This window comes from Spirabiliibacterium pneumoniae, from assembly GCF_014884995.1.
Taxonomy (GTDB): Bacteria; Pseudomonadota; Gammaproteobacteria; order Enterobacterales; family Pasteurellaceae; genus Spirabiliibacterium; species Spirabiliibacterium pneumoniae.
In genome coordinates, this window is sequence record NZ_JABMII010000010.1 from 1 (window position 1) to 85,010 (window position 85,010).

Sequence of the window (85,010 nt, forward strand, 5' to 3'; positions counted from 1 at the left end):
GCCAATTCAAAGTGTTGTTCGACACCGATATGAATGCCCAATCGTTCTTCTGGCATCCAAAAGGCTGTAACAACCAGTATGAATTGAACGGCGACTTCTTGTTTGACTTCGATTCCGCACGTTTAACACCAAAAGGTAAAAAAGTGGTTGAAACCGTGGTGGAAGGCTTGAAATCTCAAGGCATCACTGCGGTGACTGTGGACGGTTACACCGACCGCTTAGGTTCAGACAGCTATAACTTGAAACTGTCACAACGCCGTGCCGATGCGGTGAAAGCCTATATGGCGAACCTTGGCTTCCCAGCGCAAAACATTTCGACCCACGGTTTTGGTAAAGCTGACCAAGTGGTATCCTGTGATGGTGAAAGTGGTCAAGCGTTGAAAGACTGCTTACGCCCTAACCGCCGTGTGGTGATTTCCGCCAAGCAGTAAGTGAGCATTCACATAACGCAAAACCGCACTTTTAAAGTGCGGTTTTTTTATGCGTTATTTTCTCTCGTTTCTCTGCCTCTGTCCCTAAGCCGCCGTAAGGGATCTGCGGTAGATGTGACAAAGAAAAACCAAAGTGCGGTTGGTCAAAAACATGATCTATGCCTAAAAATTGAAATAAACCCCACAAAACACCCAAACTATGCAACAATTTCATAACAAAAACGTGCTATACTCAAAGCAACGAATACTTTTACTTTAACGAGGTGGACAATGTCAGATTTTCTACAAAACTACCGAACCCAAGCGCAACAACGTCAACAACAAGGCATCGTGCCAGAGCCACTCAATGCGGAACAAACCGCACAACTGGTGGAATTACTCAAACAACCGATTCAAGGTGAAGAGGCCTTTTTGCTCGATTTATTTGAAAATCGCGTGCCAGCGGGTGTGGATGAAGCAGCCTATGTCAAAGCCTCATTTCTTTCTGCTTTAGTCGCAGGGGATGCCACTTCTCCTCTGATTAGCCCTGAAAAAGCCATAGAAATTTTAGGTACGATGCAAGGTGGCTATAATATTGAGCCGATGATTAACGCCTTGGATAATGAAAAACTCGCCCCACTGGCGGCGAAAGCACTTTCTAAAACGCTGCTGATGTTCGACAGCTTCCACGATGTGGAAGAAAAGGCCAACGCAGGTAACGCCCACGCTAAAACTATTTTACAATCTTGGGCAGATGCCCAGTGGTTTTTAGACCGCCCGAAACTAGATGATAAAATCACAGTTACCGTGTTTAAAGTCACAGGTGAAACAAATACGGATGATCTCTCACCTGCGCAAGATGCGTGGTCGCGCCCAGATATCCCGCTGCACGCCTTAGCGATGCTGAAAAACAGCCGTGATGGCATTGAGCCAGATGTGGACGGCGAAATCGGCCCAATGAAACAAATCGCTGCACTCAAAGAAAAGGGATTCCCGCTTGCCTATGTGGGTGATGTGGTCGGTACGGGTTCTTCGCGCAAATCCGCCACCAATTCTGTGCTGTGGCTGATGGGAGAAGACATTCCGCACGTGCCAAACAAGCGCGCAGGAGGGGTGGTGCTCGGAGGTAAAATTGCGCCCATTTTCTTCAACACGCTTGAAGATGCAGGTGCCTTGCCAGTGGAAGTGGATGTGTCGAATTTAGAGATGGGCGATGTGATCGATATCTATCCTTATGAGGGCAAGATCTGTAAACGCGACAGTGATGAAGTGCTGGCGGAGTTTGAACTGAAAACCCAAGTACTGCTTGATGAAGTGCGGGCTGGCGGGCGTATTCCGTTAATCATTGGGCGTGGCTTGACGCACAAAGCGCGTATGGCACTCGGCTTAGGCGAAAGCGATGTGTTTGCAAAACCGCGCTGTACTGAGCAAAGCAATAAAGGCTTCACCTTGGCACAAAAATTGGTGGGTAAGGCCTGTGGCGTGGAGGGCATTCGCCCTGGGCAATACTGTGAGCCGCGCATGACCTCGGTTGGCTCGCAAGACACCACAGGGCCAATGACCCGTGATGAACTGAAAGATCTTGCCTGCCTTGGTTTCTCGGCCGATTTGGTGATGCAATCGTTTTGTCATACAGCTGCGTATCCTAAACCTGTGGATGTGAATACGCATCACACATTGCCTGATTTTATTATGAATCGCGGCGGTGTGTCTTTGCGGCCAGGAGACGGCATTATTCACTCATGGCTCAACCGTATGTTGCTGCCAGATACCGTTGGCACCGGTGGGGATTCGCACACCCGCTTCCCGATCGGGATTTCATTCCCAGCAGGTTCAGGCTTGGTGGCGTTTGCTGCTGCCACAGGGGTGATGCCGTTGGATATGCCAGAATCCGTATTGGTGCGCTTTTCAGGCACTATGCAACCAGGTATCACCTTGCGTGATTTAGTGCATGCCATTCCGTATTACGCCATTCAACAAGGGCTGTTGACGGTGGAGAAAAAGGGCAAGAAAAATATTTTCTCTGGCCGCATTTTAGAAATTGAAGGCCTTGAGCATTTGAAAATTGAGCAGGCGTTTGAACTTTCAGATGCTTCAGCTGAGCGCAGTGCGGCGGCCTGTACTATCAAGCTTGATAAAGCGCCGATTATTGAATATCTCAATTCCAATATGACCTTGTTGAAATGGATGATTGCCGAAGGCTATGGTGATGCACGCACCCTTGAGCGCCGCGTGAAAGCGATGCAAGCGTGGCTAGACGATCCACAATTGATGCAAGCCGATCCTGATGCAGAGTATGCTGCGGTGATTGAGATCAATATGGATGAGATCAAAGAGCCAATTTTGTGTGCCCCGAACGACCCAGATGATGCCCGCAAACTCTCTGAGGTGGCAGGGGATAAAATTGATGAAGTGTTTATCGGCTCGTGCATGACCAATATTGGGCATTTCCGCGCAGCGGGTAAATTGCTTAACAAATTTAAAGATGTGATTCCAACACGGCTTTGGGTGGCGCCGCCAACCAAAATGGACGCTACACTATTAAGTGATGAAGGCTATTACAGCATCTTTGGCAAGAGCGGCGCGCGCATGGAAATGCCAGGCTGCTCGTTGTGTATGGGGAACCAAGCGCGTGTGGCACCAAAATCCACTGTGGTGTCCACCTCAACCCGTAACTTCCCGAACCGCTTAGGGCAAGGGGCGAATGTGTACCTCGCTTCAGCCGAGCTGGCGGCGGTGGCGGCGTTGCTCGGTCGCCTGCCAAGCCCGCAGGAGTATCTTGATTATGTGGCGTCATTGCAAGACGACAAAGAAGATACTTACCGTTATATGAATTTTGACCAAATCAGTCAGTTTGTGAAAAAAGCCGACGAGGTGATTTTCCAAACGCCAGTATAGATTTGAGTGGTCATTCGTTATAATCTATCCCCCCATTTTGGGGGATTTTTTTAAGGAGCTTTATGCCTGCACGTTATGTGATCATTTTTATTGTGGTGTTGCTGTTCGCTCAGCTTTTGATTTGGGCGGTGAGCCGTGGGGTGGCGTGGTATTTTCGCCCTTGGCTGCGTCCTAGAGCTGAAAAGGTGCTTAAAGCACTGTTTTGGTTGTTGCCAAATGGCATTTTGCTGCTCACCGCCACCCGCACCGTGCCGTTGTTTAGAACCAGTGCAACGCTATTATTTTTGCTGGTATATATGGCCATCATCACCGCACTTTGTGCCGTTTTATATAAACTGTTTAGCGTAAAATATCAAAGTGCGGTCAGCGCCAGCATTCGTGTGCTATCACCGTTGGCACTGGCTGGGGTGATCGGTCTTGGGCTATATAATGCCTACACGCCTGTGGTGCGCCACTATGCGTTTCACTCTGACAAATTGCAAGGCAGTTTGCGCGTTGCGTTAATTGCGGATTTACATTTGGGCAAGATTTTTGGTAATGCGCAGCTTGATCAATTGGCAGACATTTTAGCGGCGGAGAAGAGCGATGTGGTGTTGATTCCAGGGGATTTGATGGACGACAACACCGACGTGTTTGAGGCGGAGAATATGCAACCGCACTTGGCCAAAATTCGTGCACCACTGGGCGTTTATGCCACCCTTGGCAACCATGATTTCAAAGGTCAGCGTGCCATTACGCGCGCGGTAGAAGGGGCTGGCATCACGGTGCTGACGGACACCAGCACGTTAGTGGATGAGCGTTTTTATCTCATCGGGCGCAATGATCGCCTCTCCAAAGTGCGGCCAGCGACGCAAACTTTGCTTGCGCAATTGCCAAACGATAACAAACTACGTATTTTGCTTGACCATCGCCCTGATGAAATTGAGGAAAATGCCACCTTGGCGTTGGATATGCAAGTCTCTGGCCACACCCACAAGGGGCAAGTGTTCCCAGCTAACCTTATCACCAAAGTGCTTTACACCCTTGATCATGGCTATCTTGACTTAAACAGCCGCCACTTTTTTGTCACCTCAGGCTATGGCTTGTGGGGCATTCCGTTTCGCATTGGCTCGCAGTCAGAGGTGATGATCATCGATATTAATCCATAAAAAATGCACCCGAAGGTTGTTGCCGACCGCGAAATTTGAGAAACATAACCGCTAAAAGTGAGAAAATTTAACCGTCTTATTTTTTCTCATTTAAAGCGGTTTTTTATGCCGTTTAAATCCTCTTTTAACGATGTTTTAAATCCATTTTAGACCTCCATACCTCTCCAGTAGAACTACTCGCCAGTCAGTTGTTTTAACTCCACTTTAGACTTCACTTCACCCTCCAACAGAGTAATGCTGTGTCCAACAAAACAACGAAGCGACGAGATGAGGTGAATGATGTTTCCAGTTAAATTACGAACCGAGCGGGAGATGATGTTAGAGGTTGCGCTAGTTGCAGATAGAGAGGGGCGCAGCTTTAAACCAGGTCATTTTCTTTATCATGTTAACGGGCTATTATACCGTAGCGAATACCTTGATGTACTATTTATCCACACCCATTGCCACCACCGTATTATTGCACTACAAAACGCTGAAGATACCAATGCGCCTTGGTATTACTGCCTTTTTTCTGAGTTATATGCCGCAGGCGTTAAGCCATTATCGCCCAATCAGCAAGATTATTAATGATTAAAGCCCCGTACGGGGCTTTTCTTTTAGAACCGATACACTAGGTTGTCTTCATATTTCCCACTATAACTGGTCGACGTTTGCACGGTAATGCGTTGTGCATGCTCAAACGCTTGCCAGTTATTGCTTTTGCTTTCCACTAACCACTCAATAAAGCGGATAAACTCACTTTTGGTTGATGAGAAAAACAGATAGGGCGGTCGAGTGAGATGGATAAGCCGCAGAAAGTCAATCAAATCGAAGTAGTTCGCCTGCTTATAGGCCGCCTGATGGGTGCAGAGATACGGTGGGTCAAGCACAAACAAGGCCTTTTTATCGTCTTGAAATTGAGGCAACAGTTGATGGAAGGACTCGTGTCTCACCTCAATACCATTGAGATAATCATCGGCATTGGGATAATCACTCAAGCGCACACAGTTATAAAAACCATGGCGATAAAGTGACTGCACGTCGGGCACTTGTTGGCCACTGAATAACAGCCATGCACAAAGAATATGCGGGTCTTTGTAACCATCAAACGCCTCAATGGTCTCAATCACTCGGTGGCGCATCTCGTGAGATAATCGTTTTTGGCGAGGCACATCATGCAAAAGTGCGGTCAGCTGTTGGCGCAATCGGTTAATGTCGGGGATATGTTGCAACCGCTCGGCATAACCATCGAAGTCGTTATAAATCACGCGGGCTTTTGGCTTGATACGTTTAGCCACGTGGCTCAATAGCCCCGAGCCACCAAAGGCATCAATAATCGTCCAGCCTTCACCCTCATCAGGAATGTGCTGATTTAAAAGCTGTTTAAAAGGGGTTAAAAATTGCCGCTTTTGCCCAATAAAAGGCAGTGGGGCTTGGGTGTAGTGTTTGATTTTATCCATAATAGTGCTCCTATTATGGCGTTCTGGCACTCGGGGTGCTCTGACACTCTCAGTTGAATTGATTAATCGCTTTGCAGCGATGGCATTTAATTTCGAGTTTGTCGACGTTGCGGGCTTTAGCCAATAATTTGCCACAATGTGGGCACCGAAGTGCTTTGGTTTGGTCTGTTGATTTCTTCTGCATTTAATCACCTTGATGTTAATTTTGATTGCATTTTTATACTGTATAAATATACAATTTAAACACCCAGTGATTTCGCAGTGGGTGGCTCATCTTTCCGCCCGACCAAGGCTTTGCATGGAAAGATGAGCCTTAAAATGACGTTTAACGCGGTTTAAAAATCGCGGCTAAATGATTTGGGCTAAATCGCCACCCCTCGTTGCCGTCGTTGATGGCATTGGTGCACCATTCGGAGCAAAAGAATTTGTTGCTGTTTTCTCGCATACCGAATACTACGCCAATCGCGCCCCACCAGTCGTAGTGTTTGCCCTTGGTGAGTTGAAAATAGAATTCAATTTGTGACTCACTGACACCTGTCAGCGGCACTAAATCCCATTTTTCATTGGTGACATCAATCACTTTTTTGCGTACACCACCATCACGAATGCTAGAGGAGTAACAGACAAAAGACTCCTCATAGTCGTAGTGATGACCTGTCAACCATTGAGTATGCTTGACTGCGATTTCGCAGTGGGAATATTTCCCCTTGGTCAGCTTGCGCGTGAGCCAATCGGAGAAACGCATCATCAAGGCTTTTGGATTTTTGCCTGTTTTGTGCCCTTTGTAGAGTGCAAGAAAGACGTTATTCGCCATAGTTTTTACTCCAGCCAGTTGAGTAGTCATAGTCACTTGGATTGTCGGCGGCAAGCATCGCCAAACGATGTTTTTCTGCATTGGCAAAATCCGCTTGCTCTTCGGCAATCAAGGTCAAAATCAATTCATTCAGCAGTGGCTTCGTCATCTCGACAAAGCTGTTGTCCATGGTTTTCCATTGCAATGCGGGTGGTAGCTCGGGTAGTTGCTGCATGGTCAGATATTGAATGCGGCTTGGCTCATCACTGTGAAACCATTTTTTTATGGATTTGACGTACACACCACTATGGGTGCGGTCATAACGCTCTTGCTTGATTTGCTCCCAAACCGCACTTTGCATGGCTGCTTTTTGTTGTGCTTGTTTTTCAGCATTGAGCACCCAGCCGTTATCTTGCCATTCATGGCAATCGCTCGGGCGCACAATAGTCGTAGTGTTTTCAGGATAATCTCCAACAGCGGTAATCTGAATGGCTTCCCCCGTTTCCGTGCTGTAGATCGTTTCGCCACGGTGGTCAGCGACATATTCCCACGCTGTATCATCTTCTGTGCGGCGGATAGCAAAGTGCAGTTTGCTTTCAGGCGGTGCATCGAGATATGCGCCCGCTGATAGCCCCGTGCCCACGCTAACAAACTCCTGTTCACTGTGGCTATAAAGCCCTAATTCATCCACACAGTAAACCGTGACGTGACCACTTTCTAGTGCAAAGCCCTGTTCATCAAATTGAATCATCATTAGCTCCTCATCCTGCTAGGCAAATATATTGAAAGGCGACATTGCGCGGGCGGGTTTCGTTGGCTGTTTTTACTACAAGGCTTGCATCAAAGTTGATTGCACCTCCTAAAGACATTGATGAGTCATTAATTACCGCGCCACCCCACTTTTCTGATCCCAATTTGTCAATCTTCTTAAACACTCCGCTTGCACCATATATTACTGGTGAGTATCCTTTGTCACCTGGACGAACTGATAACGTCCCTGCTATATTTTGCATCGCAAAATTTTGGAAAGACAAAATATTACGTCCTCGATCTGCTCCACGACCATTATCCCAACCGCGGATAAATTCTCCGCGTAAGTCAGGCAATTTATTGTTTGGATATTTCTTAGCTAATTCTGGGTAAGTTTTTGGATTAAAACTTTGGCCATTCATAGCTAAAAATCCTGTTGGCACATCGCCTTTAGGGTATGGAATAGGGATGCCTACCATAAATTCAGCAGAAATAAAGCGTGTCCAATTTGAAAATCTTGAGTTACTAAAATTCGTTCTTAGCCAAAACTCTGTGTCTTTTCCCTCTATGTGAGGGAAATAAACATCCGCATTTGTACCAGCTCCACTTAAGAACATACCTACGCCATAATTGTATGCATTAGGTGGCACCTTTCCGCCATTGACAGAGTACACTGTGCTATAAGAGTATGAATTCCCAGTGTCAACTGATTGGGATGAGTCTCCTCTAAATGCTGTGCTTAGTTTTGAACCATTTTCTGTTTCAAATTCTTTAGCCTTTAATGTTGTTCTTAAATCTGTTTTTGATTTATGTGGTCTATCACCTTGGAAATAAATCGTATTAGAACTATCTTCCCACCAAAAGCCGTCCACATTACCTGAAGATGAAGGATTGGAGGTATCATCGCCTTCATAGTTGAAGATGTACATATTATTATTGGTTGAAATAGGCGTATTCAATACAGTGGCCGTATTAGTGGCAAGCAATGCGCGTGTACTACCTGAATAGAGCGCAACACCTTTACCACCATCACCGCGTAAATCTAGCCAGCCATTTGCGCCATCGGCAGGATAAATATCACGCACTTTTAAATTTGCTTTAATGTCTACATCACCCGTGATGCTACCACCCGTATTGGGTACATTATCAAGGCTGTCCACACGCTCCCATTTACCGATATTCTTACCATCTTTTATGACGCGCGAGAAAATCCTGTTGGTGTAATATTCAAATACAAGTTGTTTAGCAAAATTAGTATTATCACCTTGAATAGACATCACCAACATATCAAACGCTGAAGGCGTCGGCTCGTTCTTCATTGTGTGCGCGTTGGCTGTTTTACGATAAAATCCTGGTTCGCGAATATCATTAAGATCAGCACCATTGGATAAGATTTTTTGGTCAAATTTCCATGTTTCTGCCTCAAGTTTGCTAACTCGAACGCCAACAGCATTGGCGGTACTGATTCCTTGCGTGCCACGGTCATAAGCTGTCTTCGCTGCCGCACTGGTCGCTACGGTATCACTAGAGGGTGAGTTAATAGCATTAGATTTTTTACTATTGGGAATGTAGTTACCCAGATTACGTGTAAGGCTGTCAATAAACCCTTTGAGGGTGAATCCTTGCTTGGCGGTGAGCGCCTTGCTGTTGTCGTTGGTAGTGAGATCGTCGACGAGTTGAACTCTACCTACCTGTTTAGTCGTCGCAGGTTTTTCAAGCTCTTTTTTAAGATACGTTGTACGGTTAGCGAGCTGTTTTGCCTGTTTGTTGCTGATACCATCAGCACCGCCTACAACAGGGTCGTTTTCCTCAATTTGGTAGATGCCTTCTTCCCATTTGGACTGTTCTTTTAAATTTGCCATAGTAAACCCTCGTTAATTACACCGAACCGTGGTTATAAGCCCCGTTATAGGTCGCTTTATTGTTGTAGAGAAGCGGTGCAGACTTATAATCCAACACCGCTAAAACACAGCGTGCAGGCGCAAAGTTAAGTAACACTTTGCGTATCTCAAGTGCTTGCTCATTGGTGATAGGCCGCGTGAGCTTTATGGCATAACATGCCCAACGTTCACCTTGTGGAATACGCACGACATTTTGATTGGAATCATAATTACGTGCTCTTAAGCCTTCATCAATTTCAATCTCACCAAAACCTAAACGGCGGAGTACTTCACGAATAGCCCACGGTGTGCCTTTGTAGCGATGAAGCTGCACAGCATTGCGGATAAGTGCGGTTTTCGAGCTTTGACTATCTGCCACAAACATGCCGTCATAGCCTGTCACACTCCATTTTTCAGCCAGCAAGTCGATAAAATCATCGTCCAGTAGCTCCACCAATGTGGTCATGATTTGTTGCTTTTCTTGCATGGATAAACGCGTACCCAGCTCCGCTAGTGCGGTGAAGGATACGTCTTTCTCAATCACGGCGGGGTAGGTTAATTTAGCCATCTTGACGCTCTCCTGCGACAGTAATGGTGACTTTCGTACAGTTTGCCCACTCGGTCGGTTGGATCACCATTTTGCTCGGTTGACGGATAACAACATCGTAAACACCTTCCACCCTTAAAACCTGCATCAGTGCGCTAGGCACAACATCAAGCCCAAGCCGCTTGGTGCGTTTTGCCAAGTAATCAAGCAGCGCATCGCGGGCTTTGGTTTTTACAATATCTTCACGGTAGCCGTCCAGTAACGTCAGCTCTGCCACAATTTGATAGGCCCGCACAATCGGCTCTTTAACCGTCACCACATCACACAAAGGCCGACGGTGCTCTGGGCTAAGGTAAGCAGTGATGTCGTTTTTCAGCCGTAAATCGGGCACACCGGTAACGGTGAGTGGATAGATATTGACCTTGCCACCGCCACCGTTGATGACTTGCACGTCTACAATAGCTTGCGATACCGCACGGGTGTGGTACTGGTATGCAGCAATTGAACCACAAGTCGAAAATGCCTCTGGTGCTGCTAAAATACGCTCACGGTAGGCTTCATCATCCTCACTGGCAATGCCACCCGAGGTGACGTCAATATTGGCGACAGTCACCGTTTTATCGGTATTTAAACGGCTTTTTAACTGCTTCACACGGCCAATTTCCCAGTTATTGCCAATGTTTCCTGTCAAATTGGCTTGTGCCTCAATTTCCACGTAATTAATCAGTGGAGTGATCACATCATCCGTCAAGGTGGAGAAATACAACTCAGGCGTGACTGCCACCTGCGTACCTTTGGGGATAAGTATGCTGTCGTGCGCTTCACTCACAGAAAACCGCAACACGCAGCGCGCGGCTTTATCCCGCAGGCGATAACACCCAAAAGGCTCGCCACACAAATCCAGTGCTAAATCAGTGGCAAATTGCGGAAAGGTTTGCAAAAAGGCCTCATTGATACCTTTGCGAATAAGCAGTTCACGGTAAGCATAAGTTTGAATAATCAACCGCTCTATGTGTGCAGGCTGCAAGGTTTTGCCTGTGCGTTGCTCATAGTCCGCAATACTGTCGGCGAGGATTTTTTTCACATTGTCGTGAACAATTTTAACGTCTTGTTTTTTCATACGTTGACCGCCGTTTGATAAATTTCACGATAGACATCGTCTTGCAAATACCACATCACCGTCAGCGTAAAGTGCGGTGCAAGGCCTGCAACACTCACGCGCTCAATCACAATGCGTTTCTCCCACGCATTCAGTGCCGTGGTGATTTCTCGCACCATATTAGGAATCGCAATATCCTCTGGTTGGTCAAGGTAACGCACATGATCACTGCCAAATTCAGGGCGCAAAATATCGCTGCCTTTAATGGTGGTTAAAATGGTGGCAACGCATTGGTGAATATCATCCACCCCTTGCACCACGCTGACGTTGTCCGTCTGTGGGGCAAGTTGCCAATGGGTGGTGAGTGTATTAACTGGTGTCTTCATACCCTTGAGTGTACAAGGGTGGAGGGGAAATTGATTTTAAAGTGGTTTAAAGATTATTTATCAGGCGTTGGCCCACGTGCGTGAGTGTGTTTATCAAGTACTACGCCATTGGAGCTCACACGTGGTGCATCAACAGACGTGTTGGATGTGATAGCATCAGTCACGCTCAAACTGCCGTTAATGGTCGTATTACCATTAATTGTGGTGGTTGCAGAGACCACTGCCGTGGCGGCAGTTACGGTCACCTGGCCTGGTGTGTTGACGACCACCTCGCCTGTGTTGCGGTTATGGGAGATTACGGTGCCATTACTGAATTTTTTCATCCACATGGCATTGCTCGAGGTGGGTGTGGGGTCTTGCTCGTTGTAAATCGTACCGAGCACACAACCGCCTTCACCGTGAGCATCGAGTAGCAATGCTGCCAGCTCACCTACATCAGGCAAGCAATAAAATTGATTGCCGCCCGCATTCAATGTTAAAAAAGGCAACCAATCGGTTTGCAAATCATCGAGGGCGGGAATGGTGCACCGCACTTTGTGTTTGGCAACGTCGAGTGCTGAAACAATCCCCACTTGAAAAGTTGCACCAAAATTATGGGTTTGCATGAGAAGCCTCCATGGCAAGGGTGGTTAAATCATCAGGCATAAATTCTAGCATTCGTACCTCAAGCTCGGTGGTGTAGCCGGCACTTTTGGAGAAAGTGTGGCGTGATGACTTGATTAAATATTTCCCCGAAAACACGCCAAGATTACGTAGCAAGATGGTGCTACCTGCCACCAATTTCGGATTGCCTAGCACGGTGATGTCACCTGCTTGTTGGTCTTCATTTTGTTCAGCTAGTGCAGCGTCAGCTTTGGCATCCAGTTGCTCTTGGGTTTCACCTCGGCTGACAATGCGCAAGGTATCGCCACTGGCCTCACGCGATTGAGCCATATTACCACGGCGTTTTTTCGCCTTTTTGCGCTGCTTTAACACCTTTTTGCCATTGACATCATAGCCTTTGATTTCAACAGCCTTGGCTGTATCTTTAATGCGATCACGCAGGCGCAATGCCATCACATCGTGCTCATTTAACTCCACCACAGGCGGGGTTTGCCCCAATTGTGTTTTGGCGGTAAAGACCAACTGATTGCCGACAATTTTAAAGCTGTGGTGATATTCTTTTGCTAATCGTGTCAAAAACTCCACATCCCGCTCTTGATATTGGGTGATGCGCTTTATCGGGATAGCTTTAATTTCCCCGACAACCTTTAATTTCAACCGTGCAGCGACACTGGCGACCACTTGCGCCAGTGTCGTATTCTCATACGCTTTGGGCTTTAATGTGCGGTAGTTTTTACTGATGCCACTGCTCAAAGCACGCAACGTAATCGTAGCGGGCAACGCCTCATATTCCACCTCGTCAATCTCAAATGCGCCGATATCGGTCAACGCCTCGCCTTTGTAGCCAATGGCAGCGCGCAGCTTATCACCTTGGGTTGGAAACCACTGGCGGATCCACTTACCTTGGCGATCTTCAAAGGTCACCGTTAGCTCATCACTTTGCCCTTCTAAATAGTCGGTGTAAGACAGCTCAATCAAATCAGGCTCAATGTCAGTGGTAATATTGGTTTTTTCATAAAAGAGTGAAAAATCGGGCACCGGCACATTAGTCATCTTGCCCCCTTAGCCATGGTGGCATTGCTTGGTTTTGTGTTGGTTTGGCCGCCAACACAGGAATGTACACCTCAACACCAGTGGGCAGCACCTCGCAAAAGCTTAGCTGTGGGTTGGCGTCCATAATGCGGACATATTCAGTGCCGTCGCCATAGTAGTAATAAGCCAGCGAATCCCAGCGTTCCCCTTGTTTGACGATATGCTTAAGCACGGTCTGTGTCATCGCGCACCTCCTCATCGTTACGCAACGCAATCCACGCGGTCATACTCGACACGCTGGGTGCGAGGTTATTGATTTGCTCGGCAGCGTCACTCACGCCTTGTGAAAGACTTGGAAACCAGCTGTCCATGCTGTTATGCTGATTGGCGTGAATGTCTTGATAAACGCCGTTCAAATCACGATAAATTGCCTGTGTCTGACTGCTAAAATCTGCCAATACACTGAGCGCATCGTGCAATGGCGTGAGCGCAGGGGAAAGTGCGGTGATATTAGCAAAATGACCGACTGTGCGCTCAAGCCCCGATAACGCCTGCGGCAAATAGCCAAGCGCTTGACGTGGGTTGGATGTAAACTGGCGCATAATCGACACCGCATTTTGCACCTCATCAAAGGCGCGCTTGCCGCGATTATAGAGCGACACACCTTGGCTGACAGCCTGCTTGGCCGCGCTGAGGCTGTTGTGTAAACCCGATGGCAGCAACGAGCCCAAAATGCTGTTGCTACCCACTTGCAATGCCGCACCCAGCAAGCCTGTGTCCACCTCGCCAATATATTCTTTCAAACTTAGGCTAATTTCACGGCACAGCACATTGCCTGTCGCGTCGGTGAACAAAGTGGTGGAGACTAAATCGGTGATCACAAAATGCCCTTTAACGCTGCCTTCCCCCCACACCAAGGCGAGGGCTTGCTGTTGTGCTTTGGCATTCACGAGGGCTTGCCATCGGCTTGCCACGTTGCCGACTTGATAGTGCAGCCGTGCGGCAAAGCTCAGCTCTGTTAAGCCTTCACCAGTGGCTTGCAAGTGTGGTTTGCCGCGTAATACAGCATGCTCTGCAAAGCTCGCACTTTGCGTTTCCGTAAATTCTGTAACATCGATTGGCTCAAGGGCCACATCGCCGAGTAAACAATACATTAGTAGGCTCTCCGTGCACGTTGATCGAATACGCGATTTAACAGGCGTTCAAACTCCGTTAAACTAATGTTTAAGCCTTGTTTAATCTCACTTAGCAGCCCTTCACGCTGTGCGCTTGGTGGTACATTAATGGTAGGGCTAAAATGCACCACCACGCCTGTTTCATGCGGCACTGCTTGAGCTGGGTTGCGCTGGGCAAACGTCTCGCGCAAGGATTGGAGCTTACGCTGGCGTTTAGGTTTTTGCCGTTGTGCAGTAGATGACAACGCGGTTGCTTTTTTCGGCGGTTGACGTTGCGCAGGTGATGACAACGCGCTTGGCTTTTTCGTTGCATGGCTTGGTTGGATCATGCGCAGGGCCGATTGGCCAAATTGCATCGCCCCGCCAACCAAGCGGTCAAGGTTGCCAACGCCTAAGCGTGCAGTGGTGGCTTTATCCAGCACATATTCTCCCTTGTGCACCACGCCTGCAGGCTCGTGTTGGCCACCGTCGCCTGTATAACCCCCACGGGCAAAGCCGCGCACGGGCACACTTTGAGCAAGTGCAGTGGCACTAGCAATACTTCTTTGGGCATTTTCAATGGAAACTTGTGATTCTACAGCAAAGCCCAGTTTGCCCTTAACCCAGTCTACCGCGCCGCCAATGGCGTTTTTCACGGCGGTGAAGGCACTCATCACGCCGTCGGCGAATTTGCTCATCAGTGATGCGCCAAATTCACTGAAGCTTGACGGCAAGTCAAACCCAAACCAGCGCAACACACTGGCAAAGGCTTTATAAAACAGCCCCAACGGTGACCAATCTAAAATGGTTTTGGTGATATTACCGATGCCACTGTTGAAAAAGGTTTTAATATTTTCCCAAAGGGTAGAGAAAAAGCCTTTAATAGGTTCCCAGTATTTGTATATGAGAAACGCGGCAACGGCAATTCCTGTTATGATAAGTCCAATGGGGTTCATTAACATTGCGCGGCCAACAAACAGCAGAGCTTTGCCTGCCATAAGGAGGCCTTTCACTAGAGCCCCACCAAGTATTTTACCCAATGCCAGCGTGGATTGTGATAATCCCCAGATAAGTTTTGTTCCCACTTTAAGCAGTTTTAAACCACCACCAAGTGCAACTTTTACACCAAGAAATGATGTAATCAACGCAGATCCAGCTGTGCTAGCAGCTATTGTTACACCCACCAACGATGCCAGACTGGCACCGATAGTCACAATGCCTTCAATGATCCATGGATTATTTTGCAAAAAATTGGCTGTCCAATAAATAACAGGCTTGATAGCGTTGACCAACTTATTCAATGGTGGTAAAAAGGCTTTACCAACCGTAATGCCAATTTCAGTAAAGCTATTTTTGAGTAGTTGTAAGTTGTTGGCTGTAGTGTTACTACGGTTTTCAAACTCGCGTTGCATTGAGCCCATATATTTAAAATTTCCAGAAGCGTCCTTTTCTGCGAGTAAATCTAACTGGCGGTTATATTCAGCTTGGTTTTGTGCGAGCAACATCACATCATCAGCATATTGACGACCAAACATTTTGGATAGCAGTGGGTATTGTTGATCTTTTGGTAGCGTTTTCACTTTTTTAATGAAGTCTGTGATCGCCCCCTGCGCATCTTTATTCATTGCTTGTGCGAATTTTTTCGGAGTAAGTCCAAGCATAGCGAGCTCTTTAGCGTGTTTCCCCGCTTTGAGATCGGCAAACGAGGCGGTCATTCCCTTAATCGCCTGCGCTGCAAGTTCAGGTGCTTTACCCATTGACAAAAAGGTTGAACCTAGTGCAGCGGCTTGGTTTTCGCTTAGACCCAGCATTCTCGTGTCAGATCCAGCTCGTGCAATGACATTGACAATATCTGCCGCTTTAGCATTGGCATTATCAGAGAGGTGGTTGATGGCATCACCAAATTGTGCCATTTCAGTGATAGGTTTTCCCAAAACATTTGCCATGGTAGCCATAGCCTCACCAGCATCACCTGCCGCCATATCAAACGCCACCCCCATTTTGGCAGCATCTTCAGCGTAGCCAATTAAATTCTCCCGTGCTAAACCAGCCTGACCACCCGCAGCCACAATGGCGGCAATTTCTTCCCCCGCCATTGGGATTTTGCGCGTTAAGTTGAGAATGTCTTGCTCCATCTCCTTAAACTGTGTGGGGGTGTCAAAATTGACTACCTTTTTGACATCTGCCATAGCACTTTCAAACTCAATAGCAGGCGCAGAAAGCCCTTTTAAAGCTCCCACAGCTGCACCAACACCCGTAGTGATTGAGCCCACGCCCAATGCGGTGAGCTTGGCAAAGTGCCCCATTTTTTGGGTAGTTGTTTGGGTTTCATCGCGCAAAATTTTTAATGATCTTCCAACACGTTTCACGCCTGCAATTGCACCACCTACACTTGCACCAATGAGCAATGCAATTGAAAGATTACTTGACATAATGGCATTTTCCTTGCATAAATAGGGTTAAATTAATATAGGAGACCACTATGAAATTAAGTACCGCACTTTTGGTTTTGATATTTGGCTTCATTTTGTTGCCTCTTGTGGGTTTTATTTTGTGGTTTTTCGGGTCGCTTTATTATGATCTCTACACAGCAGCATCAATAGAGACACTTGTGTTGGGAATAATGCTTGGTGGCATGATTGGCTTTTATCTCTGCCGAAAATAACGCCAACAATGACAAATAAGCCGCTAGTGAGCGGCTTTTTCGTATCCTGCTTTTATCTGCCGCTTGGCTTGTGATAGCCAATTTTCCAGATCATCTAAATTCATCTGTTCCAACTCACTCAACCCCCAACCAAACCACCAAGCTAAATCAGCTAATACGTCGTCTAAGGCGTTGAAGTTGACTTTCCCTTTTGCATATCCATAAAAGCTTTTTGTAGTTTGAAATAGTCCGTCATATCCATTTGATTAAAGTCTTCTGGAACAAGACCTGTTAAACGTGCTAGCAACGCAATTTCAATGTCGGCATCATTGCCGCCTTGACGATTAGCCTCTCGCATGTCGACTACCTTGGCTCGGCGAATTTTTAATTCAGTAACTGTGTTACCCTCGCCATCTTTGAATGGCACATCTAGAGCAATGGTTTGAAAAATGGAAATATCAACGGCTTTGGCCATAAAAAACTCCTTAGTAGTTATGTTTAATATCTACTAAGGAGTGTATCGAAGTGCGGTTTAAATTGATTTTAAACTAGTTTAAAGAATTTATTGCCCGATATTGGTGCGGTATTTTTGCAGTACATCTTGACCGTTTACACGGAAGGCATTGCTATACACGTCCACAAATAACACCTCTTTGCCCGCCAACGTCTGCTTAATGGAGTAGATTTGGAAGGTATCTTGCAACTCTAACGCCTCTTTTGGCTTAAAGCTGCCACTGGTGGTTTTGTTAAACTGTACGTTCATAATGGTGACCAACGGTTCTTCGGCGGCCAAGCCCATAGAATTAAACACCTGCACGTCAGAACGTACCATCAGCTGGATGTTTTTCATCGGGTTGTAGTTTTGGGCGCGCACCTCTGGATAGTAACTATCCCAAGTTACCTCACCCTCAAGTGCATTGAGCCCTGCAGGTAGCTTGATTGTGCCTACAAGCCCAAGGGTTTTATGCTCAATTTGTTCAAACTCAATATCAGGCAATTTAATCTCTTTAGCCTTGCCCAAAAGTGAGTTGCCGTTGATATAGACGTTGGCATTGACGATCTGATTAATTGCAACACTCATATTTTACTCCTTATTGTGACACCAAGTTGACCAGGTATTTGCGGGTCATCACACTGGTGTTGGTGATGCGCTCAGCTGGCAATTTCGGGGTGTAATCGTAGGTGATCGGTAATTGCCCTTTGCTAAACGCATCTGGCAGGTCGTAGTCGTAATCAAGGCTTACGCTGTAGCCGACCAGGCTTTTTTGCGTGCGGAAGTAGGTGTCCACCGTTTCCAACAGGCTGTCAATCAACGCATTATCAATTGGGCGGTCGATATACTGTAGCTCAACGCGACGAATGGACTCATCAAGTAAGTCACCTGTGCGAAGTGCGGTTTCAAAGTTGATGATGTGCGTCACAGTTGGGTAGCAGCTTGAGCGGTTGCCCCACAAACGAAAGCCTGTACCAAAACTGTTGAAAATGGTGGTAATACCCACCGCATTGAGGCGGTTGGTTTCGCTTTGCAAGTCGTCGATGCGTGCAGTGAGCGGCACTTCCATGCCAATCACACCCAACAATTCACGATTGGAGGTGCTATACCAGTAACCGTGCTCCACATCGACTTTCATGCGCAGGCCCGCTGCATGGGCAGCAAGGCTTTCAAGGTTTTTGCTCATACCAAGCGCATAAGGGTAAAAATGACGTACCCGCTCAGAGCTCGCTTTGGCGTTAATGGACCCCAACGGCCCACGTCCTTCAATGGCTTTGGACAATGTTGTACCTTTTGGTAATTGCACATACGCCACCGCCCCCAGTTGCTCCGCCAACACTTGCAAGGCAGCCGCGCAGCTGGCGGTTTTGTCATACTCAGGACAAATCAACACCTTGGCATCTGCACCAAACAAGTTAAAGCCATCACGCATTAACTCAAAGCCTTTGCGTGCGCCGGTACTTGATTCAACGCCCCCTTTGATGTCGTCTTCCGTGACTTTGCTAGGGTCGGCGTAGGTGAACGTGGCGGTGAGGTTGGATTTGCTTGCTTTAAAGCGAATCTCACCAGTTTGCATATCGATACTATAGTCCTCGTTTTCAGTCAGCGGCGAGCTATCGGCCTTAACAGTCAATGTCAACAGTCCAGGCTTGCTGGTATTGGCGATGAGCGTGGTTGGATCAACCGTCAATGACTCATCCTGTACCTCGGTTTTATGCTTGCTTGGATCAAGCACATTGACCACATACACAAGTCCCGCTTTGTAACGCGCTAAAATATCAAATGCATCTGGCAGGGTGTAGCCTTGACCGAGGAGTGTGCCAAACTGGGCAAAGTCTTTTTTGGTTTGGCAAAGGGTTAATTGATTGACCGCCCCAATCGGTGCGGTGCCAATGATGCCAATAATCGCACCATCAACGGTTTCAACCGCAACAGAACCACCTGTTACGCGTTTTGTTTCACTACCATGATGAAAAGCCATCTATTGTCTCCTTATGGGTTGTGTTTTGCTTTTAAATCGGGGTTAAGTGGGTCATGCGGACGTCGCGCATGCACATGAATAAGACCAGGCTTGTCCTCGCAAATACGGTTCTCTACCTGCCAGGTTTCGGTACGCAACAACAGTTGGTATTGCCAAATGCCACTAGCTTCACCTGCAAACTCTTCACTCAAGAGGCTAATGGCCTCGCAGTTGGTGGGACGAAAGCCCACCACCGCCAATCGCACTTGGTCAAGCATGGCCAAAGCACCGCTGTCATCATGCTGACTGCGAGCGAGAATGGTCAACGCCACTGCCACCACGCGCCTTTGTTGGATAATGTCGCTACTGCCCACGGTTTCAAACTTTGAGCCAGCATATTGCACCAACACCGCGCCAAGCTCATCCTTGAGAAAATAATCGTCCACATTATCGGGGAAAAGCTCTACCGTAAATGATGGCAATTGCGCTTCCAGACGATCATGAATACTCTCCAAAATCGGTTGCGTGGCACTCATTTAATACCCCGTCAAATCTGTCTTGTCTGAAGCGCGGGCAACAAAGCGAGGCACACTTGGTTGCGTGTCATCACCTTGTACGCCGCGCTCGGGCAGGCCAAGATGCAATTTACCCGCTTGAATGCGCTCTAAATCTTTCAGTGCCTGCGCGTGGGTTTCTTTGACATTGTCAGGAAAACCCTTACCGTCAGGTCGACGAGAATAGAGCCAATAGCGAGCAAGATGTAAGCAGATATTGCGTACAAGGGTCGGCACAGAGGTCAAAGGGAGCACATAACGTGCGCGCAAATAGCCATCCACTGTTTCAACAGCGTATTGACAAGCCTTGTCCAATACCGCTTCATTAGCAGTAGCAGCCCTTGAAGAATCGTTTGATAATTCAATCAGCGTGCGCTCGCTTAAGACTTCCGTTAAATCCTGTGCCGAGATGTAACGCATTATTCATCACCTTTTGCGTCTGAGTTCTTGTTGCCTTTGTTGCCTTTACCTTTATTTTTCTTGGCTGTCGTTTCCGCGCTCTCTGCCACATCATCCGCCTGCTCAGTGTCAGCTTGTGCATTTGCCGCACGTTTGGCTTCCTCTTCAAGACGTTTAGCCTCTTCTTGTTTAAGTGCGTCCAATCGGGATTTTTCCTGTGGCGATAACGTAACGTATAGCGAAAGATCACTGGCTTCTTGGGCGGTTAATTCAATTTCAGCTCCTTGCTCATAACGTTTACCGTTATGCATAATGGCAATAGCCGCTGTCACGACATGGGTGAGTGTGTTTTTGTCCATATTTTTCTCCAGTTGACCGCATTTAAAGCGTGTTTAAATGCGGATTAAAGGGTGATTAACCTTTCTTTAAACAGTCTTTAATGAGGAAGCCTGCCACTTTGCCCAGCACGTGCGGGTTATAGATGTCAGTGCAACGCACCACTTCTAATTTACCGCCATTTTCGACGTAGGTGTCGACAAACAAGCCGTCCTTGCGGCGTACGGTGTAGCCGTAACTTGGCTGATAGACAGTGCCTTTTTTATCGCTAGAGGTTGGTACATACGCCAGTACAACGGTGTCAGTCCAAATGTCTTTTAATAAACTGGAATCTTCATAGACGGCCTCACCAATTTTGACGGTTTCAACATCAATCAGACCGGCAAAAATTTCAGGGGTGATGATACCTTTTTGCACATATTTCACTTTCTCAATAACGCTTGGGTGCTCTTTGAGAATTTCCCACACATCACCAGCAATCACGCACACATTCGGTTTATGACCAATAGAGCGTTTGATGGCGTGTTTAGCATCATCAATGACTTTAAACGGGTTTGAATTCGCATGGTCGAATTGGCTTTCACCACTTAACACCACTTTATTGGTGCTTTCATAGTTCGCCTCGTTTTGTGCCAAGGTGGCAATTTCTTTCTCACGTCCAAGAGCAATCACATCTTGCACGGTGCTCAAAGCATATTGGCGCAGCGGGAAACTAGCTTCATTGTCTTCACGATAGTCGATGGCATACTCCAAATCGTGCTCTTCAAGTGCCACGTCAATGGAGCCGATATCCTCAGGCTCTAACCGGTTGGACTTGCCGCGCACTTGGCGCACAGTAGTAGGCACACGAAAGGCCAAGCGACCAAAGGTTGGGATTTTCCCCGCCTCTTTGTCGATTTCAACAATCGGCATCAGGCTATCGCCGACGAGGTCGTTATTGTGATAACCGTAGGCCAATTTGGTCAATACAGGGTCTTGCACACGCAATTTTTTTAAATCTAAAGCTGACATAGTGTCTCCTTGGGGTTATGAATTGAAAATGGCATTGAACGCTTCTGTGTAGTCCACGCTATGCTCTGACATATAAGCCATGATTTTTTTATCGACTTCAATCGAATTAGGATCTGTGCCTTCGGCATATTCAACGCTATCATCTGGCGCATTGGCTGCGGTTTTTGCTGTGGCCACCTCGTTAAACTCAACCACTTTAGGCAATTGGCTTAAAAAGGCTTTTAATTGATCGTTAAAGCCGGCTTCAGAAAAGTCAGCGCTGGCATGATCTGCATTTAATAAGGCGAGAGCCTCCGTTTTTTGTTTCGGTGTCAGTTTGCCTGCCGCAACCAAACTCTCCGCAAATTCAGCATTTTCAGCCTCGCGTTGTGCTTTCATGGCATTGGCTTGTTCGGCTTTAAGGCGCGCATTTTCCGCCTCCAGCTCGGCAAGGCGTTGTTTTTCAGTTTCAGACATGTCTACTTCTCCTTGTGGTTTTTCATCAGGTAAATGGGAATTGGTCGGCTCTGGCGCATTGGCGGGTTCTGAAAAAGCAGGTACCGCTGAGGCAGCATTGATTTCATGGATAGATTCGCGTGTCGCTTCTTCCGTCAAACTTTGTACTTGCCATGCAGGGATGACATTATCTGCCGCCTCGAGGCCAAACTTGCTGATAAAAAAATCTCGTAATCGCTGCCAAAGCGAGGCTTGTGTCCAGTCACTAAATTCAACGAAATCATTTTCACTGTCATTGAACACAGGGTCTTGCATCCCTTTTACCGCCGGTGGTGCGGCACCGAGAAACCCTACATGGCGCAAATAAAAGCCCTCAGGTTTTGGGTTAGCACTGGAATGAGGAAGATAAAATGAGGCAGACACTTTCTTATAACGACCATTGCGAACCATTTCCGCAAACTGGCTGTCCACTTGCTGGGTCTCGGCTTTCAGAACATCGCCGTCAACGGTTAAACCTTTAATCCAGCCATAGGCCGGGTTGTCATGCTTTGGATGGCCAATGACAATCGGCGCTTCGTGAAACTCGGGTTTGTAATTGGCGGCAATGGTGCGCAGGTCATCAACGGAGATGGTGACCAAATTGCCGTTAGCGTCTTGGCGTGTGCCAGCGCGAAAAATTTCAATGGCGTGCATAGATACCTCGCTGTTGCTCTATTGGGGTAAGCATAGCGAAGTGGTGGGGGAAAAGATTTTAAAGTACTTTAAAGAATTTCATTAACAAGAAAATAAACGAGCTCAATCTATAAAACATAACCCCGTTAAAATGCCGTTAAAATGGCGCACTGTGCGTTAAAATAATTTCAGGCGAGCCATTATCCTAATAAAAAACAAAATGCGCCTGTGCGCATTTTAGGGGCTATTTTAAAACCTGCTGAATTTGGCTCTCTAACACACGATGTGCCTTGCGTAACAATAGGGGTTCATCTTGTTTGCTGATACCTAACCATGGACGGGCAGGAATCGTGACTTTTTTAGCATAGACACTGGATTTGCCCAGTCGTAAGCGTTTGGCTTTTTTCGGCACAATCGTGCCACCAAATTGATGCAAGCGGGCATATTTTAATGCACTACCAAACTCAACCCCCTGATCACTGTAGTTATAGGCCAACGTGTTACGCAGCTGGTGGCTGTCTTTTAAAATATGATCATTGCCTTTAACTTGACGAGTGAGCGGTGATAATGGTTGCCACTTTTCGCCATCAGGCGATTTTTCCTGCTTGAAGCGGTTATTGTGGATTTTTTTCAGTTGCTCACCGAGTACACCATAGAGTTTGCGCGGTCGCTTTAACTGCACAACAATGTGCTTGAGCTTTTCGCTAACATGATGATCGTCGAGTTCAATTTTAATCATTGTCTTCTCCTAATTGCTTAATTTTTGTAGAATATTTTCTATGCAACAATACCCAATTCAACGTGATTAAAAAGGAAACGCCATGTTCTTACAAGGAACTGATGTGATGTTTTGCATCTATGATTTATTTTATTCCCGAAAATGGCTTGTTTTAAATGAGCGGGAAAAACAGCTCCCCCTTGATCCTAATGCTGAAAAAGAAGCAGTGATGTTTTTGTACACGTTAGATCAGCAAACTGAAGAAACGTGGAAATCGCTTACGCCAAATCAACGAGCAACTATTAATGGTTTATTGATCGATTTTATGGCAAGAGCCTCCACCTCTAGCAAGACTTGGACAGTGTCTGACGATATTTCACCATCTGAACAAGCTATTGAAATTATTAAACACGAGATTTTTCTAAGTCATAACTCGCTTGTAATTTCAAACTGATTTGCTCACGTATTACGTTAATTTTTGCCAACGGTAACGCATTTTCTACTTTAAAGGTCTTTTCGGAGGCTTTTGTTAATTTAGTCATGTGTTATCTCCTATTGATTAAAAAATCGTTCAGTTGTATAGTTTATAAAGCCACAGGGGTTTCCTACTGGAAAGGTTACGCTAGGCAACTACCGTATTATCCTGTTCGAATCAGGCGAACTGTGGCGACTAATCCAAGTTTCCCCATAAAATTTCAAATCCTTTTAAGCTTTCCCATTGGCGTTTGTCTCCAATAAAGCTCCCTGTTCGTACAAGATTGACCTTCGTCAGCACTTTCTTTTTAGTGAGCTCATCTTTTAATCGCACTTCATAATCCATTTTGACCGCCACTTTGCCTTTATCTGCTTGATAGATAAACAGCAGTGTCGGTTGTTTTTGCTTATGGTCGAGTAAAATCGCCTGCGGGTGCTTTAATTTCTCTGGCAGCTGTTGCCAAAATTCCACGGGCAGGTTGAGCCCTTTTTGCTGTTTGTGTTCGCGCAAGGCGTGCAGCACATCGTCATCACGCACGGCGATGACCGCACTTTGGGGTGCTTTGTCGAGAGCCTCTAGCTTGCTGATGACGGATTTAGGGATAACGCCAACGTATTTCATATTGCCTCGTGCAATTTTTTCCAACGCCACGGTATCCACCATCGCTTTCATGGATTGATTGAGCAAGTTCAGCGCGCGAGGATTTTTCAGCACGTCATCAATCAACAAGCTCGCCAGTTTTGGCTCGGCGTTGAGCAACTTGTTGAACAAGAGCTTGTCCACATCGTGTACGCGCGAGGCGGTCAGGTTGTTGAAATCGTGCGGCCTAAAGCCCGCATCATAGCCTTTGGGCACATGCACCACCTGCGGGTTGCCTGTGCGTACACCCACGTGCTTGGCTTCATACTCAATAGTGACCGGTGGTGATACTTGCTTACCCATCGTCTGTAGGTCGTCGGCATCATGGGCGATCACTGTGCAGTGGCAGCCGTAGGCTTTGACTGGGTAATAATATCGCCAAAACGGGTCATTGGCGGGGCGAATAGTGCCATCAAGATCGATATGGGATTGGCGTGGGTGCGCGTTGGCGTTGTGCTGATACTCCCAATAGGGCATCACATCAGCCAAATCAAGGTGCTGTTTCAATCGCCCACGATTGTAGGCAGCATAAACGTTGGTGTCGTAAATAATACGCGTGCGCCAGTTGCGCCCGCCGTTATATTGCCAACCTGTTTTGGCCACAATGTCATCAAAGCGTTGACGAAATTCTTCCAACGTGCCGCCATTTAAAATGGCCTCATCGACAGCATTGCGTAAGCCGAGCAGCACCTCATTGCGATTAGCACCTGCCACCATAAAGTAATAATCGTGCTCGTCGCCGAGCACATCAAGGTAGCTATTGGTGGGCAAGTTGAGCTTTTTCTCAAAGTAATGCACCTGCTCTTGAAAGCGAAAAGGGCTTTTGACCGTCATTTTTTACGCTCCTGCTCCACACTGTAGCGTCCAGCTAACTCGGACGCGGTACTGGCCCATGCCAGCACGTCGGCGTATTCACTAAACGTAAGCTCTGGGATAAGGCTATCAAGCTGGTCACGAAAATCGTCTAAACTTTCCGCTTGTGAGAGCTTATCGCGCACGGCTTGCAGCCAATTTTCTACCGCGGGTTCAGCCTCAACTTCAAGTTGTTCTATCATACCGTCGGCGAGCAGGCGGTCGGGCATCCGTTCACTAAATTGCGTATCATTTGGACTGCGATCATCTGATACGTCAATATCACCTTCTTCAAAGTTGTAAGTGCGGTTGATGTATTGTGGTGTAAATTTTACGCCGATACGGGCGAGGATTTCATCACGCTCGGCTTGCAATTTATCAATGCTTTCTTGCTCAAAAAGCTCAAAGCGTGGGAGTGTATCAACATGGAAATTGAATTCACAAATCCATGCCAGCAGCTGACTTAAGCAATTCTCAACCAGTGCGGCATCATCATTACGAATATCTTCGGTGACTTCCAAGCCTGCGATAGCACTGGCACGGTTGGCCTCCGCCTCCGTGGTTTGATTTTGTCCGAGTAAGGCAATGGCAATTTCTGATTTACAGTACCGTAAAAAATCATCAAATACTTGACTAGAACCGCCTTTACTACCACTTTCAAGTAACTCAATCGAACTATCATTAGGAATAGCGGCAACGGCTGTGCCGAGCATTTTCTCCATGCTGTCGAGTAAATCATCAATTTCATGGAGTTGCGTTTCACGCGGATGCTTACCGACTAGCCACGGCGAGCCATATTTTTCCACAAACTCTAGCCAAAATTTCAGCCCGCCTTTTTTGAACGTAGCTGCCCAAAAGCATGCCCCCAAATCCGCACGGCCATAAGGGTTGGTGTAGGTGGCCTCTTGGGTGGCAAGCAAGAATTTCTTTTCAGGTAGCGTGCGCCCTTCAATAAAATTATCTTTGGTACGCAATCGCAACTGATTGTTTTCATCAAACACAAACCATTCTTGTGGTTTGCCAACCACATCAACTGGTAATAGTTGACCACCGCTAAGCTGCCAGCTAATTTCCAATACTTGGTAGCCGAATAAAGGCGCATCGAGAATTTGAGAAATAATCGGGATCAGCGGTAGACGCTCCATAATCGCCCACAGTTGCTCATCGACTTGTGCGTTGCCTGTTGGTGTGATGCGCCATTCCAGCCCTTTGACTGCCGCTTTACGTCGGCGGACACAGCCCGCAACGTGACTATCAGAGAGGAGCTCACGATAAACCGAAATATCTTTGCCCATTTTTTTCAATACGGGGTCTGGATTGGGCAAATAATGGAGAAACGACCAATAGTCAGTGGCCTGTGCGCGGGTGGCGATAATATTGACCAAATCTTGCTTCTTCATGCTTAATATCCTTTTGTCATGCTAAGGCTGGCTCTGGTTTTGCGGCTATGGGCTTTAACCGGTTGCAATACGGCATCATCAGCGGCCAACAAAGCCAAAAAGCATGCCCAAGTGCGGTCGGCGTGACCTTGACTATCACTCTCTGCCACAAAACGGGGCTGGCCCGTTGAGCCAGTGATTTTTTTGAGCTTGTGTAAATCGGCGCGTAGGGCATTGTCACCTTGTGGGATGCGGAGTTTTTTATCTTCAAACGCATTTTTACCAATGGTTGCCATGGTTAATTTACTCGCCACATTAAATAGCACGCCGCGCACACGCGTTGCACCATGTTGGTGTTGCGCATCTTCCACCATCTTTTCACCCATACCGGTTTGGTCAAGGTTGCAGGCAATGACACGATAGGTTTGGAATACGCGGTTTAATTCGTCGAGTTGGTGGCGCAGCTTGGTTCGCTTGAGGGTAATAATCTCCCGCGTCCAATACACATCACCGACCAATTCCAGCACCCAAATCACCGTCAAGTCACCTCTAAGGGCAATATCCATACCGACAAAACATGGCCCACCCTGATAAAGCTCTCTCTTGCCCGCTTGTGCGTGCTCTACACTGTCGATTAAGTCATAAGAGAGCCAGCTTGTTTCCTCATCAAGCCATTTGAGTTCAAATTCTTGCGCCCAGGCGTCGTCATCATTGAGGCCTTGACGTAGTGCATCAATATCCCGTGGCAGGCCATCAGCCACCGCTTGATAAATATCGACACGGTGGCGAGACCACTGTGTGTTGTCCTCGTCGGTCATCAGTTCATAAAACTTGTTGCCCTTGCCGTTGGGCGTGGACACCACGCGCAATTTCCAACCTGCGGAGATGACTGGGAATAGGGCTTTCCAGATTTCTCGACTGTCGGCGTGAAAGGCAAACTCATCCAAAAAGACATTGGCTGAAAAACCCCGTGCAGTGTCGGGGTTGGCAGGCAGTGCCGTGATTTTAGAGCCATTTGGAAAGACCACCTCAAGTGCGTTGACGGTTGGGCTAAAAGGTACTTCGGCGTAGTTGGCTACAATACCAATGGCCTCAAGATGGCGTTTCACGCCCTCGTTGATGGCTTCTTTAGCTTGGCGCTCTCCTCGGGATAAAATCACCCAGCGTGTGCGTTCGCCTTTTAATTCCGCCTCAAGGCAATCGTTGACAATCTCCAACGTTGTTGTGAATGTTTTGCCTGTTTGACGCGCGAACATGGCCACCTTGAATCGGCTTTTATCATTGAGCCAACGTTTCTGATAGGCAAATAGTACTGTTTTATTCAAGCCCATAAACTGCCTTCACCATTTTTGCCACGTGATCTAAGTTTGTGCCTGCTTGTTTTCCTGCCTCTTCTACCGCTTTGGCGGCTTGTTCAATCACATCTTGGCGAATTTCTTTTTCACGCTTATAGTTAACACTTTGTGCCGCCTCAATGCGCTGCGCTACTAGGGCAAGCTGACCAAGCACTTTTGGTGAGACAGCTTTGTCTCCCTCGCTTAATGTCATTGAGGTTTCAAATGCGAGAGTTTTAACAAATTCCATCAACAGTCGGCCGATGTCATTTTGTGGCATCTCGCCGAGCTGTTTTGTCCAAATGTCAGCCACTTCACGGCTTTCACGGATTTTGGCACCGAGCTTTTCCATACGAGAGGCATAACGATTCAGCCCTGTACGAGACAACAACGCCTCATCAGGTAGGCCACAATCGCGAATTAAATCATTTATTTCTTCTAGGATTTGAGCCTGTGAAAATTGCTTGTCTCGCAACATCATTGCCAATTGTGTTTTAATTGACGGTGGCAATAAATCCACTTTGCTTGCACGTCCACGCGTTGGCTTTTTGTCCATTTAAACCGTCCTTAAATGCCGTTTTAATACACTTTATAGCTGCTCATTAGTCACGTGGGCGGGGCTTTTTAATCCCGTAGACTTCAGTTCGTCCTTGCGCTACATCCCAACCGCGAGCAGTGAGGTGGGCAACAAAAAGCCCTGCAATATCATCAAGGCGCACACAGCCTTGCTCTTGCAACCACAACAAATGGGAACGTACTTGCTCACGGCTAATACGATGACCATAGTTATCTAAACAATCTTGTAAAATAGACTCGTTGGCATCGTTGCCCGCATCAGCCAGTGAGCGTAATAAAACAAGGCGTTGGTCTTGTGCAAAAATGCTAAACTTATCCATTCTTTAATTCCTTCTCTAACAACAATTGAACCTGATGAGACAAGCCACGCACTTCGGTAGCAATAGCTTCGGATTTGCCTGTCATTTGCATAATCAATACTCGCAACTCAGCTAAATCAGTGGCATTGGGCAAATTTTTGAGTTCCATTTCGACCTTATCAACACGGTGTGCGTTGTCGTTAATGGTCGTTTTTAGTGGGTGGATTTCCTCACGTTTGAGATACTTTGAATCCATCGTGAGCCGCACGACAAAGCCTACAAAACCGGCAAAACTCAAAATAATGCCCCAATGTTTGAGCACAACATCAATAATATCCATTTAGCCTCCTTGCTGTTCACTCAACTTATTGCTCGCTATTTGTGGTACGGCAAACTTTTTCATACGTTAAATTGTGGTTTAGTACCTGGCGTTTCGTTCCTTCACTGTCTTGACGACTAGGATAAATTAGCCCAAAGGCACTGCAACCGCTGACACTAGTCACGGAAGTAGCCGTGGGTGTGCAACTGCTCGTCAACACCATCAGCATCAAGACGAGCGCTGGCCTCGTTAATTTTTTTGCGTTGTTGTGCATTATCTAACTCCTTGGCAAGGGCTGCGGCTTTCGTCCGTTCTTTAATGATTTCCTGCTCTTTTTCTGCAAGTAGGCGTTTTTGTATATGGTTTTTAACTTTCAAATAGGCAATTACGCTAACTACCAATACAACAAGACCACCAATGAGTTCTAAATTCATCCCTGATCTCCTTGTTTGCTTGCGCGTTCTTTCAACATAGTTACCACCCCCTTGGAGGCAGGGGAGCCAAACACGCACACAGCGGCGTAGTACCAAAACCAGTCAGACACATAGCTTTTATCCGCCCACACGCCATAGAGAAATGCGCCTGTCAGCACAACCCAGCTAAACACTTGGATAAAGCCTGTGGTGCTGGTGCGACCATCGGTGTTGGTAATGAGTTGCGTTAATTTCATTACTCCTCCTCAACATACGGCTAAAAAGCCCACCAATAAAAACCAACCCCAGTAGCCATTATTAGCACCGAGCAGGTATGCCGCACAGGCAACACAGGTGCACGCAAATAAATATCTCATGATGGATTTCCTTGATAGAGATGATCGAAATTAACTCCTGCACCATTGTCCATCCACTCCAGTACATCAAAGCAAGGGCACTGTTTCGTCCATTCATTCGGTGTGATTTTGCCGTCACCATTCAGGTCTTGGGAGAGATCACGATGGCCGTATAATTTGGCATTCGGGCACTCTTCTGCTAAAGATTGCAATAATGAGGTTAATGTCTGCCATTGCTGCGCAGTAAACTCACCATGAGCATTACCGTTGTCATCAATGCCACCCACGAGGCAGATACCAATTGAGCCTTTATTGTGACCTTTGACATGTGCGCCAATCTCACCAATGGCTCGCCCTGTTTCAAGATAACCATCGGTGTCAATAACGTAGTGATAACCGATATGTTTTAAGTGAGGGTTGACGGATAAATTGACTGCTTGTCGCTTGAATCCGCGTTTGGCGTGCCAGCCGTCGATGATTTCAGCTGCGGTATGGTTGTCATAGCCCATGCGGTGGCCATTTCGAGTGGCAGAACAGTGGATCACAATTTTGTTAATTTGAGACATAAAAAAACTCCTTTTTCTATTAAAGGAGTTTAAAAAATTGCTTTAAAGATTAATATTAAAGAGCTTTAAAGACTTTTATGCTTTTTTCTTGCCAAAGAGATCAGGCTGGAGGCGGTCAATTTCTTCCTTACGCATTTTTTTAACGATTTGATAGACCCATTGTTCGGATACACCATATTTTCTCGCCAATGCTTGGTGGTTATTACCTGTAAAATCACGCCAAATTTGGATATCACGTTCACTTAATTTAAACAGTATGCCTCGTGGCATGTAGATCACTGATCCACCCCAAGCCTGAGAAATCCGACGAGCCACATCAATGCCGACTTGGCGAGCATTGGCCAGCGGCATTTGTTTAGCCAATTCTTCCTCAACGTGCTTGGCCAAATCAGTCAAGATTTCAGGAGCTTTTTCTTCAAAAATATCAAATTCATCTCGCTCAACCATAATACCTCCTATTTACTATGACGTTTTTGCCACTGTTTCAACCGCTCTAAAACCATTGTTGCCCACTGATCATCTAGAGAGGCCACATTTAATACGATAGGTTTACCTTGTGCTTCGAGGCTAGGGTTAACCATGCCGCGAACAAATTGATTTAATGCCGCTTCACTACCATCTCGCACAATGTTGTCTCGGTGCATTTGAATCCAAAGTGCACGGATCTTATGTGCAATATTACTTTTTACTCGACCGCGTTGTGTACTAGGGGAATGTTTACGGCTTGACCGCACTTTAAAGCCTTTCTGCTTGAGTTCATGCAGCACTTTTTCAAGTTCAGATACGGTCAATGCTTTAGCACTTTTTTTACCTGAAATGCGCTCAAGCAAAGTGCGGTAGCTCATTTCATCAATCATCAGCTGCTGCTTGGCGATGTGAATAAGCTGAATTAATTTATTTCGACTGTGCATGTTTTCTCCCCGTTGTACGATAAGGTGGCTTAACTAAGCGTTTTATCTTCGCTAATCGCGCCAAATTACGTGCAACTTGTTCATCGCTTAACTCTGGTGCAGGCAATGCCTCGACGGCTTTTCGTTTTGGCATGCGATCAATCAGCATTTTAGGGACTGGGAAACGATCACACTCGGCATAAAGGCACTGAAAGCCTTTTTCAATGCGCCATTTGTCGTCTTCCTCATTCCACCCGCCATAGAGTTTGACGTTTTCCAACGCTATCACCCACACTTTTGCCGTTTTCTTAATCAGCTCTTCGGGCGGTTGATTGGGCAAGCGCAGTAATATCAGTCCGCCGAGCCCTTGGGCAATGGTGGCGTTGAGCCAGTTTTTATTACTCATTGGCAAACTCCGCTAAATGTTGCAAGGCTTGCCCCGTTTTGCTGGACAAGCGCGGTGCATTTTGCACGGGAGTGGCCAACACTTCACTTTTGCCTTGCCATTTACTCATCACCTCCAGCAAATAGCCGTGGGATTTCAGCGGCAGACTCAAGCTGTGACGATTTCCTAACACCACATTGAGGCTATCAACCCAGCACGCCAGTGGGGCGTCAAACACTTGTCCATTGCGTTCAATGCGCTGTGCTTGCACCATTGGCAGCAATTCACCGAGCAATTTTGCCAAGCGGTCAGCCGTCAAGGCCGACTTTTGTGGCCGAAATAGCCCCAAATAGCGCACAGCTGCCTTTCCAAAGTGCGGGTCGATAGACAATGCTGTCATCACCGCTTCACTGGCAGCATCATGTTGCAACAGCACATCTAACGACATCACCGCCCCGCACGCAGGGCACTTACATTTCATTGTCTGTTACTCCTAAACTTGGTTAAAACCCATTACTCCGCACTCTGTTGCCAAAGTGCGGTAAATGGGCTTTATTTCTCATCATCTGGCAACTGCCACATCACTTCTTGCAACGTTTGTTCTGGGCATTTGCGATTTGCTCGTATTAGCTTTTTCAAAATCGGTTTGACACGTTTAATATAGTGTTCTGCTTCTTGTAAGTTCGTAACAATATTTTCCAATGTATCCAAAGGAGAAACACAGCAATCAAATTTTTTTATATCGTAGCCATGCTTAAGGAGATATTCTTTATACTGTTCATATTCTTGTTGAACTTTACCAGTGATATATCTATCCCATATTTTTAAACTATCGTCCAAGCAGTCATCTGCACTGTCCATTGAAACCCAGATTGAACCGCGCTCAACTTGCGTTAATACTTTTTGCATATTGATTCCTCATTTTTGTTGATTAAAAACCCATTATTCAGCCCTTTAAACGACATTTAAAAGGCTGTAAATAGGCTTTAACTGCGGTGTGTTAGCCAAGCAATAAAAGCACCAAATGCCATGAAGCCGAGCAGTAAAACAACGTCACCTGCCCCCATCACTGTTCCTCCACTTCAACAACATCATCCACTTCTAAAATTGACGCTGGTAATGCACCGAGCACGGTGCAGTCGTAGTTATCTGTAACAGCAGGCACGTTTTCAATGTCATCGGCTTGCACGGCAAATTCAACCAAGCATCGAGCGCGGACTAGATAGGTTTTTTTATCACTAGACATAACGTGCGCCCTCACTTTGTTCTTGGCGTAACAGGCATTCACAGCGCAAAAGGTCACTCTTGGCAATGCGGATCATGCGTGAGGTTTCTTGTCGGTCGCCACTCAGCAGTAAGTCCTTGGCCGTTTCGAGCAATTGCAACGTTTGGGCTAATTGATCAATACTGGTTTCAGGGCGACTAGGACGACTGTGTTGTTTTGATTGATACGACATTACTTCACCTCCTGCTCAAAAGGCTTAATGACAAAGTCTTCTTCTCCTTGCTTGACGGTGACACCGCTCACGGTGGCCGCGATGTCTGGCGCATCTAACATGGCATCTTTGTTGACGTCTTCTTTGGTGCGAATAAATTGCACCAAGCCCAGCCGTTTTAATGCCTCAATGACTTTATCTTTGCCACGAATAACAATGGATGGTGGCCGTTGCCGCCATTGCACTTCACCAGTGTTAAAGCTACCTGTTTTGGTTTTGCCTTTGTTGGTGAGCTCATCACGGTGGCTCTCACACCAGGCTTGCACCGCACTTTGCATCGGTTTAATTTTCTCTTCCAACTCCTGCAAAATGGGTGCAAAGCGTTCTGTCACTGCCGCCAATTCATCATTTTGCAAGGTAGCTTGGCGCAATAGCTCGCGCTGTAGGTCGCCGATTTTTTTAATGGCCACCTCAACTTCTTCTCGGGTTTGGTAACGCACTGTGTAGATATCACCTTTTAACCGCACTTTGCTTGTTTTTTTCATTTTTTACTCCTTAATCATTAGTAACATCATCGTGAAAATCAGTATCTGGGTAGTGCTTAAATAGCCACGCTTCCTGCTCGGGTGTTAAGTCGGGTTGAAATTCGCCGTGCTCGGCTTTCCACTCCTCATTCGCCCAGCGTTGCCAACAGGCAATATCGTTATCTGCACAAGGCTCACTGGCCTCACTCACGCGGTCTTGGCAACCACCGCCCAGTACACCCGCCAGTAAGGTGGCAGAAAGTAAATATTTCAGGCTAATCTTCATGGCTCACCCCCGTTTTACGCGTTTGGTTAACACAACAAGGCAAGGGAATCGCCCATCTTTTGATGCCAAAATTCGGATTCCTTGGCGTAGCAATCTCATTTCTAGGCTTTGCATAATGACCTCCATTACCTAATTTGCGCCTTGCATCTGTGCTTGCGCTTGCATAATCAAATCAAGGGTAATCGTTGTGCCGTTACCTTTCGCAGAAATACCTGCTAGCCGTAGGTACTGTGTCAGGGCACGCAAACCACCCGCTGCACCACCGATGTCATAAAGCACTTTCATCAGATCTTTATCTTGCGTATCTAATTGCCATGCTGTAGCAATCGCTTTGATGTCGTTTTTGGTGCATTTTTTTACGCTTTTGTGCTTACCAATGCGCGACCATAATCGGGCATATTCATGGGCTTGATTAACACCACCTTGAATGCGGGTGTACACTTTATCGTTACCAATCAAGGCAAAGCCGATATTGGTTTCCTCTTGAATAATGCGAATTTCTTCCAGTGCGTCGTAGGGAAGGTGGTCTGCTTCATCAATGATCATCAGGCCAGCAGTGCCAGTGAGCTTTTTCACGATTAAACGAGAGAGTTTATCTTTGCGTCGTGGGGCATCGTTGATGCCAAGTTCGAGAGCCATTTCATATAAAATACTGCTTAATGTGGCGCGTGCTGGGCTTGCGGTAATCATCCACACATTGCTGTTGCGTTTGGCATATTCACGTGCAGATTGTGTTTTGCCCACACCACTGGCACCAAAGATGGTCACCATCGTAGAGAGCAATTTACTCATATCTAACACCTGCCAAATGCCTTTGGCTGTATTGGTTTCTATGAATTGAGGTGCCTCCACAAAAACTTGGGCTTTTTTCGCACGATTTTCTATCCACGCCCGAATGGCCTGTTCAACAGTTTGATTATTGCCAGAGTATTTGCCGTTGATGTAGGCACTAAGCACCGCACTAGTAAATCCTAGCTCTTTTGCCACTTTGGCTTGTGTTAGCCCATTGCTTTCAATAATGTGTTTAAGTTGCTCAATTAATGTCATACGTCATTCCTTTTAAATGATGATTTAAACGTGCTTTAAAGGCCTTTTTCTTGCTTCAACAGCGCCAGCCCTTTGGCCCAGTTTTGTTCAAATTCACTTTCTTCATCTTCATCCAGTGGCACCTGCACTTTCTTTTGTGTGTTGCCGTAGGTTTGAATTAATTCAATGATTTTTGGCTCTGGCGGGTCTTGCTCATCCAGCTCTGGTTGGTAGCGAGCAGCCTCTTGCACTGTCATGGTCAACTGCGCTTTCGCTTTGATTTTTTCGCCTTTCACAAACTGTTTGCGAGCCTTGTCGTGTTCACGCCCTGCGGCTTTATCACCAAAGGCAACACGCTCTTGACAGATAGCCTCACCGAGGAATACACCATCAAGGCTGTAAACCCACACGGTGTTGTGCAAATCTTGCGGGTCGAATTTCACCACAACACGTTTATGCAATGAGCCAATGAGGTCGGCACAGAGATAGCGATTGCGTCTGTTATGCACTTTGCCACCTGCATCCAGCTCAAATGTGCCGTCTTTTTTCAAGCTCACCGCCTCACTCATCAACATCAGCAGGCGCATTTGTTCGGCACTAGCTCGGCGAATAGTGGCGTTGGCATAATCTCGTGCAAACACCTGCTCAAAGCTGTAAACACCTTGGCAGATTTCGGTTTCTCTTCCTTGGCGTTCGTTAAACGTGCGGATACCATCTTCAAGCGCGAGGATAAAGGTGGCGTAGTCCACACCATCTTTACCGCCGTTGTAGTTATCAGGTTTGTTGTAAACATTTTCGCCCGCATAAAAACCAGCCAAACTTGGGTGTTTATCCACTAATTCACCCAAACCACCGTGTGAAAATGCACGCTCAATCGGTTTTGCCTGTCCGTGACCTTTGCCAAATTGGATTGATGTCCAAAACAGCTCAATACCTAGCAGTGGAATAATCCCTGTGACTTCGTCCTCTTTCACTTTGAAGCGATAGCGGTTTTTCACGCCTCCAGTCATCCATTTGTTAGCTGCTGCTCGGGTGTTATCGATGGTGCATTTGCGAGGGATGCCGTATTTCCACACCAAATCCATCAAACTCAGGCGAATGGTGTCGGAGTTCTCACTTAAATCGGTGCGATACGCCAAAATTTTGCGAGTGCGCACATCTTGCCAAAGCCAAGTTTTCGGGCGAACCACCTCACCGTTGTGCCAACGCACAAACACGTTGTGTTGATAGCCATCACCGTTGATCCATTCCAACGCCTGAATGGCTTCAACAGACCGCACTTGACTTGGATAAAATTGACTTAACGCATACTCACCGTCACGCAAGAAAACACGCTGCACGAGTGGAATTTCACGTTCAATTTTTCGTTTCACACTAGATGCGGATGGAATAGTCCAGCCTTGCTCTTTTGCCGCACGTTTTAACCGCTCATAACAGCTGCCAAATTGTGGTCGTTCATTGCGGAAATAATCTGTTTTAAAGGCTTCCCAAGCCTCTGGCGTAAATTCAGCTTCTTTGCCTTTGTGCGCCGTGGCTTTTTTATCCAGCAACAATGGCAGCCAGTCAGTGCGTTCGAACTTTTTCACTTTGTAAAACCAGCGTTTGATCGTGCCGACCGTTTCACCGTGTTGGTTGGCAACATAGGCAATGGCATCCATTAACTTCAAACCGTTATCGACCAAATCAGCCACCGCAGACACCAATACCAAACGGCTTTGTGCGACCGCTTTTTGGCGATCATTGGCTTTATCAAATGGCGCCCAAACAACCTCTGGAAGGTAGTTAATCTGTTGTGGGTTATTTTGTTGGGCATGATCAGCTACTTTTTGCATTACTTTCTGTGTTTGAGCAAAAATAATTTCATTTTGAAGTAGCTGTGGCATACTGATCAGGGAATATTCAAGTCCGCCTCCTCGCCCTAAACGTTTACGATATTCCCAACCTTCTCTTTTCGCTTTTTCTATGACATTCTTAGCTGAATGGGGGGCATTTTTGAGTTTTAAGTTTGCGATCTCTGTCGAAGAATAGAACGTTTTTAACATTTTCTTTCTCATAAACAGCTCCTATGGGTTTCTTTCATCGTAAAAGTTGTTTATGATGTAAATCTATTGACTAATGGAGAACGATAATTTCGTTGTGCAAAACGAGCCGCCCAAATATGTTCTGGTGGTATGCCAATTGCACTCGCAATGATTCGCTCCACTTTAGGATAGGGCTTATCTAACGCAGAACGAATCGTGCTATAACTTAAATTCGAGTGTTTTGCTAAAGCCCGTAAAGTCCACCCTTGTTTTTTTAGGGCGGCAACAATATCCGCACGATGCCAATCGCTTACTGCGGTTTTTTTAACGTTGTTTGATACGCTCATTTACTACACCTAATTGCTATATTGTTTGAGTATATTAAACAGTAAAAGTTAAAATCAGTCAATAGTAAAAGTTTATTTATACAACTTTTTTGTTTGTTTTTAGTTAAAAACTTATCTTTCAATAGCATAAATAAACTTTTACAGTAAAACATAACTTTTTTATAAGGGTAAAAGATGGGAAAGCCAAACATTTACGACAACCTCTTTGCTGAGCGAATGTCGAAAATTGTTCAAGAACGCTTTAATGGCAACTATAGTGAATTTGCAAGAGCAGTCGGGGTGTCGCAGCCATCACTAAAAAGATGGGCTGAGGGAGAAGCTGATCCTACAAGAACAAATCTTATTAAGATTTCTGAAGTGGCAAATGTTTCAATAGACTGGCTAGCTACTGGTAAATCTCAGCAGCAAGCAATAGGATCCTCAGATAGTGACGATTCTAATGAGGACGTTGTATATATTGATGATTTTCGAGAGTTCCTGATTTCTGCAGGTTTTGGAGCCATCAATAATGATTACTATGAAGCAGATAAAGTTGCTGTGGAATCAAACTGGTTACATAACCGCAGATTGAAAGCCCAAGATTGTGCTATGTTTAAGGTTGATGGCGATAGCATGGAGCCTACATTACAAGATGGACAAGATATTATTGTAGATAGGGCTAAAACAGATTTGAGAGAAGGAAAAATATTTGTGCTTCAACATCAAGGATCTATGTGGGTGAAGAAAGTTAGAGTAAATTTTGATAATATTCAATTAATTAGTGATAATAATGACTATCCTCCAATCACATTAACGAGTGATGAAGCTGATGAGCTGCAGGTGATTGGCCAAGTTGTTCGGGGTTACCGAGATTTCTAAACGCTATTTTAACGCATTTTAAAGCGCCTGAATGTTTCTCATTTAAATCGGTTATTTTCACGTTTCGGCCAAAATTTTTCTCACTTTCAATTCTCATTTTTTTATGGCACAAAAAAGGGGCTGAGTTTTCTCAAGCCCCGTTTTATCGGTATTTTCTCCCACTTATTCCCGCATTCTCCAACTTAATCCCTAACTTTTATTTTTTTCTCATATTAAGTGGTTGGATACAAAGGTGCATTTTATCAAGTGCGGGGAGTTATTCCTCAGCGGCTGGTGTTGGCTCGACCGCACTTTCGTCTTCATCATCAAGGTCACAAATGCGCTCAAGCCCGACCACATTTTCGCCCTCAATGGTGCGGATCAGCCGTACGCCTTGCGTGTTGCGCCCCACAGTGCTCACTTCGCTTACCCGTGTACGTACTAGGGTGCCAGCGTCGGTGATCAGCATAATTTGGTCAGCCTCTTCCACCTGCACAGCGGCCACCACTTTGCCATTGCGCTCGCTCACCTTGATGGAGATAACGCCTTTAGTATTGCGGGATTTTGCAGGGTATTCTGATAATACGGTGCGTTTGCCGTAGCCGTTTTCAGTGGCGGTCAAAATCGCGCCGTCGTTTTTCGGCACCACGAGGGAGACGACTTTATCGATGTTCAGATCCAGCTCGGTGTTATCATCGCTGCCATCGTCATTATCGGACTCATCATCGCTGATGTCGTTGGTTAACGCCAGTTTAATCCCGCGCACACCTGTTGCAGTGCGGCCCATGGCGCGCACCGCCTCTTCGTGGAAGCGCACTACACGCCCTTGAGAAGAGAAGAGCATAATTTCATTTTCCCCGTCGGTGATGTCAACCCCGATCAGCTCGTCATTGTCACGCAAGTTAATGGCGATCAAGCCACTGGCGCGCGGACGGCTGAACTCGGTCAGCGCGGTTTTCTTGACCGTACCGCTGGCGGTGGCCATAAAGACAAATTTGTTTTCTTCGTATTCACCCACTGGCAAGATGGCGGTGATGCGCTCGTCTTGCTGGAGTGGCAAAATGTTGACAATTGGGCGGCCACGAGCGCCACGGCTGGCCTGCGGCAGCTGGAACACCCGCAGCCAATAGAGCCGACCACGGCTGGAGAAGCACAAAATGGTGTCGTGGGTGTTGGCCACTAGCAAGCGCTCGATAAAATCTTCTTCTTTCATTTTTGTGGCGGACTTGCCTTTGCCGCCACGGCGTTGGGCCTCGTAGTCAGAAAGAGGTTGATACTTCACATAACCTTCATGAGAAAGGGTAACCACCACATCTTCTTGCGCAATCAAATCTTCTAAATTGATGTCAGCCGAGCTGGCGGTGATTTCGGTGCGACGTTGGTCGTTGAATTGATTTTTGATTTCTTCCAACTCTTCGCGGATCACTTCCATCAAACGCGCTGGGCTGTTTAAAATTTTCAGCAATTCACCAATGGTGTCAAGCAATGCTTTATATTCGTCTAATAATTTGTCGTGCTCAAGACCAGTGAGTTTTTGCAACCGCAAATCCAAAATGGCCTGAGCCTGCACTTCGGTCAAATAATATTGATCATCACGAATGCCATATTGCTCAGCCAAATCTTCAGGGCGGGCTGCGTTAACACCCGCAGCGGCTAGCATGTCACGCACATTGCCAAGCTCCCAAGGTTGTGCTAAAAGTGCGGTTTTCGCCTCTTGTGGGGTTGGTGCCTTGCGAATAAGCTCAATCACAGGGTCGATATTTGCGAGAGCAATCGCAAGGCCTTCTAAAATATGGGCGCGCTCACGCGCTTTGCGCAGTTCATAGACTGTGCGACGAGTGACCACTTCACGGCGGTGTAACACAAAGGCTTCAATTAATTCTTTTAGGTTAAGCAGTTTCGGCTGGCCGTGGTGCAATGCAACAATATTGATCCCAAAAGTTACTTGTAATTGGGTGAGTGAATAGAGGTTATTGAGCACCACTTCACCGACAGCATCACGCTTGATTTCAATTACAATGCGCATACCGTCTTTGTCGGACTCATCACGCAAGCCGCTGATGCCTTCCACTTTTTTCTCTTTGACTAAGTCGGCAATTTTTTCGATCAAACGTGCTTTATTTACTTGATAGGGAATTTCGTGCACGATGATGGTTTCACGCCCTTTGCTGTCGGTTTCCACTTCTGCTTTGGCGCGCACGTAAATTTTGCCACGCCCAGTTTTATAAGCGTCTTCAATCCCTTTGCGCCCGTTAATGATCGCTGCGGTTGGGAAATCAGGGCCAGGAATATGAGTCATTAATTCATCAATCGTGATGTGATTGTCATCGATATAAGCTAAACAGCCACTGATCACTTCACCTAAATTATGTGGCGGAATATTGGTCGCCATACCAACCGCGATCCCACTTGAACCATTGACTAACAAATTCGGCACACGGGTTGGCAACACCTCGGGAATCTGCTCAGAGCCATCATAGTTCGGTACAAAGTCCACCGTCTCTTTGTCCAGATCGGCGAGCAGAGAGTGCGCCATTTTACTCATTCTTGCTTCGGTATAACGCATTGCCGCTGGAGAGTCGCCATCAACAGAACCGAAATTTCCCTGCCCATCAACGAGTGGATAACGCAAAGAAAACGGCTGCGCCATACGCACTAAAGTGTCATAAACAGCACTGTCACCATGCGGATGATACTTACCAATCACATCCCCGACAATACGAGCAGATTTGCGATAGGGCTTATTATAATCGTTCCCACCCACACCCATGGCAAACAAAACACGGCGATGCACAGGCTTCAATCCGTCACGCACATCAGGCAATGCACGCCCAACAATCACTGACATCGCATAGTCAAGGTAAGAAGACTTCATCTCTTCTTCAATGTTAATAGGGGTTATATCTTTTGCAAATTCACTCATGGAAATTTCCCAACATAGGACCGTCAAAAATTAGCAAAATTATAGCACAAAAGTGCAGTTAAAACACGTTTAAATCACAATCTCTTATCCATTTACCATGCGTCTAAAATGTAGTCTTACTTATATTCATGTTTGGTTTTTTAGCAGCAATTGCTGAAAATACTGCCAGTGGAAAAATTGGCCGGGGTCGATTTTTCTTTCGGGGGCGATGTGGCAGTGGCCGACGATTCTGTCGTGGGTGATGTTGGGGTAGGTGCGTTGTAAAAGTGCGGTGAGGTGGCTTAGGGTGTTGTATTGTGCGGGGGTGAAGGGGTGGTTGTTGGAGCCTTCTAGTTCAATGCCGATGGCATAATCGTTACATTTTTCTCGTCCTTGAAAGCAGGAGACGCCTGCGTGCCATGCGCGATCGTGAAAATTGACGTATTGCGTGATGCACCCTTGACGGTCGATGAGGCAGTGTGCGGAGACGCGCATGTCAGCAATTTCAGCAAAGTAGGGGTGCGCGTGGCGTGGGAGCTTTCCTTGGAAAAAATCATCAATAAAGTGCCCTCCAAATTCATCGGGCGGCAAGCTGATGTAATGAATAACGAGCAAGCTGATGTCATTTGGGTTGGGGCGCTCATCAAAGTGCGGTGAGGGAATGCGGCGGACATTTTTTAGCCAGCCGTGGTCAATTTCGCAGGGTTGTTGAGTGAATTTTGCGATCATCGTTCTGAAATCTATAACAGGTTGTGGATCTCTTTATTGTGCTTTGTCATGGTTATGGGGTCAATCACTTTCGATTGATTTCAATGAGAAGGAAACACTATGCAAACACTTGTTAAAAATCGCGTTAAACCTGGCTTTACTTTGATTGAATTGATGATTGTTATTGCCATTATTGCCGTGTTGGCGACCATTGCGGTGCCAGCGTATCAAAATTACACCAAAAAAGCTGCGCTTTCTGAGATGCTGCAGGCGGCAAGCCCGTATCGCAGTGATGTGGAGCTGTGTTTATATAATCTGGAAGCAAGCCAATGCAACGCACAATCTAATGGTGTGGGGCAGAATAAGGATTATAGCAGCGATAACTCAGTGAAATATACGAAAAGCATTACCACGTCAGCGGGTGTGATTACGGTGGAAGGTAAGGCTGTGCTAAATGGCTATAGTTATACCATGACGCCGAGCAAATCTGATAGTGGGGAGATTTCTTGGTCTGTGCGTTGCGCAGGGGAGGATACTTCACTCTTTCCAGCGGGTTTTTGCAACGCAGGTTAATTGTTAAGGGGGGCGTGTGAGTTATCGTATTTCAAGCGTGCAAGACGGTGAGTTTACTATTGCACCAGATTTATGGGCGCGAAATAAGCAGGAACGTGCGTTATTGATGCGGTATTTCGCACTGCCTCTAAAAGAAACGCAAAGCCATCTCTACCTTGGTGTAGAAAGTTTGGATAATCTCAACGCCTGCGAGGTGTTTGCGTTTTTGCGTCACAAAATAGTGGAGCCTGTCATATTGGCAAAAGCAGAACTGAGTGAAGCCTTGAAAGCCCTTAATGATATGCCGCGCAATGAGCAAGATTATAGCCAGCAGCTTTATCAGCGAGCGCCGCTGCAAGCCCGCGAGGAGCGTGAAGACGATGAACCTGTGATTGCCTTGTTGCAAGAGATCTTTGATCAAGCGTTGAAACAAAAAGCCTCCGATTTACATTTTGAACCCAACGAGCATGGCTTAAAAGTGCGGTTTCGAGTGGATGGCGTGTTGCGTTTTGTGCAGCGCATTTCGCCTACGCTGGCGCCTAGGGTGCTTTCTCGTTTGAAATTACTTGCCAGTTTGGACATCAGTGAAACGCGCTTGCCACAAGATGGCGCCTTTCATTTCACCACGCGTTATAACGATAAGCTCGATTTTCGCTTGTCGGTAATGCCAACCCATTTGGGGGAAAAAGCGGTGTTGCGTTTACAACACAATGAACCCATAGCCCTAGATTTTACGGCGCTCGGCATGAATGATGAACAGGTGCGAATGTTGAGCCACGCGCTTAGCCAGCCACAGGGCTTGATTTTGGTCACCGGGCCTACTGGCAGTGGTAAGAGCATTACGCTTTACAGTGCGTTGGCTTCGCTTAACAGCCCTGAAAAGCATATTTTAACGGCAGAGGATCCTATCGAAATCACCCTTGATGGCATTGTGCAAACGCAGATTAACCCTGCTATCGGGCTAACCTTTGATCAGTTACTGCGCACCTTTTTGCGCCAAGATCCTGACATCATTATGTTGGGGGAAATTCGTGATGAGGCGAGCGCGAAAATGGCGCTGCGAGCAGCACAAACAGGGCATCTTGTGTTATCCACGCTGCACACCAATGATGCTCGCTCAGCCATTGAGCGTTTAGGCCAGCTTGGCATTGCCCGCCATGAAATCACCTCAAGTCTTTTGTTGGTGATTGCCCAACGGTTATTACGCCGTCGTTGTTCATGTCATAGTTCAGGCTGTCAAGATTGTCATGAGGGTTATCAAGGGCGGGTTGGCATTTACCAATTTCTCACCCGTGATGACAAAGAAAATTATCAGTTAGACTACACCACGCTGTATGCTAGTGGTGAAGCGAAAGTGCGGTCAGGCATCACGGATCACCGAGAATTAGTGCGAGTGCTAGGGAGGGCGCGGTGATTGAGTTTCACTGGCAGGGCGTGTCTAGCTTAGGCATTGCGCAAAAGGGGATTATTCTCGCGCCGAACAAGGCACAAGCGCAACTTCGTCTAGCTAACGCAGGTGTGTTTGACGTGAAACTACAGCGCAACTGGCGTTTGCCACGCAAACTGACTTCGGCTGATGTGTTACACTTTTGTCAACAATTGGCGATGTTGAGCCAGGCGAAGGTGCCTATTTCGCAAGCCATTGAGCTGATTCAACACAACACGCGCCACAAAGCACTCTTTGCATGGCTGGAGACAATTTTGCAAAAGCTCGCGCTGGGGTATCATTTGTCTCAGGCGTTGGCAGAGCATCGTCATGTTTTCAGTGCACAAGAGCGGGAATTGATTTCCATCGGTGAACAGACAGGCACATTGCCAGAAATACTCACTCGCATAGCACGCGCGAAAAGTGAACAGATGGCCTTACGTCAGAAACTGCAAAAAATGGCATTTTACCCAACCTTGGTGTTTGTGATTTCGTTTGTGTTGGCATTGCTACTGTTGCTATTTGTGGTGCCAGTGTTTGGTGAAATGTATCAACAAAATCACCAAACCTTACCGCACTTTACTGTATGGCTGCTCGATCTTTCACGCCTAGCGCAAACGTATGGGATGATGGCAGTTGGGGTGTTAATACTGGGCGTGGTGGGAATAAAATGGCAGATACGGAAAAATGACACTGTGCGTGCGTGGTTCACTCGATTGTGGCTCAAGCTGCCAGTGGTGGGTGCCATTATGCAGGCGCAAGCAAGGTTGCAGCTGAGCCAAAATTTAAGCCTGATGCTCAACGCAGGGCTTACACTGGTGCAGGCGGTGGATATTTTAGCCAAGCAAAAAAGCAATGTGGTGCAGCACCATGCGTTGGTGCATTGCCAGCAACTGCTCGCACAAGGGTATCGCTTTTCGCAAAGCGTAGGCAGCACACTGTTTTCTCAGCAGGAGCAAAGCATGCTACACATTGCAGAACAAAGCAATGCGCTAGGGGTTATGCTTGCGCAGATGAGCGATGCGCATCGCCGCGCACTCAACCACAAACTTGATTTGCTCTCGCAATTGCTGGAACCGATGTTAATGCTGCTGATTGGCGCGATGATAGGCGGCGTGATGTTGGGGCTTTATCTGCCGATTTTCAATATGGGAGCCATGTTGGGATGATTTTGACCGCACTTTTGCTTGGCGCACTGGCAGGTGTGGCATTGCAGCACGCACTTCAGCGTTTCCCTGAGCATATTAATCGCCTGTTGCAGGCTGAATGTGAGATGCTTGATGCGCATTTCTCGCTGCCTTCTGCGCAGCACCTTGCACCTTTCCCGTCGTGTGCAAGGAGGCTGTATGCAACTTTGGGGGCGATGGCAAGTGTGCTGTGCTGGTGGAAAAGTGCCAGCCTGCTGGCTTACGGGTTGAACGTGGCGATGCTGTGGCTACTGTTGCATATTGCGCTCACTGATTGGCGTTACCATTTACTTTCTTCTCTCAATTGCGTGTTGTTGGCTTTGATCGGATTGCTTAAAGTGCGGTTTGGGCTTGGCCTTACTCCCGCACAATTATGTGAAAGTGTGCTGTTTGCCATGTTGCTTAGTTTGGTGATCGCTGATGTGAGTCGTTGGATTTATCAACGCTGTGTATTTGGTGAGGGCGATTGCTATCTTTTGTGCGCACAGGCGTGTTTTTTGCCGAGTGTATGTTTACCGCATGTTTTACTGTGGGCAAGCGTGTTGACGCTGGCGGTGGTAGCGATAAGCGTATTATGTAAGCGACCATGCCCTAGCGTATTGCCATTCGCGCCAGGGCTAGTGGTGAGTTTTGGTTTAGTGTTGTTGTATTAAAGCGCTAGTAAAATGATCTTTTCGGGATCGATGGTGAAATAAACCGCTTCCCCTTCGTTAAAAGGTTCACTATCAAGCAAAGAGGCGCATAAAACTAAGCGATTTATAGTCAACAGTACCTCTTGGGTATCTTGCAAGGTCATAACACTTTTCACTTGACCTTGAAAAGTGTTGAGTTGCTCGCGCGGTGTGCGCGACAAAGTGATCCACGGTGCTTTAAACATCATAAGCAGCTCTTGCCCAAGGTGAATATTGAGGCGTTGACGGCTGGCTTGTGTAATGCTGGCGACGATAGGCTGTTCAAAGCCGATGACTTTCAGGCTAACATTGCATTTCAGGTTGTGGATTTCGATGTTTTCCACTTGCCCGAAAAGCTGATTGCGCGCACTGCTTTGCAACCCAAAGCGGGCCGTTGCTGCCAACAAGCTGGTGAGTGGAATGGATTCATCTTGCAAAATGCTAAAGGCACGTTGTTGCGATTGCTCCAACAAGGTGTAGAGTTTAAGTACACGCTTGGCGTAATCCGTCAGTTGTGTACCACCGCCTTCTTTGCCACCAGTGTTACGCAATAATAAAGGTTTTGGGCTAACCGCTTCCATCGCATTAAGGCTATCCCAAGCAGTTTTGTAACTGATATTAATCAGCTTGGCGGCTTGTGAAATCGATCCGCAAGCATCAATATTTTTCAGTAGCGCAATGCGTCGTGGGTCAACAAAAACCTGTTGCTGTAGTTTGATGCTTAAATCAATTTCAATTGCGTTGTTGGCCATATATCCCCCTATACTCGTGGTTATTATTCTAAAATAAAAATCTGCCTTGCCATAGGCTTATTTTTATATCATTATATAGAGGTTTATATAACGTTTTCCATTCACATTAGAGGTATCTATGTTAAAAAATATCAAAAAAACATTACTCGTGTTAAGTGCATTAGCTGTTGCCTTGCCTGGCCTTGCGCAAGAGAAGTTAACCGTTTTTGCCGCGGCGTCAATGACCAATGTGTTGCAAGACATCGGTGAGCAATTCAAAAAAGACAATAAAGATACTGATGTGGTGTTCTCTTTTGCCTCATCATCGGTTGTGGCTCGCCAAATTAATGAAGGCGCACCCGCTGACATCTTTGTGTCTGCTAATCAAAAATGGATGAATTTCTTAGAAGAAAACGACAAAATCGTAAACGATTCACGTAAAACCATCGCGGGTAACACATTGGTGTTGATTGCGCCAAAATCGGCAGGCGACGTTAAATTTAACCCAGCTAAACCTGAATGGGTGAGCTATTTAGGTGAACGTTTCTTGGCCGTTGGTGATCCCGATCATGTGCCAGCTGGTAACTACGCTAAAACTGCACTGACTAACCTCGATCTTTGGGGTAAAGTGGAAAGCAAATTAGCTCGTGCTGCCAATGTGCGTGCAGCGTTAGCGTTAGTTGAACGCGGTGAATCACCGTTGGGTATTGTTTATGCCACCGATGCGGCGGAAAGCGATAAAGTGCAAGTTGTTGGCATCTTCCCACAAAGTGCTTATAACGCAATTGAATATCCAGCTGCGATTGTGAAAGATCATGACAGCAAAACAGCGCAAGACTTTATGAACTTCTTGGGTTCAGAAAAAGGAAAAGAAACCTTAACTAAATATGGTTTCAGCGTTAAATAATGACATGTGATAGTGATCAAAGTGCGGTCTGACCGCACTTTATTTTTATCTAACAGGCGGTGCACTTGGACGCTTTAATTTCGTATTTCACTCTCTCTCCAGTTGAGCTTTCAGCGGTCAAGCTGAGCTTGCGCGTGGCGTTACTGGCCATGCTGTGTAGCTTGCCATTGGCGATTTTTCTCGCGTGGCTTTTGGCGCGTTATGATTTTCCAGGCAAGAATTTACTCAATGGAATCATTCACTTGCCATTAGTGTTACCGCCGGTGGTGATTGGCTATTTATTATTGGTAGGATTGGGTCGCAACGGTGTGATCGGGCATTATTTGTATCAATGGTTTGGGTTGACCTTTGCTTTTAGCTGGCGTGGGGCAGTGGTGGCGTCTGCGGTGGTGGCATTCCCACTGGTGGTGCGTTCTATCCGTCTAGCATTGGAAAATGTGGATCCAAAATTAGAACAAGCCGCGCGCACACTCGGGGCAAGCCCATGGCGAGTCTTTTTTTCGATTACGTTGCCGTTGTCGTTTTCAGGGATTTTGGCGGGCGTTGTGCTCGGGTTTGCCCGTTCATTGGGTGAATTTGGTGCCACGATCACATTTGTTTCCAACATTATTGGTGAAACGCAAACCATTCCACTGGCGATGTATTCTTTGATTGAAACCCCAGGCATGGAAAGTGCGGCGGCACGTTTGTGTGTGATCGCCATTATCATCGCCTTGATTTCATTAATTTTATCAGAATGGCTCGCGCGTAAGGCAAAATACAAATTAGGACAACGCGATGCTGGAAATTAGTGTTAAAAAACAACTTGGCGCAATGGCATTAGAAGTTGATGTACAAGTGCCTAATCGTGGTGTAACCGCACTTTTTGGACTTTCGGGTAGCGGAAAATCTTCTTTGATTAACCTAGTGAGCGGTTTAACCAAACCTGATGATGGCTATATTTTGCTCAATGGTAAAACACTGGTGGATAAACGCCGTGGCGTGTATTTGCCGCCTGAGCGGCGCAAAGTTGGGTATGTGTTTCAAGATGCACGACTTTTTCCGCACTATACGGTGCGTGGTAATTTGCATTACGGCATGAACAAACAGCAAGTGCAAAATTTTGATGAAATTGTTTCACTGCTGGGCATTGAGTCGCTACTGAATCGTTATCCACTTACACTCTCTGGTGGGGAAAAACAACGTGTAGCGATTGGCCGTGCGTTGTTTACACAGCCAGATTTGTTACTGATGGACGAGCCACTTGCTGCACTGGATTTACCTCGTAAGCAAGAGTTATTAGATTACCTAGATCGCTTGACGAAAGAGATTGAGATTCCTATTTTATATGTTAGCCACAGCCTTGAAGAGTTGTTACGTTTGGCGCAACAGGTGATTTTGATGGATGACGGCAAGGTGTTGGCGTATGATAAATTAGAAACCATTTGGCAAAGTAAGCACTTTTTGCCGTGGAAGAACGAAACCAAGCAAAGTGCGGTTTTCAGCTTGCCAGTGTTGTTGCACCATCAGCAATTCCCGATGACTGGGCTGGATTTTGCTGGTCAACAACTGTGGATTCGAAAAACGGATAAAAAAGTGGGTGAGCCAGTGCGAGTGTGCGTTTTTGCCAGTGATGTCACGCTCTCTTTGGAGCCAGCCAAAAATAGCTCAGTGCGTAATGTGTTAGCCTGCCAAGTCAGCGCGATTGATAAACACAATAGTCATGAAATTGAGGTTATACTCCATACCGAGGGCTTGACCTTCAGCGCGCTGATTACACCGTGGGCGTTGGCAGAGCTGGATTTACGTGTGGGTATGCGCCTGTATGCGCAAGTGAAAAGTGTCAGCGTGATTCGCTAATGCGAGAGATAAAAAACCCTTGGAAATACCAAGGGTTTTTTGTTATTTGGCGGTTAGATGTTGATGACCGCAAAGAAGGTGATCACAGAGTAAAGTGCGGCCAAGCCGTAGAAGATCACGCCGCTGGCTGGCAAATGTACTTTGAAATCGTGCAAGCCGTGGTGAACACGGTGCATGCCACACCACATTGGGAAGATTGCCACGACCAGTAAAATTAGCTTGCCTAAAAAACTGTGGGCAAATGCCACCATATTTTCAGGGCTGACTAAGCCAAGTGGATATAAAAAGAGCAAAATTAGAGCCAATACAGGGAATACGATGGCACTGACGGTGCCGCCTGTACCAAAGAGTAGCCAAACTACAGGCTCGTTGGAACGTTTTGGTGATTGATTCATCGTATCCTCCTTAAATGTATACAAGAATAAGAGTAACGAGGGACACAAGCAGGGTGATGGCCCACATCAACATACGAATCCACATTTGTGGCACGCGCTCATTCTTGTAGATCAGGTTTAATGCTTTTGGTGTTAAGCCAAACCAAGTGACCGTGTTAAACACCACGCCTGCGAGGGTGATCACGTTGAGGATAATCACCAATGGATTTTTCAAAAAGCCCACAAAGTTGGTGGTGAAGGTGCCGTTGCCCAAGCAAATAAAGCCGTAGAGCAGTACAATGCAAAACCAAATGGTTGGCAAGGCAGTGGCCTCACGCACCATGTAGAATTTGTAAAAATCCAATCGTTTCCACCAAGTTGGTTTCACTTCGCGGACGTATTTTTTACGTTTTGATGTTGTAGTAGTATTCATTCGCCCCTCCTTACTTTTGCGGTTTCAGCATTGCGATAACGTAGTCTTTGGACGACTCGACTTTGCCTTGGTTTACCGCAGCCGCTGGGTCAACGTGTTTCGGACAGACTTCAGAGCAAAAGCCAACGAAAGTACATGTCCATACCCCGTTTTTACCGTTGATAATTTTCATCCGCTCCGCTTTTCCGTGGTCGCGGTTATCAAGGTTGTAACGATGAGCCAATGTCAACACGGCAGGGCCGACGAATTCAGGGTTTAACCCAAATTGTGGGCAGGCAGCATAACAAAGCCCACAGTTGATGCACATAGAGAAAGTGCGGTATTTTTCCAACTGTGCTGGGGTTTGTTTAGCCCGTTGTCCTGGTGGCGTTTGGTTGCCGATGATATACGGTTTGATGGATTCTAAACTTTCGATAAAGTGGCTTAAATCCACCACCAAATCCCGCTCAATTGGGAAGTTTGCTAATGGTTCAATGCGCATAAAGCCACTGTAATCACGCAAAAACGTTTTACAGGCTAAGCTCGGGCGGTTATTGACCATCATGCCACATGAGCCACAAATGGCCATCCGGCAAGACCAGCGATAAGATAGTTCTGGCTCCAGTTTGTCTTTGATGTAGCCGAGTGCGTCAAGCAGCGAGGTTTGATCATCATAAGGCACATCATAGGCTTTCAAATAAGGTTCATTATCGACTTCTGGGTTGTAGCGCAGAATTTCGACTTTCATAATTTTATTTGCTTGACCCATAGTTTACTCCTTGTTTGCCTTAGCTGCTTTCTCAGCTGCTTCTGCTGCTTCAGCTTCTGCACCATACACACGTTTTGCTGGTTGTGATTTCGTGATCTTCACATCACTGTATTCAATGGTTGGTGCGCCGTCTGCATTGTAATAGGCAAGCGTATGTTTGAGGTAATTGACATCATCACGTTCAGTGTAGTCTAAACGTTGGTGTGCACCACGCGATTCTTTACGAGCAATAGCAGAAGAGGAAATTGACTGTGCAACATCTAAGATCGTGCCCAGCTCAATGGTGTATAAAATATCGGTGTTAAACACACTTGAGCGGTCAGAGATGCGAATTTTTTTAAAGCGCTCTTTGAGTTCAGCAATTTTATCGACAGTTTTTTGCATAGATTCTTCGGTGCGGTAGATACCACAGCCTTCTTCCATCGCATCGCCCATTTCATCACGAATGTGTGACCAACTTTCGTTGCCTTCTTGTTCAAGCAACGCATTAAGACGACCGACCACATCGCGAGCTTGCGCATCAATAGCCGCACTATTAGCTTGGCTGCTTTCGGCTGCACGTTTGGCGGCGTTTTCACCCGCCACTTTACCGAGAACCACAAGTTCTGCAAGTGAGTTTGAACCTAAACGGTTGGCGCCATGCAAACCAGAAGAGGCACACTCACCGACAGCAAATAAGCCTTTAATACGGGTTTCAGCTTGTTGATCAACTTCAATCCCACCCATGGTGTAGTGTACTACCGGGCGAACAGGAATTGGTGCTTTTGCAGGATCTACGCCTTCGTAGGCTTTCGCCAATTCACAGATAAATGGCAAACGTTCGTGTAAATATTTTTCACCGAGGTGACGTAGGTCAAGATGCACTACATCTACACCCTTGGCTGTTTTAAGGGTGTTACCTTTGCGCCATTCCTGCCAGAACGCTTGAGAGACTTTGTCACGCGGACCTAATTCCATATATTTGTTTTCAGGTTTACCAATTGGCGTTTCAGGGCCAAGACCGTAGTCTTGTAGATAACGGTAGCCATCTTTATTGACCAAAATACCGCCTTCACCACGGCAACCTTCGGTCATCAAAATTCCTGTATTCGGTAACCCTGTTGGGTGATATTGCACAAATTCCATATCGCGCAATGGTACGCCGTGACGGTATGCCATAGACAAGCCATCGCCTGTTACGATACCACCGTTTGTGTTGAAGCGGAATGCGCGGCAGCCACCACCCGTTGCAATAACAACGGCATTGGCGTTGATTTGCACCAATGTGCCTTCCATCATATTCATCGCAACTACACCACGAGCATGGCCGTCATCAGTTAAAATATCCAGCACAAAGTGCTCATCGTAGCGAATAATTTGCGGGAATTGGATAGAGGTTTGGAACAAGGTGTGCAGCAAATGGAAGCCCGTTTTGTCAGCGGCAAACCAAGTACGTTCAATTTTCATTCCACCAAAACGGCGCACATTCACCTCGCCGTCTTGACGGCGGCTCCAAGGGCAGCCCCAGCGTTCGAGTTGGGTCATTTCAATTGGTGAGTGTTCAACAAAATATTCTACGACATCTTGTTCACACAACCAGTCACCACCAGCAACGGTGTCGTGAAAGTGTTTTTCATAACTGTCTTCAGACTTAATGACAGCTGCGGCACCGCCTTCTGCGGCCACAGTGTGGCTGCGCATAGGGTAAACTTTTGAAATTAATGCAATTTTTAGGTTTGGGTTAGCTTCTGCAGCTGCGATTGCAGCACGCAAGCCACCCCCACCAGCACCAACAATTGCAATATCGACATTAACGGTTTGCACGATGTCCTCCACGCGAAATGTGAGTAAAAAGTAATGATTTAAAATACAAAAAGTAATAATTGTTAAGATAACTCAATTTGATTGAGGTCATTTTGCCACCTTTTTGATAACAAATTAATTACTTTTTTCTAAATTGCGCCAAAAAGGTTTCATTTCGTGATCTAACTCAAAAAAGCGTGATGGGATAATAACTTACTCAAATAGTATGGTATTAGGTGCCCTTTTGAAAAAGGGTAAAGTGCGGTTGACGCAAAATCAATTGAGTGTTTTGTTAATAATCGCTAGAATGCCCACAATTTGATATAAAGCAGGTTGATATGATTTTACAACAACAATGGCAGCCAAGTGCGCCAATGAAAAACATTCTTGCGCGCGCAAAATTGCTCGCGGAGTTGCGTAGCTTTTTCACCGATCGTGGCTTGCTGGAAGTGGAAACCCCTATTTTAAGCGAATATGCTGTCACTGATGTGCATTTGAGCGTGTTTGAAAGTCGCTACACCGCACCTTTTGCCGACGGCGATAAAATGCTCTATCTTGCCACCAGCCCAGAGTACCATATGAAACGTTTGCTGGCCGCCGGCAGCGGTCCTATTTTCCAAATCAGCAAAGTGTTCCGCAATGAAGAGAGTGGCGCGCACCATAACCCTGAATTTACCATGTTGGAGTGGTATCGACCGCACTTTGATATGTTCCGTTTGATTAATGAAGTCGATGATTTGCTGCAACAAATTTTGGACTGCAAGCCTGCGGAAAGTGTTAGCTATCAGTTTATTTTCCAAGAATGCGTAGGGCTTGACCCACTTTCAGCAGAAAAACCGCACTTGGTGAAAAAAGCACAAGAGCATGGGCTGATGGACGCAGAAAACCAAAGCCGCGATGGGCTGCTGCAATTTCTCTTCACCATGTTGGTGGAGCCGAAAATTGGGCTAGAATGCCCCGTGGCAGTGTACCATTTCCCAACGACACAAGCGGCTTTGGCGCAAATTAGCTCAGAAGATCACCGTGTAGCAGAGCGCTTTGAGTTTTATTTTAAAGGGTTAGAGCTTGCCAATGGGTTTAATGAATTGACTGACGCGCAAGAGCAAATCCAACGCTTTGAGCGTGATAATAAACAGCGCATAGCCCTTGGGTTGCCTGAGCGGGCAATCGACCAACGCTTTATCTCGGCATTGCGCAATGGCATGCCGCAGTGTTCTGGTGTGGCGTTGGGGGTGGATCGTTTGCTGATGATTGCACTGGGCGAGAAAGAAATTCGCAATGTGCTGACGTTTAATATTGAAAATGCGTAACGGGAGTGAGCATGTCTGAATTATTGATTGCCGCGATTTTAGGGATTGTGGAGGGCTTGACCGAGTTTTTGCCAGTTTCTTCCACAGGGCACATGATTATTGCGGGCTATTTTTTGAATTTCACGGGTGACAAAGCGGCAACTTTTGAGGTGATTATCCAACTCGGCTCAATTTTGGCCGTGGTGGTAGTGTTTTGGCGCAAAATGTTTGGCCTGATTGGCATTCACTTTGGCAAACCGCCTGCACCTGATCACGCGCAGCTGCGCCTAACCCACATTATTTTGGGTATGATTCCAGCTGTAGTGTTAGGGCTGGCGTTTCACCACACGATCAAATCGTGGTTTAACATTCAAAATGTGATTTTTTCGCTGATTGCTGGCGGTATTTTGCTCATTATTGCAGAAAAACTGCGCTCACAGGTGCAAGCGCACACTGTGGATCAAATTTCGTACAAACAGGCTTTTGCTATTGGATTATTTCAATGCCTTGCGCTCTCACCAGGGTTTTCTCGCTCAGGGGCGACCATTTCGGGCGGTTTATTGATGGGCGTAGGGAGACAAGCGGCTGCGGAATATTCTTTTATTTTAGCCGTGCCTATGATGATGGGCGCCACCGTATTAGATTTATACAAAAGCCTCAATTTTCTCACCAGCGCTGATATTCCGATGTTTGCGGTGGGCTTTGTGGTGGCGTTTGCAGTGGCGATGTTGGCGATTAAAGTCTTTCTCAATTTGATCACTCACATCACCTTCATTCCTTTTGCAATTTATCGCTTTATTGTGGCTATTGCGCTCTATTTCGTTTTTTTGCACTAGTTAAATGCTAAAAAAGTGCGGTTAAACCGCACTTTGTATTGATTAAATATTCACGCGATTACTGCAAATAAACTCACCTGTGTCGCCATCCCACTCAATTTCGGCGATGGTTGCGGTGCTAAAGCCCACTTGCTGCGGGCAGCCGCAAAGTGCGGTTACCAAGTCTTCCACAAAAGGCAAATGAGAAACAATTAGTACATTTTTTATACCATTATCAAGTAAGGTGTGCAAATAATCTAATACCAGTGAAGCGTTACCATAAGGGGTGAGGGCATCCCAAGTTTCGATTTCATTTGGCAGGGCCGTTTGCGTTTGATGAGCGAGCTTATCATAGGTTTGCATGGCGCGATAATAGGGGCTAACCAGCACTTTATCGATATGATTGGCCGCCTCACTTAGCCACAGACCTTGCTCAACGGCTTGCTTTTGCCCATAAGGTGTAAGGTTACGCTGCGAGTCTGAGGCCGCCATAATTTCCGCTTCGCCGTGGCGCATGATAAAAATTCGCATAGTAGCCTCCTTGGTTTTGCATCAGAATTTTTACTATGATCGCACATATTCATGTCCTTTTGGGAACAATCGCACGTTGTGTAGGCATAAATTTCTCAGATTGTGATCTCGATCTAATTTTAAAATCAGCGTATAATGGCGAGAATTTTAAAATATTCGCGTGCTTAGGCACCGGTGTCATTTATCAAATTAACCATTTTTAGGGGTATAAGGATGTCGAGAAGACTAAGAAGAACAAAAATTGTTTGCACTATGGGCCCGGCAACTGACCGTGATAATAATCTTGAGAAGATTATTGCGGCAGGGGCGAATGTAGTGCGAATGAACTTTTCCCACGGCACACCTGAAGATCATATTCAACGCGCAGAGCAAGTGCGTGCGGTGGCAAAAAAATTAGGCAAACAAGTCGCGATTTTGGGCGATTTGCAAGGACCAAAAATCCGTGTATCGACGTTTAAAGATGGTAAAATTTTCTTAAATATTGGGGATAAATTTACCCTTGATGCGGATTTGCCAAAAGGTGAAGGCAATCAAAGTGCGGTTGGTTTGGATTATAAAGAATTACCAAAAGACGTGGTGCCAGGCGATATCTTATTGCTCGACGACGGTCGCGTGCAATTGAAAGTGCTCAGCACAGAAGGCAATAAAGTTTTCACCGAAGTGACTGTTGGCGGCCCGCTGTCTAACAATAAAGGCATCAACAAACTCGGCGGTGGCCTCTCTGCTGACGCGTTAACCCCAAAAGACAAAGCGGACATTATCACCGCAGCGAAAATCGGCGTGGATTATTTGGCGGTGTCTTTCCCGCGTAACGGTGCTGATTTGCACTATGCACGTCAATTGGCGAAAGAGGCAGGTTTGAATGCCAAAATCGTGGCAAAAGTGGAACGTGCAGAAGCTGTTGCCACCGTTGAGGCCATGGATGACATTATTTTAGCCTCTGATGTCATTATGGTGGCGCGTGGGGATTTGGGGGTTGAAATTGGTGACCCAGAGTTGGTTGGGGTGCAGAAAAAATTGATCCGTCGCTCTCGCCGTTTAAACCGCGTGGTGATCACCGCAACACAAATGATGGAATCGATGATCAGCAACCCAATGCCAACCCGTGCGGAAGTGATGGATGTGGCTAATGCTGTGCTTGACGGTACCGACGCTGTGATGCTTTCAGCAGAAACCGCGGCTGGGCAATACCCATCTGAGACCGTTGCAGCGATGGCGAAAGTGTGCTTAGGGGCTGAAAAAATGCCGAGCATCAATGTTTCTCGCCACCGCATGGATATGACGTTTAATAGCATTGAAGAATCTGTTGCAATGTCGGCAATGTATGCTGCGAACCACCTTGACGGTGTGCGCGCACTGATTGCGATGACAAGCTCTGGTCGCACCGCACTTTTGATGTCACGTATTAGCTCCGGCTTGCCAATTTTTGCGCTTTCACGCAATCAAGAGGCACTCAACCTATGTAGCCTTTATCGTGGCGTTACCCCCGTTTTCTGTGAAGAAATCAGTCGTACCGTAGAAGGCGCCAAAAGTGCGATTGCCTTATTGAAAGACAAAGGCTATTTGGTGACAGGTGACTTAGTGCTGCTCACTCAAGGTGACGAACTGGCTGCAGGCAACACCAATACTTGTCGTACTTTAGTGGTAGAATAAGCCGATGGCTGTAACATACTAAATAGAAAAGCTATCACGCAGGTGATAGCTTTTTTGTCTGTGCTTTTGTTAAAAGAAAACCCTACGCATGGCGTAGGGTTTTTGGGTATTTGCACCGCACTTTGGTAATTAAAAACGGTAGTTCAAAGCAAGGCCAAAGAGATCGGCGGTGGATTTTGAACTAAAAGTTGCTTTTGAACCTGTTTGATGATCGGTTTCAACAAACGTGTTGTCTTTGGCAATCAAGTGCGCATAGCCTGCATCTAAGCTCAAGTTTGGCGTAAAGCGATAGGTTGCACCCAGTGCGATCCAAGTGCGGTCGGCATCTGGAATGGAGATGGAGTAATAACCCTCTTGCATTGGGCTTTGGTCGTAGGCCAAACCGCCACGTAGCGTTAGTTTTGGATCAATATCATAGCTCACGCCGACGGCAAAACGGCTAGCATTTTTAAAGTTTTCAGGTTTTTTGAATAGTTGTGAGCCATTTTCACCTGTAGCGTACAGCTCTTTAAAGTGGCTCCATTGGGTGTATTTATAGCTATAACTTAACGCCAATTTTTCGGTGAGTTTATGCCAGCCTGAAAGCTCCCAATAAGCAGGTAAATTTAGTGTTAATTGGCCTGGAATAACCGTACCATTGGTGCCAACAGGAACAGGTAAATCGCTTGAGAAGTCACCGTTAAAATCAATATCCACTGGTGAGTGATAGGCAAGGCCTAAGCGGTTATTTTCATTAAATTCGTAGGTCACACCTAAGTTATACCCAAATCCCCATTCTTTGCCTTTTAAGCGCGCAGCGACCACGCCTTTGTTTAATGGTGATATTTGGCGCTGCAATTTCGCTGCATTTTGTGCTGCTTCACCAATTGCACCGAGGTGGCGTTCAATTAACGCATCGGCGTATACAGCATTAAATCCTGCCCCTAAGCTCCAGTGGCGATCAATACGAAATGCTGTGCTAAGATTGAAGTTCACAGCAGTTAGGTCAGTTTTTCCTGCAAAAAAACCAGCGGAGTATTGATCATCAAATTCAGTTGCCAGCCCATAGTTAACATTAATACCGCCCCCGAACATTACATTAGGATTGACGGGATGTACATAGTAAAGATTTGGAATAACCGCACTTTTGGCAATATCGCTGTGATCGGCATTGTTGTTGTAAAGGGTATAATCGGCAGGTAGTCCTTTATAGCCTTTTGGTAATTTCTGCGGAATAACCTGACCATTGCGTGGGTCTTTGATTTGATCCACTTGACCTGTCAGGTTCACATCAGGGCGTACATAAATGCCACCGAGGGAGAATTCAGGGCGTTGGAATTGGGTCATTAGCGCAGGGTTGGTGGCCAGTGCAGAGGCATTATCTGCCACCGCAGCATCACCTGCATAGGCGCGACCCAGACCAGAGGTGGAGATTTCACTGAGCTGGAAAGCAGCTGCTAATGCACTGGAGGTGGAAACCGTCAACGTGGCGCCTAATATAGCTTGGGTCAATTTAGTTAATTTAAGCATAATTTGTCCTAAATGCGTTAAGTTGGACGACAATGTCGCCGATTTGAAGTAAAAGTGCGGTTGATTGTAAACAAGCGATCAGTTAAGGGCAAGCCTTTTTACTGATTTTTGTTTATAAATGTGATATTAACTCCAGTTTACTAATAAAAGTCTCCTATTTAAATAACAAAATTGGCAGATTTTGGCTTGAAGTGTGTTAAAATAGAACACAATTTTATTTAACTGATGAAAGGAAAGACCATGAGCAAGAAAGGATGTAAAGCCGAAGAGAGTAAAGTGTGTTGTTGCGTGGATGTGGGTACGATCATCGACAACGAAGACTGTTCAGTGCATTTTGAGCAAGTGTATGCCGAAAAAGCGCAAGCAGAAGAAGCCTTGGCATATTTGACCCAAAAAGCACACGATGCCGAAAGTGAACCCGCTAAAATCAGCAGCGAAATCACCGATGTTGACGGTGGCGCACAGCTAAAAGCAACCTTTGAGTTTAGCTGTCAAGCAGAGTGCATGATTTTCCAACTTTCCACCCGATAAACGAAAAAGTGCGGTCAGCGATAGACCGCACTTTTCTCTTCATTGCGCTTAGTGATCAAAAGGCGCATTCCACGCGCTGTCGTCTAATCCATGCCCGAAGTGGCTTTCAATCAATCGCCGTGTCACAGGTGTGGCGGGTTCGCGTAGCACGTCCCGTGTGGCGCCATATTCCACCATTTGACCTGCTTGCATCACCAACATTGTATCGGCAATGTGTTTGATGATGCCTATATGTTGCCCAAGGTAAATATAGGAAATGCCGAGTTTTTGTTGTAATTCCAGCAACAAATTGACCAGCTGAGTTTTAACCGAGGTGTCCATTGAGGCCAATGCGCTATCGAGAATGAGGATTTCAGGCTCCAAAATCACCGCCCGCGCCAGCGCGACCCGTTGCTTTTGGCTTTGCGAAAGGGTGTGAATGGGTGCCAGTGTATGGTCAGGATACAGCCCCACCAATGAGAGGGTTTGATAAATTTTGCGGTTGCGTTGTTCTTCATCCCAATTGGTGGTCAGTCGCAGTGGCGTTTCTAGCACTTGGCCGATATTTAAGTGCGGTATCAGCGTGGTGTCAGGATCTTGCGATACCATGCGAATGTGACGACAGCGTGTTTGGTAATCACCAAATAATAGCTCCCGCCCTTTAAAGTAAATGCTGCCCGAATCAGGCGCCACCACGCCACCTATCATCTTCGCTAAAGTGGATTTGCCCGAGCCACTTTCACCCACAATAGCCAGTGTTTGGCTTTTTTCTAAGATAAATGAAATATCGGTGACGGCTGAAAAATACCCTGTGCGCCAAAAGGTGCTATTGTCTCGATAGGCTTTGTTGAGGTCTTCCACCAGCAGTAATGGAGGCGTTTTACTTTTTTCCACGGTTTACTCCTGCGCAATAGGTTTTTCGGTATTAATGGTCAATGGCGTAAATTGCATAGGGACATAGTGACCGTGCTCACGAAGGTTGAGTGGAAAATGGCAAGCAAATGCATGCTGCTTGATTCTCCGCATAGGTGGCTTGTGAATACAGCATTTTTGCGCATATGAGCAGCGTGGCCCAAGTCGACAGCCGATTGGTAAATTACTTAGCAGTGGGATAGCTCCGCGCAGTGTGTTCAAGCGACTTTTTAGTGGTAATGGTTGGCTGAAATCAGGGATAGAGCTAAGCAGTGCCACCGTATACGGGTGGTGTGGGTGTTGTAGAATCGCTTCTTGATTGCCACTTTCCACGGTTTGCCCACAATATAAAATGGTGAATTGGTTACACCATTGGCCCACGCTTTTGAGATCATTACTGGTTAGCAAAATCGAGGTTTTCAAGTTTTGGTTCATACTAGATAATAGCTTGAATACTTGCAGTTGTGCAGTGGCTTCAAGGGAATAAGTTGGTTCATCTGCAACAAGTAGGCGCGGTTGATTGACCACGGCCATAGTGATCATGACCTTTTGTGCTTCTCCTTCCGTGATTTCAAACGGATAGCTGCGCATAATATCTTGATGATCTTTAATGCCAATGCGGTGCAACAATTCCACCACACGTCGGCGTTTCCAGCCAAACCATTTCCACCAGCGGCCTTTATAGCTAAATGCAGGGATGGCAGCAATGAGCTGCTTGCCCACTTTTTTGCTTGGATCAAGGCAGGAAAGCGGGTCTTGAAAAATCATCGATACTTCCTTGCCGATAAGTTTTCGTCGCTTAGCCGCGGGCATTTTTAACAGCTCCACATCGTTAAAGCGAAAGCGATCGGCGCTGATTTTCCAGCTGGGTTTAGCGCTGTTGCAAATAATTTTAGCGATCAAACTTTTGCCTGAACCAGACTCACCAATGAGCCCACAAATATCTCCTTCATTAACTGTGAGGCTGACATTATCTATCAATTTGACATAGCCGTTTTGAGTTTTCACTTCAACGGTGAGATTACGAATATCTAAAAGTGCCATAATGCGCCTCAATCAGCGAGTGTGGTAATATTTTTCTACTGTTTTCGCTAGTGTGTCGGAAAACAGTAAAATCATAAAAATAATCAAAGTTAAAATCACGCCAGGGATAATCACAAGCCACGGCGCGAGATAAATCAAATCGATATATTCTCGGATCATGGTGCCCCACTCTGGCAGCGGTGGTTGAGCTCCTAAGGAGATGAAACTCAGCGCGCTGATGTCTAAAATGGCAAAAATAAACACACGGCTGCCTAAGCGGATAAACTGCGGGATCAAATTTGGCAGCACAATATGCTTGAGTAAATCGCCTTGTGACGCGCCGTCTAAACGCAACATATTGATGTAATCCTTATGAAATTCACGAAGGAGCATTTGATAAACTTGATGGATAAAATAGGGCAGTGAAGCGAGCAAAATCGCTAAAATGGCATTCAGCAAGCTTGGTTGCATGAGAGTGGCGATCACGATAGCTAAGAGCAAAATCGGAATGGAGAGAAAAGCATCCAAAAAATGCCCTAAAATGCCCACACTCAGCCCTTTGCCACTGCCTGACAATACGCCCAGAGTGCCACCGATAAGCAGGGTTAATAAGGTGACTAACAGCCCGCCGCCAAAAGTGTAGCGTAGACCGTGGATAATGCGGCTAAAGAGATCGCGCCCGAGATCGTCTGTGCCAAAAAAATAAGCTAATCTGCCGCTGTGCGACCATGCAGGTGGCAGCAATTCTTGCCCGAGAAATTGCGAGCCTTGCGCGTAAGGGGCAAGCCAAGGCGCAAAAATTAGTGCAATCAGTAAGAGCACTAAAATATAGCCACAAAAAAGACCCGATTGGCGCTGTTTAAACAACCGCCAAATGTCGCGCAGTGGCGTGGTGTGTCGAAATTCGGCGGGATTTTTATCGGACATACCACCCCTTGCGATTAAATGGATCGAGTAAAAACATAATGAGCTCACCTACTGTATTAATAAGCAAAATAAATAAACCGATGATTATCACACCAGCAGAGATCGCATTGTAGTCTTGTTGCTCAACGGCATTAATCAGCCATTGTCCAATGCCAGGCCAGCTGAAGATGGTTTCAATCAGCATGCACATCGCCAGCAGCATCGTAAAAGTGCGGGTAAGCTGTGGGATCATCGGTGCAAGTGTATTGCGCAGCAAAATACGATAGGCAATTTTAAAGCGCGACCAGCCACGAATTTCCGCAAATTTAACGTAATTTTCCCGTAGAATTTGCTCGGCGCGGTATTGGGTGCTTTGAATGATTTCCATCATGGGGGCAATCATTAATACCAACACGGGCAGCAGCAAATGTTGGAAGACATTTTGAATCATTTTGATGCGGTGTGGGCTTTCCACAAACCACACATCAATGGCGGCAAAGCCGGTAATGCTGTCGATGTCGTACAGCGGATAATACTGCCCAATGGCGGAAATTTCCCATTGACGGCTGGCGGCAACATACAACACAATCGGCGCAATCCAAAAAATCGGCAGCGCAATCCCAAAGGACGCACCAAAACGGATAACCCGACCGCACAGCTGATTGCGATAAAAAGCGCCAATAAAACCAATTGGCAGCCCAATGAGCAGTGCGAGCAACAACGCGAGTAAACACAGCTCAATAGTTGCAGGCAAAACCGCACGAATTTGTTCCAATAACGGCTGGCCGTCGATATAACTGATACCAAAATCGCCGTGTAGCAAGCGCATGACATAATGATAAAAGCCACTGAAAAAGTGCGGTTGAGCCAGCACGCTGTTGAGCGGGTCGCGCAGCAGAATATGAAAGCTGATAAAAGAGAGAATCAGCAGTGTGATAAGGGTTAAAATGGCGCGTCGCAAAAGATAATAAAACATCACTTGCCCTTTTCTGTTATGCTTAGCTCAGAAAATTGAATGCTACCCAATGGCTGCATACGCATGCCGTCTAAGCGTTTGTTATAGATCATAATGCGTTCAGCATTGGCAATCGGAATCAGGGGCAGCTCGTGCATGGCCAAGCGTTGCGCCAGCTCATAATTGCGCGCGCGCGACTCCAACGCTGGGCTTTTGAGGGCATCGCTTAGCAGGGTATCAAAAGTGCGGTTGCAATAGTGGCTTAAATTATTGCTATGTGAAGTATTGTCGCAGCCCAAAATGGGTTTCATAAAGCCGTTTGGATCAAGGCTGCCAGTGAGCCATCCGCCTAAAATAATGTCGTAGTTGGCCTCGCCGCGTTCCGAGAGATGCTCAAATTCACTGTGCTGAATATACCGCATAACCACATTAACGCCTGCTTGTTGCAAGTCATGGCGGATAATTTCCGCCATTTTAATCGGGCTTGGGTTATAGACGCGATTGTCGGTCAGCACCCAAAAATTCAAATGCAAAGCCTTATCGGAAAGTGCGGTTTTGGCGGCCTTTGGGTTGTAGTCATCTGCAAATTGTGACAGCCCAAATTGCGCCGCCCATGAACTTTGTGGGATCAAGGTGTTAGCTACCTGTGCGTTGTTGAAGAAAATCCGTTCAACAATGCGTTTGCGATTTATCGCTTGGGCAATGGCGCGGCGTGTGGTGATATTTTTGACCGCACTTTGCTTTAAATTAAATGCCAAAAACGCCAAATTCATGCCGTCGATGCGGGCTGCGTTAAAGCGGCGACTGCGTAGTAAGTTATTGATTTGACTCGGTTCAGGATACGCCATAATGTCACACTCATTGTTGAGCATTTTTTCCAGCCGCCCTGAATGGCTGGTGGACAGATCGATGACAATATTGTCGATTTTAGCGCGCGCCCCCCAGAAGTTGTCGTTGCGTTTTAAGCGAACATATTGATTACGAAAATATGCCTCCACTTGGTAAGCCCCCGTGCCGACAGGTAGGGTGTCGAGTTGCACAATGTTATCGTCGGTGCTTAATTGTTGCGCATATTCTTGAGATAAAATCACCGCATATTGGCTGGCCAAATGTTCCAAAATCGAGCCGTCGGGTGCAAAAAGCTCAATTTTAACGAGATAAGGGTTTACGGCGGTTACGCTTTTGATCTTTTTATCAAAATCGATGCTGTCAAAATAAGGGTAGCGGTTTTCTTTGGCGTAGTCATAATAAATGCGATATTGCGGATTATCGCTGGTTTCATGTGCGGTTTTGGCAATATTAGGGAAACCTTGCAAGCGCCCGAGCACACGATTGAGGGAAAAAACCACGTCATCAGCGTTAAGCTCACGAGTGGGCGTGAACCACGGTGTTTGATGAAATTTCACGCCTTTGCGCAGCTCAATGAGCAACGTTTTACGATCGCCTGAGAGCCTGTAATGCTGGGCTAAGGCGCCAATGACATCTTTTCGCTGATTATTTTTTATCTCAAATAACTTGTTATATATCTGTTCCGCCACCACATTCATAGATGTACCCACGTCAACCGTTTGAGGATTGAACGAAAATCCCGTAGAGTGGGTGCAATAGATCAAACCATTTTGGCCAATGCTGTGCGGCACGCGCGGTGCACTTTGTGCGGTGAATGCAAGGCTTGAGAGTAATAACAGTGATATGAAAAATGTGTTTATACAACGCATTGGCAATTTGTGTTTATGATAGTTGACCACATTGTAGTTTATATTGGCGCATTTTGCTATTTTCTCGTAGTATGAACAAGAGTTGAGCACAAGGAGTTGTCATGATTTTTAAAATTCTCGCATTGTCGATCATTGCGTTTATCGTTTGCTTGATTGTGTTGCCATTGTGGTTATATAGCCACTATAAAAAGCGCAAACATATTCCTTATCTCGGGGAGAACAGCGCAGAGCATGCCCAGTTGAACGCGCTGCAAGGCGAGTGCAAAGCGTTGAGAGCTCGCATTGAAAGCCTTGAAGCAATGCTGGATTATCATCAACCTCACTGGCGTGAAAAGCACTAAGGGGGCCCTATGCTGTATCGTTATCCACAACAAGGTATGATCTCAGGCGTGTGCACAGGCATTGCCAAAGCCTCAGGGTTGGAAATTTGGGTGGTGCGTGCGATTGCGGTATTATTATTTTTATTCGGTGGCTTCTTCTTTGTGCCGTTGGCTTATATTGCTGGTGCATTAATGTTGGAAAAAGCCCCTGATCACTATTACGAACACAATGCTTACCAGCGAGTATTCCAGCAAAGCCCACGAGAAGGTGGGCAAAGCAGCAATGCCAGTATCGCTGAGCTTGAGATGTATATTGCCAGCCTCAAGCAACGCGTGTCAGCGCTGGAGTGCTATGTGAAGGATCGTGATTTTAAACAAGAGAAATAAAATGTTAAGTAAACTGCAACGGGAAGTGGAAGACTTCATTAACCGCGGGCTTGACCGCACTTTAAATTTGGCTGTAACTGGCTTAAGCCAAAGTGGGAAAACAGCGTTTATCACAAGTCTCGTCAACCAATTATTGACATTAAATCAAAACAACGGTACGCATTTGCCCTTTTTTGCTCCCGCGAGAGGCGGCAATATTTTGGCAGTCAAACGGGTGGAGCAAGAAAATTTAAGCATTCCACGCTTTGATTATGAAGCCAATATGGCAAGCCTGCGACAAAATCCGCCACAGTGGTGCCAATCAACACGTGGGATCAGTGAAATTCGTTTAGCCGTGCGCTACCGCCACAGTAAAAGCCTGCTACGCCATGTGAAATCAGAAAGCACACTGTATATTAACATTTTGGACTACCCTGGTGAGTGGCTTTTGGATTTGCCACTGCTGGGGCAAAGTTTTAAAGCATGGTCGCTAAGTCTGAGTGAAATTCAACAGGGCGTGCGTGTAGAATTGGCACAAAAATGGCAAAGTGCGGTTGATCAATTGGATTTAAGTGAGAAGGCCAATGAAGAGGTGCTAGCAGATATCGCTGCTCTTTACACCGATTTTCTCCACCAATGCAAAGCGCAAGGGCTGCATTATATTCAGCCAGGGCATTTCGTGTTACCAGGGGAGTATCAAGGTGCGCCAGCACTGCAATTTTTCCCGCTGCTCAATTTCACTGATGAACAGTGGCAAGCGTTAGAAAAAGCCGACCGAGACAGCTATTTTGCCGTGCTCAAAAAGCGCTACGACTATTACCGAGATAAAATCGTTAAGCACTTTTATGAACGCTATTTCAGCCAATTTGATCGTCAAATTATTCTTGCCGATTGCTTAACACCGCTTAATTATAGCCAGCAGGCGTTTATGGAAACCAAAGAGAGCTTGCGTCAATTGTTCAGCAATTTTCACTATGGACAGCGTTCGTTACTTAGCCGCTTATTTTCACCACAAATTGATAAATTACTCTTTGTTGCCAGCAAGGCGGATCATATCACTGCTGATCAAGTGCCGAACTTGATTGCCCTGATGCGTCAGCTGATGCAAGAAGGCGGGCAGCATGTTAATTTTATTGGGGTAGACAATGATTACGCCGCGATTGCTGCTGTGCGTGCTACCACGCCAGTGCTGGTGGAAGATGGTGGCAAGCAGGTGAAAGCCTTGCAAGGCGTACGCAGCCATGATGGCAAGCAGGTGGTGGTATTCCCTGGTAGCGTGCCTGCAAGGCTGCCATCGGCAGATTTTTGGGCGAAAAATTGCTTTGAATTTGACCAATTTGAACCGCAACCGTTAATTGACGGTGAGCGCATACCGCACTTACGCATGGACAGTGTGTTGCAGTTTTTGCTTGCTGATAAGTTGGAGTGATATGGATAAAAAATATTTTGATCTTACGCCTGAAGGGGGGGCAGATGACCTTACCTTCAACGCGAAAAAAGAGTTTGATACCCGCAATTTTCAGCCTGATCTCAGTGACGAGGTGAGTCTTGAAACGCAATTTGAGAAAATTGCAACGCCTAAACCGCGCTGGTGGAAGCGCATTCTCGCCATCGTGATCGTGCTGTTTTTAGGCGCGAGTGTGGCGCAATCGGTGCAGTGGATTCTGGACAGCTATCAGCATCATCAATGGATTACGCTTGTTTTTGCGATCGTGACCTTTGGCGTGGTGTGTTTGGGGCTGACCGCACTTTGGCGCGAATACTGGCGGCTGGTGAAACTGCGTCGGCGTGCGCAAATGCAGCAGGAAAGCGCATTGTTGCTCACCGCGCCAAGCACACTGGGAGAAAATAATGCGCAAGCGCGTGCGCTGTGCAACGCAATCATTGCTAATATGCAGCTTGCGCAGGATGACCCGCGTGTGCAACGCTGGCAGCAGCAGGTGAATGATGATCATTCGGCTCGCGAAGTGAGTTTTCTTTTTTCACAAAATATCTTGCTTGATATTGATAAAACGGCGCGCAAATTGGTCAGCAAAAGTGCGGCGGAGTCTGCTGTGATTGTGGCCGTTAGCCCATTGGCGATTGTGGACGTGCTGTTTGTGGCGTGGCGCAATTTGGCGCTGATTAACCGCATTGCGAAATTGTATGGCATCGAGCTGGGTTATTTTAGCCGCATTCGTTTACTGCGTTTGGTGCTGGTGAATATGGCGTTTGCCGGTGCCACGGAATTAGTGCATGAAATCGGCATGGATTGGCTGTCTAAAGACTTAATGGCGAAGCTCTCCGCCCGTGCGGCGCAAGGTTTAGGTGTAGGGTTGTTGACTGCACGGCTGGGCATTAAAACCATGGAATTTTGCCGCCCATTAGCGTTTATGCCAGGAGAAAAGCCTCGCCTGAGCATCATTCATCAAGAGCTTTTAAGTGTGATTAAAGACACTATGTTCAAACAAGATAAAAGTGCGGTTGAGCGCAACGAATACCGCTAAGCCCGACCGCACTTTTTACGCCTGACCGCACTTTGATGTAAAGTGCGGTTTTTTTAGGCAATACGTTCAAAGGCGCGTTCAAGATCGGCGATTAAATCAGCCACCTCTTCAAGCCCGATGTGTACACGAATCAGCGTGCCTTGCAATTTGCGTTCAATGCCAGGGCGAATATGTGCAATTTCGCTGGGTTGATTATATAAAATTAATGACTCGAATCCGCCCCATGAGTAGGCCATGGTGAACAGCGAAAAGTGATCAAAAAAGCGCGCAAGTTCGTCATGGGTTAAAGTGCGGTTTAGTTCAAATGAGAACAAGCCGCTACTGCCTGTAAAATCACGCATAAAGTATTCATGCCCTAGGCAGCTTGGCAAGGCAGGGTGGAACACTCGCGCGACTTCTGGGCGCTCGCTTAGCCATTGCGCCACGGCAATACTGTTTTTTTCGTGTTGCACTAACCGCACTTTTAACGTGCGCAGCCCTCGCAGCGTGGTGTAAGCGCTGTCGGCATCCGCCATTTGCCCCATCAAATAGGCCTGCTCACGCAGCGTGTCCCATGTGCGCGCGTTGGCAACGGCGGTGCCAATCATCACATCAGAATGCCCTACCAAATATTTGGTACCCGCTTGCACCGAAATGTCCACACCCAATTTCAGCGCAGGGAAGAGCACACCTGCCGACCAAGTATTGTCCATAATAATAACAATATCAGGATTGACAGCGCGTGCAGCTTGCACAATGGCGGGGATGTCAGGCACTTCTAGCGTCAATGAGCTTGGCGATTCCAAAAATAGCACTTTGGTTTCAGGGCGAATTAGCTTAGCAATCTCTCGTCCGTCCATCGGGTCATAAAAGGTGGTGGCCACGCCAAAGCGCGCGAGCACCTGCTGACAAAATTCTTGAGTGGGTTCATAGGCTGCGCCACTCACGAGCAGGTGATCGCCATTTTTCACGAAGGCTAAAATTGTGTTGGTTACCGCCGCCGCGCCACACGGGAACAAATAGCAACCTGCGCCACCTTCAAGCTCACACATCGCATCTTGCAGCGCAAAATGGGTCAGTGTGCCGCGCCGACCATAAAACAATGCTTTATTCGCGCGATTTTTAGTGGCGTCTTTTTTCTGTGCCAGGCTTTCAAAGGTTAAGGATGATGCACGTTGCACCACAGGGTTGACCGCACTTTGAGTATAGCGCGCATCGCGCCCTGCGTGCACCACAGCGGTGGCGAGCTTATCGGATGATTTTGACTGCATAAACACCTCTTTGATTAAATTGTTGTCATACAATAATCGTTAATCCGCCATTGTGCAAGACTTGGCGGTTAATAGAAAAAAACTATTGCTAAAATAGATTTAGAGAGGCGATTTTAAATAAAAAGTGCGGTATAATGCAAAAATTAGAAAAGCAATCGTGCTTTTTCTCAAGGCGCAAGCCAAACTTAGTTAAAACAGGAGAAATTATGGTTTTAGTCACTCGTCAAGCCCCTGATTTTACAGCATCTGCTGTATTAGGCAATGGTGAAATCGTTGATAACTTCAACTTTAAAAAACACGTTGCAGGCCGTGCAGCAGTGGTATTCTTTTACCCAATGGACTTCACATTCGTGTGCCCATCTGAATTGATCGCTTTTGATCACCGTTACAAAGAATTCCAAGACCGCGGTGTGGAAGTGATCGGTGTGTCTATCGACTCTCAATTCACTCACAACGCATGGCGTAAAACCCCGACCGACAAAGGCGGTATCGGTGAAGTGCAATACCCATTAGTTGCTGACGTGCGTCACGACATCGCGAAAGCATTCGGTATTGAGCATCCAGAAGCTGGCGTTGCGTTGCGTGCATCATTCCTCATCGACAAAAACGGCGTTGTGCGTCACCAAGTGGTTAATGACCTGCCATTAGGCCGTAACATCGACGAAATGCTGCGCATGGTTGACGCCCTTCAATTCCACGAAGAACACGGCGAAGTGTGCCCAGCACAATGGGCGAAAGGCAAAGAAGGTATGAAAGACAACCCAGATGGCGTTGCAGCATACCTCAAGAAAAACGCTAACGACCTATAATCGGTCACTGTTTAAAAACCACGCCTCGGCGTGGTTTTTTTATGCGTGCGGAAAGTGTAAAGTACGGTCATTCATAAAAATTTGCTATACTAGCCACATTCAAAGTGCGGTTGAGGAATGGATATGGATAATGTCAGTCAAGCAGAAGTGGAGAAGTTTAATAAAATGGCGGCGAGTTGGTGGGATCCTGAGGGGGATTTTAAGCCGATTCATCGCCTTAATCCAAAGCGGTTGGCATACATTTGTGAGTTTGCAGCGGGGCTTGCAGGCAAGCGGGTGTTGGATGTGGGCTGCGGGGGTGGCATTTTAAGTGAGAGCATGGCACGCATGGGGGCACAGGTGGTGGGCATTGATATGTCGCCACAGCCGCTTGCCGTGGCGCGTGAGCACGCGCGTGATCAGAGCTTGAGTATTGATTATCGCCAGCAGACGATTGAAAGTTTGGCCGCTGAGCAAGGTGGGCAGTTTGATGTGATTACCTGCATGGAAATGCTCGAGCATGTACCCGACCCAGCAGCGGTGGTGCGTGCTTGCCAACAACTGCTCAAGCCCAATGGCGTGGTGTTTTTCTCTACTATTAACCGCACGTTGAAAGCGTGGGCGCTAGTGGTGGTGGGCGCGGAGTATGTGCTGAAAATGTTGCCGAAAGGCACGCACGATTATGATAAATTTATTAAGCCTGCCGAGCTGTTGGCGTGGTGTGATGACAATCATTTGCAATGCGTCAATATGCAAGGTTATCACTATAATCCGCTTTCGGGGCAGTTTTGGTTGAATCATGATGTGAGTGCCAATTATATTATGGCATTGCGCCCAAAAGTGTGACCGCACTTTTAAAATGACGTTTTACTTTTGTGTTTTTCTATCAACTTGAGTAAAAAAGGTGCATAATAAGGGCAGTGACTCTGAGTAAGTTTAAGGATACAGTATGGCTCAATATTACACTGGCGCCCAAGTATTTGACCGTGGCGCACTATTAGAACATTATGCTTTGGTCGTTGAAGGCGGCAAAACGCAACAACTTGTGCCTGAAAGTGCCATTCCCGAAGGCGCACAAGTGAAACGCCTTGAGGGTGGCATTTTGACCCCAGGCTTTGTGGAAACGCAAGCCAACGGCGGCGGCGGTGTGTTGGTCAATGATCAATGTGATCGCGCTGGGCTTGAAAAAGTGCTCGCAGGGCATCGTAAATACGGCACGGTGGCGATGTTGCCGACCTTTATCACCGACAGCCAAGAAAAATATCACCAAGCGATTGCTAATGTGGCGAATTTGGTGAAAGAGGGGATGAAAGGCCTCGTAGGTGGGCATTTTGAAGGCCCGTTCTTGTGTGTTGAGAAAAAAGGCACGCACAATCCGCGCTACATTCGCATTCCTGATGAAAAGGATTTTGCCTGCTATGAAAAATATGCAGAATACTTGCAACACAGCATTCTTTCCCTCGCGCCAGAACAAGTACCTGCAGGCACCATTGCGCGGATTAAGCCGTTTATTCCGCAAATTAACCTTGCTCACAGCATGGCCACCGCAGAAGATTTGCTAGCAGCTCGCGCAGAGGGCTTAACTGGGATTACGCACCTTTATAACGCGATGCGTCCACTCAGTGGGCGTGACCCAGGCCCAATTGGCAGCGCGGTAGAGCTTGGGCTTTATGCAGGCATTATTGCCGATGGTGTACACAGCAGCCCATATTCACTGGCGACCGCCTACCAATTGTTGGGTGATCAACACTTAATGCTGGTCACCGACTCCATGCATACGATCGGTGCCCCTGAGATCACTGAGTTTGATTTGATGGGCGTGAAAGTGTTTGTGAAAGAAGATCGTTTAGTGAATGAGCATGGCTCACTGGCTGGTGCGCACATTAACTTGTTGCAATGTGTGCAAAATGCCGTGCGTTACATGCACGCAGATATTCGTAGTGCTTTGCGCATGGCGGTGTCAACACCTGCGAACTATGTTGGCAGAGCCGATCTCGCCACCATTGTTGCACGCGATGTAGACGACGTTATTTATCTCACCAAAGGGGATTTGGCGCTCGCCAATTGGCAAGCATAAAGCATAAGGCCAATAAAAAACCGCACTTTAAAAGTGCGGTTTTTGTTTGTGTGGGGTTAGAGCATGGTAGCGAGAGATTCCCACTCTTTGTCTTCCAGCACATATTCTGTTTCATCCCCATATGGGAAAAAATTACGGTTGCCAGCAAAGAAAGTGGCGTCGTAATACGCTTTGAACTCTAATGCAGCGGTGAGTGTCAGCAAGCGACCATCAATGCCTTCCGCACCTGCGCAAGTGTATGCGTCAATCATTTCTTGCGGTTGATTGACTGGTGTTGTATCAGGCAGCAGTTGGAAACTTTTCAGTGCTTCGACCACAGGGCCAAAATACACGCCATATTTCAAATAGGCGGTGGGTTCGCTGTTGAGGTACTCCAGCACTTGGTTTGGCAATTCACGATCGTAGTCTTGATCTTTGTTTTTTTGCTCAAACGCTTCTTTGGCTTGGGTGTATTTTTCCACTAATTCGTCAACATTATATTGGTAGTTTTTAAATTCCATATTTTCTCCTTATCTACAATGTGATGAAATTGTTACAAAAATGCTTAACCCCTATCTTGCCAAATTTTTGTGCAAAATGCCAATTTTGGCTGGGGGAATGCTTAAAATTCCCCCAGTTTGTTGGCTAACGTATTGATTTTTATAAAGTGCGGTTATGGGCAAGGTCAGCAAAAATGGCATCGGCTGCGCGCAAAGTGGTAGCAATATCGTCTTCACTGTGTGCTAGCGACATAAAGCCCGCTTCGAAGGCTGACGGCGCGAAATAGACGCCGTGCTCAAGCATTTTGTGGAAAAATTGCGCAAAGCGTTCACTGTCGCACGCCATTACGTCCTGATAACTTTCAACCGCACTTTGGTCAGTAAAAAAGATCCCAAACATTGCGCCGACATGGTTAGTCACTAATCCAATGCCGTGTTTTTGGGCTAAATCTTCAAGCCCTTGGCAAAGTGCGGTGGTAAGTTCGCTCAGTTTGCGGTGATTGCCGTCTTTGGCCAATTCAGTTAAGCACGCCAGCCCCGCCGCCATGGCGATTGGGTTGCCTGACAAAGTGCCCGCTTGATACACAGGCCCAGTTGGTGCGATGTGTTGCATAATCGCTTTTTTGCCGCCAAAGGCACCCACTGGCATGCCGCCGCCAATAATTTTGCCCAAGCAGGTTAAATCAGGGGTTACGCCATAGTGCGCTTGCGCGCCGCCAAGTGCCACCCGAAAGCCTGTCATCACTTCATCAATAATCAATAATGCACCGTATTGATCACATAAATCACGCAATCCTTGCAAAAAGTGCGGTTTAGGTGGCACGCAGTTCATGTTGCCGGCTACAGGCTCAACGATAATGCAGGCAATGTCTTGCGGGAATTGCTTGAACGCGTTTTCAACGGAGGCCAAATCGTTGTATTGGCACACCAACGTATGCTTTGTGAAATCCGCCGGCACCCCAGGCGAGTTGGGTTGCCCGAGCGTTAATGCGCCAGAGCCAGCTTTAACCAAAAGCGAATCGGCGTGGCCATGGTAGCAGCCTTCAAATTTGATGATTTTATCACGCCCCGTGTAGCCACGCGCGAGCCGAATGGCCGACATGGTTGCTTCTGTGCCTGAGCTGACCATGCGAACCATTTCAATTGAGGGCATTAATTCTCGCACACGTTCAGCGAGGGTGATTTCGAGTGCGGTCGGTGCGCCGAAACTTAAGCCGTGTTTTGTTGTCTCAATCACAGCATCACGAATGGCGGGGTGATTGTGCCCGAGAATCATCGGCCCCCAAGAGCCAACGTAGTCAATATAACGTTGACCGTCGCTATCATAAATATAAGCGCCGTTGGCTTTTTCGATAAATAGTGGCGTACCGCCTACGCCTTTAAAGGCGCGAACAGGGGAGTTAACACCGCCTGGAATGACATTTTGTGCTTGTTCAAACAGTTGTTGAGAATGGTTCATTATCTTTCCTTGTAGTTTTGGATTGCACTTATTGTAATAGAAAGCGCTTTTTTTTCACAGGGAGAATAAAAAAGTTTATCAACTGCGGATTATGATGTGGTATTCTGTCAAAATTATCGACGCAAACGCAAGGCGCAGGAAAACGTAGTAAGGCAAAAGTATGTGGCTTTCATTGTTGTTGCCATTTTTGGTTTCATTTCTGGCATTAATTCTCATTCGTCCGCTGGCTCGCGCGGTGGGACTAGTGGATAAACCTAATTATCGTAAGCGTCACCAAGGGGCGGTGCCGTTGATTGGTGGTATTGCGTTGTTTTTGGGCAACTTGTGTTTTTATCTCCTGCAATGGCATGAGATGAGCTTTCCGCAGCTGTATCTTTTCTGTGTGTCGGTGCTGCTGGTCGTTGGAGTTTTGGATGACCGTTTTGATATTAGCCCGTTTATTCGTGCGGCCATTCAAATTGGTTTGGCGTGTATGATGATCTATTATGCCGATCTTTCTCTTGATTCGTTAGGTCAAATTATCGGCCCGTTTAAATTGCAGCTCGGGATGTTTTCTTCAGTGGTCACGGTGATGATTATCATGGGCGTGATTAATGCGTTTAATATGATTGACGGCATCGATGGGTTGCTCAGTGGGCTGTCGAGTGTTACTTTTGGCGCTATTGCTATTTTGATGTTGTTGGATAATCAAATCAACCTTGCGCTGTGGTGCATTGCCTTGATTTTGGTAATGTTGCCGTATGCACTGTTTAATCTCAATGCCTTTGGTGTGAAAAATAAAGTGTTTATGGGTGATTCGGGCAGCACATTAATTGGCTTTACCATCATTTGGATTTTGCTGCTCAGCACGCAAGGCTCAGGTCATCCGATCAATCCTGTGACCGCACTTTGGGTGATCGCCATTCCGCTTATTGATATGGTAGCGGTGATTGTGCGCCGCCTGCGTCAAGGTAAAAGCCCATTTCGCCCCGATCGCTTGCATATTCATCACTTGATGATGCGCGCAGGCCTAAGCTCACGCCAAGCGCTGTTGTTGATCACTTTGATGGCAGCACTGTTTGCAGGCTTTGGTATTTTAGGCGAAATTTATTATATTGATGAGTGGATTATGTTTCCGCTATTCATCATTGTCTTTTTTGTTTATTACTATTCCATCACGCGTGCATGGCGCGTTTCAAGGCTTATCAAACGTATGCGTCGGCGAGCCTCACGCGCCAAAAACCGTGTTAAACTCACAAAAGGATAATCTATGTCACACCCCGCGTTACCTCCAAGCGAAGCGCCAATCCAACGTGTTGAGCAGCTTGATCTGCTGGCCTTTGGTGGCATCTTGTGGCGCAAAATCTGGCTGATTGCTATTCTTGTGCTGGCCGCTTGCGCCATTGCATTTGCACTGTGCCAATTTGTTGTCAAACCACAGTGGCGCGCAGAGGCTTATATTCAAGCGCCGAAAGAACAAGATTTAGGCAATTATTATGCCCTGTCGCAGATGTATGATTTGATCGCAAGCCGCGATCAGTTTAAACCTGAGCAAGAAGCTGCACCGCAGGAAGGGCAAAGTGCGGTAGGCGGACTGAATGGGCGCGTGTTCAACGCATTTTTGCAAAATTTGCGTGCTTATGATGTGTTGCGCGCATTTTGGGAAAATTCAAATTATTACAAACAGTTGCAAACAGGCGAGAGCAGCCATGACCAAGCGTTGCTGGAGTCATTGATTGAGAAAGTGGTCTATCAGGCGGGCAACCCAGCCAAAGGGCTTGATGATCGCATTTCTCTCACCTTAAGTAATCCGAAACAGGCTACGGAATTGCTCACAGCGTTGCTGCGCTTTGTCAACGAGCAAACTCATCAACAAGAATATGCTACCTTGATCGCCAAATGGAAAAATTTATTTGAACAGGTGAAATTGGCTTCTGCCAACAAATTGGGGCAAACTCAGCAGGGGGATATTGTGCCAGCGAGTGTATGGGAGAGCAAATTGGCGATGATGCGTTCTGTCAGCCCATTGGATAACCAATTCCAAGCTTTTCATTATTTGAAAACGCCTGTGCAGCCACTTGCCCCCCATTCACCGAATACCGCACTTTGGGTGTTACTCAGCGGCTTTGCCGCCTTTATTTTAGGCTGTGCGCTGGTGATTATGCTCTCACTGCGGGATTTAAAACGAAAAGCGAATGCGTAATATGAAAAAAATAAAAGTCTTAACGGTTTTTGGCACGCGCCCAGAGGCCATTAAAATGGCGATCTTGGCGCAAAAACTCGCGCAAGATAGCCAAATTGAATCGAAAGTCTGTGTGACAGGCCAGCACCGTGAAATGCTCGATCAAGTGCTTGATCTATTTGAGCTCAAGCCTGATTTTGATCTCAATATCATGAAATCAGGTCAAGATCTCACCGACATCAGCGTGCGCATTTTGCAATCCTTGCGTGACGTGCTCGCTCAGTTCCAACCGCACTTGGTGTTGGTGCACGGCGATACCACCACCACCTTTGCAGCCGCACTGGCGTGTTATTACCAGCGCATTGCTGTGGGGCATGTGGAGGCAGGGCTGAGAACCTGTGATATTTATTCCCCATGGCCTGAAGAAGGCAATCGCTGCCTAACAGGTGCGCTGGCGCGCTTTCATTTTGCGCCAACTCAAACGGCACAACAAAATTTATTGGCGGAAAATAAGCCCGAAAGTAATGTAATTGTAACGGGCAATACGGTGATCGACGCCTTACTGTGGGTGAAAAACAAACTTGAACAAACCGACACACTCAATACCGAGCTAGGTGAGCGCTATCCGTTTTTAGACCCAGCTAAAAAGCTGATTTTGATCACTGGCCATCGCCGTGAAAATTTTGGCGAAGGGTTTGAGCGCATTTGCAAAAGCATTAAAATACTTGCCGAGCACCATCGTGATGTGCAAATTCTCTATCCGATGCACCTCAACCCGAACGTGCGCGAGCCAGTCAATCGCCACCTCAAGGGTATTAATAACGTATTTTTGATCGAGCCGCAAGATTACCTGCCGTTTGTCTATTTAATGAACCGCGCGTATTTGATTTTAACCGACTCAGGTGGCATTCAAGAAGAGGCGCCATCATTGGGCAAACCTGTGCTGGTGATGCGTGATACCACTGAGCGGCCAGAAGCCGTGGCGGCGGGCACAGTCAAATTGGTCGGCACGGATGAAGGGCGCATTGTCGGCGAAGTGGAAAAATTATTAATAGATAACGCGTACTACCAATCCATGGCGTACGCAAACAATCCTTATGGTGATGGCAATGCCTGTGATCGCATTGTCAGCGCAATTAAACACTGGTTAAACGAAGATTAAACTATGAACACATTTAATACTATTTCAGTTATTGGGCTGGGCTACATTGGCCTGCCAACCGCCACCGCGTTTGCCTCCAGCGGCAAAAAAGTGCTCGGTGTGGATGTTAACCAACACGCAGTTGATACCATCAATCAGGGAAAAATTCATATTGTTGAGCCTGATTTGGATGTGGCAGTAAAAAGTGCGGTTGAAAAAGGCCTGCTGCAAGCAAGCCTTGAGACCAAACCCGCCGATGCGTTTTTGATCGCGGTGCCAACGCCATTTAAAGCCGAGCATGAACCCGATTTAAGTTATGTGGAAGCGGCGGCAAAAGCCATTGCCCCCGTGCTGAAAAAAGGCAACCTCGTGGTGTTGGAATCCACTTCACCGGTGGGCGCGACAGAAGCGGTGGAGCAGTGGTTGTGTCAAGCGCGTCCAGATTTGAGCTTTCCAACGCAAGCGGGTGACGAGGCTGATATTAAACTGGCGTATTGTCCAGAACGTGTGCTGCCAGGCAAAATCATGCAAGAGTTATTTTCAAACGATCGCGTTATCGGCGGGCTTTCTCCTGCCTGTGCCAAAGCGGCGGCGGAGCTTTATCGCTTGTTTGTGAAAGGCGAGTGCATTGAAACCACCGCGCGCACAGCCGAAATGTGTAAGCTCACCGAAAATAGCTTTCGTGATGTCAACATCGCGTTTGCCAATGAATTATCGCTGGTGTGCGATCACTTAGGGATCAGCGTGTGGGAGCTTATCCGCTTGGCAAACCGTCACCCACGCGTGAACATTTTGCAACCTGGCGCAGGCGTCGGTGGGCATTGCATTGCCGTTGACCCATGGTTTATTGTGGCACAAGCTCCTGAACAAGCTCGTTTAATTCGCACAGCCCGTGAAGTGAATGACTACAAACCGCATTGGGTGATTGAACAGGTGAAAAAAGCGCTGGCTGAGGTGGTTAGTGCGCGTGATTGTAAAGCCTCAGAGGTGCGCATTGCCTGCCTAGGTTTGGCGTTTAAGCCAGACATTGACGACCTGCGCGAAAGCCCAGCGGTGGAAATTACACGCGACTTGTCCGCGTGGCATAAAGGTCAGATTTTGGTGGTGGAGCCGAACATTAGAAAATTGCCTGCAAAGTTGAACCAAAGCAATATCCAGCTGGTCAGCCTTGAGCAGGCACGCGAGCAGGCGGATATTTTAGTGCTGTTGGTTGATCATAGCCAATTTAAAGCCATTGACGGCGCTGATATTGCGCAGCAATGGGTGATCGACACGCGCGGCATTTGGCGTCAATAATGATGTTGAGTTACCAGCTTGTGCGCAATTATTGGGAAAGTAACTTTTTCCAACGTGAGATTGCGCGGCTGAATTTTACCGAAAGAGCACTCAGCCAACCGCACTTTGCTGATTTTGACTTGATTCAGTGCAAACTGGCGCTTTCAGAACATGAAAAAAAAGCGCTTTTAACCGTACTTGGATTTGAGCAAGTTGAAGGGGAAACAGACTATTGCTGGCAGCTTGAGCCATCAAGTTCAACCGCACTTTGTTTTGGGCGAGAGCAAGATATTGATGCGTTGCAGCAGCTCGTTGTGGGGGCATTTGCCGACAGCCGTTTTCGCTCGCCGTGGTTTAGTGCGGAGGAAAACGCGCGCTTTTATCAATGTTGGATAGAAAAAGCCGTGCAAGGCACATTTGATGATGCCTGCCTGCTGTTAAAAGAGGGGGCGCAGATCAAAGGGGCGATTAGCTTGCGTCAACTCGATTGTGAAAATGCGCGTGTTGGGCTATTGGTGGTGAATCCACACTACCGTGGGCAAGGGATCGCGCAGCAGTTACTTTCTCAGGCGCATAGTTGGTGCGCACAAAAAGGCTTGACACAGTTATGGATAGCAACCCAGCAAAGCAATGTGGCGGCCAACCGCTTATATCAAAAAATCGGTGCGCGCATCGCAGGAGAGGCTGCTTGGTTTTATAAACAGATGAATAAGGACAAACACCATGATCGTATTTAATAAGCCACCCGTGGTGGGCACAGAAATCGGCTGCTTAAACGAAGCATTGAGCACTGGCAAGCTCAGTGGTGATGGCCCATTTACTAAAAAATGTGAAGCGTGGATAGAACATCATTTTAACACCCCTAAAGCATTGTTGACGCCGTCGTGTACCGCCTCGCTTGAAATGGCAGCACTGCTCATCGACACCCAACCAGGTGACGAGATCATTATGCCAAGCTACACGTTTGTATCCACCGCGAATGCGTTTGTGTTGCGTGGTGCAACGATTGTGTTTGTGGACGTGCGCGCAGATACCATGAACATCGACGAGCGCAAAATTGAAGCGGCGATCACGGATAAAACCAAAGCCATTGTGCCAGTGCATTATGCGGGTGTGGGCTGTGATATGAAAGCGATTATGGCGATCGCCGAAAAGCATAATTTATGGGTGATTGAAGATGCTGCGCAAGGCGTGATGTCGCGCTATCAAGGCAAGGCGCTGGGCACGATCGGGCATATTGGCTGTTATAGTTTCCATGAAACGAAAAACTACACCGCTGGTGGGGAAGGCGGTGCGACATTGATTAATGATAAAAAGTTAATTGAGCGAGCTGAAATTATCCGTGAAAAGGGTACTAATCGCAGTCAATTCTTCCGCGGGCAAGTGGATAAATACACTTGGCGTGATATGGGGTCAAGTTTCTTGCTTTCCGATTTACAAGCCGCCTACCTTTATGCGCAGCTGGAAGCCGCACAGGGCATTAATCAGCGCCGTTTGGCGATTTGGGCGCGTTATTATGACGCCTTTAGCCGTTTCCAAGGGCGTGTTGATTTGCCGCATATTCCGTTGGATTGTGAGCACAACGCCCATATGTTCTATCTCAAATTACGCGATCTTGATGACCGCACTTTGCTGATCGACAGCCTCAAAGCGAACGACATTATGGCCGTCTTTCATTATGTTCCGCTGCATTCTAGCCCCGCTGGAAAAAGTTTTGGCTTTTTTGCAGGGCAAGATGAGGTCACCACGCAAGACAGCGAACGCTTAGTACGCTTGCCGCTGTTTTATAATATGACCGATGCGGAAGTGGACAAAGTGATCACAGCTGTCTCGCATTATTTGAGTGAACATCCCTAAACCATGAAATCGCTCGCGAACAGCACACTTTGGACAGGCTCATCGACGCTGATCAAAATTGGCGTTGGTTTGCTGGTGGTGAAATTATTGGCGATTTATTATGGGCCGAAAGGTGTTGGGCTGGCGGCAAACTATATGACGTTGCTCACGGTGCTTGGCGTTTTCGCAGGGGCAGGTATTTTCAACGGCGTGACCAAATATGTGTCACAATTTGAGCACGATGAACACAACAGCCAGTCTATTTTAGGCAGTGCATCATTTATCATTTTGTGCTTTTCGCTGCTGTTAGGCGTAGTGATGCTGTCGTTTGCAAAACCCATTGCACAATTTTTATTCACTCAATCAGGCTATCATCACATTATTCAAATCGTGGCATTGTGTCAGCTTGGCATTGCGCTGAGTAACTATTTTCTTGCGATTTTGCGTGGCTACCGTGATGCTAAATATAATGCCATTAGCACCATCGTCGGCGCACTGTTAGGCGTATTGGCATTTTTGACGGGGCTATATTTATTTGATTATCAAGGCGCGCTAATTGGCTTGGCGTTGGTGCCTGGATTGGCTTTTATTCCAGCCTTGCTGGCATTAAAGCGTTATGACAAGCAAAGCGAACCGCACTTTAAACTGCATTATCTCAAACCGCACTTTAATCGTGCGCAAAGCAAAAAATTGCTCACGTTTTCTGTGATGGTGTTTGTCACCGCCATCACCATTCCGGTTGCCTATATTTTAATGCGAAATTGGCTTAATGATCGTTATGGGCTGGAGGCTGTTGGGCTTTGGCAAGGGGTGAGCAAAATTTCCGATGCCTATTTGCAATTTGTCACGGCGGCATTTTCAGTTTATTTACTGCCGACTTTTGCTAAATTAAGCGAAAGAGCGCACATTAAGCAGGAAATTGGCCGTGCACTGAAATTTGTATTCCCTGTGACACTGGTCATCAGTGTGGTGATTTATTTGCTACGTGATGTGATTATTCGGATTTTGTTTTCCAAACAGTTCTCTGCGATGGATGAACTCTTTTTCTGGCAGCTGTGTGGCGACATATTCAAAGTCTCAAGCTATATTTTTGGTTATTTGATCGTCGCAAAAGCCGCTCTTAGGCTCTATATTTTGGCGGAAGTCACGCAATTTGTGCTGCTGCTGGGCAGCGCGTATGTTTTGATCCCACTGCACGGCGCACAGGGTGCAACACAATCGTATATGCTAACCTATATTCTCTATTTTTTACTGTGCCTATTAGGCTTTTGGATCTATCAACGAAAAGGGCGAGCGTGATGAAAATTTACCATGTTCTTGGCTCACATATTGAGCACCACAATAAAACGGTGCTGGATTTTTTAAGCAATACATTAATGAATGCGGTGAATCCCACTTTGTGCCAGCGCGTTCTGATGGTTGGCCGAGTGGGCGAGTATCCTGCCCTTGAGATTACGCATTTTGCGAGCAAAAAAGCCATCGCCGCCGAGTTGCGAGCGCGAGCAAAACGCGAAAAAGACGCTTTTTTCTTGCTGCATGGGCAGTTTAATCCTTTCATCTGGCTGGATATTGCCTTCAACCGCCTGCCTGTCGAGCGTTTAGGCTGGCACATTTGGGGCGGGGATCTTTATGAGGCCTCTCATGCTTGGCAATTTCGCCTGTTTTACCCGTTGCGTCGATTTGCCCAGCGTAAATTGCGCTATGTGTATGCCACGCAGGGGGATTTACATGTTTTCACCAGCATTAATGCCCATGCTCAGTGTCAAACGCTCTATTTCCCAACCAAAATGAGTGATGCGCTGCCAGAAAACACCCAGCACCTCGACGGCGAGCCACTGACCATTTTGCTCGGTAACTCAGGGGATCCTACAAACCGTCACCTTGAAGCCTTAGCGGCGATCCAAAGTGCGGTCGGGAACACTACGCGTGTGATTATCCCGATGGGGTATCCAGAAAACAATCAGGCTTATATCGAACAGGTTCGCGCGCGCGCTAGAGTGTTGTTTGGGGAGAATGTGGTAACCATTTTGAAAGAAAAGCTCGCTTTTGCGGATTACCTAAACTTGTTGCAGCGCTGCGATGTGGGCTATTTTAATTTTGAACGCCAACAAGGGATCGGCACAATTTGCTTGCTGATTGCGATGAATATTCCGTTGGTATTGCATCCGAGTAATCCATTTTGCCTTGATATGCAAGCGCAAGGTGTACCGTTTTTAACACCTGAACAGCTTAATCGTGAGGCGATAAAACAGGTTAAAGTGCGGTTGCAGCAACTGGATAAACATCACATTGCCTTTTTCCCGCCAAATTATGTACAAGGTTGGCAAACGCTGCTTGAACGCCTTGCGTGTGCGCAAGAAAGGGGGGCGAGATGTTGAATCTAGGGTCGCTTTTTGCCTTGCTCGCGCTTTATCTTATCAGCGTAAGCACCATCGGTTTTTTAACCTATCGTCACTATCTCAAAGTGCGGTTTAATTTTTATTTGCTGTTTAGTGTGATTTATTTGATCACCTTTTTTCTCGGTTTGCCGTTTTCATTAGCACTGGCCTATAACTTTGACTTTCAATTATTAGAGATTGACATTTTGCTGGCCGCCCAATTTGCTGCGTTAGCCTTTTATCTCATGTTTTATGTGGCATATAGTGTGCGGTTAACGCCTTATAAAACCGCACTTTTAGCACCAAATGTGCCAAGTGCGCCAAGTGCGCGAGATGAAAGTGCCAGCATTGCTCTCATCACTGGTATCCTGCTTTTACTCGTCGGGCTGGGCACAGTGGCGCTCTTTTTTGCGCAAAATGGCTTCTTGTTATTTAAGCTGAGCAAATACAGCCAAATTTTTTCCCAACAAGTCAGCGGCGTGGCGTTAAAGCGCTTTTTCTATTTTTGTTTGCCTGCGCTTTTAGTTTTCTATTTTTTAACGCCGAGTAAAAAGCAGTGGTTTTTCTTTCTGCTGTTCGGGGTCAGTTTTGGGATTTTAACTTATATCCTTGTCGGCGGCACGCGCGCGAATATGGCGCTGGCGGTCGCATTGTTTTTCTTTATCGGAATTAGCCAGCGTTATCTTTCCATCAGCAGCCTGCTGCTTGCAGGCGTGATCGCAATCGGTGCGATGTTTGCGCTGGCGCTGGCGCGTTATGGCTTGAACGTACAAGGCGCAGAGGCCGTTTACACCTTTTTGTATCTCACGCGCGACACTTTCTCCCCGTGGGAGAATTTCGCCACCATTCTTTCCCACCACAACCACATTGAATGGCAGGGCTTGGCGCCTATCGCGCGCGATTTTTATGTGTTTATCCCGAAAACTTGGTGGGAAGCACGCCCTGATCTCATCGTCAACAGCGCCAATTATTTTACGTGGGAGATTTTACATTATCACGCAGGGCTTGCTATTTCACCCACCTTGCTCGGCTCGCTATACATCATGGGCGGAGTGCCATTTTTGTGTTTAGGCGCGCTACTGTGTGGTTGGCTTGTTAAAGGGCTAGATGCGCTTTATCGTGCGGGCAAAAATAGCCCAAATCGCAGCCGCCGCGCTATTTTGCAAGCATATTGTTTTGGTAACTGTTTTAATTTAATCGTTCTGGTGCGTGAGGGGTTAGATGCCTTTGTGTCGCGCTTTTTATTTTACAGTTTGGTGTTTTTTATTGCGGTGGTTATTGGGGCTCTCATCACCGCACTTTTGCGCAATCTGCACTGCACGCGCGAAAAGGTCGTCATGACAAGAGGATAATATGGAAAAAGTTACGATTCGTGGTATTGAACTGCTGGCAGTAAATGATCAATCAACTTTCGTCGAGTTTCTGATCAAGGATCAACTCGTTCAGCAGGGTAAACTTATCGCCATTAATGCGGAAAAAGTGATCACGGCGGAGCGCGATCCTGAAGTGATGGCGCTTTTGCAGCAAGCGGAGTTTAAATATGCGGACGGCGTGAGCATCGTCAAATCCATCCATAAAAAATACCCGCAATACCGCACTTTGCAACGTGTGCCAGGCTGTGATCTTTGGCAGGCACTTATGGCGCGCGCAGGCGAGCTGCAAACGCCCGTGTTTTTAGTCGGCGGCAAGCCTGAGGTATTGGCGCAAACCCAGCAAAAGCTGACCTCACTTTGGAATGTCAATATTGTGGGTAGCCAAGATGGCTATTTCACGACAGAAGATCAAAGTGCGGTTATCGAACGCATCAAAACCAGCGGTGCAAAATTTGTCACAGTAGCTATGGGGTCACCGAAGCAAGAACGGTTTATGCAGGCTTGCCAAGCGCAATACCCAACCGCACTTTATATGGGCGTGGGGGGAACCTATGATGTGTTCACAGGGCACGTGAAACGCGCGCCAGCACTGTGGCAAAAAGCCAATTTAGAGTGGTTGTACCGCTTGCTCAGCCAGCCAACACGCTGGCGGCGACAAGTGAACTTGCTGAAATACGCCTACTATTATTTTATGAACAAGTTGTAATCGAATTTCGTATTATAAACGTGCAGACTCGGGGATAAAAGCCCTTATTTGCATAATTTATCAGCAAGTGAAAAAAAAATAAAAAAAAGCACTAGACAAGTGCATGAGAAAACCGTAATATGCGCTCCGCAACGACGCAATAGTGCGCTCGTAGCTCAGTTGGATAGAGCGTTGGCCTCCGGAGCCAAAGGTCTCAGGTTCGAATCCTGTCGAGCGCGCCAGCGTTCGCGTGGTTTAGCTAATGCTTTATCAAACAAAACAATGGTGGCTATAGCTCAGTTGGTAGAGCCCTGGATTGTGATTCCAGTTGTCGTGGGTTCAAGTCCCATTAGCCACCCCATTCGGCGAGTAGCGCAGCTTGGTAGCGCAACTGGTTTGGGACCAGTGGGTCGTAGGTTCAAATCCTATCTCGCCGACCATTTCTCTTTTGAGAAACGTTCTTTAACAAAATATCAGACAATCTGTGTGGGCACTTGTGGCTTTGTTTTTTTAGAATAAAGTCTTAATGAGTGC

General features: G+C 46.8%; 95 protein-coding genes, 3 tRNA genes and 1 pseudogene. 38 read left to right on the forward strand and 61 right to left on the reverse strand.

Going from position 1 to position 85,010, the window contains the following annotated elements:
• From HPC38_RS07525 to HPC38_RS07540, 4 genes are all read left to right on the forward strand, one after another.
• Nucleotides 1-431, forward strand: a 431-nt coding sequence (locus HPC38_RS07525) for an OmpA family protein (RefSeq protein ID WP_208120679.1), incomplete at its 5' end; no start/stop codon positions are given.
• A 270-nt stretch (nt 432-701) separates the two neighbouring features.
• A complete protein-coding gene (gene acnB, locus HPC38_RS07530) occupies nt 702-3,308 on the forward strand; it encodes a bifunctional aconitate hydratase 2/2-methylisocitrate dehydratase (protein WP_208120680.1) in 2,607 nt (868 codons plus the stop codon).
• A gap of 62 nt (nt 3,309-3,370) precedes the next feature.
• Nucleotides 3,371-4,456 (forward strand): metallophosphoesterase, encoded by a 1,086-nt coding sequence (locus HPC38_RS07535; RefSeq protein WP_208120681.1) that lies wholly within the window; start codon nt 3,371-3,373, stop codon nt 4,454-4,456.
• Nucleotides 4,457-4,732: 276 nt separating this feature from the next.
• A complete protein-coding gene (locus HPC38_RS07540; RefSeq protein WP_208120682.1) occupies nt 4,733-5,023 on the forward strand; it encodes a hypothetical protein in 291 nt (96 codons plus the stop codon).
• 29 nt (nt 5,024-5,052) lie between these two features.
• Here HPC38_RS07540 and HPC38_RS07545 read toward each other — a convergent pair whose 3' ends face one another.
• The 13 genes from HPC38_RS07545 to HPC38_RS07605 form a co-directional block, all read right to left on the reverse strand.
• Entirely contained in the window at nt 5,053-5,895 is an 843-nt protein-coding gene (locus HPC38_RS07545) for a DNA adenine methylase (protein ID WP_208120683.1), read from the reverse strand.
• A gap of 49 nt (nt 5,896-5,944) precedes the next feature.
• A complete protein-coding gene (locus HPC38_RS07550) occupies nt 5,945-6,079 on the reverse strand; it encodes a Com family DNA-binding transcriptional regulator (protein WP_208120684.1) in 135 nt (44 codons plus the stop codon).
• A 141-nt stretch (nt 6,080-6,220) separates the two neighbouring features.
• Nucleotides 6,221-6,709, reverse strand: a complete 489-nt coding sequence (locus HPC38_RS07555) for an enoyl-CoA hydratase (RefSeq protein ID WP_208120685.1) — start codon at nt 6,707-6,709, stop codon at nt 6,221-6,223.
• A complete protein-coding gene (locus tag HPC38_RS07560; RefSeq protein ID WP_208120686.1) occupies nt 6,699-7,442 on the reverse strand; it encodes a DUF4376 domain-containing protein in 744 nt (247 codons plus the stop codon). Before HPC38_RS07560 ends, HPC38_RS07555 begins: the two co-directional genes overlap by 11 nt.
• A 7-nt stretch (nt 7,443-7,449) precedes the next feature.
• Nucleotides 7,450-9,300 carry a tail fiber protein gene (locus HPC38_RS10475; RefSeq protein ID WP_235977694.1) on the reverse strand — a complete coding sequence of 617 codons (1,851 nt, stop codon included), beginning with the start codon at nt 9,298-9,300 and terminating at the stop codon, nt 7,450-7,452.
• Between the two features lie 16 nt (nt 9,301-9,316).
• Nucleotides 9,317-9,886: a phage tail protein gene (locus tag HPC38_RS07570; protein WP_208120687.1), complete on the reverse strand. Its 570-nt coding sequence runs from the start codon at nt 9,884-9,886 to the stop codon at nt 9,317-9,319.
• Complete coding sequence (locus HPC38_RS07575; RefSeq protein ID WP_208120688.1) at nt 9,879-10,985, reverse strand: baseplate assembly protein; 1,107 nt, start codon at nt 10,983-10,985, stop codon at nt 9,879-9,881. The genes HPC38_RS07570 and HPC38_RS07575 overlap by 8 nt, the downstream gene beginning before the upstream one ends.
• Nucleotides 10,982-11,350, reverse strand: a complete 369-nt coding sequence (locus HPC38_RS07580) for a GPW/gp25 family protein (protein ID WP_208120689.1) — start codon at nt 11,348-11,350, stop codon at nt 10,982-10,984. Before HPC38_RS07580 ends, HPC38_RS07575 begins: the two co-directional genes overlap by 4 nt.
• 53 nt (nt 11,351-11,403) lie before the next feature.
• The gene (locus tag HPC38_RS07585; protein WP_208120690.1) at nt 11,404-11,955 is read right to left on the reverse strand and encodes a phage baseplate assembly protein V; all 552 of its coding nucleotides are present in this window, start codon (nt 11,953-11,955) and stop codon (nt 11,404-11,406) included.
• Nucleotides 11,942-13,006 (reverse strand): phage late control D family protein, encoded by a 1,065-nt coding sequence (locus HPC38_RS07590; RefSeq protein WP_208120691.1) that lies wholly within the window; start codon nt 13,004-13,006, stop codon nt 11,942-11,944. The genes HPC38_RS07585 and HPC38_RS07590 overlap by 14 nt, the downstream gene beginning before the upstream one ends.
• The gene (locus HPC38_RS07595) at nt 12,999-13,229 is read right to left on the reverse strand and encodes a tail protein X (protein WP_208120692.1); all 231 of its coding nucleotides are present in this window, start codon (nt 13,227-13,229) and stop codon (nt 12,999-13,001) included. Before HPC38_RS07595 ends, HPC38_RS07590 begins: the two co-directional genes overlap by 8 nt.
• Complete coding sequence (locus HPC38_RS07600; RefSeq protein ID WP_208120693.1) at nt 13,210-14,139, reverse strand: phage tail protein; 930 nt, start codon at nt 14,137-14,139, stop codon at nt 13,210-13,212. The genes HPC38_RS07595 and HPC38_RS07600 overlap by 20 nt, the downstream gene beginning before the upstream one ends.
• Nucleotides 14,139-16,571 carry a phage tail tape measure protein gene (locus HPC38_RS07605; protein WP_208120694.1) on the reverse strand — a complete coding sequence of 811 codons (2,433 nt, stop codon included), beginning with the start codon at nt 16,569-16,571 and terminating at the stop codon, nt 14,139-14,141. Before HPC38_RS07605 ends, HPC38_RS07600 begins: the two co-directional genes overlap by 1 nt.
• A 50-nt stretch (nt 16,572-16,621) precedes the next feature.
• On the opposite strand from HPC38_RS07605, the gene HPC38_RS07610 reads away from it, so the two are divergent.
• Nucleotides 16,622-16,804 carry a hypothetical protein gene (locus tag HPC38_RS07610; RefSeq protein WP_208120695.1) on the forward strand — a complete coding sequence of 61 codons (183 nt, stop codon included), beginning with the start codon at nt 16,622-16,624 and terminating at the stop codon, nt 16,802-16,804.
• Nucleotides 16,805-16,827: 23 nt separating this feature from the next.
• Here HPC38_RS07610 and HPC38_RS07615 read toward each other — a convergent pair.
• From HPC38_RS07615 to HPC38_RS07660, 10 genes and pseudogenes are all read right to left on the reverse strand, one after another.
• Nucleotides 16,828-16,947 (reverse strand): annotated as a pseudogene (locus HPC38_RS07615) (GpE family phage tail protein); the annotation flags it as partial.
• A 20-nt stretch (nt 16,948-16,967) separates the two neighbouring features.
• Nucleotides 16,968-17,258, reverse strand: a complete 291-nt coding sequence (locus HPC38_RS07620) for a phage tail assembly protein (protein WP_208120697.1) — start codon at nt 17,256-17,258, stop codon at nt 16,968-16,970.
• Between the two features lie 87 nt (nt 17,259-17,345).
• Nucleotides 17,346-17,864 (reverse strand): phage major tail tube protein, encoded by a 519-nt coding sequence (locus tag HPC38_RS07625; protein ID WP_208120698.1) that lies wholly within the window; start codon nt 17,862-17,864, stop codon nt 17,346-17,348.
• 10 nt (nt 17,865-17,874) lie between these two features.
• Nucleotides 17,875-19,257, reverse strand: coding sequence for a phage tail sheath family protein (locus HPC38_RS07630; RefSeq protein ID WP_208120699.1), 1,383 nt, complete (start codon nt 19,255-19,257; stop codon nt 17,875-17,877).
• Between the two features lie 11 nt (nt 19,258-19,268).
• Nucleotides 19,269-19,772 carry a Gp37 family protein gene (locus HPC38_RS07635; RefSeq protein ID WP_208120700.1) on the reverse strand — a complete coding sequence of 168 codons (504 nt, stop codon included), beginning with the start codon at nt 19,770-19,772 and terminating at the stop codon, nt 19,269-19,271.
• Nucleotides 19,773-20,210, reverse strand: a complete 438-nt coding sequence (locus HPC38_RS07640) for a gp436 family protein (RefSeq protein ID WP_208120701.1) — start codon at nt 20,208-20,210, stop codon at nt 19,773-19,775.
• Nucleotides 20,210-20,548: a DUF7210 family protein gene (locus HPC38_RS07645; protein WP_208120702.1), complete on the reverse strand. Its 339-nt coding sequence runs from the start codon at nt 20,546-20,548 to the stop codon at nt 20,210-20,212. The genes HPC38_RS07640 and HPC38_RS07645 overlap by 1 nt, the downstream gene beginning before the upstream one ends.
• 55 nt (nt 20,549-20,603) lie before the next feature.
• Entirely contained in the window at nt 20,604-21,536 is a 933-nt protein-coding gene (locus tag HPC38_RS07650; protein WP_208120703.1) for a major capsid protein, read from the reverse strand.
• A gap of 15 nt (nt 21,537-21,551) precedes the next feature.
• Nucleotides 21,552-22,664: a peptidase gene (locus HPC38_RS07655; protein WP_208120704.1), complete on the reverse strand. Its 1,113-nt coding sequence runs from the start codon at nt 22,662-22,664 to the stop codon at nt 21,552-21,554.
• A 223-nt stretch (nt 22,665-22,887) separates the two neighbouring features.
• The gene (locus HPC38_RS07660; RefSeq protein ID WP_208120705.1) at nt 22,888-23,382 is read right to left on the reverse strand and encodes a phage virion morphogenesis protein; all 495 of its coding nucleotides are present in this window, start codon (nt 23,380-23,382) and stop codon (nt 22,888-22,890) included.
• A gap of 82 nt (nt 23,383-23,464) precedes the next feature.
• On the opposite strand from HPC38_RS07660, the gene HPC38_RS07665 reads away from it, so the two are divergent.
• Complete coding sequence (locus HPC38_RS07665) at nt 23,465-23,815, forward strand: hypothetical protein (protein ID WP_208120706.1); 351 nt, start codon at nt 23,465-23,467, stop codon at nt 23,813-23,815.
• Between the two features lie 216 nt (nt 23,816-24,031).
• On the opposite strand, the gene HPC38_RS07670 is transcribed toward HPC38_RS07665, so the two are convergent.
• From HPC38_RS07670 to HPC38_RS07770, 21 genes are all read right to left on the reverse strand, one after another.
• Nucleotides 24,032-25,309 (reverse strand): phage head morphogenesis protein, encoded by a 1,278-nt coding sequence (locus HPC38_RS07670; protein ID WP_208120707.1) that lies wholly within the window; start codon nt 25,307-25,309, stop codon nt 24,032-24,034.
• A complete protein-coding gene (locus HPC38_RS07675; RefSeq protein WP_208120708.1) occupies nt 25,306-26,727 on the reverse strand; it encodes a DUF935 domain-containing protein in 1,422 nt (473 codons plus the stop codon). The genes HPC38_RS07670 and HPC38_RS07675 overlap by 4 nt, the downstream gene beginning before the upstream one ends.
• A 2-nt stretch (nt 26,728-26,729) precedes the next feature.
• A complete protein-coding gene (locus HPC38_RS07680; RefSeq protein ID WP_208120709.1) occupies nt 26,730-28,037 on the reverse strand; it encodes a terminase large subunit domain-containing protein in 1,308 nt (435 codons plus the stop codon).
• Nucleotides 28,024-28,596, reverse strand: coding sequence for a DUF3486 family protein (locus HPC38_RS07685; protein WP_208120710.1), 573 nt, complete (start codon nt 28,594-28,596; stop codon nt 28,024-28,026). Before HPC38_RS07685 ends, HPC38_RS07680 begins: the two co-directional genes overlap by 14 nt.
• Before the next feature lie 46 nt (nt 28,597-28,642).
• Complete coding sequence (locus HPC38_RS07690) at nt 28,643-28,936, reverse strand: VpaChn25_0724 family phage protein (protein ID WP_208120711.1); 294 nt, start codon at nt 28,934-28,936, stop codon at nt 28,643-28,645.
• Entirely contained in the window at nt 28,929-29,255 is a 327-nt protein-coding gene (locus HPC38_RS07695; RefSeq protein WP_208120712.1) for a DUF2730 family protein, read from the reverse strand. The genes HPC38_RS07690 and HPC38_RS07695 overlap by 8 nt, the downstream gene beginning before the upstream one ends.
• Before the next feature lie 155 nt (nt 29,256-29,410).
• Nucleotides 29,411-29,668, reverse strand: a complete 258-nt coding sequence (locus HPC38_RS07700; RefSeq protein WP_208120713.1) for a DUF2681 domain-containing protein — start codon at nt 29,666-29,668, stop codon at nt 29,411-29,413.
• Complete coding sequence (locus HPC38_RS07705) at nt 29,665-29,904, reverse strand: DUF2644 domain-containing protein (RefSeq protein ID WP_208120714.1); 240 nt, start codon at nt 29,902-29,904, stop codon at nt 29,665-29,667. Before HPC38_RS07705 ends, HPC38_RS07700 begins: the two co-directional genes overlap by 4 nt.
• A 116-nt stretch (nt 29,905-30,020) precedes the next feature.
• Nucleotides 30,021-30,569, reverse strand: coding sequence for an N-acetylmuramoyl-L-alanine amidase (locus HPC38_RS07710; RefSeq protein ID WP_208120715.1), 549 nt, complete (start codon nt 30,567-30,569; stop codon nt 30,021-30,023).
• 75 nt (nt 30,570-30,644) lie between these two features.
• Nucleotides 30,645-31,016: a Mor transcription activator family protein gene (locus tag HPC38_RS07715; protein WP_208120716.1), complete on the reverse strand. Its 372-nt coding sequence runs from the start codon at nt 31,014-31,016 to the stop codon at nt 30,645-30,647.
• Nucleotides 31,017-31,024: 8 nt separating this feature from the next.
• The gene (locus HPC38_RS07720) at nt 31,025-31,480 is read right to left on the reverse strand and encodes a gp16 family protein (protein WP_208120717.1); all 456 of its coding nucleotides are present in this window, start codon (nt 31,478-31,480) and stop codon (nt 31,025-31,027) included.
• Complete coding sequence (locus HPC38_RS07725) at nt 31,464-31,865, reverse strand: hypothetical protein (RefSeq protein WP_208120718.1); 402 nt, start codon at nt 31,863-31,865, stop codon at nt 31,464-31,466. Before HPC38_RS07725 ends, HPC38_RS07720 begins: the two co-directional genes overlap by 17 nt.
• Nucleotides 31,858-32,325 carry a hypothetical protein gene (locus HPC38_RS07730; RefSeq protein ID WP_208119429.1) on the reverse strand — a complete coding sequence of 156 codons (468 nt, stop codon included), beginning with the start codon at nt 32,323-32,325 and terminating at the stop codon, nt 31,858-31,860. Before HPC38_RS07730 ends, HPC38_RS07725 begins: the two co-directional genes overlap by 8 nt.
• 71 nt (nt 32,326-32,396) lie before the next feature.
• Nucleotides 32,397-32,753 carry a hypothetical protein gene (locus HPC38_RS07735; RefSeq protein ID WP_208120719.1) on the reverse strand — a complete coding sequence of 119 codons (357 nt, stop codon included), beginning with the start codon at nt 32,751-32,753 and terminating at the stop codon, nt 32,397-32,399.
• 157 nt (nt 32,754-32,910) lie between these two features.
• Nucleotides 32,911-33,090 carry a hypothetical protein gene (locus tag HPC38_RS07740; protein ID WP_208120720.1) on the reverse strand — a complete coding sequence of 60 codons (180 nt, stop codon included), beginning with the start codon at nt 33,088-33,090 and terminating at the stop codon, nt 32,911-32,913.
• Nucleotides 33,083-33,301 (reverse strand): hypothetical protein, encoded by a 219-nt coding sequence (locus HPC38_RS07745; RefSeq protein WP_208120721.1) that lies wholly within the window; start codon nt 33,299-33,301, stop codon nt 33,083-33,085. The genes HPC38_RS07740 and HPC38_RS07745 overlap by 8 nt, the downstream gene beginning before the upstream one ends.
• On the reverse strand, nt 33,301-33,825 hold the full coding sequence (locus HPC38_RS07750; protein WP_208120722.1) for a host-nuclease inhibitor Gam family protein: 525 nt from the start codon (nt 33,823-33,825) through the stop codon (nt 33,301-33,303). Before HPC38_RS07750 ends, HPC38_RS07745 begins: the two co-directional genes overlap by 1 nt.
• A 10-nt stretch (nt 33,826-33,835) precedes the next feature.
• Nucleotides 33,836-34,090 (reverse strand): hypothetical protein, encoded by a 255-nt coding sequence (locus HPC38_RS07755; RefSeq protein ID WP_235977695.1) that lies wholly within the window; start codon nt 34,088-34,090, stop codon nt 33,836-33,838.
• 129 nt (nt 34,091-34,219) lie between these two features.
• Nucleotides 34,220-35,137 carry an AAA family ATPase gene (locus HPC38_RS07760; RefSeq protein ID WP_208120723.1) on the reverse strand — a complete coding sequence of 306 codons (918 nt, stop codon included), beginning with the start codon at nt 35,135-35,137 and terminating at the stop codon, nt 34,220-34,222.
• A 35-nt stretch (nt 35,138-35,172) separates the two neighbouring features.
• A complete protein-coding gene (locus HPC38_RS07765) occupies nt 35,173-37,170 on the reverse strand; it encodes a transposase domain-containing protein (RefSeq protein ID WP_208120724.1) in 1,998 nt (665 codons plus the stop codon).
• Between the two features lie 38 nt (nt 37,171-37,208).
• Nucleotides 37,209-37,484, reverse strand: coding sequence for a helix-turn-helix domain-containing protein (locus HPC38_RS07770; RefSeq protein WP_208120725.1), 276 nt, complete (start codon nt 37,482-37,484; stop codon nt 37,209-37,211).
• 174 nt (nt 37,485-37,658) lie between these two features.
• On the opposite strand from HPC38_RS07770, the gene HPC38_RS07775 reads away from it, so the two are divergent.
• Nucleotides 37,659-38,342, forward strand: a complete 684-nt coding sequence (locus HPC38_RS07775) for a S24 family peptidase (protein WP_208120726.1) — start codon at nt 37,659-37,661, stop codon at nt 38,340-38,342.
• A gap of 256 nt (nt 38,343-38,598) precedes the next feature.
• Here HPC38_RS07775 and gyrA read toward each other — a convergent pair whose 3' ends face one another.
• Together gyrA and ampD are read right to left on the reverse strand one after the other, a co-directional pair.
• A complete protein-coding gene (gene gyrA, locus HPC38_RS07780; protein ID WP_208120727.1) occupies nt 38,599-41,244 on the reverse strand; it encodes a DNA topoisomerase (ATP-hydrolyzing) subunit A in 2,646 nt (881 codons plus the stop codon).
• A gap of 126 nt (nt 41,245-41,370) precedes the next feature.
• The gene (gene ampD, locus HPC38_RS07785) at nt 41,371-41,952 is read right to left on the reverse strand and encodes a 1,6-anhydro-N-acetylmuramyl-L-alanine amidase AmpD (protein ID WP_208120728.1); all 582 of its coding nucleotides are present in this window, start codon (nt 41,950-41,952) and stop codon (nt 41,371-41,373) included.
• 99 nt (nt 41,953-42,051) lie between these two features.
• Between ampD and HPC38_RS07790 the strand changes: the two genes are divergently transcribed.
• From HPC38_RS07790 to HPC38_RS07805, 4 genes are read left to right on the forward strand one after another with little or no spacing between them, the layout of a single operon-like run.
• Nucleotides 42,052-42,504 carry a pilin gene (locus HPC38_RS07790; RefSeq protein ID WP_208120729.1) on the forward strand — a complete coding sequence of 151 codons (453 nt, stop codon included), beginning with the start codon at nt 42,052-42,054 and terminating at the stop codon, nt 42,502-42,504.
• A gap of 16 nt (nt 42,505-42,520) precedes the next feature.
• Nucleotides 42,521-43,897: a GspE/PulE family protein gene (locus HPC38_RS07795; protein WP_328805253.1), complete on the forward strand. Its 1,377-nt coding sequence runs from the start codon at nt 42,521-42,523 to the stop codon at nt 43,895-43,897.
• Nucleotides 43,894-45,078, forward strand: a complete 1,185-nt coding sequence (locus HPC38_RS07800; RefSeq protein ID WP_208120730.1) for a type II secretion system F family protein — start codon at nt 43,894-43,896, stop codon at nt 45,076-45,078. Before HPC38_RS07795 ends, HPC38_RS07800 begins: the two co-directional genes overlap by 4 nt.
• Nucleotides 45,075-45,749 (forward strand): prepilin peptidase, encoded by a 675-nt coding sequence (locus HPC38_RS07805; RefSeq protein WP_208120731.1) that lies wholly within the window; start codon nt 45,075-45,077, stop codon nt 45,747-45,749. Before HPC38_RS07800 ends, HPC38_RS07805 begins: the two co-directional genes overlap by 4 nt.
• On the opposite strand, the gene HPC38_RS07810 is transcribed toward HPC38_RS07805, so the two are convergent.
• Complete coding sequence (locus HPC38_RS07810; RefSeq protein WP_208120732.1) at nt 45,746-46,519, reverse strand: TOBE domain-containing protein; 774 nt, start codon at nt 46,517-46,519, stop codon at nt 45,746-45,748. The genes HPC38_RS07805 and HPC38_RS07810 overlap by 4 nt on opposite strands.
• Before the next feature lie 118 nt (nt 46,520-46,637).
• Here HPC38_RS07810 and modA point away from each other — a divergent pair, with 118 nt between their 5' ends.
• The 3 genes from modA to modC all read left to right on the forward strand — a co-directional run bounded on the left by modA (nt 46,638) and on the right by modC (nt 49,244).
• Complete coding sequence (gene modA, locus HPC38_RS07815) at nt 46,638-47,405, forward strand: molybdate ABC transporter substrate-binding protein (RefSeq protein WP_208120733.1); 768 nt, start codon at nt 46,638-46,640, stop codon at nt 47,403-47,405.
• Nucleotides 47,406-47,470: 65 nt separating this feature from the next.
• Nucleotides 47,471-48,196 carry a molybdate ABC transporter permease subunit gene (gene modB / locus HPC38_RS07820; protein ID WP_208120734.1) on the forward strand — a complete coding sequence of 242 codons (726 nt, stop codon included), beginning with the start codon at nt 47,471-47,473 and terminating at the stop codon, nt 48,194-48,196.
• Entirely contained in the window at nt 48,183-49,244 is a 1,062-nt protein-coding gene (modC, locus tag HPC38_RS07825) for a molybdenum ABC transporter ATP-binding protein ModC (protein WP_208120735.1), read from the forward strand. Before modB ends, modC begins: the two co-directional genes overlap by 14 nt.
• A 53-nt stretch (nt 49,245-49,297) precedes the next feature.
• On the opposite strand, the gene frdD is transcribed toward modC, so the two are convergent.
• The 4 genes from frdD to frdA are packed head-to-tail and all read right to left on the reverse strand — an operon-like array spanning nt 49,298 to nt 52,602.
• Nucleotides 49,298-49,639 (reverse strand): fumarate reductase subunit FrdD, encoded by a 342-nt coding sequence (gene frdD, locus HPC38_RS07830; RefSeq protein WP_208120736.1) that lies wholly within the window; start codon nt 49,637-49,639, stop codon nt 49,298-49,300.
• 10 nt (nt 49,640-49,649) lie between these two features.
• Nucleotides 49,650-50,051 (reverse strand): fumarate reductase subunit FrdC, encoded by a 402-nt coding sequence (gene frdC, locus HPC38_RS07835; RefSeq protein ID WP_208120737.1) that lies wholly within the window; start codon nt 50,049-50,051, stop codon nt 49,650-49,652.
• A 10-nt stretch (nt 50,052-50,061) separates the two neighbouring features.
• Nucleotides 50,062-50,799, reverse strand: a complete 738-nt coding sequence (locus HPC38_RS07840; RefSeq protein WP_208120738.1) for a succinate dehydrogenase/fumarate reductase iron-sulfur subunit — start codon at nt 50,797-50,799, stop codon at nt 50,062-50,064.
• A gap of 3 nt (nt 50,800-50,802) precedes the next feature.
• The gene (frdA, locus tag HPC38_RS07845) at nt 50,803-52,602 is read right to left on the reverse strand and encodes a fumarate reductase (quinol) flavoprotein subunit (protein ID WP_208120739.1); all 1,800 of its coding nucleotides are present in this window, start codon (nt 52,600-52,602) and stop codon (nt 50,803-50,805) included.
• A gap of 317 nt (nt 52,603-52,919) precedes the next feature.
• Between frdA and epmA the strand changes: the two genes are divergently transcribed.
• Nucleotides 52,920-53,891, forward strand: a complete 972-nt coding sequence (gene epmA / locus HPC38_RS07850) for an elongation factor P--(R)-beta-lysine ligase (RefSeq protein WP_208120740.1) — start codon at nt 52,920-52,922, stop codon at nt 53,889-53,891.
• An 11-nt stretch (nt 53,892-53,902) separates the two neighbouring features.
• A complete protein-coding gene (bacA, locus tag HPC38_RS07855; protein WP_208120741.1) occupies nt 53,903-54,706 on the forward strand; it encodes an undecaprenyl-diphosphate phosphatase in 804 nt (267 codons plus the stop codon).
• A gap of 42 nt (nt 54,707-54,748) precedes the next feature.
• Here the strand turns inward: bacA and sixA are convergent, their stop codons facing one another.
• Nucleotides 54,749-55,216 carry a phosphohistidine phosphatase SixA gene (gene sixA / locus HPC38_RS07860; protein WP_208120742.1) on the reverse strand — a complete coding sequence of 156 codons (468 nt, stop codon included), beginning with the start codon at nt 55,214-55,216 and terminating at the stop codon, nt 54,749-54,751.
• Nucleotides 55,217-55,429: 213 nt separating this feature from the next.
• Between sixA and pyk the strand changes: the two genes are divergently transcribed.
• Nucleotides 55,430-56,869 carry a pyruvate kinase gene (gene pyk, locus HPC38_RS07865; RefSeq protein WP_208120743.1) on the forward strand — a complete coding sequence of 480 codons (1,440 nt, stop codon included), beginning with the start codon at nt 55,430-55,432 and terminating at the stop codon, nt 56,867-56,869.
• A gap of 129 nt (nt 56,870-56,998) precedes the next feature.
• On the opposite strand, the gene HPC38_RS07870 is transcribed toward pyk, so the two are convergent.
• Complete coding sequence (locus HPC38_RS07870; RefSeq protein ID WP_208120744.1) at nt 56,999-58,378, reverse strand: porin; 1,380 nt, start codon at nt 58,376-58,378, stop codon at nt 56,999-57,001.
• Between the two features lie 240 nt (nt 58,379-58,618).
• On the opposite strand from HPC38_RS07870, the gene HPC38_RS07875 reads away from it, so the two are divergent.
• Nucleotides 58,619-58,909 (forward strand): YfcZ/YiiS family protein, encoded by a 291-nt coding sequence (locus HPC38_RS07875; protein WP_208120745.1) that lies wholly within the window; start codon nt 58,619-58,621, stop codon nt 58,907-58,909.
• Between the two features lie 48 nt (nt 58,910-58,957).
• Here HPC38_RS07875 and HPC38_RS07880 read toward each other — a convergent pair whose 3' ends face one another.
• Genes HPC38_RS07880 through HPC38_RS07900 form a run of 5 tightly spaced genes read right to left on the reverse strand, consistent with a single transcriptional unit; the run spans nt 58,958 to nt 64,402 of the window.
• Nucleotides 58,958-59,782 (reverse strand): peptide ABC transporter ATP-binding protein, encoded by an 825-nt coding sequence (locus HPC38_RS07880; RefSeq protein ID WP_208120746.1) that lies wholly within the window; start codon nt 59,780-59,782, stop codon nt 58,958-58,960.
• A gap of 3 nt (nt 59,783-59,785) precedes the next feature.
• Nucleotides 59,786-60,844: a peptide ABC transporter ATP-binding protein gene (locus tag HPC38_RS07885; protein WP_208120747.1), complete on the reverse strand. Its 1,059-nt coding sequence runs from the start codon at nt 60,842-60,844 to the stop codon at nt 59,786-59,788.
• A gap of 12 nt (nt 60,845-60,856) precedes the next feature.
• Nucleotides 60,857-61,750: an ABC transporter permease subunit gene (locus tag HPC38_RS07890; protein WP_208120748.1), complete on the reverse strand. Its 894-nt coding sequence runs from the start codon at nt 61,748-61,750 to the stop codon at nt 60,857-60,859.
• The gene (locus tag HPC38_RS07895) at nt 61,740-62,705 is read right to left on the reverse strand and encodes an ABC transporter permease (RefSeq protein WP_208120749.1); all 966 of its coding nucleotides are present in this window, start codon (nt 62,703-62,705) and stop codon (nt 61,740-61,742) included. Before HPC38_RS07895 ends, HPC38_RS07890 begins: the two co-directional genes overlap by 11 nt.
• On the reverse strand, nt 62,705-64,402 hold the full coding sequence (locus tag HPC38_RS07900; RefSeq protein WP_208120750.1) for an ABC transporter substrate-binding protein: 1,698 nt from the start codon (nt 64,400-64,402) through the stop codon (nt 62,705-62,707). Before HPC38_RS07900 ends, HPC38_RS07895 begins: the two co-directional genes overlap by 1 nt.
• A 101-nt stretch (nt 64,403-64,503) precedes the next feature.
• Between HPC38_RS07900 and HPC38_RS07905 the strand changes: the two genes are divergently transcribed.
• From HPC38_RS07905 to HPC38_RS07920, 4 genes are read left to right on the forward strand one after another with little or no spacing between them, the layout of a single operon-like run.
• Nucleotides 64,504-64,743 carry an envelope stress response membrane protein PspB gene (locus HPC38_RS07905; RefSeq protein WP_208120751.1) on the forward strand — a complete coding sequence of 80 codons (240 nt, stop codon included), beginning with the start codon at nt 64,504-64,506 and terminating at the stop codon, nt 64,741-64,743.
• Between the two features lie 9 nt (nt 64,744-64,752).
• Complete coding sequence (locus HPC38_RS07910; RefSeq protein ID WP_208120752.1) at nt 64,753-65,109, forward strand: PspC domain-containing protein; 357 nt, start codon at nt 64,753-64,755, stop codon at nt 65,107-65,109.
• A 1-nt stretch (nt 65,110) separates the two neighbouring features.
• On the forward strand, nt 65,111-66,517 hold the full coding sequence (locus HPC38_RS07915) for a YcjX family GTP-binding protein (RefSeq protein WP_208120753.1): 1,407 nt from the start codon (nt 65,111-65,113) through the stop codon (nt 66,515-66,517).
• A gap of 1 nt (nt 66,518) precedes the next feature.
• Nucleotides 66,519-67,574 (forward strand): YcjF family protein, encoded by a 1,056-nt coding sequence (locus HPC38_RS07920; RefSeq protein WP_235977696.1) that lies wholly within the window; start codon nt 66,519-66,521, stop codon nt 67,572-67,574.
• 53 nt (nt 67,575-67,627) lie between these two features.
• Here HPC38_RS07920 and metC read toward each other — a convergent pair whose 3' ends face one another.
• A complete protein-coding gene (metC, locus tag HPC38_RS07925; protein ID WP_208120754.1) occupies nt 67,628-68,824 on the reverse strand; it encodes a cystathionine beta-lyase in 1,197 nt (398 codons plus the stop codon).
• A 206-nt stretch (nt 68,825-69,030) separates the two neighbouring features.
• Between metC and HPC38_RS07930 the strand changes: the two genes are divergently transcribed.
• The 3 genes from HPC38_RS07930 (at nt 69,031) to nagA (ending at nt 71,689) form a co-directional block, all read left to right on the forward strand.
• The gene (locus HPC38_RS07930) at nt 69,031-69,633 is read left to right on the forward strand and encodes a peroxiredoxin C (protein ID WP_208120770.1); all 603 of its coding nucleotides are present in this window, start codon (nt 69,031-69,033) and stop codon (nt 69,631-69,633) included.
• A gap of 123 nt (nt 69,634-69,756) precedes the next feature.
• The gene (gene ubiG / locus HPC38_RS07935) at nt 69,757-70,458 is read left to right on the forward strand and encodes a bifunctional 2-polyprenyl-6-hydroxyphenol methylase/3-demethylubiquinol 3-O-methyltransferase UbiG (RefSeq protein WP_208120755.1); all 702 of its coding nucleotides are present in this window, start codon (nt 69,757-69,759) and stop codon (nt 70,456-70,458) included.
• Between the two features lie 103 nt (nt 70,459-70,561).
• The gene (gene nagA / locus HPC38_RS07940) at nt 70,562-71,689 is read left to right on the forward strand and encodes an N-acetylglucosamine-6-phosphate deacetylase (RefSeq protein ID WP_208120756.1); all 1,128 of its coding nucleotides are present in this window, start codon (nt 70,562-70,564) and stop codon (nt 71,687-71,689) included.
• A 56-nt stretch (nt 71,690-71,745) separates the two neighbouring features.
• Here nagA and HPC38_RS07945 read toward each other — a convergent pair whose 3' ends face one another.
• On the reverse strand, nt 71,746-72,189 hold the full coding sequence (locus tag HPC38_RS07945; protein ID WP_208120757.1) for a hypothetical protein: 444 nt from the start codon (nt 72,187-72,189) through the stop codon (nt 71,746-71,748).
• Between the two features lie 139 nt (nt 72,190-72,328).
• Nucleotides 72,329-73,627, reverse strand: a complete 1,299-nt coding sequence (gene hemL / locus HPC38_RS07950) for a glutamate-1-semialdehyde 2,1-aminomutase (RefSeq protein ID WP_208120758.1) — start codon at nt 73,625-73,627, stop codon at nt 72,329-72,331.
• Between the two features lie 160 nt (nt 73,628-73,787).
• On the opposite strand from hemL, the gene wecA reads away from it, so the two are divergent.
• The 13 genes from wecA (at nt 73,788) to HPC38_RS08015 (ending at nt 84,916) form a co-directional block, all read left to right on the forward strand.
• Nucleotides 73,788-74,873, forward strand: coding sequence for a UDP-N-acetylglucosamine--undecaprenyl-phosphate N-acetylglucosaminephosphotransferase (gene wecA / locus HPC38_RS07955; RefSeq protein ID WP_208120759.1), 1,086 nt, complete (start codon nt 73,788-73,790; stop codon nt 74,871-74,873).
• A gap of 3 nt (nt 74,874-74,876) precedes the next feature.
• Nucleotides 74,877-75,809, forward strand: a complete 933-nt coding sequence (locus HPC38_RS07960; RefSeq protein WP_208120760.1) for a Wzz/FepE/Etk N-terminal domain-containing protein — start codon at nt 74,877-74,879, stop codon at nt 75,807-75,809.
• A gap of 1 nt (nt 75,810) precedes the next feature.
• The gene (gene wecB / locus HPC38_RS07965; RefSeq protein ID WP_208120771.1) at nt 75,811-76,950 is read left to right on the forward strand and encodes a non-hydrolyzing UDP-N-acetylglucosamine 2-epimerase; all 1,140 of its coding nucleotides are present in this window, start codon (nt 75,811-75,813) and stop codon (nt 76,948-76,950) included.
• Nucleotides 76,951-76,953: 3 nt separating this feature from the next.
• A complete protein-coding gene (wecC, locus tag HPC38_RS07970) occupies nt 76,954-78,225 on the forward strand; it encodes a UDP-N-acetyl-D-mannosamine dehydrogenase (RefSeq protein ID WP_208120761.1) in 1,272 nt (423 codons plus the stop codon).
• Complete coding sequence (rffC, locus tag HPC38_RS07975) at nt 78,225-78,941, forward strand: dTDP-4-amino-4,6-dideoxy-D-galactose acyltransferase (protein ID WP_235977697.1); 717 nt, start codon at nt 78,225-78,227, stop codon at nt 78,939-78,941. The genes wecC and rffC overlap by 1 nt, the downstream gene beginning before the upstream one ends.
• A complete protein-coding gene (gene rffA / locus HPC38_RS07980) occupies nt 78,928-80,061 on the forward strand; it encodes a dTDP-4-amino-4,6-dideoxygalactose transaminase (protein WP_208120762.1) in 1,134 nt (377 codons plus the stop codon). Before rffC ends, rffA begins: the two co-directional genes overlap by 14 nt.
• A 3-nt stretch (nt 80,062-80,064) precedes the next feature.
• Nucleotides 80,065-81,339, forward strand: coding sequence for a lipid III flippase WzxE (gene wzxE / locus HPC38_RS07985; protein WP_208120763.1), 1,275 nt, complete (start codon nt 80,065-80,067; stop codon nt 81,337-81,339).
• Nucleotides 81,339-82,418, forward strand: coding sequence for a TDP-N-acetylfucosamine:lipid II N-acetylfucosaminyltransferase (locus HPC38_RS07990; RefSeq protein ID WP_235977698.1), 1,080 nt, complete (start codon nt 81,339-81,341; stop codon nt 82,416-82,418). Before wzxE ends, HPC38_RS07990 begins: the two co-directional genes overlap by 1 nt.
• The gene (gene wzyE, locus HPC38_RS07995; protein WP_208120765.1) at nt 82,412-83,770 is read left to right on the forward strand and encodes an ECA oligosaccharide polymerase; all 1,359 of its coding nucleotides are present in this window, start codon (nt 82,412-82,414) and stop codon (nt 83,768-83,770) included. Before HPC38_RS07990 ends, wzyE begins: the two co-directional genes overlap by 7 nt.
• Before the next feature lies 1 nt (nt 83,771).
• Nucleotides 83,772-84,497 (forward strand): lipopolysaccharide N-acetylmannosaminouronosyltransferase, encoded by a 726-nt coding sequence (gene wecG, locus HPC38_RS08000; RefSeq protein ID WP_208120766.1) that lies wholly within the window; start codon nt 83,772-83,774, stop codon nt 84,495-84,497.
• A 144-nt stretch (nt 84,498-84,641) separates the two neighbouring features.
• Nucleotides 84,642-84,718, forward strand: a tRNA-Arg gene (locus HPC38_RS08005).
• 43 nt (nt 84,719-84,761) lie between these two features.
• A tRNA-His gene (locus tag HPC38_RS08010) sits at nt 84,762-84,837 on the forward strand.
• Nucleotides 84,838-84,839: 2 nt separating this feature from the next.
• Nucleotides 84,840-84,916 (forward strand) — tRNA-Pro (locus HPC38_RS08015).
• Nucleotides 84,917-85,010: the final 94 nt, after the last annotated feature.

Bases quoted from the DNA above. Each gene is read 5' to 3' on its own strand.
- acnB (WP_208120680.1), top strand. From the start codon at position 702: ATGTCAGATTTTCTACAAAACTACCGAACCCAAGCGCAACAACGTCAA.
- HPC38_RS07535 (WP_208120681.1), top strand. From the start codon at position 3,371: ATGCCTGCACGTTATGTGATCATTTTTATTGTGGTGTTGCTGTTCGCT.
- HPC38_RS07540 (WP_208120682.1), top strand. From the start codon at position 4,733: ATGATGTTTCCAGTTAAATTACGAACCGAGCGGGAGATGATGTTAGAG.
- HPC38_RS07545 (WP_208120683.1), bottom strand. From the start codon at position 5,895: ATGGATAAAATCAAACACTACACCCAAGCCCCACTGCCTTTTATTGGG.
- HPC38_RS07550 (WP_208120684.1), bottom strand. From the start codon at position 6,079: ATGCAGAAGAAATCAACAGACCAAACCAAAGCACTTCGGTGCCCACAT.
- HPC38_RS07555 (WP_208120685.1), bottom strand. From the start codon at position 6,709: ATGGCGAATAACGTCTTTCTTGCACTCTACAAAGGGCACAAAACAGGC.
- HPC38_RS07560 (WP_208120686.1), bottom strand. From the start codon at position 7,442: ATGATGATTCAATTTGATGAACAGGGCTTTGCACTAGAAAGTGGTCAC.
- HPC38_RS10475 (WP_235977694.1), bottom strand. From the start codon at position 9,300: ATGGCAAATTTAAAAGAACAGTCCAAATGGGAAGAAGGCATCTACCAA.
- HPC38_RS07570 (WP_208120687.1), bottom strand. From the start codon at position 9,886: ATGGCTAAATTAACCTACCCCGCCGTGATTGAGAAAGACGTATCCTTC.
- HPC38_RS07575 (WP_208120688.1), bottom strand. From the start codon at position 10,985: ATGAAAAAACAAGACGTTAAAATTGTTCACGACAATGTGAAAAAAATC.
- HPC38_RS07580 (WP_208120689.1), bottom strand. From the start codon at position 11,350: ATGAAGACACCAGTTAATACACTCACCACCCATTGGCAACTTGCCCCA.
- HPC38_RS07585 (WP_208120690.1), bottom strand. From the start codon at position 11,955: ATGCAAACCCATAATTTTGGTGCAACTTTTCAAGTGGGGATTGTTTCA.
- HPC38_RS07590 (WP_208120691.1), bottom strand. From the start codon at position 13,006: ATGACTAATGTGCCGGTGCCCGATTTTTCACTCTTTTATGAAAAAACC.
- HPC38_RS07595 (WP_208120692.1), bottom strand. From the start codon at position 13,229: ATGACACAGACCGTGCTTAAGCATATCGTCAAACAAGGGGAACGCTGG.
- HPC38_RS07600 (WP_208120693.1), bottom strand. From the start codon at position 14,139: ATGTATTGTTTACTCGGCGATGTGGCCCTTGAGCCAATCGATGTTACA.
- HPC38_RS07605 (WP_208120694.1), bottom strand. From the start codon at position 16,571: ATGTCAAGTAATCTTTCAATTGCATTGCTCATTGGTGCAAGTGTAGGT.
- HPC38_RS07610 (WP_208120695.1), top strand. From the start codon at position 16,622: ATGAAATTAAGTACCGCACTTTTGGTTTTGATATTTGGCTTCATTTTG.
- HPC38_RS07620 (WP_208120697.1), bottom strand. From the start codon at position 17,258: ATGGCCAAAGCCGTTGATATTTCCATTTTTCAAACCATTGCTCTAGAT.
- HPC38_RS07625 (WP_208120698.1), bottom strand. From the start codon at position 17,864: ATGAGTGTTGCAATTAATCAGATCGTCAATGCCAACGTCTATATCAAC.
- HPC38_RS07630 (WP_208120699.1), bottom strand. From the start codon at position 19,257: ATGGCTTTTCATCATGGTAGTGAAACAAAACGCGTAACAGGTGGTTCT.
- HPC38_RS07635 (WP_208120700.1), bottom strand. From the start codon at position 19,772: ATGAGTGCCACGCAACCGATTTTGGAGAGTATTCATGATCGTCTGGAA.
- HPC38_RS07640 (WP_208120701.1), bottom strand. From the start codon at position 20,210: ATGCGTTACATCTCGGCACAGGATTTAACGGAAGTCTTAAGCGAGCGC.
- HPC38_RS07645 (WP_208120702.1), bottom strand. From the start codon at position 20,548: ATGGACAAAAACACACTCACCCATGTCGTGACAGCGGCTATTGCCATT.
- HPC38_RS07650 (WP_208120703.1), bottom strand. From the start codon at position 21,536: ATGTCAGCTTTAGATTTAAAAAAATTGCGTGTGCAAGACCCTGTATTG.
- HPC38_RS07655 (WP_208120704.1), bottom strand. From the start codon at position 22,664: ATGCACGCCATTGAAATTTTTCGCGCTGGCACACGCCAAGACGCTAAC.
- HPC38_RS07660 (WP_208120705.1), bottom strand. From the start codon at position 23,382: ATGATTAAAATTGAACTCGACGATCATCATGTTAGCGAAAAGCTCAAG.
- HPC38_RS07665 (WP_208120706.1), top strand. From the start codon at position 23,465: ATGTTCTTACAAGGAACTGATGTGATGTTTTGCATCTATGATTTATTT.
- HPC38_RS07670 (WP_208120707.1), bottom strand. From the start codon at position 25,309: ATGACGGTCAAAAGCCCTTTTCGCTTTCAAGAGCAGGTGCATTACTTT.
- HPC38_RS07675 (WP_208120708.1), bottom strand. From the start codon at position 26,727: ATGAAGAAGCAAGATTTGGTCAATATTATCGCCACCCGCGCACAGGCC.
- HPC38_RS07680 (WP_208120709.1), bottom strand. From the start codon at position 28,037: ATGGGCTTGAATAAAACAGTACTATTTGCCTATCAGAAACGTTGGCTC.
- HPC38_RS07685 (WP_208120710.1), bottom strand. From the start codon at position 28,596: ATGGACAAAAAGCCAACGCGTGGACGTGCAAGCAAAGTGGATTTATTG.
- HPC38_RS07690 (WP_208120711.1), bottom strand. From the start codon at position 28,936: ATGGATAAGTTTAGCATTTTTGCACAAGACCAACGCCTTGTTTTATTA.
- HPC38_RS07695 (WP_208120712.1), bottom strand. From the start codon at position 29,255: ATGGATATTATTGATGTTGTGCTCAAACATTGGGGCATTATTTTGAGT.
- HPC38_RS07700 (WP_208120713.1), bottom strand. From the start codon at position 29,668: ATGAATTTAGAACTCATTGGTGGTCTTGTTGTATTGGTAGTTAGCGTA.
- HPC38_RS07705 (WP_208120714.1), bottom strand. From the start codon at position 29,904: ATGAAATTAACGCAACTCATTACCAACACCGATGGTCGCACCAGCACC.
- HPC38_RS07710 (WP_208120715.1), bottom strand. From the start codon at position 30,569: ATGTCTCAAATTAACAAAATTGTGATCCACTGTTCTGCCACTCGAAAT.
- HPC38_RS07715 (WP_208120716.1), bottom strand. From the start codon at position 31,016: ATGGTTGAGCGAGATGAATTTGATATTTTTGAAGAAAAAGCTCCTGAA.
- HPC38_RS07720 (WP_208120717.1), bottom strand. From the start codon at position 31,480: ATGCACAGTCGAAATAAATTAATTCAGCTTATTCACATCGCCAAGCAG.
- HPC38_RS07725 (WP_208120718.1), bottom strand. From the start codon at position 31,865: ATGAGTAATAAAAACTGGCTCAACGCCACCATTGCCCAAGGGCTCGGC.
- HPC38_RS07730 (WP_208119429.1), bottom strand. From the start codon at position 32,325: ATGAAATGTAAGTGCCCTGCGTGCGGGGCGGTGATGTCGTTAGATGTG.
- HPC38_RS07735 (WP_208120719.1), bottom strand. From the start codon at position 32,753: ATGCAAAAAGTATTAACGCAAGTTGAGCGCGGTTCAATCTGGGTTTCA.
- HPC38_RS07740 (WP_208120720.1), bottom strand. From the start codon at position 33,090: ATGTCTAGTGATAAAAAAACCTATCTAGTCCGCGCTCGATGCTTGGTT.
- HPC38_RS07745 (WP_208120721.1), bottom strand. From the start codon at position 33,301: ATGTCGTATCAATCAAAACAACACAGTCGTCCTAGTCGCCCTGAAACC.
- HPC38_RS07750 (WP_208120722.1), bottom strand. From the start codon at position 33,825: ATGAAAAAAACAAGCAAAGTGCGGTTAAAAGGTGATATCTACACAGTG.
- HPC38_RS07755 (WP_235977695.1), bottom strand. From the start codon at position 34,090: ATGAAGATTAGCCTGAAATATTTACTTTCTGCCACCTTACTGGCGGGT.
- HPC38_RS07760 (WP_208120723.1), bottom strand. From the start codon at position 35,137: ATGACATTAATTGAGCAACTTAAACACATTATTGAAAGCAATGGGCTA.
- HPC38_RS07765 (WP_208120724.1), bottom strand. From the start codon at position 37,170: ATGAGAAAGAAAATGTTAAAAACGTTCTATTCTTCGACAGAGATCGCA.
- HPC38_RS07770 (WP_208120725.1), bottom strand. From the start codon at position 37,484: ATGAGCGTATCAAACAACGTTAAAAAAACCGCAGTAAGCGATTGGCAT.
- HPC38_RS07775 (WP_208120726.1), top strand. From the start codon at position 37,659: ATGGGAAAGCCAAACATTTACGACAACCTCTTTGCTGAGCGAATGTCG.
- gyrA (WP_208120727.1), bottom strand. From the start codon at position 41,244: ATGAGTGAATTTGCAAAAGATATAACCCCTATTAACATTGAAGAAGAG.
- ampD (WP_208120728.1), bottom strand. From the start codon at position 41,952: ATGATCGCAAAATTCACTCAACAACCCTGCGAAATTGACCACGGCTGG.
- HPC38_RS07790 (WP_208120729.1), top strand. From the start codon at position 42,052: ATGCAAACACTTGTTAAAAATCGCGTTAAACCTGGCTTTACTTTGATT.
- HPC38_RS07805 (WP_208120731.1), top strand. From the start codon at position 45,075: ATGATTTTGACCGCACTTTTGCTTGGCGCACTGGCAGGTGTGGCATTG.
- HPC38_RS07810 (WP_208120732.1), bottom strand. From the start codon at position 46,519: ATGGCCAACAACGCAATTGAAATTGATTTAAGCATCAAACTACAGCAA.
- modA (WP_208120733.1), top strand. From the start codon at position 46,638: ATGTTAAAAAATATCAAAAAAACATTACTCGTGTTAAGTGCATTAGCT.
- modC (WP_208120735.1), top strand. From the start codon at position 48,183: ATGCTGGAAATTAGTGTTAAAAAACAACTTGGCGCAATGGCATTAGAA.
- frdD (WP_208120736.1), bottom strand. From the start codon at position 49,639: ATGAATCAATCACCAAAACGTTCCAACGAGCCTGTAGTTTGGCTACTC.
- frdC (WP_208120737.1), bottom strand. From the start codon at position 50,051: ATGAATACTACTACAACATCAAAACGTAAAAAATACGTCCGCGAAGTG.
- HPC38_RS07840 (WP_208120738.1), bottom strand. From the start codon at position 50,799: ATGGGTCAAGCAAATAAAATTATGAAAGTCGAAATTCTGCGCTACAAC.
- epmA (WP_208120740.1), top strand. From the start codon at position 52,920: ATGATTTTACAACAACAATGGCAGCCAAGTGCGCCAATGAAAAACATT.
- bacA (WP_208120741.1), top strand. From the start codon at position 53,903: ATGTCTGAATTATTGATTGCCGCGATTTTAGGGATTGTGGAGGGCTTG.
- sixA (WP_208120742.1), bottom strand. From the start codon at position 55,216: ATGCGAATTTTTATCATGCGCCACGGCGAAGCGGAAATTATGGCGGCC.
- pyk (WP_208120743.1), top strand. From the start codon at position 55,430: ATGTCGAGAAGACTAAGAAGAACAAAAATTGTTTGCACTATGGGCCCG.
- HPC38_RS07870 (WP_208120744.1), bottom strand. From the start codon at position 58,378: ATGCTTAAATTAACTAAATTGACCCAAGCTATATTAGGCGCCACGTTG.
- HPC38_RS07875 (WP_208120745.1), top strand. From the start codon at position 58,619: ATGAGCAAGAAAGGATGTAAAGCCGAAGAGAGTAAAGTGTGTTGTTGC.
- HPC38_RS07885 (WP_208120747.1), bottom strand. From the start codon at position 60,844: ATGGCACTTTTAGATATTCGTAATCTCACCGTTGAAGTGAAAACTCAA.
- HPC38_RS07890 (WP_208120748.1), bottom strand. From the start codon at position 61,750: ATGTCCGATAAAAATCCCGCCGAATTTCGACACACCACGCCACTGCGC.
- HPC38_RS07895 (WP_208120749.1), bottom strand. From the start codon at position 62,705: ATGTTTTATTATCTTTTGCGACGCGCCATTTTAACCCTTATCACACTG.
- HPC38_RS07900 (WP_208120750.1), bottom strand. From the start codon at position 64,402: ATGCGTTGTATAAACACATTTTTCATATCACTGTTATTACTCTCAAGC.
- HPC38_RS07905 (WP_208120751.1), top strand. From the start codon at position 64,504: ATGATTTTTAAAATTCTCGCATTGTCGATCATTGCGTTTATCGTTTGC.
- HPC38_RS07910 (WP_208120752.1), top strand. From the start codon at position 64,753: ATGCTGTATCGTTATCCACAACAAGGTATGATCTCAGGCGTGTGCACA.
- HPC38_RS07915 (WP_208120753.1), top strand. From the start codon at position 65,111: ATGTTAAGTAAACTGCAACGGGAAGTGGAAGACTTCATTAACCGCGGG.
- HPC38_RS07920 (WP_235977696.1), top strand. From the start codon at position 66,519: ATGGATAAAAAATATTTTGATCTTACGCCTGAAGGGGGGGCAGATGAC.
- metC (WP_208120754.1), bottom strand. From the start codon at position 68,824: ATGCAGTCAAAATCATCCGATAAGCTCGCCACCGCTGTGGTGCACGCA.
- HPC38_RS07930 (WP_208120770.1), top strand. From the start codon at position 69,031: ATGGTTTTAGTCACTCGTCAAGCCCCTGATTTTACAGCATCTGCTGTA.
- ubiG (WP_208120755.1), top strand. From the start codon at position 69,757: ATGGATAATGTCAGTCAAGCAGAAGTGGAGAAGTTTAATAAAATGGCG.
- nagA (WP_208120756.1), top strand. From the start codon at position 70,562: ATGGCTCAATATTACACTGGCGCCCAAGTATTTGACCGTGGCGCACTA.
- HPC38_RS07945 (WP_208120757.1), bottom strand. From the start codon at position 72,189: ATGGAATTTAAAAACTACCAATATAATGTTGACGAATTAGTGGAAAAA.
- hemL (WP_208120758.1), bottom strand. From the start codon at position 73,627: ATGAACCATTCTCAACAACTGTTTGAACAAGCACAAAATGTCATTCCA.
- wecA (WP_208120759.1), top strand. From the start codon at position 73,788: ATGTGGCTTTCATTGTTGTTGCCATTTTTGGTTTCATTTCTGGCATTA.
- HPC38_RS07960 (WP_208120760.1), top strand. From the start codon at position 74,877: ATGTCACACCCCGCGTTACCTCCAAGCGAAGCGCCAATCCAACGTGTT.
- wecB (WP_208120771.1), top strand. From the start codon at position 75,811: ATGAAAAAAATAAAAGTCTTAACGGTTTTTGGCACGCGCCCAGAGGCC.
- wecC (WP_208120761.1), top strand. From the start codon at position 76,954: ATGAACACATTTAATACTATTTCAGTTATTGGGCTGGGCTACATTGGC.
- rffC (WP_235977697.1), top strand. From the start codon at position 78,225: ATGATGTTGAGTTACCAGCTTGTGCGCAATTATTGGGAAAGTAACTTT.
- rffA (WP_208120762.1), top strand. From the start codon at position 78,928: ATGATCGTATTTAATAAGCCACCCGTGGTGGGCACAGAAATCGGCTGC.
- wzxE (WP_208120763.1), top strand. From the start codon at position 80,065: ATGAAATCGCTCGCGAACAGCACACTTTGGACAGGCTCATCGACGCTG.
- HPC38_RS07990 (WP_235977698.1), top strand. From the start codon at position 81,339: ATGAAAATTTACCATGTTCTTGGCTCACATATTGAGCACCACAATAAA.
- wzyE (WP_208120765.1), top strand. From the start codon at position 82,412: ATGTTGAATCTAGGGTCGCTTTTTGCCTTGCTCGCGCTTTATCTTATC.
- wecG (WP_208120766.1), top strand. From the start codon at position 83,772: ATGGAAAAAGTTACGATTCGTGGTATTGAACTGCTGGCAGTAAATGAT.